The following is a 106,366-nucleotide window of genomic DNA, read 5'->3' as shown; positions in this document are numbered from 1 at the left end:
CGAGCGGACTCACCTGCCGCTGTTGCAGGGCCTCGAACTCCCCGGCGTGCGGCTCCTGGTGACCGGCACGGAGGAGTACGACACTCTGCTGGCGCCCTACGCGGGAGCCCGCCCGGACGCCTCGCGGGCCACCCCGCGCGACCCGCTCCTCCTCTACTTCACCTCGGGTTCCACGGGCGCCCCCAAGGCCGCGATCTGCTCCCAGGGACGGCTGGCGGCGGCGGGGCGTTCGCTGGCCGGCCAGTTCGGGGTCCGCCCCGACGACGTCCACTACATCTGCATGCCGATGTTCCACGGCAACGCGGTGATCGCCGACTGGGCGCCCGCGCTCGCGGCAGGGGCGGGGGTCGCGCTGCGGCGGCGGTTCTCGGCCTCGGGGTTCCTGCCGGACGTACGGCGGTACGGGGCGACGTACTTCACGTATGTGGGGCGGGCCGTGCAGTACCTCCTCGCGACGCCGGAGCGCGACGACGACCGGGACAACCCGCTCCGCATGGGCTTCGGTACGGAGGCCGGGGCCGTGGACGCCGCCGCCTTCGAGCGACGGTTCGGGGTGCGGCTGGTGGAGGGGTACGGGTCGTCGGAGGGCGGGGCGGCCGTGCAGTGGTCGCCGGGGACGCCGGCCGGGGCGGTGGGGCGGGCGGGGCCCGGGCTCGTCGTCCTCGACCCGGAGACGCGTGCGGAGTGCCCGGCGGCGGTGTTCGACGAGGCCGGGCGGCTCCTGAACGGGGACGAGGCGATAGGGGAGCTGGTCAACCAGGGGCCGAACCCCTTCGAGGGGTACTGGCGCAACCCCGAGGCGGAGGGGGAGCGGCGGCGGGACGGCTGGTACTGGACCGGCGACCTCTTCTGCCGCGACCGCGACGGCTACCTCTACTTCGCGGGCCGCACGGACGACCGCCTCCGCGTCGACAGCGAGAACCTCGCTGCCGCGATGATCGAGAACATCCTCGCGCGCTACGACGGGGCGGACGCCGTCGCCGTGTACGCGGTGCCGGACCCGGTGACCGGCGACCAGGTCATGGCGGCCCTCGCCGGAACCTTCGACCCGGCCGCCTTCACGGACTTCCTGACGGCCCAGCCCGACCTCGGCACGAAGATGGCGCCCCGTTTCGTCCGGGTCGTGGAGCGGATGCCGGTCACGGCGACGAACAAGATCCATCGGGCGCAGTTGCGGCGGGAGGGTTTCCGGTGCGCCGACCCGGTGTGGTGGCGGCCGGCGGGGGAGCGGGGTTACCGGCGGCTGACGGAGGAGGACGCGGCCGCCTACGAAAAAGCCCGGGACCGGAGACCCCCAGCCGAAAAACTCGAAGGGCCCCTCGCTCCCACGAGAGGCCCTTCCGAGGTGCGCCGCCAGGGACTCGAACCCCGGACCCGCTGATTAAGAGTCAGCTGCTCTAACCAACTGAGCTAGCGGCGCATAACCCTCGCCAGCTGCGTGTTCTTGCTTCGCGGCTGGCGACGAAGAAAATACTACCCGGTCCTGAGGGGTGCTTCCGACCATGCCGGGATGGCCCCCAGGTGGCCCTGGGACGGTCCTCAGATGGCGAGGCCGAGGAGGACCGGCGCGGCATTCCGGTTGAGGGCGTCGGCCGCCTGGCGGAGGCGGTGGGCGTGCTCGACGGGGAGGGAGAGGGCCAGGCAGCCCACCGAGGAACCGGCGGTGATGGGGACGGCCGCGCAGACCGTGCCCACCGCGTACTCCTGGAGGTCGAGGTGGGGGACGGTGGGCGGCTGGGACTCCAGGCGGGACAGCAGGAGCTTGTCGCTGGTGATGGTCCGGGAGGTGAGGCGCGCCATCTTGTGCCGGGAGAGATGCTCGCGCCGGCCGTTGTGGTCGAGCTGACCCAGGAGGCTCTTGCCGATCGCGGTGGCGTGGGCGGAGTAGCGGAAGTCGACCCACTCGTTGACCACCGGCATGGTGGGCCCGTCCGCGTACTGCGCGATCTTGATCTCGCCGTCGACGTACCGGCTGAGATACACCGCCGCGCCCACCGAGTCGCGCAGCCGGTCGAGGGTGCGCTGGAGCGTCTCGCGCAGCGCCTGCTCACGGTCGTGGGCGGAGCCGAGGCGGGCCAGCGCGTCCCCCGTGACGTACGCGCCCTCGGCGACCTGCTCGATGTATCCCTCGCGGCGCAGCATCCGCAGGAGCGTGGTCAGGCGCTCCGGGTCGATGCCGGTCTGCCGGGCGAGCTGGGCGTCGGTGACTCCGGTGGTGTGCCGCGCCACGGTCTCCAGGACGCGCAGGGCGTCCTGGGCCGAGTGGTACGGCGCGGTCGGCTCGTGCTTCAGCGCCACGGTGTTCCCCCTGCGCTCGCTAAGTCGCTCTACAACTGGGCCGTAATCCGGACAGCGAATCCTCTCTACGATAACGGGCAAGAGGCTTGAAGTGAGGGCCTGTTGACGAGATTCCGTCCCTCTCAGCTGGGGCGCTGACCTGCTGGCATATGCCAGAGTCAGGCCCCAACCGTCAGACCTCGCACATCGGCGGATTCACTTCTTGTAGGCGACCCCGCCGTCACAGCACCGCGCTGAGAAATTCCCGCGTCCGGTCCTTCTCCGGCTCGCTGAAGATCTTCTCCGGCGGCCCGGCCTCGATGATCCGCCCCGAGTCGAACATCAGGACCTGGTCCGAGATGTCCCGGGCGAAATTCATCTCGTGGGTCACACAGAGCATGGTGATGTCGGTGGTGCGGGCGATGTCCCGCAGCACGTCGAGGACGCCCGCGACCAGCTCGGGGTCGAGCGCGGAGGTCACCTCGTCCAGCAGCAGGACCTTCGGGCGCATCGCCAGGGCCCGCGCGATCGCGACCCGCTGCTGCTGGCCGCCGGAGAGCTGGGAGGGGCGGGCGTCGCACTTGTCGGCGAGGCCGACGAGGTCGAGGAGCTCGCGGGCGCGGGCCTCCGCCTCGTCCTTGGACAGGCCGAGCACGGTCACCGGGGCCTCGGTGATGTTCCGCAGCGCCGACATGTTCGGGAACAGGTTGAACTGCTGGAACACCATCCCGATCTGCTTGCGGACCTCGCGGACCTGCTTCTCGGGCGCCGGGAACAGCCGCTGCCCGTCGACGGTGATGATCCCCTCGTCGGGCTTGGTCAGCGTCATCAGCAGCCGCAGGATCGTGGTCTTCCCGGACCCGGACGGCCCGATGAGGGTGACGTGCTTCCCGGCCGACACGGAGAAGTCGAGGTGGTCGAGGACGGTGTTGTCCCCGAACCGCTTGGTGACCTGCTCCAGACGGATCAGCTCGCCGTTGCCCCGCTTGTCGGCGGGGTTCATGTCAGGGGTCTGCTGGATGTCAGTGGACAAGACGTCGCTCCAGGGCTCGCATGAGGAGGGAGGCCAGATAGGAGATGAGGATGAAGGCCACGCCGATCACGGTCAGGGGCTCGGTGAACTGGAAGTGCTCCTGGGAGAAGAGCCGCGCCTGCCCGAGCATGTCGAGGACGGTGATCGCCATCAGCAGCGGCGTGTCCTTGAGCATGGCGATGACGTAGTTGCCGAGCGCCGGCACGACCCGGCGGATCGCCTGCGGCAGGATCACCACCCGCCATGTCCGGGTCACCGGCAGATTCAGCGCCGTCGCGGCCTCCCACTGGCCGACGGGCACCGCCTCGATACCGGCCCGGTAGACCTGCATCGTGTACGTCGAGTAGTGCAGGCCGATCGCGAAGACCCCGGTGGTCAGCGCGGAGAAGGTCACACCCCACTCGGGCAGCACATAGAAGAGGAAGAACAGCTGCACCAGCAGCGGGGTGTTCCGTACGAACTCCGTGACCGCGCCCACCGGCCAGGTCACCCACCGGGTCGGCGCCCGCATCAGCAGCGCCCACACCAGGCCGAGCGCGAAGGAGATCACCGAGCCCAGCGCCAGCGCCTGCAACGTGACCAGCAGACCGTCCCAGAACTGCGGCATGAAGTCGCCGACCGCTCCCCAGTCCCACGTCATCCGAGAACACCACCCGAGGAGGAGGCGCCGACACCGGTCGTCTCGGCGCGCTTGAGTTCATGTGCGGAGACCCCGCCCGCCGGGGCCTTCCCGACCCCCGACTTCAGCTTCTTCTCCAGGCCGCGCATCACCCGGGTCAGCAGGAACGCGATCACGAAGTAGATGACCAGCAGATACGTGTAGATCTCCGCGCTCTCCTGGAGCGCCAGGCGCACCAGATTGCCGCTGAACGCCAGATCGCCCATGCCGATGATCGACACCAGCGCGGTGCCCTTCAGCAGCTCGATGAGCAGGTTGGAGAAGGAGGGGATCATCTCCGGCACGGCCTGCGGCAGCAGGATCAGCCTGAGCCGCTGCCAGGGCGTGAAGCTGAGCGCGATCCCGCCCTCCTTCTGCGCCGGGTCGACCGAGTTCAGCGCCCCGCGCACGATCTCCGAGCCGTACGCGCCGTATGTCAGGCCCAGCGCGAGTGTGCCCGCCCACAGCGGTACCAGCTGCCAGCCGAAGGAGAGCGGCAGCACGAAGTACACCCAGAAGATCATGATGAGCGCCGAGGTCCCGCGGAACACCTCGGTGTAGAAACCGGCGAGGAAGCGCACGATCCACAGCCGGTGGGTGCGTGCGATGCCTACGACGAACGACACCGCGCCTGCCAGCAGCGCGCTGCACACCAGCAGTTGGACCGTGGTCCATACGCCTTTGAGTACGAGTTCCCAGAGTCCCGAGGTCATCCGCCCGTCCCTCCGCCGCACAGCTCCTTCGCGGTGAGGTCGGTCATCTCCGCCTCCGTGAACCCGAAGGGCCGCAGGATCCGGAACAGCTCGCCGCTCTTCTTCAGCTTCCGCAGCTCCACGTTGAAGGCGTCCCGCAGCTTCGTCTCGGTCGGCCGGAACGCGAAAGCGCCGCCGTCCACATGCGGTTTCCCGTCCACGAGGGGCGTGAAGGCCTTGGTGGCCTCGGCCTTGGCGGACTTCTTGACGACCTCGCGGGTGGTCAGCGCCGTACCGGCGAACACATCGGCCCGCCCGGCCTCGACGGCGTTCAGCCCCGCCACCTGGTCGGGGACGATCAGGATGTCGCTCTCCTCGTACCCCGCGTCGACCGCGTACTGGATCTCCGCGTACCCGGTCCCGGTGGCGAACTTGGCCTTCTTCTCGACGACGTCCTTGTAGTCGTTGAGCCCCTTCGGATTGCCCTTGCGGACGATGAAGGAATCGAGCATCTGGTAGTCGGGGTCGGCGAAGATGACCTGCTCACAGCGCTCGGGGTTCACATACATCCCGGCGGCGACGACATCGAACTGCTGAGAGTTGAGCCCGGGTATCAGGGATCCGAACTCGGTCGGCACGGGCTGGACCCGGTCCACCCCCAGCCGCTTGAAGATGACCTTCGCCAGCTCCGGCGCCTCACCCGTCAGGTCACCGTTCTTGTCGATGTACCCGAACGGGATCTCGCCGGCGATCCCCAGCCGTACGACACCCGCCGCCCGCAGGCGTTCCAGCAGATCACCGCCGTCCGTGGTGGAAGCCGTGGCCACCCGCGAACAGCCGGCGGCCCCCAGCGCACCGAGCGCCGCCACCCCCGCGAGCAGCGATCGACGCGTGGTTCCGGTTCCCTGTGTGTTTCTGTCGTTCCCATTAGGTGGAGCCATGGCGGCGCGGCTACCCGAGAGCATGCGATGTATGCACCATGGAAGGCATGGCTGACCGCATGGACGACCGATACATAGAGGTCTCGCTGGTCAAGCGGGGTATCACCGGTACGGCGAAGCTGCTGGACGACCGCGCGCCCCTGACCTGCGCGGCCGTCTGGGAAGCGCTCCCGCTCGCCGGTGACGTCTACCACGCGAAGTACGCCCGCAACGAGATCTATGCCCTCTTCCCACCCTTCGCCCCCACGGAACCTCCCCTGGAGAACCCGACCGTCACCCCCATCCCCGGCGACCTCTGCTACTTCTCCTTCGCGGGGACAGAGCTCGGCACCAAGGCCTACGGCTATGACCGGGAGGTCCGCGCGGGGGCGACGGTGGTCGACCTGGCCCTGTTCTACGAACGGAACAATCTGCTCCTGAACGGTGATGTGGGCTGGGTCCCGGGCATCGTGTGGGGGCAGGTGGTGGAGGGGCTGGAGGAGCTGGCCGAGGGGTGCAACGACCTGTGGCGGTCCGGGGCCCTGGGGGAGAGCCTCAGTTTCCGGCGGTTGTGACCGTCGGTGTACGGCGGTTGTGACCGCCGGTTTCCGGAGGGTGTGACGCTCACGTTCCGGCGGCTGTGACCCCGGTCAGCGCGTGGGCCGCCCGCAGGACGAGGTCGTCCCGGTGCCGGGCCGCCACGATCTGGAGTCCCACCGGCAGCCCGTCGCCGTCCACGCCCACCGGGACGGACGCGGCGGGCTGCTGGGTCATGTTGAAGGGGTACGTGAACGGCGTCCACCCCGTCCATCGCCGGTACCCCGAGCCCTGCGGCACCTCGGCGCCCGCCTCGAACGCCGTGACCGGCAGCGTGGGCGTCACCAGCAGGTCGTACGACTCGTGGAAGCGGCCCATCCGGCGGCCGAGGTCCATGCGGACGTCGACGGCGGCGAGATAGTCCAGCGCGCTGTAGCGCGCTCCGAGCCCGCAGATCTCCCGTAGCCCGGGATCGAGCAACTCCCGCTGGTGCGGCCCGAACTGCTGGGTCACCCGGGCCGCCCCGCTGAACCACAGGGTGTGGAAGGCGTCCACCGGGTCGGTGAAGTCGGGGTCGGCCTCCTCGACGTAGGCACCGAGCCGCGCCAGCTGCTCGACACCCCGCCGGACCGCCGCCGCGACGCCCGGCTGCACCCTTACCTGTCCGCCGAAGGAGGGGGAGTAGGCGACCCGCAGACCCCGGACGCCCTCTCGCAGAACTTCCTGGTAGGACACGGCACTTGGCCCCTGCCCCGACCAGTCCCGTGCGTCCGGCGCCCCGATGACGTCCAGCATCAGCGCCGCGTCCGCCGCGTCGCGGGCCATCGGCCCCACATGCGCGAGCGTCCCGAACGCGCTCGCCGGATACAGCGGCACCCGCCCGTACGTCGGCTTCAGCGCGAAGATCCCGCAGAAGGCGGCCGGGATACGGACACTGCCGCCGCCGTCCGTGCCCAGGGCCAGCGGACCCGCGCCGAGGGCCACGGCGGCCGCCGCGCCCCCGCTCGAACCACCGGCGGTCCTCGACGGATCGTGCGGGTTGCGGGTGATGCCGGACAGCGGCGAGTCCGTGACGCCCTTCCAGCCGAACTCCGGGGTCGTCGTCTTGCCGATGAATACGGCACCCTGCTCGCGGAGCCGGGCGACGGACGGCGCGTCCTCGTCCCAACTCCCCTTCTCCGACAGGACCTTCGAGCCCTTCAGGGTCGGCGCCCCGCGCATCAGCAGGATGTCCTTCACCGTGACCGGCACCCCGTCCACCAGCCCGGCCGGCTCACCGCGCCGCCAGCGGTCCGCCGACTCCCGCGCCTGCGCGAGCGCCTCCTCGCCGGTCAGCCGCACGAACGCGTTGACCTCCGGCTGGATCGCCTCGGCCCGCTCCAGCGCCGCCCGGGTCACCTCCACGGGGCTGAACTCGCCCTTGCGGTACCCCTCGACGAGCTCCACGGCGCCGAGTGCGGTGAGGTCCCTCATGCACACCCCCAGGTCAGTGTCCGGGTACGTATCCACGCTTCTTGTCGACCACGTTCAGCAGCGGCTTGCCCGCCGCCCACCGGTCGTACAACTCCAGGAACTGCGAGCCGAGTTCGTCCCGCCAGCCGATAGTGTCGCCGCTCATGTGCGGGGACACGATCAGATCGGGCACCCGCCACAACGGGCTGTCGGGGCCCAGGGGTTCGTGCTCGAAGACGTCCAGGGCGGCCCCCGCGATCCATCTCTTCCGCAGCGCCTCCGCGAGCGCGTCCTCGACGACGAGCTGACCCCGCCCCACGTTCACGAACCGGGCGGAGGGCTGCATCACCCCGAACCGCCGGGCGTCGAACATGCCGTACGTCTGCTCGGTGAGCGGGGCCGCCGCGATGATCCAGTCGGCGCGGGCGATGAGCCGGTCGAGGTCGCCGGGGCCGTGGATACCGGTGCGGGGGGTGCGGCCGACGATCGCCGTGGTGATCTCAAGTGCCTTGAGAGTGCGGGCGATCGTCCGCCCGATCGGCCCCGACCCGACGATCACGGCCCGTGTCCCGGACACCCGCCGCGACTCCCGGTGCCGCCACACGCCCTCCCGCTGGAGGTCCAGCGTCCGCGGCAGATCCTTCGCCATCGCGAGGACGAGCGCGGCGACGTACTCGGCGATCGGCTGGTCGAAGATCCCGCGCGCGTTGGTCACCACCGTGTCGGAAGCCGCGAGTTCGGGGCACATCAGATGGTCGACGCCCGCGCTCGCGGTGTGCACCCAGCCCGGCCGCGGCCCCTCGCCCGGCCAGGCGGCGCGCACCGCGTGGGAGGTGAAGTCCCAGACGAGCAGGACATCGGCGTACGGCAGCCGCTCGGCCAGCGTCGACGCGTCCGTGTGCTCGATGCGGGCGCGCCCGGTGAGACTGCCGAGGCGGGGGCGGGGATCGGCGTCCAGGACGAGCAGGGTGGGGGAGGTCATGCGAAGGCGGTCCTCCACAGGCGTCTGACATGCGCGGATTGACCACGCTCGCACCCGAACCTACCTTCGTCAACACGGGCGTGCGTACGGTCCGTTGTCCCCCCGTCTCTCACCGTGAGGCCGGTGCCAGCCATGGACGTCTCCTTTCTGGGCGGACCACGCCCGCAACGCGGCATCGGTGTCGTGGCGCCCTTCGACTTCGCCCTGGACCGCGAGCTGTGGCGCTGGGTCCCGGACGACATCTCGCTCCACCTCACCAGGACCCCGTACGTCCCCGTCGAGGTCAGCCTCGACCTGGCCCGTCTCGTCAGCGAGCACGAGACCCTGCACGACGCCGTCCGCACCCTGCACGCCATCTCGCCCGAGGTCGTCGCCTACGCCTGCACGTCGGGCAGCTTCGTCGGCGGCATCGCGGGGGAGCGCGCGATGTGCGAGGCGATGACGAGGGCGGGCGAGGTCCCCTCCGTGACGACCTCCGGTGCCCTGCTGGAGGCCCTGATCGACCTCGACGTACGACGGGTGGCCCTCGTGACGCCGTACACGGTCTCGGTGACCCGTTCCCTGGAGGAGTACGTGGCGGAGGCGGGCGTCACGGTGTCCGGCTGCGCCTTCATGGGCCTGACCAGGCACATCTGGAAGGTGCCCTACCGGGAGGTCGTCGCCATGGCCCACAAGGCGGTCCGCGGACACGCCGACGCGCTCTTCATCAGCTGCACCAACCTCCCGACGTACGACGTCATCCCGCAACTGGAGGCGGAACTGCGCATACCGGTGATCTCGGCCAACCAGGTGACGATGTGGGCGGCGCTGCGTCGGCTGGGTACCCGGGCGGTAGGGCCGTATCAGACGCTGGTCGATCCGGCGGCACGGTCCGGCCCTGTGTTCCCGCAGGAAAAGCAGCCGGAAGAAGAGCAGCAGCAGGCAGAGCGCCAGGCAGAGCAGCAGGAAGGCTGGTCATGACCGCACTCGGATTTCTCTACCCGGGCCACTCCGCCGAGGACGACTATCCACGCATCGAGCAGCTCCTGGGCAGCGACATCCGCCTCGACGTCGTCCACACCGACATCGGCGAGGACGCCCACCGCGAGGACGCCCTCCTGAAGATGGGCTCACCCGAACGCCTCGCGGCCGGCGTCGAGGAACTGCGCATGGCGGGCGCCGAGTCCGTGGTGTGGGCCTGCACCAGCGGCAGTTTCGTCTACGGCTGGGAGGGCGCCCACGACCAGGTCCGCACCCTCGCCCGCACGGCGGGCATGCCGGCCTCCTCGACGTCCTTCGCCTTCGTGCACGCGGCACGGGAGCTCGGGGTGCGCCGGGTCGCGGTCGGGGCGACGTACCCGGACGACGTGGCGGGATTGTTCGCGGAGTTCCTGCGCGCGGGCGGCCTGGAGGTGACGGGGGTCCGCGGCGCCGGCATCATCACGGCCGCCGAGGTCGGCACGTGGGGTGAGACGGAGGTCTTCGCACTGGCACGGGAGGCGGACACCCCGGATGCCGACGCCCTCCTCCTCCCGGACACCGCCCTGCACACCGCCGCCCACCTCCCGACCCTGGAGAAGGAACTGGGCAAGCCGGTCCTCACCGCCAACCAGGTCACCGTGTGGGAGGGGCTCCGGCTCGCGGACCGGCGGGTGAACGCGCCGAGGCTGGGAGCGCTGTTCACGAAGGAACCGATCGTGCAGGTGTGACGGGCGGGAATTCAATTCACCAACGGATGTGTGAATTCCGTCGCCGGGGTGACCGTGACGGCGCGACAATTGCTGCCCGCGTCATCTTCGGGGGATTCATCGGGGGATTCACATGTCGTCATTCACGCCGCCGCCGTACCCGCCGCCCAGGCCTCCCGGGCCCTCACATAAATGGCAGACCCTCGCGGCGCTGATCAGCGCGGGCGTCGGCATCCTCACCTTCGCCGTCGGATTCATTGGGCTTCCGGCGGCGGGGGTCAGGTCGCCGGTGGCGGTGCGGGAGACGGCCACGGTGACGGCTACGGCTACGGCCACCGTCACGACCTCTGCCGAGCCTGTCGTGCAGAGCGAGAATCCTGACGGTGGCGATTCGACGCCGCCGGACGCGGAGGTGCCGGAGGTGCAGTGGACCGGACCGCTGCTTTCCCAGCAACAGGGATTCGATCTCGATCTCGTGCCGCCCGAACGAGGGGGAGGCGATATCGACACCTACGGTTTCGACGGCCCGAAAGCGAAGCTGTACGGGAACAGTTATGCGCTCGTGCCCGAAGGGGAAGATCCGGATTTCAGTGAGTGCAAGTTGCTCGCCACCACTAAAACCCAGTCGGCGCCTGCGGTCGCCGATGGCCGTAGTGTCTGTCTGTTCACGGACGGCGGCCGGGTCGCTCTGGCCACCGTCGATTCTGCGGACCCCGGGACCGGGATAGTCAACCTCACGGTCAAGGTCTGGGAGAAGGCCACCACCTAGCCGCCCCCCCCAGCCCGGGAATAAAACGGAGCCCCCCTCCTGTTAGCCCCTCCTGTCGGCCCTGCCAGGACCGCGCACGGCACACCACACAGGAGGCTCCACAGTGACGGCAGACGAGATTCGGGGTACAGCCCACGGCACCGCGCCCGTCCCCCTCTCCGTACTGGATCTGGTCACCGTCGGCGCCGGTCGCACCGCCACCGACGCGCTCCGTACCAGCGTGTCGCTGGCCAAGCTGGCGGAGTCGCGGGGCTTCCACCGTTACTGGGTGGCGGAGCATCACTCGATGCCGGGTGTCGCCTCCTCCTCGCCCGCCGTGATCCTGGCCCATCTCGCCGCCCACACCGACCGCGTCCGGCTCGGCTCGGGCGGCGTCATGCTGCCCAACCACGCCCCGCTGGTCATCGCGGAGCAGTTCGGCACCCTGGAGGCGATGGCGCCGGGCCGGGTCGACCTGGGCCTCGGCCGCGCCCCCGGCACCGACGGCGCCACGGCGGCCGCCCTGCGCCGGACCCAGACGCTTCACGAGGGCGCCGACGACTTCCCGGAGCAGTTGGCCGAGCTGACCCGCTTCCTGGACGACGACTTCCCCGACGGCCACCCCTACCGCCGTATCCACGCGGTCCCCGGCCCCGTCCAGTCGACGTCCCCCGGCGGCGTCCAGTCCCCGCACCGCCCGCCGATCTGGCTGCTCGGCTCCTCCGGCTTCAGCGCCCGTCTCGCCGCCACCCTCGGTCTGCCCTTCGCCTTCGCCCACCACTTCTCGGCGCAGAACACCGTCCCGGCCCTCGACCTCTACCGCGAGCACTTCCGCCCGAGTGAAGTCCTCCAGGAGCCCTACGCCCTGATCGGCGTCTCCGCACTCGCCACGGACGACGAGAAGGAGGCCCGCCGCCAGGTCCTCGCCGCGAGCCTCAACATGATCCGGCTGCGCACCGGCCGCCCCGGCCTCGTCCCCACCCCGGAGGAGGCGGAGGCCTACGAATTCAGCCCCATGGAACGCGAGTTCATCACGTCCTGGAACGCCAACGTCATCCACGGCACGGTCGACGAGGTCCGCTCCGGCCTGGACGACCTCCAGAAGCGCACCGGCGCCGACGAGTTGATGCTCACGTCCCACGCCCACAACGGCGAGCTCCGCGTGCGCAGTTACGAACTGATCGCGGACGCCTACGGGTTGCCCACCCTCTGACGGCTCATCAACTCGGAGATACGATCCGGCGTCACCGGCCGTGAGTACAGCCACCCCTGGCCGGTGTCGCAGCCGATCCGCCGCAGCCGGGACGCCTGGGCGGACGTCTCCACGCACTCCGCGGTGACGGTCAGCCCCAGCCGGTGGGCCAGCTGGATCATCGCCTCGACGACGACCTCGTCGGCGGGGTTGGGCGGCGCGCCCGTCCCCTCGTACTGGAAGCCGCGGACGAAGGAACCGTCCAACTTCAGTACGGCGACCGGCAGTCGGCTGAGATAGGCGAGGTTGGAGTAGCCCGTCCCGAAGTCGTCGATGGCGATGTGGACGCCCATGTCGCTCAGGGCCTGGAGCGCCTGGAGGGGGCGGCCCGCGGAGCCCATGACCGCCGACTCCGTCAGCTCCAGCTGGAGCAGGCCCGGGGCCAGGCCGGTCTCGGCGAGGATGTCGGCGACGTCCTCGACCAGGTCGGAGTCCCAGACCTGGCGGACCGCGACATTGACGCTGACGAAGATCGGCGGCTCGTCGGGGTGGTCCAGCTGCCACTGCCGGGCCTGGCGGCAGGCGGTGTCGAGGACCCAGCGGCCGAGCTGCACGATCGAACCGTCCTCCTCGGCCAGTCCGATGAACCGATTCGGCGTCAGCATGCCGAACTGCGGATGGTTCCAGCGCACCAGCGCCTCGACCCCGCGCAGCCGGCCGTCCTCCATGCCGACCAGCGGCTGGTACTCCAGGACGAACTCGCCGCGCTCGATGGCCGGCCGGAGCGTGGAGGCGAGGGCCTGGCGGGTCATGCGGTGGGCGTTGCGCTCGGGGTCGAAGAGCGTCCAGCGGGCCTTGCCGTCGGCCTTCGCCCAGTACAGCGTCGTATCGGCCGCCTGGACCAGGGCGGTGGGGGTGGTGCCCGCCGCGTGCCGCTCCACGACGCCGATCGACGCGGAGACCGAGAGCCGCCGGCCGGAGATGTCGAACGGCGCCTGGACCGCCTTCAGTACGGCCTCGGCGAGGTCGGCGAGCTGGTCCGTGCCGGTCGAGTCCTCGACGAGCAGGGCGAATTCGTCGCCGCCGAGTCTGGCGACCAGCGGGGCGCTGCCCCGGGTGAGGCCCGCCTCGTCGGCGCAGCGCGTCAGGCGTTCGGCGACGGCGGCCAGCAGCCGGTCGCCGACGCGGTGGCCGAGGGTGTCGTTGATCGCCTTGAAGCCGTCGAGGTCCAGATAGCAGAGCCCGATCCGGCCGGTGCCGCCCTGCGCGTACGACTCGACCTCCAGCGCGGCCGAGAGACGCTCGAAGAACAGAGTGCGGTTGGGCAGCCGGGTCACCGGGTCGTGCATCTGCAAGTGCCGCAGCCGGGCCTGGAGTTCTCGCTGGGAGCTGATGTCGGCGAGGGACAGCAGCACCCCCGGCTCACCCGTGCCCAGCGGCGCGACCGTGACCTGCACCCACAGGGACTGCCCGTCGGGGTGCTTGAGCCGCCGCGTGCAGCGCAGTCTCGCCTGCCGGCCGCGCAGCACCTCCTGGTACGCGCTCCACGTACGCGCGTCCGAGGCCAGGTCCACCAGGTCGGCGGCGACCTGCCCGGCCAGCGACTCGGGCGCGCTGCCGAGGAGTTCGCCGAGTGTGCCGTTGGCACCGACGACGAGTCCCTCGCGGTCCACGACGGCCATGGCGAGCGGCGCGGCCGCGAACGCCGACTGGTACGTGTGATACGTGGTACTGAAGTCACTCTCTGTGACGACGGCCCGGTTGAGATCTGCCGCGGGCGTCGGCCCTTCGGAGGTTCCGCTCACCGTTCGCTCCCGCAGTGCACTCGATCTCTGTCCGTGCAGGAAAGTGTGCCGATCATAGAGGCTGGCCCCCACCCCTTCCAGCCACCCTCCAGTGTCGCGGACCAACCGGCCCTTCTGACAGATCGTTTCTGCCCGCACCTGGACGGGTTGTCCGTGCTCCCGACCAGGTGTGACGTTCCGTGAGCGATTCGGGGTGTCGCTTCTGACGGTTCTTCTGCGTACTCACTCGTCTGGTGCAGACAAACAGGGCGTAGTACGACAATCTCACACAGGCTGGGTGCGGTGTCCCGCGAACCGCACCCGGAGGTCCCTGTGCCGCGCCCTCTTCCGCGCCCCAGACTGCGCAGTACCGCGGCCGTGTTCACCACCATGACGGCGTTGGCCGCCACCTCCCTCATCACCGGTCCGTCGGTCGCCGAACCCTTCTCGGCCGAACCCTGTGCCCTGACCCGCACTCAGGCGCACCACTCCGAGGGCCTCGACACCTGGAACGCCGCCTATCCGCGCCCCGCCCGCACCCTCGACGCGGTGATGGTGTTCCTGTCCTTCCCGGACGCGACCCCGCGCACCCGGCCCGCCGAACTGGCCGCCGACCACTTCCCGGCCACCAGCCGCTTCTTCGAGCAGGCCTCCTACGGCAAGTTCACCCTGCGCCCGCACCCGCTCCGGAACTGGATCCGGATGCCCCAGCCCTCCACGTCGTACGCCATACGGCGGGACTGGAACGCAGCCCACCGCTCCGCCTATCTGCGCGACGCGCTGTCCGCGGCGGACGGACAGGTGGACTTCTCCCGCTACGACGTCGTCTACTTCGTCGCCGACCCGGACGCGCCGGGCGTGGACTCGGACGCCACGAAGGTCGTCAACCTGGATGTCCCACTCCGGGCCGACGGCACGGACATCCGCCGCGTCGTCACGGTCTTCGAGCAGCACCCACCGGACCGGCTGGTTCTCGCCCATGAGACCGGCCACGTGTTCGACCTGCCTGACCTCTATCACCGGCCGGTGGACGGCAAGGGCGACTGGGACACGTACGTCGGCGACTGGGACCTGATGGGCAGCCAGTTCGGACTCGCCCCTGACCTGTTCGCCTGGCACAAGTGGAAGCTGGGCTGGCTGGAACCGCGCCAGGTGGCCTGCGTCCAGGGCTCGACCCGGCTGACCCTGGAGCCGCTGGGCGCGGGGGCGGGTTCGGGAGCCCCGGGCACGTTCGGCCTCGGCCGCGGCACCAAGCTCGCCGTCGTCCGCACCGGCGCCGACAGCGCCCTCGCCTTCGAGGCCCGCGGAGCCGTCGGCAACGACACCTCCACCTGCCGCGAGGGCGTCCTCGTCTACCGCGTCAACGCCGGCTCCCCCTCCGGCGGCGGCCCCCTCCAGGTCATCGACGCCCACCCCGACACGGAGGCCTGCTGGGAGGGCTCGGTCTACCCACCCCTCGCGGACGCCCCGGTCGGGTTGGGCGAGAGCTTCACGGTGCCGGGGGAGGGCGTACGGGTGGAGGTGGAGGGCCGGACGGCATCGGGCCAGTGGACGGTGCGGATCACGACGGGCTGATGTGCCGGTTCAGCGGGACGGGCGGATACACGAAAGGCCCCTCGCTCTCGCGAGAGGCCTTCGTTGTCTGTGCGCCGCCAGGGACTCGAACCCCGGACCCGCTGATGCTGCGTCCATCTGGGGGATAACCCCCAGACCCCCAGCCGCCTCCATGGCGCCGGAAGACTCAGAGATCCCGCCTGCATGACGAAAGCCCCCCGTTCTCACGGAGGGCCTTCGTTGTCGGTGCGCCGCCAGGGACTCGAACCCCGGACCCGCTGATTAAGAGTCAGCTGCTCTAACCAACTGAGCTAGCGGCGCCTGCTGACGTCGTAGACCTTAGCATCCTGATCGGCGGGAGGAAAAATCGATATGCGCACCGCCGCGCGGGCCGCCCGTACGGCCGCCCATACGAGGATCTCGGCACCCGGTAACCAGGGGTGACGTGTGTCGGGGGCCACCAGCCAGCGGCTGTCGAAGGGGGTCGGGGCGGTGGTCGTCGGCAGGGGTGCGGGGACGGTCACCGCGTCGCCGTTGCCATGGCACAGCAGCGGCGGAACCGCTCCGGTCCGGCCGAACTCCTCCCACCGCAGCAGCGACGGCAGCCGGTACGCCGTCCCCGGCGCCGAGAAGAGAAGCATCCGGCCCCGGAACGCCGCGACCGGCCCCGAGCCCGGCCCCTCGTCCCACAGCTGGTCGAGCATGCGGCGCCCGAAGACGGCGGGGGCGCTCACCACGTCGAAGGCGGTACCGCAGGGCAGTACGACCGGGGCGTCGGGCCGGTCCTCCCACAGGGCCAGCGTGCTCCGCGGATACGTTCCTGCCGAGGCGAGCCACGCGGCTCCGTCCGCGGTGACCCCGCTGACGTCGGAACGGTCGGAGTAGAGCTCCTTGGATGTGTTGCTCATGCATCCAGATGTACCGGCTGTGAGCGTTCCGTTTCCGAGGGTTGCCGGAAACCGGGACAGGGCGGGGTGGCGGGGAGTATCTTGCCCACCTGGCATATGCCAAAGCTTTACGCGGGGTCCACCGTCCCCCTGCCCTCGGCGCCCCGCATCAGGTCCCGGCCGAACTCGACCATCTTCTTGGCGTAGTCCTCGGTCCACTCCGCCCGCTCCGCGATGTCCGCCGGCGTCAGCCGGTCGAACCGCCGTGGATCCGCCAGCTGGGCCGCCGCCATCGCCTGGAACTCCACCGCGCGGTCCGCCGCCGCCCGGAAGGCGTGCGTCAGCTCCGTCGCCCGGGCCAGCAGCGCCCGGGGGTCGTCGATGGACTCCAGATCGAAGAAGTGCTCCGGGTCGGCGGCCGCCTCCGCGGGCTCGAAGATCAGGGGCGCGGGGCGTAGCCGCGGTTCATTCCGACGCGGCGTGGGCTCCGCCATGTCTTCTCCTCCTCGTACGTCGCCGATGACCCGCCTGTCGGTGAGTGGGCCGTCGTCCATTGTCTCGCGCGGGCGCAAGTAGGCGGGCAGGGCGGTTCAGGGGCTCCAGGCCACCCGGTGCTCCGCCAGATGCGCCAGCACCGCGTGATTCGCCTCCCAGCCGTCCGGGCTGTTTCCCTTGGCCGCCTCCGGCGGCGTGCCGGACTCCGTCCGGCGAGGGGGCGGCGTTGAGCTCGGCGTTCGTCGGTGCTGAGCCGGCGCGTCCGTCACGGTCGCCAGACCACCCGGTGCTCCGCGAGACGCGCCAGCACCGCGTGATTGGCCTCCCAGCCCTAGGAAGATAGGATCACCAAATCATTCCTGGGGCCCCTGCGATGGAAGGCGAGGACATGAGCAGTACACGACTCCTAACCGGTATGCGGGTCCTGAAGGTGCGGCGCATAAGCCGCGACACCGAGGACAGCTCCGCTCTTCTGCGCCAAGGGGAGGAGCTGGACAGGGCGGCGAACGAAGGCCGCCTCACCGTGGCCGGTGAGGTCGAGGACGTGTGTGTCTCCGGTGCGGTGAACCTCGATGACCGCCCGAAGCTGGGCCGCTGGATGAAAGACCCGCTCTGGCATGAGTGGGACGCGCTCATGGTCACGTCGCTGGACCGGATCACCCGGGATCAGCACCATTGGGACAGGTTCGCGGAGCGCTGCCACAAGGGCGGCAAGGAGATCGTCTGCCTGGATGACCCGGCCCTCGATATCCACACCCCCACCGGCCGGATGATCGCGTACATCAAGGCGACCCAGGCTCAGGAGTACCGCGAGGCGATCGTCAGGAAGCGTCGGAACCAGACGCAGTACTACCGGGACGAGAGCCTTTGGGGCGGTGGCACGTGGCCCTTCGGCTATCGGCCGGTCGTGATGGACCACAACGGCAAGCAGCGGTACAAGCTCGTCATCGACTCCGTGACAGGTCCCCTGATTCGGGAGGCGTACGAGCTGATCGTCGATCAGGGCTGGTCCATGGGTCAGGTCTGCACCGCGTGGAACTCCCGTCCCCGGCACGTCTCCGAATGCCCCGAGCAGGGCAGCGAGGAGCCGTCGTGCGGGTGCCCGCGTGGCGTCCTCACCTCCCAGGACTACCAGCGGAGCATCAACGCGGCAGAGAAGAAGGTGGGCGTCAAGACGCACATCAAGGGCACCAAGTGGAGCACGTCCACGCTCGGCAAGATGCTGAAGAAGCCCACGCTGAAGGGTGTCGCCATGCACCAGGGCGAAGCGCTGCTGAGAGACGGGCTTCCTGTTCGATGGGCCGACCCGATCCTGACGGAAGAGGAGTTCGACAAGCTCCAGATCGCCGTTGCCGACCTGGGCAAGTATCGGGCGGGGATCAAGTCCACCGCATCCCCGATGACGGGGGTTCTGTACTGCCCGTGCGGGATGAAGATGTATGAGAACAGCTCGATGGTGACGCTGCGGACTGGGGAGACCCGCAAGCACAAGTACTTCCGCTGTGGGTCCTGGTCCAATGGCGAAGCGTGCAAGTTCTCCACCTCTTGGCCTCAGCAGGAGATCTACGAGGCCGTGGAGGAGACGTTCCTTTCGAAGCTGGGGGATCAGCACATCACGGAACGCACGTATGTCCCTGGCAAGGACAACAGGGCGCAGATCAAGGAACTGGAAGCGGCCATGGAGAACCTCTCCCAGGCCATCGCCCAAGCTTCTTCCGCAGCCGCCGTGACCGCGCTCACGGCGACCATGGAACGCCACGCCTCGAACCTCGAAGCACTCAACGAGGAGCCGTTCATCCCGGGCCGTTGGGAGGAGAAGAGCACCGGCCAGACGTACCGGCAGAAGTGGCAGCAGATGGGGGAGTGGAAGGAACGCGGCCCCTTCCTACGCAAGGCCGGTTTCCGGCTGTTCCTCGTAGGCAGTCCCAAGGCCGGTCCGTCTATCGGCCTGGTGACCCCGACGGACCTGCAAGAGCGGGCGGGTGATGCCCTGCAAGGAATGTGGTCTTCTACTGACGGCGTGGAGTACGAACGCGGCGCATACGCGACGTTCTGCAACATGTTGGAAGAGATGACTCAACAGATTGCCGAACAAGAGGAATTGAAGCTGGATGAGCGCAGGGATGACTTTGACCCTGACTTCTAGTCCACCTGCTGGAAACTGAAACCCTCTGGACCCCGGGGCCTCCCGGGGTCCTCTTCATCTCACCCTGGAAGTGCGAATGCCTGATAGTGCAATGCCTCGTCGATTGGTTAGAGCGAACCATGACGTGAAGATCGAGTGGACCCGGGCCTTGTTCGATGCGTTCGGGTCGGGTGGCCTACTGGCCCGGGATGCCCCCGAGTTCGGCCGAGAACACTTGCTGTGGGCCTTGGCCCAGCTCCGGCACACGAACGGCCGGACCGGGCGGATGTTCACGGGGGACACGACCATCGCTGATGAGCTGGGATACAACACGAATGACCATCCGGGTAAGAAGTGCCGGGACACGCTGACGCGATTCGGGTTCTTCACCCAGAACGGCAAGCAGGGGCGTGCGGCCAATCTGCTCCTTTCCCTACCGGTCGAGTTGCTAGAGGACGATGAGACGTATCCGACGCTGGCACAGTCAGCCCGCGGCGAAGTACTCACGGTGGCCGACACCAAGCCGAGCAAGCCCAGGAGGAAACCAGAGACGAAAAACGCTGGGCCACGGCCGGCTGAACCCTCCGCGACCGAAACCGTTGAGGTGTGTCCGGCGCACCCTGAGGGGCACTGCCCGGACCCTACAGATCCGTTCAACGCCATACCGGCTTGGGGGCCGTTGGCATGTCGTGCTGCCTTGGCGGCCTAGTGCTTCCATTTTCCTGCTGTACCAGTGGCTTAGTTAATAGTTGATAGTTCGTAGCTCATAGAGCGTAGGTAGTAGTGAGTAGGTAGTAGTGAGTAGAGGGCCCATTGCCGGGGCCCTCTCTCGTTTCGTATCTGTCTTAGGACCTTGAAGGGTCCTGGATCAGCCCAGGCAAGTGGAGTTGTGCACCTTGTTGCCAGCAACACAGGGGAGAGCCAACTCAGCTTGAAGGATGGGACGTTAGATCGGCACAGGCTGAGGGAGCATCCCTAGGCTGTCCCCGGCAGGGAGTACCTGCCCTGGCTGCCAGTGGGCAACTGGCCGAGAGAAACAGGGGGCCGAGCGTGGCCGAGATCAAGATCGAAGGTCTGGAGAAGTACCACGGACTGCTGGAACTGGGTGGATACACCTACATCGTTGAGCGGACGATCGGGAGCACTCTCCGCGATCAGGTCCAAGCGCTGGAGGCGAAGGCCAAGGAGCCAGGGATGAGCGATGCCGGGGCCGAGGTGTACCGCACTCGCGCCCAAGAGCTGCGCACCGTGGCGGACAAGCTGGCTTCGTTGGTGGAGGAAATCAAGGGGGCCGGAGCCTGACGGGCTCATGCGGAGCGTGATGTGCGTCCCACTTGCCCAATCGGTTGTCGCAGACCGCATCTTGTGACACCGACATCATGAGTGAGAGCAGGTCTTCTGTGGTGTCCGTCTCACCTCCTACTTCATCGGGCGGTCTTGCTCGATAGGACACGTACATCATCAGTGAGAGGCAACCTCACGAAACTGGCTAGACCCCGGCTGGATAGGTCGGGGTCTTCTTTTGCCTTCTGTCGTGCATTTCTGCATGACTGGAACGGAGTCATCAATGTTCGATCGCCACTTCTTTGCCGACCGTCGTGTGGCACTAGGGTTGTCAGTAGAGACCCTGGCTCAAGAAATGCGTGTAGCCCCGTCAACTGTGCGTCGCTGGGAATCTGGAGAAACATGCCCCAGTCTTCGCACGCTCGTACTGGCTGCGCGGCATCTTCGTACGCCGTTGGCTTCCTTTATGGCCGACGTGGAGACCAGCGTGGCCGCCTGAATCCGAACCATTAGATAGGAGGTGTCGCATGAGCGACACAGAACTGAATCCCGAGGTCATGCCTGCCGACGCTTCCGATTCCATTCGGGCCGAGGTTGCGCAGGAGTATGCGGGGAAGCTGGCGAGGGCTGAACTCAAGACCCATGCCGCCCAGGCCGGGATCAGCCTTCCTGACGGATTCACGGATTACCTGGAAGCTGCGAAGCTGCTTGGTGAAGATGGCAAGCCTTCGGCCGAGGCCATTGAAGAGGTCCTGGCGCCCTTCAAGCCGAAGGAGCCGACGTTGCCACAACTTGCAGGGGCAGGACATAACCGGGGTGGCAATCCCATCCCGGAGTACCCTCGCGTATCTCTCGACGCACGACACCGAAAGTAAGAAGGAGACACATCTATGGTCTTTCAGTATCAGCATGCGGGAACCCACACCTTCGTTCCGGCGCAGTGGGCGTCTGACCTTCTCGAACAGTTCGATCCCTTGCTTGTGTGGGCTTCTCGTCTTGTGAGTAACCGGGACTATGAGGGAGAGATCCAGGTTCGGGGCGATGTCGTTCACGTGAACTCCCTGATCAGGCCCACGGTCGGTGAGTACACGATTGCCGACGGGATGACCGCACAGCGGCCAGAGACTGTCGATCAGGAAATCCCGATCACGGAGGCCGACTACATCCAGCTTTTGATAGAAAATGCTGAACGAGTGCAGGTGGCTTCCGGGAATCTCAGCTCTCCCATCAACCGGCAGATGGTTCGTGCTCTCGCCGCCAAGGCTGACACTTATATGGCTAACGTCATTTCGAGCAGCGCTACGGCACTTCCGAACATCACTCCTGTCGCAGGCGGCATTCCCTCCAGTTTCTACGGTGCGATTCTTGACATAATGCTGGAGCTGGATGAGAGCGACGTTCCCGAGGATAGGCGCTACGTCGTGGTGTCCCCTCGCGTGAAGCGGTATCTCATCGAGCATCCGCCCATCGCGAATGCTGCCGCATACGGCGAGGGCGGCGTGACATCCAATGGCGTCGTTGCCCGCCTTGCGGGGTTCACAGTTGCTTCCACAACCGCCATGCCGTCTGGCGTGGATATCGTCGCTGGCCATCCTGATTTCAGTACGTTCGCAAGCCAGTTCAACGATTTCCGCGAAGGTATGAGTGAGCGCTATCGAGCTGACTTCGTGGACTCCTTGCACGTCTATGGCGGAGCGGTCATTCGCTACCCCAATATGGACACCAAGAAGGCTGACAACACCTGGGACACGAGCAAACCGACTAAGGGAATTGTGAAGGCTGCGGTTACCTGGCCCACTTCCTGACCTTTAGATTGATTCGGGCCCCTGCCGATACGCAGGGGCCCATTTCGTTAACCGACCGTCGACAGCACGGCCTCGCCGGCCGTGACTGTCCGTTTTTCCGGAGAACCCTTGCCCAAGCCACGCAATCCCGCTTCGCCATTCAGCAGGTATCGCGAAGCACAGAAACTCACCGTTCTCCCGCTGGAACACAGTCTGCCAGTTCCTGACCTTCCTGCGGGCCGGGATTGGACCGACCATGAACGGGCCTACTGGAAGGAGCTTTGGGAGACTCCTCAGGCATCGCAGTGGGACGATTCCACGGCCGGTGTGGTGGCTGCCGTGGTCGTCTACTGGTCGGCCATTCTCGCTGGCGCGGCCACCAACACTCAGCACATGGAATACCGGCACCTCGTGAGGGCTCTGGGTCTCACGCCGGAGGGTATGCGGGCACTTGGGTGGGTGATGGGAGATGAGTAAAAAGCTCGCCCGGCGCAAGGCTGCTCAGGCCGCCAAGGCTCCCACCGGCCGCACTTTCCAAACCCATGTCGAAGGCATCGAATGCCCGGACTTCTCCGACTGGCAAGACGGGGAAACCGTCACCAATTGCCACACATGCTGGGACCTGTGGGTGCTCCACGTCGCCTGGCGGGCCAGTGGAATGGAAGAACCCTGGGGAGACGGTCAGATACACGACCAGCCTTCATGCTTCGAGTGCCTGAAAATTGACTAGCAATCAAACGATGAAGAAACGGCACCCCCGGTGGGTCCTATTCTTTTAGAACTACCCATTACCCCACCCTCGTAATTCAAATTTCGAGAATTTGAGTAATGGTCCAGTTATCTTGCATTTATCGTTCCGTGATGGGGGTGCGGAAGAATAGGAGTCAAGCGGGGAGGCCGTAAGAGCAACGCTCCGGCCTCCCGCTAAGACTTCCGCCCTAACGAAGGAATACGGCGCGATGATAAAGACGGTCCTTGTTCCGGTTGAGTACACGTATTGCGATGCCCACATTGCTCGCGACGGGTCAGAGGTAGAGGCCACGTCATCGCTCACGCTGGGAAAGGACACGTGGCACCTGTGCTTGGAGCACGACGTCTCGTTTGGCCGCTACCTCTGCGACGCGTTGGGCTCGCCGTCTGAGAACGAGGGCTCACCGACTGAGCCTGAGCCCGTTCCCGTTGAGCCGGAGCCGGAAGCGGTTCCCGTGGTGGAGCCCGACCCTGGGCCGGTTCGGTCCGTGATGATCGCGGGTGAAGTGCCCGGCTACGACTGGGAGGACGCTCGCGCGGCTGTTCGCAACCTTGGGTATCAGGTGGTCGGCCGTGCCGATGACAGCACAGTCCTGCTGATCCTGGGTGAGGGCGGCGACCGGAACGGCACCAAATTGCGGGACGCGTCCGAGAGAGACATCCCGTGCGTGGACGTACGCGCCCCGGGCCGCTTCAAGTCAGCAGTCTGCACCGGTGAGTTGGTTGGAGGGGACCCGATTCCTGAGCCTGTCAAGGCCGACCGTTCCGGGATGAGCGAGCGTGAACGCAACAGTGCCGTGAGGGCGTGGGCGCGAGAGAACGGCCACGCCGTCCCCACGAAGGGCCGCATTCCGATGAACGTGAGGCACGCCTACGAGTTGGCGCACCGGGATGCGTCGGAGGGAAAAGCGATCGCGGCGTGAGCGTCGCCCCCGTCGTGCCGGGCGCCGATTGGGCCCGGCCTCCCCGGACAGAGGCCACCCAAGCAACTCTCTTCGAGATTGAGGCAGCATGAGCACCCCCGTTCTGTACGGTCCCATCGGTCACGTGGTCCGCAGGATCGCCCCGTTCCTGGAAGCGGACCCCTTGGGGGTGTACGTGGCCGCCCTGTCGATGTGGTCGGCCGCGATCGGGGGCACGGTCAAGGTCTCCTCCCGTGGCAACACCCGTCCCGTACTCCTGTGGTCGGCCGTTGTCGCCGGAACCGGACGTGGAAAAGGGACTGCGCTGCGGGCCGCACATCACGTCCTGGACAAGGCTCTTGGCCGCTTTCTCGCTACGCACACCACGTCCGGGATCACGTCCGGGGCGAGCATGGTCAACCACCTGTGGGAGCAGCAGGAAGCCACCGCCGAGACCGAACACGGGCGGGACGTCAGGGCGTTCGTTTGTGAGGAGGAGTGGTCGGAAGTGCTCCGCCGGGTGAAGCGGGACGCATCGTTCACGACCAAGCTACGGACCGCATGGGACGGGGCAACGCTGCGGAACACGACCAAGGAAGAGGCGCAGGAAGTACGCGACCCGGCCATGGTCCTGCACTGCCACGTCACGCCCTCCGACTGGAGCAAGTACGTGGGCGAGTCGGAAGCGGCGGGCGGCTCGTACAACCGCATACTTCCCTTCCTGCTGAGGTCGGTGCCCCTCTTGGACGACGACCGGGTGAGCCTGCCCAAGGTGGACGGACGGGAGTTGTCCGATGCCTACGGATGGGCCACGGCTCGGCCGCGCGTGATCACGCTAGGGGAGGGTGCCCGGCCGTTGTGGCGGATCGTGCGACGGTACGCGCGCATCCTGGGCGAGACCCTGCCGGAGAGTCAGGCCGTCTTCATCGAACGGACCTCGGAACAGACCCTTCGGGTTGCCGCCTGCTTGGCAGCATCCGAGTGCTCGGAGACCATCACTCACGAGATGCTGTCGGCCGCCTTCACTCTGGTCCGCCGGTCGGTCCAGGACGCCGTACGCATCACCAAGGGGGCCACCTCCCCGAAGGTGAAGCGACAGCCGCTCAGCCTTGAGGACAAGGTCCGGGCCCGGATCGACCTGCACGGCGGACGGGCCACGTCCTCTCAGGTACTCCCGTACGTCGGAGCGTCGGCGGAAGCAGTGAAGGCGCTTCCGGGAATCGTCGTAACGGTGGAGCGGTCCGGAAAGAGCGGCCGTCCGGCAACGGTGTTCACGCTGCGCGGTGACGAGTCCGAAAACGCTCCGTCGACAAAAACAGCTGATGAGCCCAGGCCGGCCAGCGCGGAGCGTGAGCGGAACCGCACAACGGTCGTCCGCCTGGACGCCTACCGCCCCGAACCGGCACAGGCCCCCGAACCCGCGCCCGCGCCGAAGCGGCTGGAACCGCTGGACGCCAACCCCTTCCGCGCGCTGCTCTAACGCTGCGAAGCAATCAAAAGAACCCCTCAACCCGCCCTCGCCAGAGGCGGATTGGGGGGCTCTTCCACGTTCATCGGCTGTCTGGCTATGCCCTCTTGACGTGATCCGTCAGGCGGGTGATGGTCGTGCAATCGGGCGCAATCGCATCGACGGAGGGAGCAGTCATGCAGCTACGTTTCCTTGGGATCATCCCGAACACGCCGGACACGGACTCACCAACGATCTGGCTGGACGAAGAGACGGGAGACCTTCTGATCCAGTCGTACAAGGCGACGGAGGCGGAGGTGAAGGCATGTCAGGAGATCGGCTCGATCCCCGGGCACTCGACTGATGTGCCGGATCACGAGACGGTTATCAGGCTTCCGAAGGTCATGCTCCAGTACATCCCCGGCCCCGACAGCGAGTAGCAACCATGACGAACCCCGTGCTTGACGGTCTGGCGAAAGCCCGTCATTCCGCCGTGCACTTGGAAATGCGCGACGCGTACCAGCCCACCGACCCTGAGTTCATCGCGTGGCAGAGCGGGAAGCGCCTTGACCCTGGCGCAGGCCGGTCGACGTGGTGGCGTCCGTTCCTGGACGTGGTGGCCGAGGTGACGGCGCGCGGAGTCGTCATGCGGCGGGCCCGGATCATCTCGGAGCCGGTGACGGACTACATCAAGTACGAGTACGACGTGACGTTTCCGAACGTTGCGGCGGGTGAACTGGTCCGCTGGCTTCCCCGTCGCAAGGCGGCCGACATCCCCCTACCCGGTACAGATCTCTGGATGTTCGACAAGTCTTCAGTGCTGTTCACCTACTTCTCCGGCGTCGGGGAGGTAGTTGACCGTGAGTGGTGCACCGAACCAGCCGTCGTGGAGCTGGTGAGTACCGCGTTCGAAACGGTCTGGGAACGGGCCACGCCTCACGGGGAGTACAAGCCGGTCTGACCGGTTCGCGCCATGGCCGTATCAGGATCATCAAGTGTTCAGGCAGCCCGGAAAGTCCTTGCTGATCGCCTGCGTGAGATCTGCAAGGACGCCGGGTTGGACGGCAAGCGTCTTGCTGAGGCGTGCGGCTGGCACCCAGCGAAGGTCTCCCGGATCTCAACCGCGAAAACCTCTCCCTCTGCCGACGACATCCGGGCATGGTGCCGTGCCTGTGGCGCTGAGGATCAGGCAGAGGATCTGATTGCCTCTCTCCGGGCCGTTGAAGGCATGTGGGTGGAGTGGCGCCGGATGGAACGGGCTGGGCTGCGGCAGGCCCAGGAAGCGCGTTTGCCGCTGTACGAACGAACCCGCTGGTTCCGCTCCTACTCGCCGGGGCTCATTCCCGGACTGATCCAGACGTACGGCTATACCGAAGACGTGTTGCGGGCCGTGCAGCGTCGACGGGTCGAGATCGATGACGTGGCCGACGCCGTGGCAGCGCGGATGGAGCGTCAGCATGTTCTGTACGAGGGACAGCGTCGTTTCGCGTTCCTGGTGGAGGAGTCGGCTCTGAGGAACGCACTCGGTGAGCCCGACACTCAGGTTGAACAGCTTGAACATCTGCTTACGGTTGCTGCACTGCCCAACGTCAGCTTGGGAGTGGTGCGCACGACGATCGGCCGCTCCCGCATGCCTGTTGAGGGATTCTGGATCTTCGACACAGCACAGGTGAACGTCGAGTTGGTCTCCGGCTACCTCACGATCACACAGCCCCGAGAAGTGGCTACGTACGCCGACACGTTCGCCGCACTGGCAGACATCGCGGTGTACGGCGCGAAGGCTCAAGCACTGATCAGAGCCGCGATGAACTCTCTGGGGTGATTGGCGCGCAATCTCGTGCAATCGGCTGTGAGTTGAGGTTCCGCTGTTCCTAGCGTGGTTGTCATCGGACCACGTGAGGGGACAGCGACCATGGCAAGCCAGACCACGGCGGAAACCGACGCGCGACAGGGCGAGTACACGACCTACGCGCCCAACGGGGAATCGTGCCCCGACTGCAAGAAGCCGATCAAGAGCCTTGAGCCGTGCCGCCGCATCACGACTGACCGATCGTCGGCCGGTCCCCAGGTGCGCTACCGGCACGTGGAATGCCCCCGGGACAAGGCCACCTCGTGACAGTCCCCGCAAAGCGCGTCAGCGCCCGACCGAGTGCCTTACCCGACCCGGAGTTGGTCAGCCTCACCAGCGATCCCCTGGGACCGTACGCGGATTCTCCCCAGGGCTGGTGGACGGAGTACGGCGGAGCGCTCGACACGACTTCCGGGGTAGTCCACATCCCGAGAAGAACTCAGCTTCCCGCGTGCCCGTTCCCGTGCCAGCACTGCGGAGGCGCGTGATGCTCCTCGTGGACCTCACGACGCCTCGCCTCGGTCCGGTCGATCCGGACCGGTGCGCCACGTGCGGCATGCTGCGAGACACCCTCAGCGCGGCCGTAACTACCGGCAACTCACAGAACGCCCGAGCTGTCGTCTACGGCATGCACGCCCACATGATCCACGGCCACCCCGACGACCCCCGCAACGTCCGGCACACCCCATGATCCCGACCTGCTGAGGACGGCCCGAGAAAGGCTCAGCGGGTCGGTTGCTCCGTCTGTGCGCTGCTCCCCCGTGGCGCGCAGGCGGGGCTTTCTGCTGGTCAGGGGCGCCAAGACACACGGTGCTCCAGGAGGTGAAGGTATGTGGTAAACATGGCATCCCAGCCGTCCGGGAACTTCACCACCGTCCCCAGCTGCACCGGCTCCGTCGACGGATAGTCGTCCAGCAGTTCGCCCACCCCGGCCCGGCACACCACGATGCACGCGTGCCGGTGGCGGGAGGCGAGGACGCAGAGGCGGCCCGTCTCCAGGTGGAAGGCGGTGGCGTCGGGGCGGCCGGAGAGGGGGTGGAGGACGACCGTGACGTCGTACTCGCGGCCCTGGAGACGGTTCGCCGTGTCGACCGTCACCTCGGTGACGCCCAGTTCGGCCAGTGCCGCGCGGACCGCCGCCGCCTGGTCGCGGTGGGCGGTGCCGACGGCGAGGCGATCGGCGGTGAGCGGGGACGGGTCCGGGGAGCGTTCCGAGGTGGCCGCGCCGCCGCGGTCCAGCAGACGGCGGACGACCAGTGCCACCGCCCGTACCGCCTCCGGGTCCGTGCGCGGGGTGTGCCGGGCGGGCAGCTCCAGCAGTCCCCAGCCCGACTCCGCCGCCTCGTCGATGACCCGGTCGGGGCCGGAGCCGTCGGACGGGACGGCGAAGGCGAGGGCGCGGTCGCCGTGGCCGGTGCCGCTGCGGAACGGCGTGAAGGGGTAGAAGGCCCGGGAGACCAGCTCCGCCGCCGTCGCCGGGAGCCGCCAGGAGACGGGGAGGCGGTGCTGGGGGAGGTCAGGGTTGTGCGCCAGCAGCGTCGTCACCGCTGACGCCGACGGGTCGTACGACAGTCCCGCCCACTGCTCGCTGCCGACGATCGCGAACGGGTCCAGCTGCCCCGGGTCGCCCACGAACAGCGCCCGCTCGAACAGCCCGGCCACGGCGAGCAGCGAGTCCGAGCGCATCTGGTACGCCTCGTCGACGATCGCGTGCTGCCACGGCTCGTCCACCTTGACGTGCGCCCACTTCGCGGCGGTGGAGAGGGTGACCGGGAGGCCGGTCAGCTCCGCCGGTTTCGCGGACTTCCGTACGTTCGGCAGGTTGTCCAGCGCCTTGTCGTACGCGTCCGTGTCACTGCTGTGCAGTCGGCCCACCGGCAGGTCCGGGTTCTTCTCGGCGAGCCTCAGGACCAGGTCGTCGACCTGGGCGTTGGTCTGTGCGACGACCATCAGCGGGCGCCCCGCCTCGGCCAGTTCGAGCGCCGCGCGGACGACCAGCGTGGACTTGCCGGCGCCGGGCGGGGAGTCGACGACGACACCGCGCTGTTCGCTGTGCAGGGTGTGGTGGAGGATCGCGTCGGTGGCCTGCGCGGCCGCCGCGCCCGGGTCGAAGACCGTGGTCACAGGACGTCCTCCTCGGTCGTGCGGTCGGCGGGCTCCTGGGCGGCTTCACCGGGCGGGCCGCCGTGCGTCCAGGGCGTGTTCTCCGGGTCGGGGAGCTTCGCGCCGCCCCGCTGCTCGTGCTCGAAGAGGGTGAAGCAGAGCCGGTCGCCCTTCTCCGGCACGGAACCGGCCTCCGGCTCCTTGCCGCGGCCCATCTTGTCCAGGACCCGCAGCACCACGCAGTCGTCGCCCTGGTGGCCCACGAATTCCGCCGACTGCGGCTTGCCGCCCAGCGAGCGGTACACCTTCACGCCCTCCGCGAGGTACGGCCGGTCGTCCGTGCGCACCGTGACCAGCGGGCGCGGGCTGGGGCGTTTGCCCTCGCTGTACGTCATCACGACATCCGTGACCTCGCCCGCGAACGCCTCCCCGGCCAGCCGCCGTCCCGCCATCACCAGCGGGTCGTCCAGGGCCTCCTGCGCCTCCAGGCGGGCCTGCTCGCGCTCGCGCGTGGCGAGCTTGCTGGCGGCGGTGACCGCGTCGTCGCGGCGCGGCTGCGGGGGCTCGCCGGCGAGGACGCGGTCGCGGTGGCTGGTGAACGACCAGCGGTCCCGGGTCCAGCGCTCCTCCACGCGCGTGCCCTCCGGCAGCTCCCGCAGGAGGTCCAGGGCGCGCCACACCGCGTCCCAGGTGGGGCGGGTCCGGCTCTCCACCAGCTCCCGGATCTCCCGCTCGGCGGTGGTGAGTTCGCCGAGCCGGTCGTCGGCCTCCAGACCGTCCTGGGCGGCGGCGAGGGCGGTACGCGCGCGGTCGTAGCGCTCGATGGCGGGGGCCAGCAGCTTGTTGTCGAACGCCGGGTCGGTGGCCGGGCCGGCCGGCGGGTGCAGCAGCTGGCCCTTCGCGTCCCGGCCGAGCTCGGCCTCCAGCGCCGCCTCGGCGCCCGTCGTGCCCTCCGGGGGGTCGATCCAGGCGAGCAGCGCGCCCAGGTGCTGGTCCTCCAGGGTGGACTGGCCGGTCGCCCAGTGCCGGGACAGCACCTCCGTCGCGGCGAGCAGCAGGGCCGAGCCGGGGACCCGGGCCCGCTCCCCGAAGTGGGTCAGCCACCGGCCCAGCAGCGGCACGCGCGGCGGGGCGGGGTGCGGGGACTCCGGGTCCTGCTCGGCCGTACGCCGAAAGCGCATGGAGCGGCCCAGCAGCCGTACGTACTCCACGCCCGCGCGGCTCGGCACGATCAGCTGCGGGGCGTCCGCGCACAGCTCGACCTCGACCTTGACCCGCTTCCCGGTCTCCGGGTCGGTCTCATTGCGCTCGGCGGCCTCGACGGCCTCCGCGTAGGTGTCGATGTACGGCAGCACGACATCCGCCAGCTCCGCCAGGAACCCGAACCGGAGATCCCGGTCGCGCGGCTGCGGTACGACCAGGAGGCGCGGCGCGTCCCGGTCGGTGCCGACGAGCGCGCCGAGCGGCGCCCCGGCCTCACCGGCGGTGGTGAGCGGCACGAGGACCAGGGGGCGCTCGGAGAGATGCCGGTGCCGGACGGTGGCGGCGGGCTGGGCGCGGCCGGCGGTGACGGCTTCCAGGCGGGCGACGGTGGCGATCAGTGACATGCGGTCGCCTCCTCGCCGAGGGCTTCCGCCCTCAGGGCTGCCGCGCGCCTCAGCGCGGCCACCGCCGGATCGGTGGGATCCCCGGACTCCCCGCGGGCCGCCGCGAGGACGTCCTCCACGGTGGTCAGTCCGCCGAGTTCGGCGCGTACCGAGCGGCCCAGGGGTGTCACCGCGCCGGACGCGCGGGAGCGGTCGCGGCAGTGGAAGGCCAGTTCGCAGGCGGCCAGGCACTCGGGGGCGTAGGTGGCGGGGACCGACTCGACGGCCGTGGTGAGTTCGTCGGCGGGGCGGGACGGGTCGAAGCAGGTGCCCTCGGGGAGGGTGTCGGCGATGTCCTGGATACGGGTGAGGCGGGTCAGCTGGCGGGCGGTGACCGCGCGCTGCTTGCGGATGTCCACGGCGGACGCGGTGGGCAGGTTGGAGAAGTCCTTGGGGCAGACCAGGAGCACGCGCTCGCGCACCCGGGGAGCGGGCGCGCCGCCCTGGGTGAGACGCGCCGCGACCTGCTCCAGCGCCAGCACGTACACCGCCGCCTGCCGCGCCGCCGCGCCCACCTTCGCGGGGTCCGCCGAACCGTCCAGCATCGGGAAGGACTTGATCTCCACGACCGTCCAGCTGCCGTCCGGGTGCACCACCACCGCGTCCGGCTCCAGGAAAGCGGGGGAGCCGGCGACGTCGAGGGCGAGCATCGGGTGGTCGAGCAGGGTCCACTCGCCGGCCGCCTCGGAGGCCTCGCGCAACGCGAGCGCGGTGCGGGCCGTGCGCCCCTCGGGGCCGATCGCGGTCAGCTCGGGCACGCGCGCGTGGGCGGGCGGCTCGGCGGAGCGGTCCAGCCGCTCGTGGACCAGCCGCAGCAGCTCCGCACCGCCGTCGGCCTTGACCTTCGCCTCGAAGGCGTTGCCCCGGGTGAGCGCGAACTGCGACTGCCCGAACGCCGACGGGGAGCCCAGCGCGCTCGCCAGCGCCGTCTTGTTCACCCCGGCGCCGTCGAGGATCGCCCGCCGTCTGCAGCCCGGGTTCGCGGCGAGGGCGGCCAGGGCGCGCGCATCGAGCGCCTTGGCCGGGACGTCGGGGCCGCGCAGCTCAGCGAGCTGTTGCCGGAGCGCCGTCCCCCGCGTCCGAGGGAGAGGCACTCGGCTCGGTTCCTGGTCCGAACCGTGACTCGCGCTGCCGTGGAATTCGCTCACCCGCGGAAGTCTGGCATCCGGCACTGACAATTGAGGTCTGAGCGCTCGGAGTGCCCGCGGTGGCAGGCGTGAGGACGACCGCCGCGCGCGCCTTGATCCGGTCCGCGCCGCGCATCACGAGCGGCGCGATCAGCAGCCCGAGGCCCATCACGGCGGCGCCCGCGACGGCGTCGAGGAAGTAGTGGTTGGCGGTGCCCATGACCACGATCGTGGTGATCAGCGGGTAGGCGACACCGAGGGCCTTCGTCGTACGCGTACCGCCGTAGCGCCACAGCATGACCCCGCACCACAGCGCCCAGCCCACATGCAGGCTCGGCATGGCCGCGTACTGGTTCGTCATTCCGCCCATGCCCCGGGGCGCGCTCGCCTCGCCGCCCCACCAGCCGTACGAGCTGTACTGGGCCATCGTGTCGACGAAGCCGTGGCCCGCGGAGAGCAGTCGGGGCGGGCAGGTCGGCAGCAGCGTGAAGCCGATCAGGCCCATGAAGGTGGACGTCATCAGCCAGGTGCGGGCCGCCCGGTAGTGCACCGTGCGCGACCGGAACAGCCAGATCAGGATCACCGGCGTGACCAGGTAGTGCAGGGACGCGTACCAGAAGTCGGCCGGTACGCCGAGCCAGGCCTCACGGGTGAACAGGCGGTTGAGCGGGTGCTCGGCGTTGATGTGGAGGAACTTCTCCACCTTCAGGATCGCCAGGCCGTGGTCGACCGCGTGCGTGACGTCGCCGCGCGCGAGGAGCCGGCCCGCCGAGTAGCAGGCGTACACCAGGAGGATCAGCGGCAGCTCGGTCCACCAGCGCAGCCGGGTACGCGAGGTCGCCTCCATGCCCAGTGTCTCGGCGTGCGGCATCCGATCGCCTCCCCCTTCTCGTCGCGGCGTCCGGTTGCCCGGTCTTACCACTTTACGGTGTATGTGTTCGCCCCGCTCAGGGCCCCCGGCCCTCTAGGACGCAGAGATCGCCCGACGGGTTGCCCCCGGACAGGGTGCGGGATGATGGGGGGAGCCCGCCCGCATTTTCCCTCGAAAGGTCCCTCGGCTCATGGCACCGCGCATCCTGCTGGCCCGGCACGGACAGACCGAATGGTCCCTCGCCGGGAAACACACCGGCAGGACGGACGTGCCGCTCCTCGAAGAGGGCCGGCGCGGCGCCAAGCTGCTCGGCGAGCGACTCCACCGCGCCCCGCTCGACGGCCTGCCCGGAGTCGAGGTGCGCACCAGCCCGCTCTCACGCGCGCGTGAGACGTGTGAACTCGCCGGGTTCGAGGAGCGCGCGAGCGAGTGGGACGCGCTCCTCGAATGGGACTACGGCGCGTACGAGGGCCTGACCCCCGCCGAGATCCAGGCCATCCGCCCCGGCTGGCTCATCTGGCGCGACGGCGTCCCCGAGGGCGAGACCCTCGCCGAGGTGACGGCCCGCGCGGACGAGGTGGTCGCCTGGGCCCGCGCGGAGGACCGGGACGTCCTGGTCTTCGCGCACGGGCACATCCTGCGGTCCATAGGCGCCCGATGGCTGGGCCTGCCCCTGGACTTCGCCGCGCGGATCCGACTGAACCCGACGTCGCTGTCGGTGCTGGGGTGGGCGTACGGGGAACCGGCCATTGAGAGCTGGAACGACTTGGGGCATCTCGCGGCGTAGTGGTTGCCCTGGTGGCTGTCGCTCGCCGGCGCGGGCTAGGCCGATCTCGGCAGACCCGCGTGCCGTTCCAGGAACGTCGACACCCCCGACGCCCGCCGGTGCGGCAGCAGCACTCTCGCTGTCTCCGCGAGCATCGCCTGCACCCGGGACGACTGGACCTGCCCCAGCAGGTCCAGCACCCGCATCGCCGCCGAGGCGGCCTCGTCGGGCCGTCCGCCGCGGGCCAGGTCGTCGGCCAGTTCGGCGGTGTACAGCGCGATGTTGCGCGTGAAGTGCGGATCCTGGAGCTGCGCCGCACGCCGCGCGTGCCGAGCGGCACGGGGCCAGTCGCCCAGCGTGGACCAGCACTGCGCCTCCAGGCCCTCCAGCTCGGCCTCGCCGTAGAAGCTCATCCACTCGGGGTCGGCGTCCGAGGGGCCTCGCTCGAAGAGTGCCTGCGCGCGGGCCAGCGCCTGTTCGCAGCCGGTGCGGTCGGCGAGCCCCGCCCAGCCGCCCGCCTCGCGCAGCGCGAGCAGCGACATGAGGCGGGCGGATCCGAGGGACCGTCCGACGCGCTGGGCGGCCTGCGCGGCGCGCAACGCCTCCCGGGGGCGCCCCGCGTCGCGCGCGAGGAACGCCGTGTTGCAGAAGGCGTGTGACTCCAGGGCGGGGTCGCCGGTCATCCGCGCGGTGGCGAGTGCTTCGGCGTAGTGCGAGCGCGCGTCGTCGTACCGTCCCGAGTCGTGGGCCAGCCAGCCCACCGAGATGGCGAGTTCACCCGCGCCCGAGTGCAGCCGGTCGGCGGTCGTCTGCCGGGTCGCGCCGGCGTCAAGGAGCGCGTACGCGGCGCGCAGCGGGGCCGCCGCGCGCCGGTACAGTCCGTCCGCGCCGTGCCGGTCGTCCAGCAGCCGGATCCGGCGGACCGCTTGTTCCAGGGCGTCCGCGTCGCCCGCCCCGACCCGGCGCACGGGTCGTCCCGCCGCCGCGGCGTCGAAGGCGAGCCCGATGGGGCCCAGTGAGGCGGCGGCCACCGTGGCGCCCCCGCCGGTCATGAATGCGCGACGCAGCACGTCGCTCTCCTCGTTGTCGTACGTCTCGTAGGGGTCCTGCGTGTCATACGGCTCGTACGCCCCCCACGTCTCACCCGCGGCATATGCCGGGCTCGTGACGCATGCCGGGGGCGCGACCTCGGCGGCGCGCGCCCCGCGTCCTCGTACGGACGCGCGGGGTGCGAACCCCAGGTCGGTGAGCGTGCGGCCGGGGAACATGTGCAGGAACACCCGCTCGTACGCGTAGTTGGGGCAGCGGATCTCGCCCGCCTCGACCCGGCCCACATAGCGCGCGTCACAGCTGACCCGCTCACCGATCTCGCGGGCGGCCCTTCGTACCGCCGCGGCGAACTCGGCCGGGGAGCGCTGTCCGCGCAGCTCCCGGAACGCGAGGTTCGGTCGCGGTGGTCTGGGGGACTGATCCGCGTGCGAAGGGGCCACCTTTGACGACGCCATGGCCGGGTCCTCTCGTGAACCGTCGAACCATGCCGGATTCGGGGTGGGTTGTCCGTGTGACACCCTGTTTCCGGCGGGCAAGAACGTACCCGCTGTGTCGGACCCGCCACGCAGGGTTTGGCTACAAACCGGATATCTCATCCAGGATCTGCCATGAACTGCCATCCTTTGCGGCTGACTTGTGCCGTAGCCGTTGACGCCGTCGCGCGTTGAACCCCACAGGACCGGGAGCCGCCCGACTCCCGACCCGCTCGTCCGAAGATCCGAGGAGGGGTTCCGTGGTGGAGGCCGGGATGGAGACCAGTCAGAGCATCGAAGCGTGTACGCCGCTGACGGAGCGCAGCGAGCCACCGGTCCCGGAGGCCGGCTGCGACCTCGTCACGGTGCCGACCCGGCAGGGTCTGGAGGCGGTCGACATCCTGCGGCGCGGCGGGGCGGGCGACGCGGTGGGACCCGTACTGCACGACGACGGCGACGACACCCTCGGCTTCGTGGTCCCGCCGGGCACGGCCGCCGCCTGGGACGTGCCGGGCAGCACCTGTACGGAGACCAACGGGCGGGGCCTGCGGCTGAACCCCGAACCGCCCGTGGAGGGCTCCGACTGGCTGCTGCCGCCCGGCGACGGCGACCTGGCGACCGACCCGGCCGTCCTGCGGGCGGCGCTCGGGGAGGCGGCCCGCCTGATCGAGGCCGCCGACAACTGCCGCTGAGCGGCACGACGGCACGTGCCGAGCGGCAGGACCGTATGCGCTGAGCGGCACGAGCGCCCGCCGCTTGCGACAATGCCCCCATGGGAAAGTCCAGGAGCGGCCGACGCGGCCAAGCCGTCGCCGAAGCCGTCGTAGAGGCCGTCGACGGCGGGCTCGCCGAACTCATACCCGACCGGGACCGCGCGCGTGCCTGGACGCTGCTGATCGACGGGGCGCCACAGTCGCACGTCGACCTGGACGACCCCGCGTATCTCTCCTTCGAGTACCAGCGCCGCCTCGGGCATGTCATCGACCTCGTCGCCCCGGCCGGGAAGCCCGTCCACGCCGTGCACCTCGGCGGCGGAGCCCTCGGTCTCGCCCGGTACGTCGCCGCCACCCGGCCCCGTTCCACCCAGCAGGTCGTCGAGCGCGACGCGGCCCTCGTCCAACTGGTGCGGCGGGAGCTGCCGTTGGACCCGAACGCCCGCATCCGGGTGCGCTCCACGGACGCGCGCGAAGGGCTCGCCAAGGTGCCAGACGGCTGGGCCGATCTCGTCATCGCGGATGTGTTCAGCGGGGCGCGCACCCCGGCGCATCTGACCTCGACGGAGTTCCTCGACGAGGTCCGCCGGACCCTGAAGCCCACCGCGGTCTACGCCGCCAACCTCGCCGACGGCCCCCCGCTCGCCCATCTGCGCGGCCAGATCGCGACCGCCGCCGCCCGCTTCGAGCACCTCGCCCTCATCGCCGACCCGACGGTCCTGCGCGGCAAACGCTTCGGCAACGCCGTCCTGGTCGCCTCCGACACCCCGCTCCCCCTGGCCGAACTGACCCGCCGCGCCGCCTCCGACCCGCACCCGGGCCGCGTCGAACACGGCAAGCCCCTCACCGACTTCACGGGCGGCGCCGTACCGGTGACGGACGCGGCGGCGGTCGCGTCGCCGGCGCCGCCGCCGTCGGTGTTCCGCTGAGCGCCGCGGTCCGCCGCCGTTCGGAAGGCCGATCCCGCAGAAGGCCAATCCTTCAGAAGGTCAATCCCCGCGACAGCAGCGGCAGATGGCGCTCGTACAGTTCCGCCAGGTCGTCCTTGCCGTCGCCCTCCACCCAGTGCCGTACGAGGGCCGTGAACACGGCGATGACGGCCGCCGCCGCGCACCTGACCTCCAGGTCGCCCGCGTCCCGGCCGGCGCGTTCCGCGATGACCTCGGCCATGGCGCGCTCGCTGCGCTCCTGCTCGGCGACGTTGCTGGCGCGGATCGCGGGGTCGGTGAAGGTGAGGCGGGCGCGCAGGAGGAGGGCCTCGCGGTCCTGCTCGAAGACGGCGCCGAGGGGGCCCTTCAGGGAGGCGATGATCGCGTCCACGATCGGCTCGTCGGCCGGGCGGGAGCGGATCGCGTCGGCGAGCGCGGGGTCGTACTCGTCCTGGATGACCACGTCCTCCTTGGTGGGGAAGTACCGGAAGAACGTGCTCGACGAGACCTCCGCCGCCTCCGCGATCTGGTCGACCGTGGTCGCCTCGTAGCCGTGCTCGGCGAAGAGACGGTAGGCCTCGCGCCGGATGCGCTCGCGGGTCTGCTGCTTCTTGCGCTCCCGCAGGCCGAGGGGCGCGGCGGAGGTCTCGTGCGTCGTCATACGACTGATTCTGCGTGCTGGGCGGCGGACCGGGCCACCGTCCGGGAGCAGGGGGCGGGGTCGGGCAGGAACAGCGCGGCCAGTACGGCGGCGAGCAGGGCGATCGCTCCGCAGCCGGCCAGGACCAGGTTCATGCCGTGGAGGAAGGCCTCGTGGGCGGAGGCAACCAGGCCCGTGTCGTGCAGCCGCGCCGCCACCGCGTCCGCGCCCGCCACCGAGTCACGGGCCGCGTCGGCCGCCGGAGCGGGCAGTCCGCCGGTGTCGAGGCGGGCCAGATAGCCGTACCCGAGAAGGCTGCCGAGTCCGGCCACGCCGAGGACCGCGCCGAGTTGCTGCACGGTCTCCAGGAGGCTGGTGCCGGAGCCCGCGTGGTCGGCGGGGAGCGTGCTCATCACCAGGCTGGTCGCGGGTACGACCGCGAGCCCGAAGCCGAGGCCGGTGAGGGCGAGCCACAGGGCGGTGAAGCCGTAGCCGTCCGAGATGTCCGTGGTCGTGCCGAGCAGGACGCCGGCCGCCATCACGGCCATGCCGGACGGTACGACCGTACGGGCGCCGAGCCGCGGGACGAGGGCCTCGCTCGCGGTGGCCGCCGCCATCAGGCCGCCGATCAGGGGCAGTACGCGGATTCCGGTGCCGAGGGCGTCGTTGCCGAGCACGGACTGGAGGTACTGCGGGACCACGAACAGGATGCCCATCACCGCGAAGTTGACGAAGACGGCGATCAACGTGCCCCACAGGAAACGGGGTTCGGCGAACAGCTTCAGGTCGACGACGGGGTGCTCGGTGCGGCGTTCGCGGACCACGAACGCCGTCAGCAGGGCGGCCGCGGCGGCGAGGGAGGCGAGGACGGATGGGGAGGTCCAGCCGTCGCGGGGGATCAGGATCGTGCCGTAGACCAGGGCGACGATGCCGAGGCCGCCGAGCGCGGTGCCGAGCGCGTCGAAGGGCGCGGTGGTGGTGCGGCGGGAGTCGCGGGGCAGCAGCCACCAGCCCGCGAGCAGCGCCAGCGCGGCGACCGGCAGGTTGAACAGGAACACCGAGCCCCACCAGAAGTGGTCGAGGAGCCAGCCGCCGACCACCGGGCCGACCGGCATGCCGAGCGCCGTCGCGGCCGTCCACACGGCGACGGCCTTGGGCAGCTCCGCCTTGGAGAACACGCGCGGCAGGATCGCCATGGACAGCGGCATGATCGCGGCGGCGCCGAGACCGAGGACCGCGCGGGCGGCGATGACCGTCGCGGGCGAGCCGGCGAAGGCCCCGGCGAGCGAGGCGAGGCCGAACAGGCCGATGCCGGAGAGCAGGAGCCGTTTGTGGCCGTACCGGTCGCCGAGCAGACCGACCGGGAGCATCGCCACCGACAGGGCGAGCAGATAGCCGCCGCCGATCCACTGCAACTGGGCGCTGTCGGCGGGCAGTTCGGCCGCCATGGTCGGCAGGGCGACGTTGATGACGGTGCCGTCGAGGCCGACGATCAGCACGCTCAGGGTGAGCGCGGCGAGCGCGAGCCAGCGGCGGGATGACGGGGACAGGGCGTGCGCGGACATGTGGACCTCCCGAGTGGAAGCAACCTGATGAAAGGCTACTCCCAAATGGGAGTCGACTGTCAATATTTAGTTGGCTGTCAGATTTCGGCGCCCGGTGCGGCCACCACGCCTCGCCGCGGCCCCTAGTACGTCCCCACCTCCACCCGAGGCGCGCTGTCGTGCCAGGTGCAGAACACCGACACCCGGTCCGCGCCGGAGGCGAACTCCACCCGGATCCATGTCTCCGTCTTCCACACCTGCATCGACCAGCCCGCGGCCGGTGTCGCCGAGACGAGGGTCGCGGAGGTCTCACCGAGGTCGAAGACCGCGCGGCCGCCCTCGGTGTCGTAGCTCTTGACCTCGCCGGAAGTGGAGGGGGAGGGGGTCGGGGTCTTCGACGGTGTCTTCGAGGGGGTCGGGGTCGGGGACGCTTTCCTGGACGGACTCTTCGACGGAGAGGCGGACGGGGACGGGCGTGCCGTCGACGACGCCAGCGGCTTCGACTCCTGTGTCGTCGCGTCGGCGGCCGTGATCGGGAGGGCGCGCGGCGGGTCGTACGCCGTGCCCGCCATCACCGTGTGGACACCCCACCACGACAGCGTGACCGCCGCGCCCGTGGCGAGCGACCAAGCCAGTACGTGTATGAGTCCTCTGCGCATCGCGGGCCATACTGCCTCACCCGTCCCAGGCGTGTCCCACCCCGTTGCCCACCGGACTGAGTTGTCCACAGGCGCCGGATGGGGCTCCCCCGCATGGCGTACGGTGCGGCGCATGGCAAGTGTGCTCGTGGTCGAGGACGACCAGTTCGTACGCTCGGCGCTCATCCGGCATCTCACCGACGCCGCGCACCTCGTGCGCAGTGTGGGGACGGCACTGGAGGCGCTGCGCGAGGTCGCCCATTTCCGTTTCGACGTCGTCATCCTCGACCTCGGTCTGCCCGACCTCGACGGATCGGAGGCGCTGAAGATGCTGCGCGGCATCACCGACGTCCCTGTGATCATCGCCACGGCCAGGGACGACGAGGCGGAGATCGTCCGGCTGCTGAACGCGGGCGCGGACGACTACCTGACCAAGCCGTTCTCCGTCGAGCACCTGTCCGCGCGGATGGCCGCCGTCCTACGGCGGTCCCGGGCCGTCGTCGGGGACGCGCCCCCCGAGTCCGTGATCCGCGTCGGCGGACTCACCGTCGACCCGCTGCGCCGCCAGGCCGAACTGGACGGCGTCCGCCTCGACCTCACCCGCCGCGAGTTCGACCTGCTCGCCTTCCTCGCCGGCCGCCCCGGAGTCGTCGTCCCCCGCAAGGAACTCCTCGCCGAGGTGTGGCAGCAGTCCTACGGCGACGACCAGACCATCGACGTCCATCTGTCCTGGCTGCGCAGGAAGCTGGGGGAGACCGCGGCGCGACCCCGCTATCTGCACACCCTGCGGGGCGTCGGCGTGAAGCTGGAGCCTCCGGTGGAATCCCCCTACGGGCCGCCCGGTTCGGAGTCGCCGCGATGAGATGGGCACTCGTCAAGGTCTGCCTCGCCGTCACCACCATGGTCGTGGTCGCCTTCGCCGTCCCCCTCGGCCTCGTCATCAAGGAGATGGCCCGGGACCGCGCCTTCTCCAACGCCGAGCGGGAGGCCGCCGCCGTCGCCCCCGCCCTGTCCATCACCACCGACCGGGACCAGCTGGAGCGGGTCGTCGCCTCCGCCGGCTCGGAGGCCGAGATGGCCGTGCACATACCGGCCGGCGCCGACACCCAGGCCGTCGACATCGGACGGCAGCGGGCCGCCGACGGCGACATCGCGACCGTACGGAAACTGGGCCGCGCCTCCACCAGCGAGGTGCACGGCGGATCCACCCTGCTCCAGCCCGTCGCGCTGAGCTCCGGCGAGATCGCGGTCGTCGAGGTGTACGTCCCCGAGTCCGAGGTCAGCAACGGTGTCGCGACGGCCTGGGCGGTGCTCGCCGGGGTCGGTGTCGCGCTGATCGTCGGCTCGGTCGCCGTCGCCGACCGGCTGGGCGTACGGATGGTGCAGCCCGCGCAGAAGCTGGTCGAGGGCGCGCATGAACTGGGGGAGGGGAAGCTGGGGTCCCGGGTGCCCGAGGAGGGGCCGATCGAGCTGCGGCTCGCGGCGGTCGCGTTCAACTCCATGGCCGACCAGGTCGTACAACTGCTCGCGAACGAGCGGGAGTTGGCGGCCGATCTGTCGCACCGGCTGCGCACGCCCCTGACCGTGCTGCGGCTCAACGCGGCCTCGCTCGGGGACGGTCCGGCCGCCGAGCAGACGCGGGCCGCGGTCGCGCAGCTGGAGCGCGAGGTCGACACCATCATCCGGACCGCGCGGGAGGCCAAGCCGCAGACCGCGGCCGCCGGGCCCGGCGCCGGATGCGACGCCGCCGAGGTGGTGCGGGAGCGGATGGCGTTCTGGTCGGCGCTCGCCGAGGACGAGGGGCGCAAGGTGCGGGTGGCCGGAGTGGAACGGCCGGTGCGGATACCCGTGGCCCGCGCCGATCTCGCCGCCGCCCTCGACGCGCTGCTGGGCAACGTCTTCCGGCACACCCCGGAGGGCACCGCCTTCGCGGTCGACGTGCACAACGGCGAGGACGCGGTGATCGTGCTGGTCTCCGACGCGGGGCCCGGCATCCGCGACCCCGAGGCGGCGATGGCCCGAGGGCGCGGATCGGGAAGCACCGGGTCGACCGGGCTCGGGCTCGACATCGTGCGCCGGCTCGCGGAGGAGACCGGCGGGGACGTACGGATCGGCTCGTCGGTGCTCGGCGGCACCGAGGTGCGGATCTGGATCCAGCTGGACGGGCGGGTGCCCGAGCGCCGGGGGCACCGGGTGCGCAGACGCCGTACCGGCCGATTGGTCTCTACCTTTAACCGGCCCCGATCCCTTCCTTAAGCGCACCCTAAGATCACCAACCGCCGTCCGGATCAGGCGCTTTGCCCGATTCCGGATCGCTAGCGTGCTGCCGCACCCCACCCCCGAACTGTGAAGGCAGGCACGTCATGAGCACGCACCGGCGCAAGGTGAGCGGCAGAAACAAGGTGATCGCCGGGGCCGTCGCCGCGGCCGTGATCGGGGGCGGCGCGATCCTGCTCACCGGTACCGCGCAGGCGGCCGGGGTCGGTGCCGCGTACACGAGGACGAGTGACTGGTCGACGGGCTACACCGCGCAGTACGTCGTCACCAACAACAGCGGCGGGGCGGAGACCGGCTGGAAGCTGGAGTTCGACCTGCCGTCGGGCGCGAAGCTGAGCTCGCTGTGGAACGCCGAGTCGAGCGTCAGCGGCTCGCATGTCACCGTGACCTCCGCCAAGTGGGACACCGACGGGCTGGCCGCCGGCGAGTCCGTCACCGTCGGCTTCGTCGTCAACGGCACCGGCGACCCGACGGGCTGTCTCATCGACGGCGCCGCCTGTTCCGCGGACGGCACCGCCACACCGGAGCCCACCGGCCGCCCGAGCCAGACGGCCACCGCGACACCGACCGCCACCGCCACCCCGACCCCCACGAAGACGGCGACCAGCACCCCCACCGCCACGGCCACCGCCTCCCCGACCGCGACCAGCAGCACCGGCACCGGAACCACCACCAGCGCCGGCTTCGCCCCCTACGTCGACACCTCCCTCTACCCCGCCTTCGACCTGGTCGCCAGCGCCACGGCCACCGGCGTCAAGGACTACAACCTCGCCTTCATCACCGACGGTGGGAGCTGCACCCCGAAGTGGGGCGGCGTGACCGACCTCGCGAGCGACGCGGTGGCCGCACAGATCGGCGCCCTGCGCGCCAAGGGCGGCGACGTCCGGGTCTCCTTCGGCGGCGCGGCGGGCAGCGAGCTGGCGACGACCTGCTCCTCGGCGGACGCGCTCGCGGCGGCGTACGAGAAGGTCGTGGCCGCCTACGACCTGACCAAGGTCGACTTCGACGTCGAGGGTGGCGCACTGCCCAACACCACGGCGAACACCAACCGCGCCAAGGCCATAGCCAAGCTCCAGCAGAACCACCCCGGCCTGGACGTCTCCTTCACCCTCCCCGTCATGCCCGAGGGTCTGACCCAGGACGGCGTGAACCTCCTGTCCGACGCCAAGGCGAACGGCGTCGCGATCGACACCGTCAACATCATGGCGATGGACTACGGCCCGGCGTACAGCGGCGACATGGGCACCTACGCCGAGCAGGCCGCCACCGCCACCCAGGCCCAGGTCAAGAGCGTCCTCGGGCTTTCCGACGCCGCCGCATGGAAGGCCGTCGCGGTGACGCCCATGATCGGCGTCAACGACGTCACCAGCGAGATCTTCAAGGTCGACGACGCCGCCCAGCTGGTCGACTTCGCCAAGTCCAAGGGCCTCGGCTGGCTGTCGATGTGGTCGGCCACGCGCGACAAGCAGTGCTCCGGCGGCGCCAAGACCTACGCCGACGCCACGTGCAGCTCGATCGTCCAGGACGAGCACGCGTTCTCGAAGGCGTTCGAGGCCTACAACTGACGCCCACCCCAGCGCAATTGACGCCCCCCCACGGGCCGGGGCGCGGCATCCCCCTCGGATGCCGCGCCCCTTCCCCTTCCCCCGTCCCCCGCTCTCCGCGGTGGCTCTAGACCTCCGGCACCTCCGGCAGCGTCCCCGTCCGTGCCGCCTGCCCGTACCACAGGGCGCTCGACTTCGGCGTACGGGCGAGAGTCTGGTAGTCGACGTAGACCGCGCCGAAGCGCTTCTCGTAGCCGTACGCCCACTCGAAGTTGTCCAGCAGGGACCACAGGTAGTAGCCGCGGACGTCCGCGCCGTCGGTGATCGCCTGGCGGACCGCGGCGAGGTGGCCGTGGAGGTAGGAGATGCGCTCCGGGTCGTGGACGCGGCCGTCGGGGTCGGGCTTGTCGTCGTAGGCGGCGCCGTTCTCGGTGATGTAGAGCGGCAGGCCCGGGGCCTCGCGGGTGTAGCGCATGATCAGCTCGTGCAGACCGGTCGGGTCGATCGACCAGCCCATCTCCGTACGCTCGCCGGGGGTTTGGTGGAAGGCCACGTCGTCGGCGCCGGGCCAGGGGGAGTGGTCGCTCGCCCCGTGGCCGTCGGCGCGCGGGCCGGTCAGGTCGGTGTCCGCCGCCGAAACCAGCGCAGGCGTGTAGTAGTTGAGGCCCAGCGCGTCCAGCGGCTGGTTGATGGCGGCGAGGTCGCCGTCCTGGACGTACGACCAGTCGGTGATCAACTCCGTTGCCGCGAACAGCGAGTCCGGGTACGCCCCGTGCAGGATCGGGCCGTGGAAGACCCCGTTGGCCAGGTCGTCGATCTTCCTGGCCGCCGCCAGGTCCGCCGCGTCCTGCGAAACCGGGCGCACCACCGAGGAGTTGAGGCTCAGCGCGACCGAGTTGCGGGCCGGCATCGCCGAGCGCAGGGCCGAAGTGCCGAGGCCGTGCGCGAGGTTGAGGTGATGGGCCGCCTTCAGCGAGGCCGCCGGGTCGGTGCGGCCGGGCGCGTGCACGCCGGAGCCGTAGCCCAAGAAGGCGCTGCACCACGGCTCGTTGAGGGTGATCCACTGCTCCACCCGGTCGCCGAGCGCCTCGCCGACGATCTGCGCGTACTCCGCGAACCGGTACGCCGTGTCGCGCTCCGGCCAGCCGCCCGCGTCCTCCAGCTCCTGCGGCAGATCCCAGTGGTAGAGGGTGACGGCCGGCTTGATGCCGTGCGCGAGCAGCTCGTCCACGAGGTTGCGGTAGAAGTCCAGGCCGCGCTGGACCGCGGGGCCGCGGCCGGTGGGCTGGACGCGGGACCAGGAGATCGAGAAGCGGTACGCCGTGAGGCCGAGGTCGGCCATCAGCGCCACGTCGTCCCGGAAGCGGTGGTAATGGTCGACAGCGATGTCACCGGTCTCGCCACCGGCCGTCTTGCCCGGGGTGTGGCTGAAGGTGTCCCAGATCGAGGGGGTGCGGCCGTCCTCCCGCACCGCCCCCTCGATCTGGTACGCCGAGGTCGCGGCACCCCAGAGGAAGGCGGGGGGAAAGGTCACCGGGGTCGCCGGCGTCGCGGGTTCAGGCATGGAAGCGCTCCCATTGGAGGTCGTGGAGACCGACGGGTAGACGGGTAGATGGGGGAAGGAAGGGGCCGAGGCGGCGATGACCCGGCCCCCGGGAAGCAGGAGGTCAGCCCTTGACGGCGCCCTGCATGATGCCGCCGACGATCTGCTTGCCGAAGATCGCGAAGACCACCAGCAGCGGCAGCGTGCCGAGCAGCGCGCCGGCCATGATCAGGGACTGGTCCGGGGTATAGCCGCGGCCCAGGCCCGCGACCGCGACCTGCACGGTCGGGTTGCCGTTCTGCGTCAGCACCAGGAACGGCCACAGGAAGTCGTTCCAGGTCTGCACGAACATCAGCATGCCCAGCACGGCCATCGCGGGCCGCGCCGCCGGGAACACCACGTGCCAGATCACCCGCCAGCTGCTCGCGCCGTCGACGCGGGCCGCCTCGATGATCTCGTCCGGGAGCGCCTGCAACAGGTACTGCCGCATGAAGAACACGCCGAACGCGCTGACCAGCGAGGGCAGGATCACCGCCTGGAGCTGGTCGGACCAGTCGAGCTTGGCGACCATCATGTACAGCGGGATCACGCTCAGCTGCGGCGGCACCATCATCGTGCCGATCACGATCAGCATCAGGGCGTTACGGCCCTTGAACCGCAGCTTGGCGAAGGCGAACCCGGCGATCGTCGACAGCACGACGATCGTGAGCGCCGAAACCCCGGCCACGATCGTGGTGTTGAAGAACGCCTCGCCCAGGTTGGCGTCGGTCCAGGCGATCTCCAGCTTGTCGAACAGACCCGAGCCGAACCAGAACGGCGGCGGGCTCTGCGCGAGCCGCTGATTGTCACGGGACGCGGCGATCGCCGTCCACACCAGCGGGAACAGCGAGCCGATGGTGAACAGGGCGAGGATGAGGTACGCGATCGGCCCGGCGTGCAGGGTGCCGCCCGCGCGCGCCGACCTGGGGCGCTTGGGGCGCCTGGGAGGCTGGGCCTCGTCGGCCGGCGGTTTGGTGAGTGTCGTCGTCACGGCCGGTTCTCCTAACTACTGGCGCGCAGCCGGCGCGAGATGACGTAGTTGACGATCCCGATGACGATGAGGATCAGGAACATCGTCCAGGCGATCGCGGAGGCGCGGCCCAGGTGCTGGTTGACCCAGCCCTGCTCGTACAGATACAGGCCGAGCGTCTGGAACTGGTGCTGACTGCCGCCCGAGGCGCCCTTGTTGGCGTCGAACAGCAGCGGCTCGCCGAAGAGCTGGGACGCGCCGATGGTCGAGACGACCACCGTGAACAGGATCGTCGGCCGCAGCGAGGGCAGCGTCACATGGAAGAACTGCTGCCAGCGGTTGGCCCCGTCGAGGGCCGCGGACTCGTACAGGTCCTGCGGGATCGCCTGCATCGCCGCCAGATAGATCAGCGCGTTGTAGCCGGTCCAGCGCCAGACGACGATCGAGGAGATCGCGATCTGCGAGGCCCACTTGTCGTTCTGCCAGTCGATGTTGTCGATGCCGACCTGGTTCAGCGCCCAGTTGATCATGCCGTAGTCGCGGCCGAAGAGCAGGACGAAGACGAGCGAGGCGGCGGCGATCGACGTCGCGTACGGGGCGAGCATCGCGACCCGGTAGAAGGTCGAGGCGCGCAGCTTGTAGTTGAGGATGTGCGCGAGGCCCATCGCCATCAGCAGCTGCGGGACCGTCGAGATGATCCCGATGGTCAGCGTGTTCCGCGCCGCGTTCCAGAAGAAGTCGTCGTCGAAGATCCGCGTGTAGTTCCGGAAGCCCACCCAGCTCATGTCGGTGGGCGCGGTCAGCTCCACCTGGTGCAGCGAGGCCCAGCCGGTGTAGATCAGCGGGAACAGGCCGAACGCCAGGAACAGCAGGAAGAACGGCGAGACGAAGGCGTACGGGCTCCAGCGCACGTCCCGCTGCCAGCGGCGGGACAGCCGCGCACGGCGGCGCTCGTCGTCCGGGGGCCCCGCGGACGGGCGGGCCGGGGCCGCGCCCCCCTTCGCGGGGGACGCGGCGGCGGTGTCGTGCCCAGTGGTCATACGGGTCACTGGTCCAGGTTGTTGTCGATGGTCTTCACGGCGTTGTCCCAGGCTTCCTTGGCGGACTTGCCCTGGGTCACCAGGACCACACCGTTGTCGGTCAGGCCCTGCTGGATGATCTGGTCCTTCGGGCCGATCGTCTGGACCGGGATGTTCTTGGCGGCCTCGGCGAAGATCGTGCCGATCGGCGCGTCACCGGTCATGTCGTTCTTCGCGTTCTTCACCGCGGCCGAGTCGTACGCGGCCGGGGTGCTCGGGAAGCTGCCCTGCACGGCGAAGAGCTTGGCCTGCTGCTCGGGAGCGGTCAACCAGGCGGCCAGCTTGGCGGCTTCCTCGGTGTTCTTGCCGGACTTGGGCACGGTCAGGAAGGAGCCGCCCCAGTTGCCGGACTTCGGCGCCTGGGCGATGTCCCACTTGCCGGCCGCGTCGGCCTTCGACTTGCCCTTGATGTAGCCGAGCATCCACGGCGGGCAGGACATCGCGGCGAACTTGCTATTGGCGATGGTCGTGTCCCACGCGGGCTGGAACTGCGTCTGGTTGCCGATCAGTCCGGCCTCGGCGGCGTCGGCGGTGAGGTCGAAGGCGGACTTCACGGCCGGGTTCGTCTTGTAGATGACCTTGCCGGAGGAGTCGTAGAACCGCTCGGTCTCACTGCTGAGGATGGCCTGGAGGAGACCGCCGGGGGAGTCCAGGAACGTCGTGCCCTTGGCCTTCTTCTGGTACGTCTTGCCGACGTCGACGAACTTGTCCCAGCTGCCGGCCCACAGCTTGCCGACTTCCTCGCGGTCGGTGGGCAGACCGGCCGCCTTGAACAGGTCCGTGCGGTAGCAGATGGCCATGGGACCGACGTCGGTGCCGACGCCGATGGTCTGGCCGCCGGAGGTGGTGGCCTGCTTCCACTTCCAGTCCAGGTAGTCGCTCTCCTTGCCGTACTTCGACAGGTCGAGCAGCTTGTCGGACTGGGTCTGGACGATCTCGGCGATGTTGCCGACCTCGACCATCTGGATGTCCTGGAGACCGCTGTTGGTGGTGAGGTGGTTCAGCAGCGCCGGGTAGTAGTTCTCGTTGCGCTCGACGACGGTCTGCTGGATGTCGATGTCCGGGTGGAGCTTCTCGTACTCCTTGTACAGACCGGACTCCTCGAACCCGGCGGTGCCGAACAGCCCCAGCGTGATCTTGGTCTTGCCACCGCCGCCTCCCGACGACGACCCTCCGTTGTCGTCCTTACCGTCGTCGGCACAGCCGGCCAGCAGCCCGGCGCCCAGCGACGCGACGGCCGCGAGGACCACCACCCTGCGACGGGCGGTTCGGGTACGTGCTCGCATTGCGTCCTCCTGTTGCCCTGACGTGCCGACCCCCCGGCCAACTGCATTGTTGGGCCCGTTAGTTCTCGCGGCGGCTCGGGCGGGGAACGTGCGGGATGTGTATGTGTCAGGTACTGTGGGAGCGCTCCCACCAGTGATGAGTTGAAGACTCGCGGGTCCGGGCGGGGGTGTCAAGGGAGTCGGCAAGGAGATATGTCTTCAGTTATCGGCCTGTTAACTAACTCAGGAGTCGATCATCGGCCGATGGTTTTCGGCCCGCCCGGTGATTGAGGACGAGGATGTGCGGGCCGGAGCAGGGGTCCGGGGGCGGCAGGCCCCAGGGGCGCTCACCCCGATGGGCGGGACTGTTACATTCCAGGCCAGCGTGAAGATGACGGCGGGAAGGCGGAGCCCATGGCAAGCCACGGAGCGCGGGGCCGGAGCGGTGGCCGGCCGACCCTCGAAGAGGTGGCCGCGCGTGCCGGTGTCGGCCGTGGCACGGTCTCCCGGGTGATCAACGGCTCGCCCCGGGTCAGTGACGCGACCCGCGCGGCGGTGGAGGCGGCGGTCGCGGAGCTCGGCTACGTCCCGAACACGGCGGCGCGGGCGCTGGCCGCGAACCGCACGGACGCGATCGCGCTGGTGGTCCCCGAGCCGGAGACCCGCTTCTTCGCGGAGCCGTACTTCTCGGACATGCTGAACGGCGTGGCGGCCGAACTCTCCGACACGGAGATGCAGTTGCTGCTGATTTTCGCGGGCAACGACCGGGAACGGCGGCGGCTGGCCCAGTACTTGGCCGCGCACCGGGTGGACGGCGTCCTGCTGGTCTCGGTGCACGCGGACGACCCGCTGCCGGATCTGCTGTCCCAGCTGGAGATCCCGGCGGTGATCAGCGGCCCGCGATCGGCCGGGGAAACCCTCCCGTCGGTCGACTCCGACAACTACGGCGGCGCCCGCCAGGCGGTCGAACACCTGCTCTCCCGCGGTCGCACCCGCATAGCGCACATCACCGGCCGCCTCGATGTGTACGGTGCCCAGCGCCGCATCGACGGCTACCGGGACGCCCTGCGCGATGCGGGCGTGACGGTGGACGAGGCCCTGATCGAACCCGGCGACTTCACCGAGGAGGGCGGCACCCGCGCCATGGCCGCGCTCCTCTCCCGCGCCCCCGACATCGACGCCGTCTTCGCCGCCTCCGACGTCACCGCGGCCGGCGCCCGCCAGGCCCTCCGCGAGGCGGGCCGCCGCATCCCCGACGACGTCGCCCTCGTCGGCTACGACGACTCCGCCATCGCCCGCCACATGGACCCACCCCTCACCAGCGTCCGCCAGCCCATAGCCGAAATGGGCCGCCACATGATCGACCTCCTCCTCACCGAAATCGCGGACCGCCGCCCGGCGGCATCCCGGGGCCTGGAACGCCGACAGGTGGTACTGGCCACGGAGCTGGTGGGACGGGCTTCGTCGTAGGACGGGTCAACGGCACCGCGGAGGCGGGCAGTTCGGCGTCACGCGCTCAGCGACAGCCGCCACACCGTCTCTCCGTCGTGCTCCTCCTCGGTCGGGGCAAGGCCCGCCGCCAGGGCGACCGCGGCCGATGCCGTGTGGGAGGGGTGGATGTGGGCGGTGATGGTGCGGATGTAGTGGCGGACCAGCCAGGTGACGAGGCCGCGGGCGGCTTCTGAGGCGAGGCCCTGGCCCTGCCAGGGGGTGCCGACGATCCAGGCGATCTCGGCTTTGTGCTTGCCGGTGATCGTGGCCTGGACGGTGCCGATGAGGGTGGCGTCGGTGTGGAGGCGGAGGACCCAGTTGAGCCAGGTGGTGGCGGGGTCGGGGGAGCCGGCCACCAGGCGTTCGTAGCGGGAGCGCAGTTCCTCGGCCGTCAGGGGCTTCCCGCCGATGAACGTGTGCAGGGCGGGGTCGGAGAGGACGGCCGACATCTCCTCGGCGTGGTCCACGCGCAGGGGGACCAGGTCGAGGCGGGCCGTGCGGATGGGGTCGGCGTGCACGCGGGCTCCCGGGAGGGGAAACGAATCAGCCGGTGACCTCTGCACCGAGGTCACCGGCTGATTACTCAGGGTGAGTGACGGGACTCGAACCTGATTTTGTTACATGACTGACCTGCGGAGATGCAAGAACTCGGGGTGAATCGGACGCTTTCGATGACGCTGGATGCCGCCGAATGCCGTCCGGTGCCTGGCTTCGTTCCCGTGGGAACGGGTGGGTCTGAAGGCTGCCCAGGGCGGGGCTCGGATGAGTGCAGAACGGGCTTACCGAAACTCATGAGAACGGGCTGCCGCCTGGCGGGCGGTGATCTGCGGCATGGTGTGCCCCCTAGGTTTGCCGTCACCACAAAGCTTCCGCACGGGGAGTGCGTAAGTCCAGGCTCGTGCTGCAGTGCCGGACGTGACAGCGCCCCCGCTCGAGCGGGGGCGCCGCGGTCCCTCCCGCCCGCCTGGGGGGCCGGTGCGAGAGGGCCGTCAGAGAGGGGGGTGTTGCTGGTGCTTCCCCTTCCCCTTCAAGATCACACAATTTAGGGTGGACCCTAATCCTTTTTGATCATGCCATCGCCAGCGTGGACGTGTGCCACGCCCCACCCCGCCCGACGATCGGGTCCTCGCTCGCCGCCGCCAGGTGGGAGAACAGATCCGCCGCGTACGCGAGCAGCACAACCTCACTCAGGGGGACGTGTGCGGCCGGTCTGGCATCGACATCGCCACGTACAGCCGGATCGAGCAGGGCCACTCCAGCCCGCTGCTCGACACACTCATCCGCATCGCCGACGCCATGGGTGTCGAGCTCTTCGAGCTGACCCGCTGAGCGGCCGCCCCCGACGGGGGACGCAGGGGCGGCCGCACATCCCGTTGCCGGTGCGGTCGACGTACGAACCGGCAACGAGTTCTTAGGTGGTTGCCGCCCGATAGACGGACCAAAGTTTCTCCGCAGTGGTGCACTGCTCGCTGTCCACCACGCAGACGGTGCAGCTGCTGCCGTGCTCGATGTAAGCGCGATAGGCCCTCTGGGTCCTGGTGTAGGTGGCGTTCGCCGCGACGCGCTGCATGTGGCCAGGCCCGCCGCTGCCGCCGTCCCTCCACTGAAATGAGGTCCCGCTCACTGCCGCCTCCGACGGTGGTGCGGCTGCTTGTGGGCGCGGAGCTCGATGTTGCAGTCCGTCACCTTGGAGTAGTCCTGCTGCGCTGCTGCCTTGGACCGCTCGGAGGCGAGCGCGTCGCACACCTCACAGCCTGGTCTCGGGTCGGGCCACTCTTCGGGCAGCGGCAGGTGGACGGGGTCGGACATGGTCGTCGTCTTCATCGTGGTCCTTCCGAGGGCAGTCGGGAACCAGCGCCCGATCCGAAGGCCGGGGCGAGGAGTGCGGGGTTGGTCAGACGTCCCGATCCGTCCGGCCGCTCGATCCACCACCGCCCCCGCAAGGAACGCAGGACAGGTGGGCAGCGCAGCAGCCAGCCGGCCGGATGCACCTTCAGCAGGCGCACGTCGCCGAGGTCGTCTTCTAGGTCCGGCGGCAGAAGCCACCAGGCGGTGTCGCTGTAGACGTCGCCGAGGATGGGGCCGATTCGGTCAGGCCCGACCCGGTGGATGGCGGACATGGTTGCAGGGAGGGGCGCCTCGGCGACGCGCCAGTGCGGTCCGCTGGGTATCTCGGCGAACTCGTCCAGCTCCCACTCGCGCTCTACATCCTCGGGGTCAGAGGCGCAGGACAGTAGCCAGTCCTGGCCCGCTTGATGCATGACTCGTGCGCTCGGCACGTGCATCGCTACGCCGCCGCAGCCTGGCGATTGAGTGCCGTCGCGAGTCGCATGGCGACGTCCGGTCGGACCCGGCCGAGTTCGATCAGCCGCACAGTGGACAGCTGAGGGTCGACGGCGAGGGACGGCAGAATGATCCCGGCCCTGTCGAGCGCAGCTCGCAACGACTCGATGGCCGTGAAGGGGTCGACGTCGGGTGACTCGCGGATGTTCTCCATGGGTAGGACGGTAAGAGCCTTGAGTTGCTCGACGCACCCCGAGTTTCTCGAAGTTTCTTGACTGCACTGTGAAGTTGCGCGAAGTTTCCCGCGCGGGGCAACTCAACTGCGTGTCCGTCACGTTGGCCTCGGGGAGGCTGGCCCCACACACCAGCTCCTACGGAGGGGGAACCGTCATGCGCAGGCTCCAGTTCAACGGCACGGGTTCGGGCGGCGGGGGTTGCCCCGGCGTGCACGAGGACCTCGACACAGGTGAAGTCATCGTGCACGGTCCGCAGCTCACGGACCCCGCCGACCTCGCCAGGCTCCAGCACTTCGACGCCGGGGAAGTAGCGGTGGTCGTTCCACGCAACACCCTCGTGGACTTCGGCCCGCGCGACGAGACGCCTCGGCTCATCAACGCCGAGGACGAGTTCGAGAAACTCTTCACCACCTTCAAACACACCGCCTGGCGGCTGGAGACCAGGCGCCGCTACGCCAGCGACGAACAGACGCAACAGTGGGCGCAGTTCAGGGCGGGCGAACCCATCGAGTGGGACTACGACGACGACTGGTCCCGCAACGTCCGGACACAGACGGCCGAGGGGAAACGCTTCGAGCGTGTACGCCTGATCGACAGCCCGGCCACCCCCGGCCAGCTCTACCTGCGCAGCAACGCAGTGAGGAACTGCGCGGTGGGCGAGGACATCCGCAACATGGACCGGGCCGAGGCCAACCGGCTCGTGCTCCCCGACGAGGACTTCTGGCTCTTCGACTCCCGGCTTGTGGCCCGGCTCCTCTTCGACGAGACCGACACCCTGACCGGCGCGGAACTCATCACCGACCCCGCCGTGGTGAACCGGTACTGCCAGGCCCGCGACGCTGCCTGGCACTATGCAACTCCGTACGAAGACTTCAAGATCGACGAAACCTGACGAGGCCCGGTGAGCACTGACTACCAGCAGGCACGCGAGGTCCTCGGGGCACGCCTCCGTGAACTACGCATCACCTGCTCTGATGGTCGGCTCACCGGGGCCCAGCTCGCCGAGCGACTCGGCGGCGGCTGGACCAAGTCGAAGGTCAGCAAGCTGGAGAACGGTCGACAGACCGCCGACGCGGACGACCTCCGGGCCTGGGCCGAGGCGACCGGGCACCCGGACGCGTACGGCGGTCTGCTCGCCCAACTGCGCGGCTTCGAATCCCACATCAGATCGTGGCGGCGGCAACTGGCCTCCGGCCACCAGCCAGTCCAGGACGCCATCACCGCAGAGCACGACCGTACCCGGGTACTCACCATCTGGGAGAACATCCTCGTCCCCGGCATGCTCCAGACCGCGGACTATGCCCGCCACGTCCTCGTCCGCCATGCTGCCCTCATGCAGTCCCCTCGCGACACCGAGGAGGCGGTACGCGCCAGGATCCGCCGGCAGGCAGGACTCTACGAGCCGGGCCGGAAGTACCGGATCATGATGTGGGAGGGAGCGCTGCACGCCCTGGTCTGCCCGCCCTCAGTCCTGGCCGCCCAACTGGACCGCCTCGTCAGCGCCATCGGGTTGGACACGCTCGAACTGGGCGTCATTCCGTTTACCGCTTCGCTCAAGATCTTCCCGGGCAACGGCTTCTGGATCTACGACGAACGTCGCGTTGTCGTCGAGGACTGGCACGCGGAGCTGTGGCTGGACGACTCCGACTCGGTGGCGACGTACTTGCGTGTGTGGAACACGCTCGCCGAGTCGGCGGTGTACGGAGCCGATGCCCAGAACGTAATCACTCGTGCCCGGCGGGAGCTCAACCCACGCTGACTCGGGCATGACGAAGGGCCCCCTCTCGCCTAGTGGCGAGAGGGGGCAAACCGTTTCAGCGTGCGAGGAGTGAGATGACGCCGGTCGCGGCGCCCGCCACGCCGGTCAGCGCGCCGACTGCGGCCAGGGGCCAGCGGTTCCGCTTCAACGCCTCGACTTCCGTGCGGAGCTCCGTGAGTTCCTTGTCGGTGTCTTCGCGGAGCTGCGCCACGTCTCGCTCGGTGCGTGTCGATCGCTCGACGAGGACCGCCAGCGAGCCCTTGACCTCGGCGAAACCGGTCGCGACCGTACCGCGGAGGCGCTCCAACTCCACGGCAACGGACGCTTCCGGTACTGTCACGCGATCGCCCCGGAGGCGGGATCCTTGCGCGCGGGCAGCGTGGACGCCGTGCCCTTCCGACCGAGACGTCTGGCTACCCACGCCTTCGCCGATGCCGCCACCAGCGCGACCGGCGCGGCCCACCACACCGGCAGCTCGCCGAGCTCGACGACGGCCAGGCCGAGCGCGGCCTCAGCACCGGTCCAGCCTGCGCGCTCACCGAGGTCCAGCAGGAACTTGCTGTCCATGAGTTACTCCTTCACGTCGAAGCCGTACCGCCGGCCGAGGTTGACCAGCGATGTCTTGCCGGGGATGCCGTCGGCGGCGTCGCCGGTGAAGCTGCCGCCGGCCTTCGAGCGCTGCCACTTGGCGTAGGCCGTGACGGTGTCCTCTCCGAAGTGGCCGTCGAGTCGGACCTTGGCGAGCAGTCCAGCGTCAACGAGCGCGGCCTCGACGATCCGCGTCCCGGCGTACGTGACCGGGCGGCCCTTGGCCTTCGGGTTCGATCGCGCCGCGGCGGCCAGCTGGGACAGGTCGACGACCGGCTTGGACGGTGTCGGCAGCGGTGTGGTCTGCGGCTTGATCCCGAGGCGCTTCGCGATGCGCTCCCGCATCGACGCCATGGTGAAGCCGCGCGGGTCTACCTTCCCCGGCTGCCACTCCAGGTGACCGATGACGCTCCGCTCGCTCCAGCCGTGGCGTCGGCAGATCGCGGCCGCCACCCTCTCGATGGCGAGCAACTGGGCTGCGGGCCAGGGGTCTTGGCCGTCGCCGAGGTTCTCGCACTCGAAGCCGTAGAAGTAGCGGTTGCCGTCGGTGCTGGCCTCGTTGTCAACCGGCAGGCCGCGCTCGGCGATGACCGCCTGGAGGACGTCGCCGTCGCCCAGGCCCGCGTGGTTGGCGCGGCCGTAGCCGACCAGGTGGACACGGCCGTCCTTAGTGATGACGCCGTGGCACAGCGGCCCGGGCAGGCCGGTCCGTCCGTCGCGGCACAGGGCCACGGTGGCGGCGCTGCCCCGGGTGACGGTGTGATGGATCATCACGCCGTGCACCGGACCCCACGGCCCCTTGTGGTTGCGGTTGTGGTCGGCCCAGTCGCCGACCTCGACAACGTCCAGGCCCTCGGCCCGCAGCGCGTCGATGAAGGTGGCAGCACTCAGGGGCGGTGCCATCACGCACGCTCCGGCCACGACCAGGTGCCCGGGCCGTCGCCCTGGGGGATCGCGTGCTCGGTGTACGAGCCCTTCGCCCCCGGGGTCAAGACGTGCAGGTGCACGGTGGTGTCGTCGTCGAGCGGTGGCACGTCGCCGAGCTCGAGGCCGATCGGGTCCAAGGTGTCGCGCGTCGCGGTCACGACGGCGGGCAGCGGGTAGCCCCGCGTCCTGGCGCGGTAGATGACGATCCGGCCGATGGTTGGCTTGGGAGACATCGATCCTCCGGGGCAAAAGAGATGCCCCGGCCGACGGCTCGGGGCGCGGTGAGATGGCGAGGTCAGGTGAGTGCGGCCCAGCGGCTCGCGGAGTTGAGGCCCTGGCTGGCCAGGGTGATCGAGGCCGGCAGCGCGGTATTGCCCGCACCGGTGTTGAGGAAACGGCCGGTTGCCGCAGTGAGTCCGAAGTTGTTGAGGGCGGAGTTGCCGCCGCCGCCAGCAACAGAGGGCGCAGTGGTGGTGTGGTTGGCGAGCCACGCGACGTAGTAGCTGCCGACGGCGAGGGTCTGCGCGGTGATTGCCGCGGTCTTCTCGCCTGTGGTGGAGAAGTTGGTGGTCTGGTCCGCGCTGGAGGCCAGGAGAGTGCCGGAGCTGCTGTAGAGGCCGACGAAGTTCTGCCCGCTGGTACCGCCGGCCTGGGCTGCGGTGACGAGGTATTTGATGTTGCTGACGACAGTCGACCGGTTGACGATCTTCAGCTTCGACAGGTAGACCTGCCCGGCTACGAGGCTGAAGCCGCTGCCGGAGAGCGCGGTCGGTGGGTCGGTCCAGGTGATCAGGCCGTAGTCGTCGGCCCGGAACGCAGGGTTGTTGACCGTGGTGAGCGGGTACTGCAGCAGCCCGGCCGGTAGCGGGTTCCCGGTGTTGAAGGTCGTGATGTCCCGCAGCACCGTGTTGTTCTGCTTGGTGTACGTGACGGTGCCGCCGGTGTTGTTCTCGATCCGGATGCGCTCGAAAATGTTCGGCGTGTTCGAGGTGGTGTTGTTGTCCTCGATGATCGCCAGCGTGCCGCTGGAAGCGACGTTCACCCACTTCGCCTGGAACAGGTTGTTGTAGCTGTTGCTGCCGCAGACGAACATCCGGTTCGCCGCGTCGCCCGTGTCCCCTGTGACGTAGTTGCAGTAGAACTCGTTGGACTCGCCGTTGGCGACGTTGATGCCGGTCTGGAACTGCTCCAGGTTCAGACCGTAGAAGCGCTGGCTGGCGGTGCCGACCGCGCCGCCGAGGTAGATGCCGGTGCAGCCGGTGGAGTTGGCGCCCGCCTCGAACATGATCCAGTTGTTCTGGTTCATGTTGCCGTCGATGGAGTCGATGTACAGGGCGTAGCCGCCGGTGCCGACGATCTCGACGAAGAACCGGTTGAAGGTGCAGTCGCCGGCGTTCTGGTTCGTCGAGTTGTTGGTGATGCGGATGCCGTTGCGAGTGCCCTGGATCTCGATGTTGTCGAAGGTGCTGCGCCAGGGCATGGCCATGTCCATGGCCCAGCCGGTGTTGGTGGGCGTGTACGAGCCGCTGATGCGGATGTTCCGCATCGACGAGTCCCAGAACGACAGCGTGGTGGTCGTGGTGACCGCCGTCGACACGATGCCGTTGCTGCTGCCCTGGATGACGATGCCCAGGTCCTCGAGGTGGAACTGCGCCCAGTTGGAGATCAGGATGCCGTTCTGCCCCGAGGCGGGGACGAGGGTGGTGGCGTTCTTCCCGCAGCCCCGCAGGATTACTGTCAGTGGATCGTCCACGTTGGCGGTGCCGTTGATCTGCACCGGTGCGGTGAGGTTGAAGTTGCCGACGGAGAGCTGGACGATGCCGCCGCCCTCGTCCTGGGCGTCGTCGATGGCTTGCTGGATCTGCACTTGGTCGGCGGTGCCGTCGCACAGGTATGTGGCTGCGGCGCGCACGTCTGCTGGGGCGGTCGCCGACGCCACGACGTGGATCAACTTGGTGTAGGCCTGGCTGCCTCCGCCGCCCGAGCCTGTGCCGCGGGCTTCGATCCAGGCGCGCGAGGTGCCGCCGCTGTCCGCCCACATTCCGGTGACGGAGTCCGGTCCCTGGAACCTTCCGATGAACCCGTACTCGTCGGTGACCACGCTCGTGATCGGGGATCCGCCCAGGGTGAGCAGGTCGGTGTACTGCGTGCCCTCGGTGGCGGCGTCCCAGAAGGTGACCGTGGTCGCGGCGGCGACACCCCACAGACCGTCGGTGGGGCGGACGATGTAGTCGGCGAGGGTGGCTCCGAATTGTTCGCGCGCCATGTCAGTCCACCACCCAGCTGACTCCGGATGCGGGCAGGACGTTGTGGCCGGTGCTGATCGTCGGCTTGTTCGTCAGCCACACCTGCCCGGCCCGGGTGTCGTTGGCGTTCGAGTAGATGATGATCCGTCCGATGTTCGCGCCGGTGAGGTAGGCCAGGCAGTACTGGTCACGGGCGGGGTGCCGGTATGCGGCAGGGATGATCACCGGCAGGCGGGACTCGATGGTGTCGGCGAGCGTGCCGCCCGCCCGCTGGAACGCGCCAAGCCGTAGGTGCACGGTGCCGCTGCGTTCCTGCAGGACGGACTCAACCTCGTTGGTCCAGGCGGAGTAGGGGGCGTTGAGACCGACGACACCGGAGTCGCTGTAGACGATGATCCATGCCGTGCCGTTCCATACCCGCACCCTGCCGGTGTCCATCTCGAGGCAGAGCTCGCCCAGCATCGGGCTCGGGTTGCGGGTGGAGGAGGTGGCCGGCCGCAGGCGGGCGCCGGCGTACAGCTCGGCGCGCGTGACGCTGACGGCGGAGGCCCCGTTGAGGACGGTGACCAGGGCGAGGCTGATCTCGTAGACGCCGGTGTCGCCGGTCTGCTGGGTCAACGCCGGGGCACCGGCGCCGGGAGTGCCGGCCTTCACCACGGCGCGCACCGTCCAGGCGGAGCGGTCCAGGCGCGCGACGACCCGGTCGACGCGGGTCGATCCGCTCGCGTTGGCTCCGACTGCCAGGGTCACCGTCGAGGTGCCGGAGTACCAGGCGTGTCCGCGGACCGAGGCGTACACGTCGGAGCGGATGTTCACGTTGAGGCCGCTGCCTGCGGAGACGACCTGCGTGTCGGCGGGCACGCCGTACACGCCGTCGTCGCTGAACCTGGCGGCGATCTTCTCGAATTCCAAGTCCGTGACGGCCCTGGTGTTATGGCTCGGGGAAGGCCATGAGTCCTGCGCCACCGGCGTTCACCTCGTTTCGAGTCGGCCGAGCCGTCGGCTCAGCGTGCGGATCAGCCGCACCGTCTGCGGGTCTGTGGTGGCGTCCTGCGATCCGACGACGGAGGCGACCTGCTCGCCGTCGTCCGGGGTGGCCTGCAGGTGAATGGCCCGGACGACGTCGGTGACTTGAAGGCCGTGCGGCAGAGCGATCGTTACGCGGTCGCCGAGCTGGTAGTCGCGGCCGGCTTGCAGGTCCTCGGTGTCGACCGTGACGGTGGCGAGGGTGACGGGTGCGGCGCCCTCGGCGATCTCGCTGGTGCCGGCCGCGGTGAGCTCACCGGTGGTGTCGTCCTCGGCGCCGCCGTCGAGGTACTTCTCCACCCGCCACCAGGTGGCGGCCGCCGCCGTGTTGGCGACTTCGACGTATGTGCGGACGCTGCTGCCTGCTGTCTCGGTCCCGGCGACCAGGGCGTGCGTCGAGGTCGGCGCGGACTGCGAGTACTGCACGCCGCGCAGGTTCCCCAGGCCGACACTGAAGCGGGCGGTGGCTGTCTTGTCGGCTGGGGTGTAGCAGCCGAACTTGATCTGGCTGCCGTCCTGCCGGGCACGAAACCCGATCGAACCTCCGGCGGACGCCGCGCGGCGGCACGCCTCAAGCACCGGCTCGAACCGGGTGGACAGCGCGGTGTTGGTGCCGGCGCCCACCGCGGTGTCGAGGACCAGGTTCGGGATGCGGCGGGCGGTGATCGCGCCGGGCCCGCAGTTCTCGTTGACCAACGCGCGGATCAGGGTCTCGGAGTTGGTGGCGGTGAACGTGCGCCAGGTGTCGCCGTGCTGGCCTGCCCAGGTCAGGGCGGGCTCGGGCCAGGTGATGTGTCCGGCGATGGTGGCGAGGTCGTCGCTGAAGTTGACGGTGACTTCGCCGACGCCACGCGCGCTGTCGACGGACCAGCTGTAGTCGGTCGGCTGCTCCATCGGCCCCGCGCACCAGATGGACTGGTCACGGATGACGACCAGGCGGTTGCCCGGCTGCAGTTGCTCCATGACCTCGGGGTAGGCGGGCAGCGACACGGAGCCGCTGGCGGGCTCGTTGAACTTGATCGTCACGTCGAGGTTGGACCAGCCGCTGAGTGGGTCGCCCTGGACGGTCAGGTTCTCGTCGGTGATCAGCAGGGTGATGGCCATCGCATCAGGCCGTCTCGTAGCGGGGGTTGAACACGAGGTCCACGGCGCTGCCGGGTCCGGATCCGGACAGCGCGAAGGTCACCGGGTTGGCTCCGGGGGCAAGCCCCCACAGGGAGGTGGCCGGCCAGTTCAGACCGCCGACCCAGTTGTCGCCGTTCTGGTAGCGGACCTGCGGCGGGTCGGTGCGGATGGTGACCTGCTCGCCCGCAAGCAAGTTGCCGTGCCCGACCGCGGCCGCGCTCGGATTCAGGGAGAAGGACTCGCCCGTCCCGGCGTGCGTGAACGTGATCAGCGAGGCCGGGCCTGTGACCACCCACGTCGGCCACACCACCGTGTCACCGGGGTTGGTGACCGTGGTCGCCCCCAGGACCTGGCTGCTCGACACCGTTGGGAACGGGGTGAAGAACGACGTCGTCGTGTCGGCCTGGCGGTGCACCGTCAGCGAGACGGGGTCCGTCCAGTACGGGTCCTCGCACCACAGAGACAGCACGGCACTGTCCGCGTCCCTGCCCCAACCCTGCTTGTCCTGGCCCTCGAACCCGTCCTGGTAGAACACGTTGATCCGGCGGCGGGTGCCGTCCGGCCGGGCGATCTCCAGCACGCCAGGCCCCTCGCCCTCCCGGAGGGTGCGCGTGAAGGCGCTCGCCAGGGCCCGCCACCGCTCGGTGAGCTCCATGTGCGTGGCGCCCTGTATGAACAGGGGCCACACGATCGTCCGCGGCTGCGCTTGGGCGTGCCGCAGCCGGGCCCCGCCGCGAGGTTGAGCATCCGAGGTGAGGTCGTACTTCACGGCGCCGAGCCCGGAGACGCCTTCGGCGAGCGTGAACCAGCCGGCGTCCCAGTCGGTCAGCGGCCACACCCTCCCTGAGGGGTCGGTGTACGAGGCGGTGGCGTATCCGATCTGCGGCAGCGGGACCGGTGTCCCGCCGGGCGGTTCGGTGTCGGGCGGGGTGACGAAGGGTGCGGTAAACAGCGGCATCTATCGCGGCCTCCCCACCCTGGCTCGGGCCTCCTGGACGCGCTGGACGCGCTCGAGGTCGGCCACCGTGAAGTCCGCCGTGCGGGCGTTGATCTCGTACGTGACCGAGCCGCCCTGCCCGGCCGCGACACCGACCGCGGCCGCGCCCTCGAGGGTGCGCAGCTGCTGGCGGGTGAGGACGGGCTCGGGGTCGCGGAACCCGTTGAAGTTCCAGCCCGGTTGTAGCCAGCCGCCCGAGTCGTACTTGCCGGGCTGGAACCCGTACCAGTCGGTGAAGAGCTTGTCGCGGTAGCCGCGGGCTCCCTTGCCGATGACCACGCCGTCGCCGCCGCGCGACTCGACGTTGACGCCGCCGATCGTCCCCGCGGTGTGGCCAACCCCGCTGTTGGTGATCCCGATCCGGTACGCGGAGTCGCCATGCAGGACCCAGCCAGGCGGCGCCGTCTTCCCGTGGAACGCCCCGGTCGCCCACCGGCGGTGCGGCTTCTCCCCGCGGACCACAGACTCGATCGCGGACACCAGACCCGAACAGTCCCAGCTGGGGTTGCCGTTGCCGCCCCACTGGTACGGGAGCCCGTCCTGGGTGCGCGCCCACTTGAGGCCGGCCTGGATCCGCGGACCGCCGACCCCGCCCGCACCCTTCTTGTCCGCGTTCTCGGAGTAGCCGAACAGCGCGTCGAGGATCCGGTCGGGGATGCGGCGGATCATCTTCCCGATCGAGGTGTCCATCCCGGGGAAGGACTTGAGGATCGGGTCGACGACCGCGTTGACCCCGGCCCGGGCCGACGCCTCGAGGGTGTCGGCCAGCCAGCTGGCGCCCTCCTTCACCTTGTTCCAGACCGCGGATCCGGCGCCGGCCACGGTGGATGCGGCGTCCCCGATCCAGCCGAAGATCCCGCCGTCCTTGTACGCCTGGTACGGGTAGATCCCGCCGTGGGCGTAGCGCAGTGAACGGTCGGTCGGTGTACGGGGGTTGCCGCCCAGCACCGGCGCGAGAGCACGCCGGACACCGGCTGCGCCGGAGGAGCGGGCGACGCGGTTGAAGTAGTCGACGAACTGGCGGCCCACGCCGCGGGTGAACTCCGGCCGCATGATCGACTCGCCGCCGGACAGGTCGAGCATGCCGCCGGTCGGCGAGACGAACCGGTGGACGTCCTTGCCCGGCGTGTAGCCGGGCAGGATGCCGCCGGTCGCGAATCCCTTGGGGTGGAACTCCTTCAGCTTGGGCGCACCGAACGCGGAGGCGATCTTGTTCCAGACCGCGACGATTCCCGAGTTGTACACGGTGTTGATCACGAAGGAGACGGGCTTCTTCGCGATGCCCTCGAGCTTGTCCCACGCCGTCTTGATCGCTTTGCGTGCGTCGTCGAAGGCCGTCGACACCTTGCCCACCGCGGACTTCAGCGTGTCGAACACGGGCCGGATGCCCTTGTCCCAGGCGCCGGAGATGACGCCGGTGATCGCGCTCCAGACCGGCTTGATCACCTTGTCCCGGGCGTTGCGCATCGCCGTGCCGACGCCGGTCACGCCGTCCCGGATGAACCGGAACACGGGCTGGATGCCCTGCTGCCAGGCGATCCGGATGGCTTCCTGGATCGACTTCCAAACCGGCTGGATCACCTTGTCGTTGAGCCACTGGAACGCTGGCCCCAGATGGGTCGTGACCCAGGTGACCAGGCCTGCGATCGCGGTGACGATCGCGGACACCCAGCCGACCGCCGTGGACACCGCGGTCGCGAACGCGCCGACCAGGAACCCGGCGAGCTGCAGCAGCGGCGGCAGCAGCAAGGACAGGACGTTGACGGCGAGGGTGACGACCAGGCCGACGAGCTCCGCCAGCGGCGGCACGATCGGCAGCAGGGCCAGCGCGAGTTGGACCCCGGCCTGCACCAGCTGCAGGATCGACGGCATCAGCTGGACGAGGATGCCGCCCGCCATCTCCAGGACCATGCCGAGCAGCTCGCCGACCACAGGCAGCAGCGGCCCGAACGCCGAAGCCAGGGTGAGGAACGCACCGGTGAGCGGCGGCAGGATCTGAGCCAGCGTTCCGGCCAGCAGTCCGACGAAGTCCCCCAGGATCGGGGCGAGGTCGCCGATGATCGGCGCGAGCTGCTCGGCGAGAGAGGCTGCCACTTCGGCGAGCGGCTGCACGATCGCCAGCAGCGCGGCCGAGATCGCCACGAACGCATCCGCCACCGTCGGCAGAACCGGCACCAGGGCGTCGAGCACAGCAGTGACCAGCTCCACGCCGACCGGGATGAGCGGCGCCAGGCCCTCGACGAGAGTGACTGCCGCGTCGGCGACCCCGGTGAACGCCGGCAGCATCGTCAGCAGCGCGCCGCCCACCGCCTCGAGCGCCTCACCGATCACCGGCAGCAGCGGCTCCAGCGCGGCGAACACGGTCTCGACGAGCTGGACCCCGACCTCGATCAGCGGGGTCAGGATCGTCATGAGCTGGCCGAGCGCCACCGCGAACACGTCCGCGATCAGCTGCGCGGCCTCGCCGATCAGCGAGATCAGCGGGGCGAGCATCGGCTCCAGGGCCTGGAAGACCTGAGTGACGACGTCGCCGAGGATCTGCAGGACCGGGGTGAGGACTTGCACGATCTGTGTCAGCGGCCCGATCAGAACGGCGACCAGGCCGGTGACGACGTTGACGATCGGCGTCAGCGCCGGAGCGAGCGCAGTGATGACGGCGGTGATCAGGTCGGCGATGGGCTGCAGCAGCGGCATCACCGCCTGGACCAGCTGCACGATCGCCGTGCCGATGGTGACCAGGACCGGACCGAGGGCCTGCACGATCGGCAGCAGCGCAGCCCCGAGGACGGAGGCCAGCTGCTGCAGCACCGGACCCAGCACCGTGGCGATCGCTGCGATCGGCTCGGCAATCGCCGCGAGCAGCGGCACTACGGCCTGCACGACCGCCCCGATGACCGGGACGATCGCCGTGACGATCTGCGCGATCGACGCGAACAGCGAGCGCATCTGCGCCTGCATCTCGTCGGTGGCGAGGATCTTCCGCAGCTCCCCGAAGACCGCGCCGAGCGTCCCGACGATCTCGCCGCCCGCACCGCTGGCGGCCTTGAAGATCTGGTTGACGGTGCCGAGGACGTTCGCGAGGAGCGTCCCGAACGAGGAGAGGATTCCGAACGCGGTGTTGATGGACTGCTCGAGAGTCCCGGACTCGAAGCCCGCGGCGATGCCGTCGGTGAAGTGGGTGACGGCGCCGGCGAACTGCTGCAGCAGCCCGTTGAACGCAGGCTGCGCGGCCACGGACAACTGGCCGAGCATGGTCAGGAACTGACCCGGCACCTCCCTGATCGCGGCCAGGTTGTCGGTGGCCCCGGCGAGGACCTTGTCCAACAGCCCCGACTTCGCCATCTCGGTGATGGCGCTGGCCGAGGACTTCGCGATCTCGTTCCACACCCCGGCGGTCGCGGTGAGCTGCCGCTGCAGGACAGGGATCGTGGCCCGGCCCAGCTCGGTGACGGTGGTGTCCAGGCCCTCGAACAGCCGCTGTTGGACGTCGAGTTTCATCGCACGCCAGGCGGGCGCCAGGCCCTGCACCGCGCCCACGAACGACCTTGCGTTCGGGGCGAGCTTCGCCATGGCCTTGTCGAACGCGGAGGCCTGCCCGGCAGCTGCGGCCTGCGCGTCGGCCACCGCCCGCGCGGCGTCCGCTACGGCCCGCTGCGCGTCTTCGATCTGCCGCTGGCCCTCGGCACGCGCCTCGTCGACCCCGGCCTGCGCCTCGGCGAGCGCGTGTTCCTTGTCGGCGACGTCCCGGTTGGCATCCGAGATCCGCCGCTTCGCAGCGACGACCTGATCCGAGCCTTCGACGCCGGCCTTGTTCGCCTTCGCCGTGTCTTGTTCGAGACGCTTGGTCTCGCGCTGCTGCTCCTGCAGGTTGAGCTTCGCCCGGTCACGGGCGATCTCGAGTTCCTCGAGGTCCTCGGGCCGGGTGCCCGGCTTGGACTGGGCGGCCTTGAGCTTCTCCTCGGCCTCGGCCAGCTCCCGGACCGCGTCCTTCTCGTCGAGGCGGGACTCGGCGAGCCGCTGGTTCATGTCCTCGAGCGCTCGCGTCGCCTCCTGGCGCGCGTCGTTCAGCTCGGCCTGGACCTCGCGGGCCTCACGCTGGGCGTCGGCCAGGTCGCGTTCGGCGTCGGCGACCTGCTCCTGTGCGTCCTTGACCCGCTGCGCGGCCTGGACTTGGGCGTCGGCCAGGGCCCGCTGTGCGTTGGCGAGGCCGCGCTGCGCTGCCTCCACGGCCTTGGTCGCGGAAGCAGCGGCCGAGGCCTGCGCGGAGCTGTCGGCGAACGCTGCCTTGAACGCATCCCCCACCCCGGACAGCCCGAGCTTGAGAGCACCGGCCGCCGCCCCCGCCGTGGTCAGGGCCGGGGCGAGTACCGCCGCGCCGGCCGCGACACTCGACAGGTTGGCGCCGATGGCGACACCGGCCAGGGCGCCGATCCCCTTGAGGCCGGCGCCGAACGCCTTGCCGAAGGCACTGGCACCGGAGCGGCCCGCGTTCGATGCACGGGAGTTGACCGACCGGGACCAGTCGCCCTCGAACTCGGGCCGGATGCTGACGTATCCGCGACCGACCAGCACACCTCCGGCAGCCACCGCCCACCCCCTGTCAGTGGTTGGCGGCGCGGCCTCCGAAGACCCGAGCCAGCTCGGCGGCGCCACTGCCGTGACGGCCGCCGAAGCGGATCACCTTGGAGTTGCGGCGCTGCTCGATGCCCGGCCGCTTGATCGGCTCAGGGGGTTTCATGCGCCGGGTCTTCTTCGGGTCGCCGTGCAGCTTGATCTGCACGTAGGTGTTCTCCCGGAGGGCGTCGACGATCGAGGCCGACAGCTGCCGGTCCGGCGTCCAGTAGTCCTCTTCAGGCGAGGAGCCGCGCACGGACCGGGCGGTCGCCGAATCCCACGGCACGTGCCGGATGAACACCTTCAGCTCGTGCCAGGACATCTCGCCCCGGAAGAGCTCGCCCAGGGAGCGGCCCGGCCAGTAGTGCGGGATGTCCCAGGCGACGGCCTCCCCGTGCTCCGTCAGGAATCGGAGGAGGCCCTGGATTCCCCCGGCTGCAGCCCGGACCGCTTCTGCCAGTCGAGGGCGATGACCTCAAGGTCACTGAGCTGATAGCCCGCCTTGTGCATCTCCTTGACCTTGGCTTCGCCCAGGGTCTCGGCGAGGACGCCGATGGTGTCGTTGAGGTCGCCGACCTTCTCCTGGAGTTCCCACGGCAGCGCCCCCATCGGGGGCAGGGTGAACTCCACACCGAAGAGTTCGTAGTCGGTGGGTTCGGGCAGGGCGTCGCGCTTCTGCTGTGCGAGCGCGTCGAGGGAGACGCGTTCCGTGCCCAGGGTCTTCTTCTTGGTGGCGGTGGTGCTCATGATCGGTACTCCTCAACAAGGGGGCGGGTGCAGCGGGTTGGAGCCCCCGGCAGGCGCGACCCGCATCGCACGCCTGCCGGGGAGTCAGCGGGCCTAGGCGGCGAGGGCCCAGGCCGGGTCGTTGGACAGCCACGTCGCGAGCTCCGGCGCGGAGGAGGCGTAGGCGGAGACGGTCATCTCCAGGCCGACGGGGTTGGAGCGGCCGAGGCTGATCGCGCCGCGGTCGGTGATCTCACCGCGCGGGATGACGAGACGGTTCTTGATGTCGCCGTCGATCCACTCCAGGCCGATGGCCCGCTCGTCGGGGCCGGGCGCGGCCGGGATGTCCAGGCGGTACACGGTTCCCGGGGTGACCTCGGTGATCGTCGAGCCGGGGAAGTACGCGGTGACCGTGGCGGACTTGAGCTCGAGGGCGGTGAACCCGAGCGTCATGTCCACCGATGTGAGCACGCGCCGCACCGGGCTGAGGGACTGCCAGGCGTTGATGTCCTCGACGTCCGTCGAGTACTCCATGCTGACGCCGTCGTCGGACAGGAAGCCGAGGTCGACCCACGCCGCACCCCAGGCGGCGGTCAGGTCGGCCGGGCCGGTGGTGCCCACTGGGGCCAGGTAGATCGAGCCGTTGAGCGCGACCCTCACGTTGTCTGCATCGTTGGACACGGGATGCCTCCAGGCATGCGAAGGACCCGCGCGACCAGCGGCCGACGGGTACGGGAACGGGAAGGACAGAGGGTCAGGAAAGCTGCGCGCGCAGACGCATCTGCATCACCAGCACGTACCGGGGGATCGGGGTGGTCTCCGCATCGGGCTGATGGGGCAGCCAGATCAAGGAGGTGTCGGCGACCGAGTAGATCTGCGCGCCGCCGGCCGAGGTGCCCTCCGCCGCTCGGAGATGAGCGCGCACGAGCTGCGCGAGATCGTGGGCCTGGGCCTTGGTAGCGGCCAGGACGTCGATGTCGAGGGTGACGTCCTCGAGGACGCCCCGCTGCACGACGGCGCCGCCGCCGCGGGTCACGGACACGACGCCGGTCTTCACCTCGGTCAGCAGATCCGGCGGCCATTCGGTACCGACGGTGGTGCCCGCCGCGAGGCCGGCACGGAGCACGGTGACGGCGACGGCCTCGGCATCAGGGAAGACGAACAGCGGGGTGGTCATCGCCGTCTGCTGGACTTCGGCGGGGCCTTGGCAGGCTCAGCCTCTGCGGCGCCGGCGGCCGGTGGTTCCGCTCCGGCGTGGTCGGCGCCGGGAACGTCTGTGGCTGCGGTCTCTTGGCTTTCGACGGTGACCACGGCAGTGACGGTGGAGACACGTCCGTCGCGCGTCAGCTGCCGGAGCTCGTCGTCGTCGACGTCGATCTCCGTGCCGGGCGCGCGGCCGCCATGCCAGTGGGCGAGGGTGACGCGGTGCATCAGCTGGTGCTCCTTAGCGAATCGAGGGCGCGGCCCAACGGCCGGTACTTGGGCGAGTAGCCGCCCTGCGGACGGGCCCGCGCGGACCGGTAGCGACCCCGGCTGTCACGGGCCCGGTCGTCGTGGCGGCCCGTGCCGAACTCCACCTGCAGCGACCACGGCGCAGCGGCCCCGAACTCGGCACGCCACCCATTGCTGTTGAGGTGCGCGGCCGAGTAGATCTGTGCCTTGTACTCCCCGTGCCGGTCGACGCCCGGCTTGTACGTCGGACCCGAGTACTCGGGCGCGAAGGCCCGCGTGAAGTTCGCGCCCTGCTGGGCCTTGGCCAGGAGGAGCGTGCGCATCTCACCGCTGCGGGCGATCTCGTCGAAGAACCGGGGGTTGGGCACGTACCGGAACCTGGTGCTGGCCATCAGGTCACTTCCTTGAGCTGGGCCTCGATGTGCCGGATGCCGTGAGGGACCGGCCAGGGGCCGGCCTTCCCCGTGACCTCGAGGACCAGGCCGTCGACCTCGATCCGGTCCGTCTCGCGAACGTCCGGCATGGTGCCGGGCGCGGAGATGAGAAGCCAGCCGGTGACCGTGAGCTGCTTGTCGTTGGTGTCCTCGCTGCTGCCGCCGCTGGGCTGCACGTTGATCTGGTCGACGGGGATCCGTTCGGCCGCGTCGCCGTAGTCCTTCTGCTTGTTGCCGTACCGGTCCTCGGAGACGGCTGGCCGGATGATGACACCGGACTGCTCATACAGGACGCTCATGAGTGCCTCACCGACAGGGCGTTGCGCTTGAAGTCCCGCAGGATTGCCCGGTGATCGGAGGTGAGGGAACCGGTGCCGAAGGTCTCCACGGTGTAGGTCACGCTGACTGCGCCGGCGGACTCCGACCGGATCCGGCGCGGGTTGGACATCGACGCGGCGGCAAGGTCCAGTGCGATTCCCACGAGCTCGTCAGGGATCTCCTGGTAGCCGTGCGAGTAGAGGCCGCGTACTCGGTCGGCCCAGATACCGGTGGGCCGGCGGCGAGGCCAGCCCATCAGCCGGGACGCGGGAAAGGCCTCGCCCCGGTGGAGCTCGGCGCCGTACCGCAGGAAGTCCCGCCCCTCCAGTGCGGGGATCTCCAGGCCGGTGCCGTCGACGAGCTCCACCACCGTGAGCGGGTTGTCGCCGTCGACGACCACGGGTCGCTGCGGCAGCGTCAGGACCCGCTCGCCGCCCATGATCGTGAACGGGTCTGCGGCGACGAAGCTGATGGTCTGCCGGGTGTGCCGGCGGATGGCAGCGGACGCCAGCCGCAGCGCGAGGTTGGCCGGGCCGGGGGCCAGCGGCACGGACAACTGCAGGTAGTCCTGCAGCGCTTCCGGTGTGGCGAGAGGCGGGAGAGCCACGGTGCCCTCCTCTCAGCTATGCGTCCGCGATCTTCTGGAGCTGCTTGACCAGCGTGCTGCGCGGCTGGTCCTTCGCTTCCTCGATGCCGAGGAGTTCACGGGCGCGGGCCGGGTCTTCACCCACCCACTCGAGGAGTTCCTTCACCGGAGCGTCATGAGACGGGGCAGGCGGCAGTGATGGCTCGGGATGCCCCGGCCCGTTGTCGTCGACCGTCGGGGTCCGGTGTGGCGGCTCGGTCTCCCGCTTCCCGTCTCCCTCCTGCTCCTGGCCGTCGTCGGCTTCGCCGCCGAAGGCCGTGACGAGCTGGCGGGCATCGTCGTCGTCCGGGTCGACGGCGGCGCCGGACCGCAGCAGCTGCACTGCGGTGTCGCCCTTGATCTTCTGCCCGGGGGTGAAGTCCTCGGGCTGCATGTTGATGTAGGCCCTGAAGGCCTCCCGTACGACCACACGCATCGTCCGGCTTCCTTTCTGTGGTTGGCCGCAGGCCCACCCAGGCAGGGTGGACCCAGCGTGCATCAGGCGTGCTCGAGGACGACGGCCCGCTTGAACAGAGCGGAGTCGCCGGTGGTCGCGTCGGACGGGACACCGAAGTCGCCGACCCAGGACCAGGTGTGGGCGAGGATCTGCTGCAGGCGGTCCTGCGGCGGCCGCACGATGTAGGCGACCTGGACGCCGTTGGCTGGACCGATCATCTGGATCGAGGGGACGTCGGACACGTCGGCCTCTGCGAGGAGGTCGCCCATGCCCTCGAACGGCGCGGAGATCAGCGCCTCGCCGCCGAACACGATGGGCCGGTGCACGGTGACGTTGTTGGACGATCCGCCGGCCACGGTGGGCAGTTCGTTGTTGAGGACCCAGTCGATGCCGCCGAACCGCCCGATGGACAGGTCTTGGTACATCGGGGAGTCGACTCGTCCCTGCAGGGCCTGCTTGAAGTCGGCGTCGTCGTACAGCTGGGTCTCGGTGTCCGGGTCGATGTGCGCGGTGTAGTAGCCGTTCATCGTCGGCACGTTCATCTTCCGCAGCCGGGCGACGGCGGCCCGGAACATCTTGAACGTCGCCACGTTCGACGTGCCGATGTCGTACGCCGTGTCGAGGGTGTTCGACGGGCGCACGGAGAACGGCGCGTTGGCCGCGACGATGGCCTCACCGGCAACGTCCACGTGGGCCGTGCCCAGCGTGAGGGTGTTGGTCCCGGCGTTGACGCCGGTGACCGTGTTCGCGACGCCGTCGATGGTGACGGCGAGCGGGTTCGCGCCGGAGACCGGGGTGGGCTTGCCGTTGACCAGGGCGTACTCGAAGCCCTTCACCGACGCCACGATGACGCTGGTGTCGGACGCGCCGGCCGTGGTCACCCAGGTGCGGCCGCCGGCGTACGCGTTGTACAGCTTGTCCCGGGCGAGCCGGTTCAGGGACTGACCGGCCGAGATCGCCAGCTTCTGCGCGTCCTCGATGAACTTCGACGCCAGCGACATGCGGGACTGCAGCATGTTGGTGTCCATCGTGATGCCGTACTGGTCCATCGTGACCGAGTACTGCTCGATGCTGTACGTCTGCGGCGCCGGGTCCGCCCCGGCCAGCGGCGTCGTGGTCGGGGTGAGCAGACCGGTCCGCGTGAACGTGCCGGTGTCGCCGACGTTCTGCGACCACGGCCGCGGGCTGGCGATCGCCGGGAACAGGAACTCCGGCAGCAGGGCCTCCTCGAAAGCCCGGTACAGCAGACCGTTCTGCATGATCTCCCGAATCGCTGCCGGGAGAGTCGAGCGGATGTCGTGCCGGGCCAGGTTGAACCAGGCCCCGCGCGTGGGGAGTGTCGCGAGCGACATAGCTACTCCTCTTGGATGTCGATGGACACGAGGTCCGGATGCATACGCGCGACCTGCTCGAGGCCGAGCAGCGCGGTTTGGGTGATGGCACTGACCGCCGCGCAGACCCGCCCGCCCTCGAGGTGACCCTCGTGGCCCTCGACTTCCAGGCGCGTGACGCCGTCGGAGAGCCGTGCTGTGATGCGGATCAACGTCGGGTGGTGACGCCGAGCTTGGCCATGGCCGTCTCGTATTCGTCCTTGGACGCCGTACGGAAGTCGGCCGGCGGCGCGGATGGCCGGGCCCCCTGACCGGGGTCCGGGCGGGGCCCCTTGGGCTTCGGCGGTTCCGCGGCCGGGCGGCGAAGATGCGGCTTGCGCTCGAGCAGCGAGGCGAGGTCTGTGCGGATCTGCTCAGTGTCGATCTCGCCGGCGTCGTTGGCGTACGACGCCACGTCCAGGAACGCGATCGCGTCGTCGGCGTCGGCGAAGTCGACGGCGGCCGCGCGGACTTCCGCGTTGACAGCCTGCTTGGTGGCGGCCTCCGCACGAGCCGTTGCGCGCTGTGCGGCGTCCTGCGCCTTCTCCAGTTCGGACTTGTCGCGGTCCTGGTAGTCCTGGACCTGGCGCTCGAGCTCGTCGGCGCGCTTCTTCGCGGCCGCCGCGTCCCTCCTGGCCGCGGCCCGATCTGCCTTCATGGCGTCGAGCGCCTTCTTCCCGGCATCACCGAGCTGGTCGGCGCCCTCCGGGTCGGCAGGGTCAGGGTCCGCCGGCGGATCGGCAGGCGGGGTGGCCGGGTCAGCCGGTGGATCCGCCGGCGGATCGGCCGGAGGAGTGGCCGGGTCGGGGTCGTCGTGACGGTTCAGCTGGAACCAGTTGCCTGTGCCGTGCGCAGCGGGCAGCCAGCTCCTACGGGTGTTCTGCATGGTGGGGTGTCTCCCATTGCGGGGATCGGAGGACCGGCGTTGCGCCGGTCCTGGCGGGTTGGGCGGCTACACGATGTAGCCGTAGCGGCGTAGCAGCCGCAGCTCGTCGTCGCGGTCGTCCGCGATACGGAAGATCTCCTCGGGCATGAGCCGGGGAGAGCGGGTCGAGCGGTAGTACCGCATCGACGTGGCCTGGCCGTAGCGCTGTCCGGCGAACCGCTGCATGCGGTCACCGGCCTGGGCCCGGCTTCGGCCGTAGACAGCGCGGCGCGTGGCGCCTTCGTGGGTGACCTGCAGGGTGCGCCCGTAGATGTCGACGGTGTCCATGCCGCGGCGGGCATTGACGACCTGCCCGAGGTCCGCGCCCGCGCGGATGGCGCGGGCACCGTCGACACCGAACACACGCTGCTGCTGCTCCTTGTCGAGCTGAGCGAACAGCTGCTCCGGGGTGGAGACGCCGGGCCACTCGTGCTCGCGCAGCGGCAGGGTCTGGCAGTCGCAGTTCGGGTGCCTGAGGAAGCCCTCGCTGCGGGTGTACATCTGGCCGGACAGGATGATGCACCGGGCGCAGGCCGGCAGCCGTACGACCCGCACATACGCCACGCACTGCGGGTGCACGGCCATGGCCGCCTGGTCGGCGGTGCGGGCAGCGTCCGCGATGGCGGTGGACGTGTACATCGTCATGTCCACGAGACCGCCGATCATCGCCTCCTCCGGCGGATACCCGGCAGCCAGCCGACGGCGTACCCCGATGGCGGGCACGTACAGGAGCGACTCCAGCGGACCGCCGCCGGGAGCGAACCCGGTGAATGCCGACGGAATCAGCTGCGGCAGCAGCGTGGCCCGGGCCAGCGACAGCCCGCCCTGCGCGGCCATCTGCGCGGCGATGTACGCCTGGGCGGCCTGGGCGACGCTGAGCTGCCCGGCCACCGCCGCGGCGGCGATCTGCGCGCCGGCCTCGCCGAGGAGAGCGGCCTCAACCGACTGCGCGGTGAGCTGGTTCCACACCGCCTGTATCTGCTCGACGATCGAGCGGATCGTTGCCGCGACGTAGTCGTAGTGGGCGGCGGCCAGCTCTCGTGGGGTCGACGGCTGCCCGGCTCGCCGACCCCGCCTATCCGGCGCTGGTTCAGGCGGCGTTGCCACTGCCGGCCTCCGGCGATACCTCGTCTTCCGGCGGCTCTGTACCCGGCTTGGTCCCGAACAGCGGCGTCACGTCCCCGGCCGCCAGGCGGCGCAACGCGTTCTGCGCGTCCTGCTCGTCCTCTTCCTCCATACGAGCGATCTGCGCCTGGCTGTAGCCGAGGTCTTCACGTGTCTGACGCAGCGGCACGATCTTCGCCTGGTGCTTCTTCACTGCGGCGTCGGCGGCCTGCGCCACCGTCGGCGTGGATGCGTCCCGCCAGATCGTCTCGAGCGCCCGGGCATCATCGGACCACTCGCCCTCCTTCACGCGCAGCACGAGCCGCATGACCCGCTCCCACGTCCCGCCCCACGCCCGCTGCTTGCGCTCGGCACGCTTCACGAGCCGCGCCTCGCTCGAGCGGATGGCGTCCGCGCTGGCAGGGTTGGCCGTGCTCTGTCCGAGGAAGTGCGGCGGCATGCCGGTCAGGGACGCGACCAGCTGGGCGAGCTGGCCGATCGTCGCGTGGAAATTCTTCAGGTCCGCCTCGGGGAACTGCACGACATCAGCGCCATCCTGCTTGCTCCGCGACGTGGCCCACATCCGGCCGATGATCCGGCTGAACGCGGACAGCTTGTTCCCCTGCTCGTCGACGAAGTCCTCCTCGCCGAACCCGAACGCCACCCTCCTTGGGGTGGCGTGATACTCCGCGCTGACCATCATGTCGGTGGCGATCTTGCAGGCGGCGTCCGACAGCGGGATGACGTCCGCGAGTTCGCTGATGCCGTTGCGGTATTTCAGCCGCGGCCGGTTCGCGAGGACCTCAACCGGCACCTCGCCCATGTCGTGCTCGTCGCGCGGGAAGTCTGGGTCCTCCACCCACGCGCCGTCCCTCTTCACCCACCAGATCGTCACGTCCGGCAGGTACAGGGTGGCGTGTTCGACCTCGTCCTTCCCCTCGCCCTCGCACCACCGCTTCACTGCGGCCGCGATCTTCCGGGTCCGCGGGTCGTGCTCGGCGTACATGTCGAGGGCCGACTCCACCGACACCAGCGGCGTCGTCTCGTCGTCCTCGTTCGACCCGACCACCACATACGCGCGCTTCATCGTGAGCGCGTCCAAGTGGCCCTGCTGAGACTGCTCGTCGAGGTCGTTGGCCTGCCAGATCCGCCACAGCTCCTCGTCGGCCTCGGCGTGCCCCGGGAAGCGGAAGCCCTCGACGTCCAGGCGCTCCTCGATGGCGTCGACCACTAGGCGCGGCCAGTTGATGACGACCTGGCGTACGGTCTCCTCGAGCTCGCGCTGCAATTCCGGCGCCATGTACGACAGCGGCTGCGTGCCCTCGTAGTAGGAGTCCAGCCGCTTGAGATCGGCCTTCTCCTTGTCGTGGCACGCGATCAGATGCTCCAGCCACTGCAGCTCGGTGCGCTCCACAGCTCACCTCGCCTTCTATCGCCGCATGACGACCATCCGGGAACTCTTCTTCGGCTTGTTCATGCCGGCGGCGATCGCGTCGCGGTGGGCCTCCCACGACAGGGAGCCGGCCATCGCGCCGTCCATCGACAGCGGCGACTGGTGCCGTTCCTTCTCGATCACCCACAGCGGCTTGCCCTGCTCGTCGAGCATCTTCAGCTGCTTCTTACGGGCGTTGGCGACGTGGCGGGCGTACACCTCGTGACCGGAATGCGTCAGCGTCCCGGCCTTCATCGCTCCCTCATAGGCTCGCAGTGAGTACGCCGTGGCCTTGAGTCGGTTGGTCCACCACTTCGTGACGCGCTTTTCGCCCCACCGGCCCTGCCACGTGGTGACCATGCCCTCCCAGTACGGAGGGTCGACGTAGGCGCGGACCACGTCCCAGGTGTCGAAGGCCTCCACCATCGCGGCGTCGACCTCGTCGGCCGGGCATTCCCACTGCTGGTCCGGGTCGTCGCCCTCGTTGGCGCCGGGCGGCGCCTCCCAGATCCCCAGCGGCCACTGGAAGCCACTCGCCAGGTGCGTGGCGATCAGCGCGGTGGCGTCCCGGAACTGCGCGCCGTCGAACCCGATCGTGATTCGCTCGCCCTTCTCCGGCAGAGCCTGATCCGGCCGGGCGAGCTCCGCCCACCGCCTGGCCGAGAACGCCTGCCGCCCGGCCTGCACCCGGCGGTTGAGCCAGACCCGCTCCCAGTAGGCGCGGTCGGTGTCCGGCGCGTTGTACAGCGCGACGATCGCGTCGACCTGGCCCTCAAAGTCCGGCCACGACGCGATGCTTGGGCCGCTCGCCTCGCGGACCGCGGCCCGGATCGTGTCCTCGTCCAACAGGTCCTCGTCCGGCCGGGGGTCCGCCTGCCGGTGGAAGAAGAACAGCGTCCGATCACGGCTCTTGCCGGAGTCGACGAGCTCGGCGAACTCGTGCGTTCCCTGCGCCACGCTGCCCTCGCCGGGGGTGTACGTGGTGGTCGTCTCCAGCGACCACGGATCGAACAGCATGATCTTCGGGATGTTCGCCAACATCGTCTGATGCGCTTCACGGTGCCGGGGCAGCGTGAACCGGTGCGTCTCGTCGAAGTGCTGGAACGTCGTACGGGCACCGTCACGGGCGTCCGGCGACGAGGCGAGCGGCACAGCCCGGCCCAGCCCGTCCCACCGCATGATGCGGTCCAGACCCGGGTCAAACAGGTCGACGTCCGGCCCCTCCGTGACGATCACGTACAGCGCCGCGTACGCGAGCTCCTCGGTCTGCTCCTCGGTGTACGCGACCATCGGGATGTACGGGTCCGACACCGGCACCCCGACCGGCTCGCCGTCCGCGTCGAACCCGTCGCACCGGACCGGCCCCTCGGGGTGCAGCTCCGCGAAGGCGACCGCCGCGGCGAGCTCCGTCTTGGCCGTGCCCTTGCGGACGCTGAGCCCGACACGCTTGAAGCGCCGCTTGCCCGCCCGCGGGTGGCCCTGCGGATAGACCTCGTACCAGCGGTAGATCAGCGCACGCTTCTCCGCGTCCAGCACGTACGGCTGACCGCGCAGCGCACCCGGACCGTGAACGGCCCGCTCCTCGAGGAGGTCGCATACCTGAGGGCCCAGAGTCGGCCAGAACTCGTCGTCCGGCCGGGGCACCATCAGGACGCCCACGGCCTACTCCACCACGTGCAGCGCGGCCCGCGGATCGTCCGGCCTTGGCCGCCTCCGAGCAGCAGCCGCCCTCTTCCGAGCCTGCGGCATCGCCGGCGTCTCGTCCGGATCGGCGACCTTCCACCGCAGCCGCAGCATCGCCAGCGGCGTCAGCCCCAACCTGTCCGCCAGCTGCCGCGCCTCCTTGGCCGCGTCCAGGTCGCCAGCCTCCGCGCGCGACTTCCAGCGCACGTACTGCGCGACCTCACGCGTCCAGGACAGCTGCTGCCACATCACGGCCTGCGGTGTTGCCCACAGCTGCTTCCACAGCTCGCCCTCGATCTGCTGCTGCGCTTCGAGCTGCTTGGTCAGGATGAGCGCGGCCTCGCGTGCCGAGTCCGCCTTCTTCTCCGCGGCCACCTTCGCGCGGCCCTTGAGGGTCGGCTCCAGGAGCGCGAGCTCCAGTTCGTCGGCCTTACGCAGTGCCAGGTCGCGTCGGGCGGTGAGGACGACGTCGTCCAGCAGCGGCCACTTCGGGGGCCGGCCCTTTCGCCCACTTGGGGGCAGTGGCGTCATCGCGACGGTGGCGTTGCGCCGGCGTCGCGCTCCTTCCGGCTTGGGGGCTGGTCCCGTACCTGCCATGGGGCATCTCTCCTGGTGAGCGCCGTTGCGGCGCGTCGGTGCCCGGCCGTTGCGGCTGGGCGGTGGTGCGGGTGATGCCGGCGGTTCGACGCGTCAGGCGGGGATCTCCAGACCCGTACAGGCTGGAATTGCCCTCCCCCGCGGTCTCCTGCGCGCACGCCCGCGCGGGTGCGCCCCCACCCGCGCGGGCGTCCGATCGGCCGGAATGATCACGACATTGCGCCGTGATCATCAGGGCGTGCAGATGTTGCCCACGTGCGCTGCAGCACTCATGAGTTGACGCTGAGCGGTGAGCGCGAGCAGCGCGAAGTGATCAAGGTTCGTGATCGTCATCGGCGGCTCGCGGCGCTGTGCCTGCGTGGCTGCCTCTCGGTGTCGGCTGCCCGGGCGTGGGCGTGGTGGTCAGCCCTGCTCGGCTGCCCAGCCTCCGGGCTGGTGGCGTGCGGTCTCGCTGCTGTGGCATGGGCCGCAGAGGCCGCGGCCGTGGCGTGGGTCGTCGGGGTCTTCGCCGGCGGCGACGAGTTCCTTGCGGTCTCGCGGGTGGTGGTCGGCGTGCTTGCTGGGCTTGCCGCAGGGCGCGCCGTGGTCATGGGCCTCGATGGTGCACACGCAGTGTGGATCGCGGGCGAGGACGTCGGCGCGGAAGGTGTTGCGGTGGCGTGCGCCGTAGCCGCGCTGGGTGCTGGTGCCGCGGCGCTGCTCGGCGGCGGCGCGGCAGTCGGTGCAGCGTCCGCCCTGGGTGTACTCGGGGCAGCCCGGGGTGGAGCAGACGGTCATGGCGCGTCTGCCCATGACGATCACCCCCTTTGGGGTACGGTGCCCGTTCTGGGGCCAGGGGGGTTCCAGATGTTGAGGGGGGTCTCTCATGGCTGGTGGGTGTCGTGACTGCCGTACGTGCACGATGAGTTGGGTCGCGAGGCAGGGCCGTCACACGCTGTACCTGATCACGCTGGCGTGGTTGATCAAGCCGGTGTTCCTGAAGAACTGTCCGCAGTGCAAGCACATGATGGGGCGGCACCAGCGGCGGCGGGACGGTTCGTTCCAGGACTGATCGGCAGGACATCTGCTACCCGAGCGAGGGGATGCCAGCTCTCAGTCGTCTCGCGCGACCTCAGCGCGCATGCGGGTGAGGGCGTAGTCGAGGAGGCCCATGGTCCGGTGGTACGGGACTTGCCCTCCGCCGTCGGGTAGCAGGGTGCCGACCTGGGTGATGCCGTCGCCTTCGTCGTCGTAACGCTGTGAGGCGCAGACGAGGATCCACTCGGTGCGTACGCCTTCGAACCCTTCCAGGCGTGCGACGTTGTCGATGGCTTCCTCGAGGCGCTGGTAGGCAGCTTTGAGTTTCCGGCTGTCGTCCGTCACGAGTTGCTCTCAGGTGTCGTCGGGGGCCGCTTCGTAGTAGCCGCCGTTCTCGATCTGTTGGGCGGCGGTGACCATGCCGAGCCTGGTGATCCAGTCGAGTCCCTCCGAGCGGGCGCTGGAGAGGCTTACTGTGCCGTCGGCTTTGACGACCTTGAGGATCACGAAGGCGTCGGTGGGGAGGTCGCCCTCGTCGATATGCGCCTCTACGCCGAGCGTGTCGAGGAGTTGCCCGATCTTCTGGCTGGCCATCAGGAGTCCGCCGTTTCGGGGTGCGCCTGTGCGAGGTGCTCTTCCACGGCGCTGCGGTCGACGGCCAGGACCAGCTTGCCCGGGCCTGCGTCTTCGGTCTTCTCGAGGCGCAGGGACAGAGCGATCTGTTCGTGGCAGCCGGGGCAGACGACGGTGGTTCTGCCGACTACGGCCGGCATCAGATGCCGTACGCGGTGAGCTTGAGTTCGGCGTTGTCGACGTCGACCTGGAGCTGGGAGCCGTAGTCGCCGGTGGGGAATGGGCCGAAGCGGCGGGTGCTGGAGATGGGGATGCTGACGGCGCGGGGTGTGACGGCCTGGCCGTCGACGACTGTGGGGAAGCGGAAGGTGACTGTGCGGGCCACGGTGGAGCCGCTGTTGCGGACCTCGAGGAGCATCTTCCCGTTGTTGGGGACGGTGTGGTTGTTGACCGGGTCGCCGTTGGTTTCGGTGCCGGGGGCGACGCCGGCGCGGGTGATCTGGGTGACGGGAACGGCTACGCGGGGCACGGCGGCCTCCTTGGTGAAGTACGTGTGGGTGCCGCCGTTGGCGACCGGGGGTGAGGGTTCAGGCCACGCGGCGCACGGCTGCGGCGTTGCGCCGTGTCGTGCTGTGGGCCGCGGCAAGCTGGTGCTGGCTGTAGATGCGCCGGTTGGCCTCGTCGTGTGACGGGTTCGTGAGGTGGCCGCGGTTCTCCCAGGAGTAGATCGTCTGCGGGCTGCAGCCGAGGAATGCGGCAGCTTCCTTCACGGTGAACCAGATACCGCCGTCGGCGTCTTCGCGGCCGTGAGCTGGCTCGCGGTCGGCGGAGTGGGGCATGTGGTCACCCCCTGGAAACGCGAAACCCCCGCACAGTGGCGGGGGCTGATGCGGCGTATGGGCACAGGTGTGCTGCTGGCATCGGATTATGCAGTGCTGATCGTCAGCGTGTCCAGCGCTGTGACCTGCGTGTCGTCGGTACAGCCCGTAAGAAGGACTGGCTGCGGTACGGCTGGTAGCCGTCGCCTGAGTTACACAACGTCCGCATTGGCGACCAAGGGCAGGAAGGCGCGCAGGCGCGCGATGTTGGGCCGTACGTCGGTGATGGCTCCCCGGGTGTTCCTCTTTACGCGGATGAGGCCCATCTCGCGCAGGGCGTTGAGATCGCGGGTCACTGTCTTTTCTTCCTTGTCCGCGTACGCGAGGGCTAGGGCAGGCGTCAGTGTTCGAATCGTCGTCCGAGGCGTGGTGCCTGGGGTCAGTGCCAGCGCGAGCTTACGCTGGCGGGCGCACGCGGGTGTGTCCTTGTCGTGGAACTGTTCATGGATGAAGTTCACCCAGGTGACGCGGAACTGGTCGTTGCGGATCTGCTCGATCTGCTCAGAAAGACCGTCCACTAGACCCTGTAGCGCGTACTTGATCAGACCTTTCACCGAGTACGGCTCGCGCGCGCTCGTCAGCTGGAGCTGGCGCGCGTACTCGGTCCGCGTCCTGTTGTAGTGATCGGCGAGGACGTGAGCGGCGACAGTCGGTGCACCGGCTTGGATCAGCATCTGGTACTCGATGAGTCGGGCGGTGCGCCCGTTGCCGTTGCCGAAGGGGTGGATCCAAGCGGTGTACAGGTGCGCCATGATCGCTGCGATGACCGCCATGGGCCGGTGGAGCGCGCCATCGGTAGCGCGGATCCCGTCGAGCCACTCGCACAAGGTGCTGAGGAGGTACTCGCAGTCCTCGGAGGGGGCGCCTCGGTATACATGGCCTACTGTGACGCTCCCCGTACGGACCTCGCCGGGCACGACGCCCTCCTCGGGCGGCAGGTCGCGGAGAACGATGGCGTTGAACTCCTTGATTCGCTCTGGAGTCAGGGCGATGGGCTTGCCTTCGACTAGGTGCTCAATGATCAGGTTGTAGCCCTCGATTACGTTGTCGATCTCCTGGCCGAGGTACTCCCGTGAAGGGGGGAGCTTGAGGTCGTGGTCGACGCGCCGACGAACCTCTTCCTCGGAGAGGGTGTTTCCTTCGATCTGGGTTGTCGCGTGTGCGCCCTTGGACAGATAGACCTGATTGAGTTCGGTAGCGACGTCGGGCTGCAGAGGGACGCCTGCGATGTGGTCCATCTTGGAGACAGCCTCGCCGAGCAGCATCCAGGACTCGTGGTCCATCTCCTTGACCAGGTCAAGACGGAATGTGATCCATGGGTGTGTCTCTTCGAATCGCCGCATCTAGCACTCCTGGGGCATCAGGTATTCGCAGGTGAGACGCATCGTAGCTCCTATCTACCCGCTCACGCGTCCCCGGAAATCGCCAATCTATTGTCCACTCGATTGTCCGCTTGCCTGTCCAGGTTGCGCCAACGCGCGGGGGTGGAGGCTGGAGCTTGGCCTTGGCTGCGGCATGCGCGGGATCGGCTGAGCTGCGGTCAGTCCCGGATGGTGCGGCGGTATCCGCGGCGCCCCTCGAGCGCGCGGGTGGCGGTGGCGCCGTACCAGCGGTTGACGCCACCCTCGGCGTCGTCGGGCTCGGGCCATCGGCTGCGCGTCAGGTCCGCGCGGATGGTCCCGGCCTTGATCCCGATTCCCGCCTCCTCTAGCTGCTGCGCGGTGTAGAGCCGACGTGCTTCGAGAGCGACGGCCTGGCGCTCGATGTGCTCATGCACAAAGTCGGCGATGTCCTCGGCGGCGTACTCCTTGTATCGGCCGCGCTTCCCGACCGAGTCGGGCCAGGCCGGGTGCTGCGCCCACGTCTTCGTCACGGTGTGGATGCTCACGCCGTACGTCTCGGCGATCTCGGGGGCGATGAGGCCGGGGCGTTTTACCATGGTGGCGGATTCTCCTTTGCGGAGTTTTCAACTGGTCGGGGCCGGCGCTCTGTCACCCCCAGGTTTGCCCTGGGGTCTGCGCCGGCCCCGTTGTGCTGTCGTGACAGTGGGTGTGCCGGGGTTGAGGGTTCCGGGAGGAGTGCCCGCCCCGGGCTGGCTGCCCGGGGCGGTGTGAGCCGCTACGACTGGCTGTCGTCCGGCTCGTCGTCTTCGATCACTTCGACCCACGTCATGAACCGCTGGAGTGCGAATTCAACGACGTCCAGTCGCCAGGGTGCGGGTCCGGCGAGCTTCACGAGGGCGAGCGTCTCGTACGCCGCGAACCAGTCGAGCACCATGTGCTCGTAGGCCCGCTTGTGGCGGTCGGAGATCGGTTCGTCTTCGAGCAGCGTCCGCGCCCGGTTGAGGCCGACCAGGACCTCCGTCGGTTCGTTGTCGACGGCCAGGACCAGGTCCGGGACGACGACGGGGACCGGGAGTTCCTCCAGGAGTGCCGCCATGTAGGCGAACGCTCCGACGGTGGCCTCGGCGAGTGCGAGGAACCTCTCCCTGCTGTCGTGATCTGCCACGACTTCTCCTCTCTGGAATTTTCAACTGGCTGCCAGTGGCGGGGCTGTCACCCCCCGCCCTGACATTTCTAACTTTACAGCACTTGCTTCTATAATTGCAACACCTTTGGGGAGGGGAATGCCCCGGCCCGCACCGGACCGGGGCAGGGCACGAGAGGTCAGGCCAGCCGCCAGCCAGACAGGGAAGCGTCGGCGCCCACGACAGCAGTGAGCCGCTTGCCGACAAGATCCTTCACGGGCATACCGACCGCCTCGGCGATCTCCTCGGCCGGGTAGCGTTCCGGCTCGGCGCGCTCCTCCGGCGGGATGTCGGCGACGATCTCGGCCTGGTCGCCGAACAGCAGCAGTACCTTGACGCTGACGCGCTCGCTCATCGGGTCTCCTCCTTCGGCGCGCCCGGACCGGACTTCAATCGGCGTCCTCGCCGAGCGCGATCTCAACTTGTTTGATCTTTCCGGACGTCGACAGCTCAGCGCGGACGGGGTTGTCGCTCGGGGCGCCGGCCTTACGTGCCGCCTCGACGAAGGCGGCGAGCTCGTCGAGGGTCAGGTCCTTGTCTTCACCGGTGAACTTCAGCGCGGCAGGCATGGACACAGGATGGAGCACCGGGCTCCGCAGCGCGACGGGCTTGTGCGGCGGGACCCGGTGTCAGTGACCACAGCCGGGCTTGGTCCACCAGCCGCATATCCCGCAGTACTCGTAGACGAGGGCGGTGAGGAGGCGTCGGAACATCGCGTTCACCTCCCCTCGGCTTCCTTGTCGACGGCGTGGTGGTGGCCGTCGGTGAGGTCGTAGATGACGAACCCGCCGTCGGTCCTCTCGATGCGTACGCCCTGTTGGTTGGTTGGTTGTTCCTGGTCAACGCCGTCAACAGGGTCTTCCGAGAGGGGCTGGGGGAGGGGCGGGATGTCGTCCGCGTGTACGCCCACCCCCGTGGTGCCGCCAACGCGTACGGCGCGGCGGACCTGAATGCCCATGGCCTCCAGCACGGCGCGCATCGCGGCCATGGTGACGTCGAGATGTGCGGCGAGCGAGGAGAGGAAGACGTTCGGCGCGGCCAGGAAGTGGAGCGCCTGGACGACGTCGTCGTCGCTCAACTCTGTCGTCGTCGGCTCGGGTGCCCCCTCGTCGGCGGGCCCGCCGCTCTTCTGCCGTTGGGCCAGCCAGGCCTGAAGCGTCTGCACGGCGAGCGTGCCGAGGATCCCGACGATGATGTACGCGATCCACGGGAAGGCGGCCACCAGCCCCCACACGGCGCCGACTCCGACGAGGGCGAGGATCACGCGAGCCGTCCGCTCGCTCATCGCGTCCGACTCCCCCGGCGCCTCCTGGGCCTCGGAGTTCTCCGGCTCACCGGTGTCGGGCTCTGGCTCCTGCTGCGCGCTCACGTGAACGTCCCGGTGAATCCGACGCCCAGCATGTTCACGGCGCTGCCCAACGGCACCGCGGCTACCCCGGCCACGCTCCCCGACAGGGCGAGACACACCCCGGAGAACACGCCCATGGCGAGCTTCCAGTTCGGCACCCGCGGCGCCCACTTCCACAACGCGGCGACCACCAACGTCAGCAGGAACACGATCACGAACCCGCCGTCGGTGAGCACGACCGGAGTGCCGTGCGCGACGACCGGGGCGTTCCCGCCGACCCCCCAGACGAGGCCGACGTATCCGCCGACGTTCGCGGCCCAGATGGCGACCCAGGTGACGAGGCCCAGGAGAGACCAGGCGGTGAAGGTGGCGAGCGCGGCGATCAGGCCATAGAGGTGCGCGAGGACGAACGGGACGAGGGCCGTCCACTGATGCTTCTCCTTGAACCACCAGCGGATCAGGAACATCAGGATGAGGCCGACGCCCAGGGCGACACCACCCAGGTTGATCACGGTGTACGGCACGACGCGGGTTCCTATCGGATGACGGCCGCGGCGAGCGCGGCGAGGAGGCAGATGAAGGCGGCGGTGCAGGACACCGGCCACAGGTAGAGCCCGGGCGTCTGGCGGGGCGCGATGACGCAGAGCCCTGCTGCGGCTATGAGCGTGGCGAGAGGCCAGAACAGCGCGATCACAGCGGGCTCCCGTGGTGGATGAGGGCGGAGGCGAGCCAGGCCGCGCAGGAGGTGGCGGACAGTGTGGCGGCTGGCCTGCGGTGCCCGGCGAGAAGCGCGAGCGTGGCGAGGAGCGCGCCGCTGCCGTCGGCGAGGTGCGCGGCAGCCGGGCTGGTGAGGCCGAACGCGGCGCACAGATGCCAGGCCTCGGCCAAGTCCCGCAGCGTGATCGTGGGTGCCTCAGCCATGCGCAGCCCCCGACTGGGATGCCAACCCTTCGAGGGCCTGGCGGACTAACTCGGCCTTGGGCTGGCCGATGCCGAGCTCGGCCTTGAGGACGCGGATAGGCGCGTGGCGGCCGTGGGCACGGCGGTGGTCGCCATCGACTCGCCGGGCCTGCTCGAGGAGCTCTTCGGACACCCCCGTACCCGCCGTACCTGCGGCAGCGGGTACGGGGCGTACCTGCTCCCCAGCGCGCACCTCGAGTACGAGTACGTCCGTACCCGAAGGAGAGGCAGGCGGCTGTCCACCACCATCGGAGGCAGCCCCGTGCCCACGGCTGCGGCGGAGCTCCCGGGCACCGTCCCTGACCGCGACCGGATCGGTGACGGGGTCGGGTACGCGACTGTGTACCTCGGCTCGGGTACGCCCTGGGCGGATCATCTCGGCGGGTACGGCGCAGGCGTACTCGCTGCGCACCTTGGCCTCGGTGGTGACGTCGAGGTGCAGGCCGGAGCCCCGGTACACGTACTCGACGGTGTCAGGTACGGCCTGGTGGATGGCGAGTTCCGTGGCGACGTCCGTGAGCGGGGCAGGGAACAGGGCAGGGAGCTGGACGGCGCGGTCGGGTACGGCGGGCTGTACCTGGTCGGGTACGGCGTGCAGGGCGACACGTACCTGCGTCTCGGATACGGGTACGCCGTACTCGGTGCACAGCGAAGCGAGCTCACCGGGTGTGGCGTCCGGGTGCGCGGCGTGTACCTGCAGGACCGCGTCGAGCGGGTCCATGCGCCGGAGCTCGGCACCCGTGACTCCCAGCGGTGTACCTGGGTACGGCTCGGGTACGGGCTCTGCCACCCACGGTGTCGGTAGCTCGACGTCGCGCAGCATGGCGGCACTGCGGCGCGCGGCGAGCAGCTGCATGAGCTGGTGACGCTGGGTGCCGTCGACGGCGGCGCCGGACCGGGCGACCGAGGCCTTGAGAGCGGCGCGGCCCCACCAGCCGAGGTGTCTGCGGGAGGCGAGGCGTACGGCGCGGGCGGTGGCACGGTCGCGGGAGACCTGGGCGGCGGTGCGGCCGCGTACGGCGAGGCCGAGACGGGACAGCAGGCGCTCGCGGAGCTCGTGGCCGATCTGTGCGGGCAGTCCGGTCGACAGGGCTTCGGGCCGGGCGATGCGGATCTCGAGGCCCATGGCCAGGTGCCAGAGCAGCGCGGCCAGGACCGGGCCGAACACGGAGCGGATCAGGCCGCCCCAGAATCCGGACTCGGAGAACGCGGGCACCAGCTGCATACCGGTGATGCACCAGACCAGGACGCCGGGCACGCCCGGGGTGCCGGCGTGGTCGGCGGTCGCGGTGGCCTTCTTGTTGGCCCGGGCCATGACGGCGCAGGCGAGGAGGCCGATCTCTCCTGCGGCGAACAGGGCCAGGCGCTCGCTGTCCTGCATGCCGAGCCGGTCGCCGGCGAACCGCCAGGAGGTGTCGGCGGAGAAGCCGGTGCACACGAGGGCGCCGATGCCGGCGGCCAGGACGGCGCCGCTGCTGCGGTGGGCGATGTAGGCGGCGATGGCGGTGGTGAGGAGGACGAGGAAGCCCGCGGTCAGGACGGCTGGCCAGTGGCTGTCCGTCCAGGCGATGGGCTGGTCCAGGAACACGTGGACTCCAGAGAAGGAAGAGCCGGGCCCCGCCAGGGGGAGGTGCGGGGCCCGGCAGCTCAGAGGTCGTTCTCGGTGCGGGCCCGGGCGGACTCGGAGACCCCGGCGATCAGATGCGCGTCGTCGCGGTGCCCGCTGACGTCCTGCTGCCGACGGCCTTCGGCGTAGTCCCGACGGCACTCCTCATGCAGAGCGGCGACCCTCCGGGCCTTCGAGGACGGCTGGCCGGCCGCAGCCTCGCGCAGCCGCGCCGCGTACTCGCCGCGCGTGACCGGCTGGGTGACCTCCGGGGCCCTCAGGCGCAAGGCGCGGGCGAGGGACGGGTCCATGGTCGTGGCCTGGATCACCGCGATGCGGGCAGCCGGGGTGAACGGCTCCTCGGGCCGGTGAGTCTCGAGACGCTCAGCCATCTCCCCGAGCATCTGCATCACCAAGGGCGCGGCCTGTGCGGTGCCGTTGCCGTCGCGGCTGGTCATCCCAGCTCCTTGGCCGCAGCGCGCAGGTGCAGCGCGTACTCGCCGCGCGTGGTGCGCCCGATGGCGGGGAGCATGCGGTAGGCGCGGGCGAGACTGTCCTCACTGACGGCGTCGGGGAGCCGGCCGAGGATCGCGTCGGCCGCGATGTCGAGCGCACGCTCGCGGGCGAGGACGGTCATGGGCTCGGCGGAGTCCATCTCGAGCATGCGGGCCGTGACGACGAGGACCTGGGCCCCGTAGCTGGGCTGCTCGATCAGCTGCTTCAGGGCTTCGTCCGTGGGGTCGTGGTGGGTACGCTCCATGGCGGACCTTCCTTTTGATCGCTGAGGACGGGTCCACCCCTCGGCCCGGAGGTGCAACTCCGCGTGGGCCGAGGGGTTTTCCGTTGTGCCGAGAACGACAGTAGCGAACTTCCTTGTTTTAAAACAAGGAAGTTGGAAGGATGGAGTCATGCCCGACTCCCCGCCGGAGGAAGTCGATGAGACGGGAGGCCCGGACTTGATCTCCTTCGCGGACATGCCCGCGCGTCTCGAAGCGGCAGGGCTGAAGAGGCTCAGCGCGCAGCGATGCCGGCAGCTCGCCGAGGAAGATCCGGACTGGCCCGTACCTATCGATCAGGCCAAGAAGATCGGCCGCATCCGCCTGTTCGACTGGCGTGTCATCGAGCCGTACTTCCGTCAGCGGAAGTCGCGGCAGGGGCAGAGGACCGACATCCACCGATCGAAGGGCCAGCCAACTGATGGAGCGCAAGATCCAGGGGCGGATGCCGCACCCCCGAGTGGGAGATAAGAACGCCGGCGAGACGGCCGTCTATCGACTCAGTGATGCGAGCGGGCGCCTGATGTATGTCGGCATCGGCCGCAACCCCATGGGGCGCTGGGCCTCGCATGCGGATCAGCATGAGTGGTGGCCGGATGTCGCTACCTTCGAGGTCGCTTGGTACCGATCACGCGAGGAGGCGGCGGCCGAGGAACGCCGGGCGCTGCGTGAGGACGCCCCGCTGCACAACCTCCACGGAACACCCGGCTGGGGTGAGTTCGTAGCGAGCGCTAGTGCTGACGCTCGCGTGTACGGCAACAAGGCGTATCGCGACTGGATCAGGGATCACCCGGAGTGGCGCAGCCCCACTGCTCCGGCCGCCGACGCCTGACCTACGTAGCGTCGGGCCAGCTTGCCACCACCGTTTCCGTCTCCTCGTCGACGAGGGTGACGCTGGAGCCCGGCTTCCCGCTGCACTCGCTCACCCACAGCGTGAACTTTCCGCGCGCAACCGTCTCGTCGCCCCACCAGCCGTGCCGCGCCGGCTTCCCGTCGAGGATCAGAGTCAGGTGGTAGCGCTCCTGGGTCATGCGAGTCGGATCCCGCGGGCTCTGCCGGCCTCCCGGACGATGGCGCCCTTCGTCTCCAGCTCGACGAGTTGGTAGTGGACTGAGGAGGGGCTGCGCAGGCCAACGGCGGCGCCGATCTCCTGCACGGTGGGGGCCTCGCCGTGGTCTGCGATGGCCTCGCGGATGACGCGGAGCATGCGCTCCTGGATGTCGGTGAGGTGGTCGACCTTGTACCTGCCCATGAGGCCAGTAGAAACCTTGTTCGAATTTTGGCGCAAGCTGAAGGCGTGACCGATCTGCCGCCCGACCTGCCCAGACTCCGGATCCTGGAGACGTGGCTCGCCCTCACCCTGGAGCGAGTACGGACCCAGATCGCAGCGGCTGAGCGGCGAGAGGCCGAGCAGCAGCGGGGCATCGCGGCCCGGCCGCCGACGCCGGACTGGCTGATCGAGCAGAGCCTCAACCGTGAGACGCCGCCGGTCTACGTGCACGTCGGCGGTTGCCACATGGCGGGCAAGCGGTCGAAGGCAGCGACGCGAGAGCAAGCCCGTCAGGCGCTCGCGGATCGAGTGGATCCGTGTCCGCACTGCCGCCCGGACACCGAGCTGGGAATGCTGGACTGACCCGATCGGATGCTGCCCCGGACGGAACGGAGTCGCCCGCCCGGGCGATCGCTTCGTGGCTGCAATCAGGCCGCGCCAGCGTCGAGAGCGGCGGCCGTGATGCGGGCAGCGAGGGCGAGTTCCTCGCGGGTGAACAAGCCCTGGCAGGCGTTGCATTCGACGTACAACTGATGATCGGTCGCGACAAGCTCAAGGTCCTCGCAGCGTGGACACGGCTGAGGCACTGGCCGACGTCGGGGGCGCAGGCTCGTCGTGCTGCGGACGGTGCGCATCAGCGCGTGGAGCTCGTCGCGCATGTCGCCGGACCAGGGGCGGCGGGAGGCCCAGGCGAGGGGCTTGGGCTGGGCGAGCCACAGTGCCAGGTCCTCGGGGGCGAGGGAGACGGGCGGGTTCCAGCGGCGTTCCTCGGTGATGATGCGGATCCAGGGGATGAGGACGCCGGCGATGGGGAGCTGGCCGTGCTGGTCGGCGCGGGCGTCGCCGTGGGGGTCGGTGATGTGGTCGGTCCAGGCGGCGGGGCCGAGGAGGTTGAGGACGTCGGCGCGGCCGGGCAGGGGTGCGGTGCGGTGGACCGTGCGGCCTCCGGTCCGGGCGCCGGTGGTCTCGCGTTGGCGGGAGCCCTTGAGGACGGTGACTTGCAGGGGGAGTTCGCGTAGCCAGACGCCCATGACGTCGACGCACGGGGAGCACAGGGTCTGTCCGGTGGTGAGTTCGGTGTCGAGCAGGGTGCGGGTGCAGGTGGTCGCGGCGCAGGGCGTGGTTGGGGTGGTCACCGGGTGTCTCCTCGGGTGGTGCGGGTGGGGCAGTGCCGGGCCGGTGCGGGGTTCCGGGCCCGGCGGGTGTCACCAGGTGGGGGTGTCACAGCAGTCGGCGATCCAGCCGGCCGGGATCTGCATGCGGATCGGGGTGTCGGGGGTGAAGGGGCCGCGGCAGTCGGCGCAGGTGCCGGGGTAGACGGCGTGGAACCAGCGCCCTGCCGAGACCGGCTTGGGTGGCTCGGGCTCGGGCTCGGCGGGCGGTCGGCAGTGCGCGCACATCGACTGATCGAGGTCGGTGAACTCGCAGCGGTCCATGGTTAGTTGGTGCGGGGTCGGGGGATCGCGCTGCACAGAGTGAGCGGGAACCCGGTGGTGGACGGGGTGGCGGCCCGTTCGTACGGGTCGGGATACCTGCGGACGAGCTCGGGCACGACCGGCGGGGGGACGGGCGGGCGTACGGGCTGGGTGAGGGAGAGCCGTCCGTAGCCGTCGCCGACGCCGGCGGCCTCGAGGACGCGCTCCACCGCGTCGAACTGGGAGCGTGCGGTCTCGGGCCAGAGCCCGAGGTCGTCAGCGAGGCGTCGTACCCGCCGGTCGCGTTGAGCCTGATGGTTGGCGAACAGGGAGTCGACGAGGGTGTGGATGCCGGTGAGCGAGGCCTCGATGGTGGCGGTGAGGACACCGGCGCTCTTGCCGTACTGGCGGGCCCAGGTGACGACCTCCCGCTGCCAGTCGGGAGGAGCGCACACGTACGGGGGCTGGCCGGTGCTGACGATGTGGCCGAGCGGCTGCCAGCCGAGGCCCTCCCTATAGACCATGACGGGGACGGGCTCCACGATCAGTGCCCCCTCGGAGCCAGATCGGTGAGCGCCTGGTCCCAGTTGGTGAAGTGCACGGCCCTGTCGTCGAGGTACGCCACGGCCGCGAGCTTGCGGTTCGTCGCCAGCAGCTGGCCGCGCGGGTTCCAGAAGGTGATCAGGCCGCTCCCCTTGCAGCCGCGGCAGTCCGGCGCCGGGGTCTGCTCGCTGCCCCGTGAGCAGATGCTGCACCGCTCGTCGGTGGTGACATCGAAGTCGTAGTGCTGGAGCCAGGTCATGACCTGCTCGGGCTCGCGCGTGGTGAAGATGAACACGGCGTCCTGCTCCATCAGCTGGCGCAGGCCGGTGATGGCGCCGGGCATGGGCGGGTCGTAGATCGTCCCGTCTGCCCAGCCACGGCTGTAGGCGTGGATCACGCCGTCGAAGTCCACAGCGATGGTCAAGGCTCTAGCCCTCCTTCGCGGCGAGTGCGTCGAGGGCCTGGGCGCGGACGAGGTTGTGACGGGCGTCGGCGAGAGCGTTATGTACGCCGTCGGGCTGCTCCGGCAAGGGCGGGTTGCCGAGCCGTGCGCACTCCTGGCGCAGGTCGTTGGTCCACATCGGCATGCCTTCGGGCAGGTTGATCATGCGGCCGAAGAGCTGCGCGAGGGCGACGTGGTCGTACGCCCCGTACCAGGCCCACAGCTCGACGTGCGGAAGCTGATCGGGGTCAGTGCCGAGGACGAAGTCACGCACCGCGTTGCGGATCATCCTGAGCGGCATGACGGCGTTGCTCGTCATGTCGAGGTTGAAGAAGCCTCGGTAGGCCATGGACATCGACATGCGGCCGTGGCTCTTCGTGCTGCCGGTGGCCAGCGGGAGGTGGGGGACGACGTTCTCCATCAGCCACTGGTGCTTGCAGATGCGTTCGTGGAGCGGGTCTTTGCTGATGTCCTCGTTGACGGCGTACAGCTCGCGGCCGTCCTCGGCGACCATGCCGATGCTGATCAGCTCGATGGTCTTGCCGTCCTCGAGGAACTCGGTGTCGTAGTAGATGCGCATGGGTCAGTCGCCCTTCCTCGGCCAGCTGCTGATGCCCTGCACGTGCCGTCCCTCGTGGCCCGCGACCAGCTCGCAGTGCTGGGTGTCGATGCTGTTGGGTGCGTTACAGACGGGCGGCGGTTGCCGGTCGGCGATGTCCTCGCGGATCGCTGCGGTCAGACCACTGATGGCTGCCGCGAGTTCGCGGATCTCTTCAGCCCGGGTGGGCTGCCCATCGGTGTCTGTGGCTGGCGGCGTGGTGGGCAGAGTGCCGGCGATGTAGGCCTCGCCGATGGCCGCGGCCAGCCGCGTGTGCACGGTCTCCAGGGACTGCTCCGCGGTACCGCCGCCGAGGATCTCCACGCCCGCGGCCAGGCCGGTGATCATGCCCGACATGAACAGGCCTGCGGGTTGCGCGAGTTGTCCGGGCTGCTGGTCCTTGATCTCCGTCATGACGGCCTTGATATGGGTGCGGGCCCGCTCGAGCAGGGCGTCGCGTTCTTGGCTCACGAGGTCTTCTCCTTGGTCGCCCGCCAGGCGGCGGGGTCGGTCTTGCTGTTGCGGGTGGGCAGGACGATCGGGTTGCCGTAGACGTTGTGGCCGATGACCCGGCCGGGCCCGACGTACGGGTTGCCGGCGGACAGGCCGCCGCAGGATCCGCACGGGTCGCCTTCGTGGCGGCCGTGCTGGCAGCGGTCCAAGTCGGCGAGGACACCGACCAGTTGGAGCACCCACTGCTCCATGGACACGTGCGGTGGATCGCCGGGCTGGGACCTGGCGCCGTCCGGGCGTCGGAGGGTGTTCTGGAGTTCGATGAGCCGGGCGTCCCACCAGCGGGCTATGGAGGTGCCGAGCGGTGGTGGGCCTGCTCTGAGCCAGGCGCCGCGTAGGTCGTTGACCTGCTGGACGATCGTGGCCTGGTCTTCGGCGAAGCGGCGGGTGGCGACCCGGACGAGGTCGGTGAGTGCGGCGTGGGTCTCCTCGTCCATGTCACCGTGCCCGCGCACGCGGATGGTCTGGCCGTCGACGTCCATGGAATGGCAGGTGTCGGCCGGTCCGGCGCAGGAGCCGTCGGGCCGGTGCTCGCAGGGGCTGCCGTGTCCCTCGTGATCCTCGGCTCGCCATGTGGTCTCGGTCATGAGGCGCAGTCCTGCGCTGCGGGAGCCGAAGTGTGGGGCTCAGCGTGGTGCGCCCACTGGGAGACGTCGGTGCACTTGTGGTCGTGTGCCTCACCCTTCGACGCTCGGGCGAGGAGGCAGCACGGGGTGAGCGGGGGCGGGGTCTCGCCCTGCGAGCGGCGTCTGGCCCAGTCGTGCTCGAGCACCAGGCGCTGATGGCGGCGGTGCTCGCGGAAGGCAGCCTCGGTGAGGACCAGGACGCCGAACCCGAAGACCACAGCGGGCACGTACATCCCGTACAGGCCGGCACCGGTAGCGGTGGCAGCGAGGAGGACGGCGCCGACGGTGGCGCCGTGTTGGTAACGGCGGTGCGGGGTCACGGATTCCTCCGGCGGTTGCGGTGGATGAGGATGAGCAGACCGAGGACGGCGAGCAGGTAGAGGAGCGGGCAGGCAGCCCCGGCGATAGCGGCGATCACGCTGCCTCCCGGTAGTCCTGCGGCCGCGTCCGCCGGCGGGCGAGGCGCCGCGCACGGACCGCGCCACGCGCCCAGGACGGGGCGTGGCGTACGGTGCGGGCGGCGGGTGCGACGAGCGGGCCGATCGCGTAGGCGACGACGCAGAGCACGAACGCGGCGGCGGCGCCGAGGATGCGGGCCCAGAGGAGCACGGCGTCGTACAGGGCGACGAAGGCGTCGGCCGATTCAATGATGATCACGACGGCTGCCCCTGCCGGGAGCGCCGGTCGATGGCCTGGATCCAGGCGACGCCGACGGAGACGGCTTGCACGAGCTCGGCGCGCAGCCGGGCCGGGTCGGACTCGGCGAGTGCCTCGCACACTTCCTCGCCGAAGATGTCCCGCCACGTGACGATGCCCATCTGGGCGTAGCGCTGGCAGATGTTCTGGGCGGCGCTGGCGAGGTCTCGGGCCGGCCAGCCGGGGAGGAGCTCCACGTCGGGACCTGTGCCGTCGAGGTGGTTCTGCTCACCCCAGCGCTGGTCCTGGCGGCCGCGCTCGGCGCGGACCTCGTGCAGCAGCAGCGTGAGGGCGTCGGCCGAGGCCTCAGCGGGCTCGTACGTCTCGGCGAGCGCGTCCTCCGCGATCGGGTAGTACTCGCCCTTCACGCCGCGCACGATGTGCTGGCCGGTGTACACGAGGATCCACGTCGAGTGCAGAGTGTCGAAGACGGCGGCCGTTGCTTCGGGGTCGTCGCATCCGACACGGTCCTCTTCGGCGAGGGCGTAGAAGCGGCTGGGCCCGCAGGCGAAGGCCTGGACGTCGGCCTCGTTGGTGCCGGTCCACTGGATGGTGTCGACCTCGACGGGCTTCTTGCGGTACCGGGTGGCGGTCACTTGCTGATCTCCTGTTCATCCAGGGGGAGTTGGTCATCGGCCACGGGGATGGGGCGGGCGAGGATCGCGCGGAAGCGGGCCGGGTCCTGGCGGATCGCGGCGCGCTGGGCGGGGGCGAGCTTGCGCCAGCAGCGGCCGCCGATCCCGCCGCGCTTCTTTGCGGCGGCGGACCGGGTCGGCTGGTGGCACATTGGGCACTGGACGGGCGCGCTCACGACGAGGCGCCGCCCGTCTGGCCGGTCGCCTTCTGCCACGCGTCGAGGACGGGCCCCGGGATCCTGCCGAAGCGCGGGCAGTCGACACCATTGGCGGCAGCCCACACTCGGACTGAGGCGGTGTCGTGTCCGCGAGCGCTCGGCCTGGCCTTCTGCTTCGTCTTCGACCTAGTCGCGGGCTTCTTCCTCGCAGGCGTCAGTACGGCTTCGCGGGCCCGGAGTTCGGCGAGCTGCTTCTCCAACTGCTCGATCTCAGACGCGATCTCGGTCAGCTCCTGGTTCGCGGCGTATCGCGTACGAAGGCTGGCGAGGGCAGCGCGGGCACGCGCGGCTTGGTCCTGGACGTCCGGGTCGGGGTGCTCGTCGCCCCACTTGAGGAGGGCGTCTACGGGCAGGGCCTCAGCCGTGGCCTGCGGCAGCGGCTCGAGGTGCTCCTCCGCGGTGGCCGTCGGCGGTGCATCGTCGGCTGTGGAAGGGGCTGGGCTCGGCGCGGTGGCTGTGGTCATGAGCTCGGGCGTCCTTTCGCTGGGGAGGTGGAGGCGGTTGTCGCGGGCGGCTTGCGGGCCGCCTTGCTCGTCGATCTCGGCGAGCAGGTCCTTGAGGGCCTGGACCGTCACGGGCTCCTCCTCTGCTACCGGGGTGTCGCCCAGCACGGTGTCGATGAGGTGGGCGCCGGCCATGCATGTCGTCACGCCGCAGTTGCTGCGCACGCGGCCGACGGGCGGACGGCCGTGGTGCAGCTCGAACGCGACGTGACGGGCGTTGAGCTGGCGGCTCTCAGCCGAGAGTTGGGGCATGCGGCCGGCCATCGGTCCGGTCCAGCGGGCATGCCCGTCGCCGTACGGCTCGATCCCCGCAGCGAGGGCTTCGGCCTTCGTCCGTGCAGGATGGCCGCCGGTCAGTCCGGACGGCCCGAGCCCCGCCTCCTTGCGGACGCGGGCGATGGTCGGCGCGCTGATCCCGACCTGCCTCTTGATCTCGCTGTACGAGGCCCCGGCCTTGAGGAGTTCGACTGTGCGCCGCTCGTACTCGGCGCGCTGCTCGGGCGTGTACCGGCCGCCAGGCCCGGGCACGAGCACGAGCGCCTCCGGCTGGGTGGTGGTGTCGGTGGAGGCGGTTGCTTCGGCGGGCACGGGCGTGGTGCCGGAGCCGTCGAGGAGTTCGCGCAGGATGGCGAGTGCCTTCGTCCTGCTGGAGGGGAGGACGGGCAGTGCGCGGCGTTCTTTGAGGGTACGGCCACCCCAGATGCCGTTGGGGGCGTCGGCGTCGAGGGCGTCGTACAGGCACTCCGGCTGTACGAGGCAGCCACCGCAGAACTCCCTGGCTGTGGTGGGGTCGGCAGTGAAGAAGGAGTCGGTGTCGGCGCTGCCGCACGCGGCGTGCGTCTGCCAGGCGTCGCCCGGCTGCATGATCGTTGTCACCGCTGCCCCCACAGCGGGGGCTGGACGGCCGGCCTGCGCCGCCCGGGCCGTGCCCTCGGTGCCTGCGGGGCCGGGGCCTGCTGCTGGCTGTTGCCACCGGTGCAGCTGGACCAGTGCGCGATCGCCTTCCACTCGAGCAACGCGTCCACCGGCTCCGGCTCTTCGACGTCGAGTCGGCGCACGACCAGGCCGCCGAGACCGTTGGACCGGGCGGCCAGGTTCCCGGCAGGGGAGGGCAGCGCGTTGAGCGGGGTGCGCTGCCCGCGGTCCGGGCCCGATGCCCAGCGGATGGACGCGCCACACCGGTTGCAGGTGGTGACACCTCGGGTGGGGTGTGGGGTCGTGGCCATGATCAGGTCTCCTCTCCGCGTGTCTGGGCGGAGGCAGTTCGTGCCGTGTGAGGTTCGGCCCGTCGACGGCCCCGCGGGGTGGTGCAGGGCTGCCCCTCCTCGGCGAGGCAGCCGGGTGCAGGGCAGGCGATCGTGAGCGCACCGGTGCGCCCGGCCCGACCGACCGCGGTCCGGAACTCGGCGGGCATGTAGTCGTCGCGCATCAGCGCCTCCTCCGTGAAGTGCGGGTCCGGCGCAGCGACTGAAGCGACCGGGCCCGGGAGTTCGCCGTATCGGGCGCGCAGCACCGGACCTGCGTGGAGCACGCCGTAGCGGTGCAGCGCGGCAGTCAGCCCGTACGCGGCGGCGACCGCCAGGACCTCGGCGTCGGACACCGCGGACCGCTCCCGGTACGTGGCCTTCGGCAGCGCGGCCTCGGCCCGGCGCGCGGCCGGCCGCTCGTCCCATGCGCGGGCGCGGCGCCACTGCTCGCTGGTGATCTGCCGCTGGTGCGCGCAGGTCTCGCACCGGGCGCCGGTCGGCCAGGTGCGGCCGTCCTCGCACAGCGGCTGCCCGCAGCCCTTCGGGACGACGGCCACGGCCAGCAGCCACGCGCCGACGTCCTCGATGCGGCGGGCGTCGCGGTAGCGGGCGGCGATCCGGGCAGCGATGCGCTCCGGGGTCACGAGGGTGCGCGTGGCGTCGTCGAGCTGGCGGCCGATCTCGCGGGCCACCCGGCGCAAGAGGAACGGGCCGACACCATCGAGGAGGTGTCGGACGGGGGCGAGGCTGTCGTGGATGCGGCGCGTCCAGCGCAGCTCCGGCCCGGTGTACGGCGCGCGGCTGGCGGGGTGGTTCCCGCGCGCAGCGCGAGAGGTGCCCGGCCCGAACGTACCCCCGGCGAGATCACTGGCGGGCGTGGCGGGGGTACTCACGGTCACTCGCCTACGGCGGGAAACCCCCACGTCGGTAGGCGAATCATCAAGTCGGTCAGTCAGGTGGTCTTCCTTAGACGCGAGGGAACCACCATCAAGATCCGAACCCGATCCGTCATGAATGACCGCAGACTCCGCCCCCCACAACGGGAGTTGCTCGGGCGCCTGGTCCTCGAGAGCCGCCGCCTTGGGCACGGCCGGGACGGCGTGGAGCGGGTGCCGGTGGGTCTCGTAGGCGTGACGGCCGTGGGCGCCCTCGCGACGGTGCACCGTGAGCCAGCCCGTCAGCGCGAGCTCGTCGACCAGGCGGCGGGCCTGCCGCTCGCCGAGGTGTTCGCCGGCGCGCTTGCCGGTGTGGTGGCGCAGCATCTCCCCGAGCTCGGCCGCGGTGACGGGGATACCGCGGGCGGTGGAGTAAGCGAGGAGCGCGTACAGCCGCAGCAGCCGCGGCGCGAGAGACTCGGCCGCACGCACGGGAATCCGCACCCACAACTCGCCCTCGGCGAGGGGGCGAGTGACGCGGTGCGCGGACTCGCCCTTCCCTCCGCGCTGCGTACGGCGGACCGTCGGAATCTCCACCAGGCCGTCGACCGTGTCCGGGTTGCGCAGCGGCTTGAGGCCGCGCTCGACAGCGGACTTGGACATGCCGAGGTAGACAGCGAGGGTGGAGACGCGAGCGGTGCAGCCCTCCGGGCGGAGGGCCAAGGCTGCGATCTTGACGTAGACGCTCAGGGCCACATCGGGGTACTGAGCACCTACGACCAGGCGCAGGGGAACGCGGACAGTCGTGCCGCCCTCGCGCGGGCGCACGCCAGCGGCCGCGGACTGCGGCTGGGCGTGCGGTGCAGCCAGGGTGGCTGCGAGCGCGGCGGCGGACATCAGATTCCTTCGGGGTCAGCGGGTGGTGCAGGCGGTGACCAGGGCGGCGACGGTCAGAGCCATGGCGAGGAGACCGAGGAAGCGGCTCACGACGTACGCCCGCAGGTGTGGTCCCTGCCACGGGTGAGAGCTGCGGCTGTGCAGCAAGCCGGGCCGCGCGATTCATAGACGGTGCGGCGGGCATTCAGCGCCAAGAGCGACTCGGCCTTGCGCGCGAACATGCCGTCGATGAACTCCGCGGCGTCCTCCGGACTGGTGCTGGCCTCGACGTAGGCGAGGGCCATGCCGAAGAGGTCGGGCGCGATGCACGAGGGGAGCAGGACTCCGATGTCGTCGACCTTGTCGAGGCCGCTGCTGAACAGATGCAGGGAGAGGACGGGATCTCCGTGGCCGCACCTGCTGTTGAAGTTGACGCCTGCCCCGGCGCCGGTGACGTGGAAGATCTGGCTGGGTGTGGTGCGCACGATGTCCATGGAGTTCCTTGTGGACGCTGGTGGTTGGGGGCCGGGTCCCGCCCGCAGGGGGAGACGGGCGGGACCCGGGTGGCGGCCGCAGGGCTGGGGGCGCCCCGGGGGAGGCGGCCGCCGGTCTGTGCGGCTAGCGGGCGGGGCGGTTGGGGCGCAGGGCGCGGACTTCCTCGAGCACCCCGGCGGGGATGGCGAGGCTGTACGCGGGTCGGTCAGCCCGCGCCTCTGCCTGCCGACGGCGGTAGTGGAGCCAGCCACGGGAGTGCAGGTTGGCGAGCGCGACTTCGACTTGCCCGGTGGTCAGGCCGGTGGCGCTGGCGAGTTGCTCGACGGTGGGCTGAGCAACGGCGAGGATCCGCCCGGTGGCGTGGTTGGCACGCCACATCAGGTCGTGCCCCACCAGACGCGAGTGCGGGTGCATGTGGCTACGCCTCAGCGCGAGGAGGAAGATGCGCCGGAACTGCTCCTTCTGCTTCAGCTTCCCGGGGGCGACGGCCTCCTCGGCGGACAGCTGCCGCCGCTCGTACGGCCGTGCGGGCGGCGGCGTCGGCGTGGCCGTCGCGCCGGGCACGGCGTCCTGGGAAGGGGAGGCCGGCCTGGGGCGACGGGCTAGGTCGGACGGTGTGGGAGTGCGGGGTGTGGCCGGTGCGCTCATGGCGTCAGGTCCTTGTCGGTGCGCGGTGCTGGTGGGGCAGCGGCCTGGGTGGACTGGTCGGGGCGGGGCTGCTGGCGGGTCGGCCACGTGTAGGGGGGCGTGCCGGGCGCACCACCAGCCGGACGGGTAGAGGCGCGCATAGGTGAGGCTGTGGGGGGTTGACGCGCGCCACTCGCACGCCGGCCGATGAGAGCCGTTCACTACAGCTCGTCCGGCCAGTCCGGCTCGGGCTCCTCCTGCACCGGCCCGGGCCGCTCGACGTCGAAGTCGTCGTCCTCGTCGGGGCGCTCGATCTCCAGCCGGGCGTTCCATGCGGCGACCGCGAGATGCCGGCGGATCGAGCTCAGCCAGTAGCCGGGGTCGTTGTGCTTGGCGTGTCGCTGGATCGCGAAGCGCGTGCTGTCGCTCGCGGCACGGGTCTGCTCGCGCAGTGCCGGGAGCGGGGCAGGGAGTTCGCCGGAGTGCGGGGTGTAGGTCCAGGCCTCGATGCGGTAGTGGTCGCGCTCGCCGCGGCCGTACTGCTGGCTGTTCTGGCGCTGGCTGTCGCGTAGCTGGACAGCGTGGGCGACGCTGCACGCCGGCTCGTGGCTGAACTCCTGGACCATCGGCCCGGCCTCGACGTACACGGTGTCGGCCGTGCAGAAGTGGTCGGCGCCCTCCGGGTGCGGGCAGACAGCGCCCTTCTCGGTGGGCTCCTGGACGTGCTGGTCGACCAGGCCGAAGCGCACCACGCGGAAGGCAGGCGTCTTGCCGCAGTCCTTTACTGAGCACCGCTTGTTCCGGGCGTAGCGGTAGTAGTCACAGCTGTCGCAGACGCAGCCGTTCCCGCAGTTGCAGCCGAGGGACTCGCCGTCCTCGTCGGTGCCGCCGCAGCCGCAGTATTCGTCCGGGTCGGTGCCGTCGTCGGCGGTGTCGTATCCACGGTCGCCCGGCAGGAGGGTCCCGGGGGCCCAGGCCCGCATCAGGATGCGGGCTGCGGCCTCGATCTGCTCCGGAGTCGGCGGCGTGGTGGCCGGGCTGGAGGTGGTGTCGGTCATGACGCTCCGATCACAGGAGTGGGGAGGGAGGTGAGGGCGTCGGCCCAGGCGACGTCGGGGTCGGCCTCCAGGGCGTGCTGCTCCCAGAGGCCGACCAGGCCGTCGACGGACCGCCCCTTGGGGGTGCGGCCGATCGCCCTTCCGCACTGGCAGGCACACAGGTAGTCCGGCCCGGCCGGGGTGAGGATCAGGGCGTGAGGAGTGGCCGGCGTCTCCAGCTGCTTGGCGCGGCTGGGGATGGCCTTCTCCTCGGACACGATCAGGGCCTGCTCGATCGCCGTGGCCAGCAGTCCGGGCGGGGCCTGCCAGGTCGGATCCGTCGTGCCCGACGCGAGCAGCTGCACGACCGGACCGCGCAACTCGTAAGCCAGCAGCGGCCGTACGGGCTGCGGGCTGCGGAGGACGCGCAGGATCACGTCGTAGCGGGGCTCCTTCACCGGTCACCGCCCGGACCGATCAGTGCAGCCCAGGTCACCATGGCGACCGCCATGGTGAACCCGGCAGCCAGCAGCAGGCACTCGGCTGGCATCAGACGTCACCGTCCTCGGCGGACTTGGCCTGCTCGAGCGGGACGATGTTGACCGTGCCGAAGAGCGACACCGCGGACGGGTGCCCGTGGTAGTCGGGCGTCTGGCTCTCCTGCCACTCCCACTCGGCGTCCGGCGCCGGCGCGTAGCCGAGCTCGGTGAGGGCGGCGGTGCGCTCGTCGGGGGTGGGGACCTGGTGGCGGCGGGACTTCGGCCACTTGTAGGCGGGCCACTCGTCGGTCGTGTTGTAGACGACGAGGTACAGCTCCCAATGGGCGCCGGCCGTCGACCGGATAGCCGGACCACCAGGCTTGTGGTTGCAGCAGACGCGCCGAAGTTGCGCGGTGTGGACGACGGGCTTCAGCTCGGCGGCCATCAGACGGCCACCACCAGCGGGCGCTGCGGCGCGGTCTCGGCCCCGGCGATCCAGGCGGCGGCGTCCTCGAGCGCGGCCAGGCCGCGGGAGGCGTGGCGCCAGCGCAGCATGGACACCTGGTGCGCGCCGTCCTCGTCCGGCACGGCGCCAGCGATCCAGCGCGGGGTGCTCGAGGCGTCGCGGTAGCGGGTGATGATCCCGTACAGCGTCGCTCGGGTGACGGTCTGCGGCTGGCGGGTGACGAGGAACTGGTGCGGCTCGCCGCCCGCGATGGCGGGGCGCCCGGGCCACAGCCACACCTCGCCCATGCGGCGCGGGGGCTGGCCCCAGCCGGTGACCGAGGTGTGGGACAGGACGTGGGTGAGGCTCTCACCGGAGATCGTGTGCACCGTGCCGCACGTACGGCACAGCAGTCGCAGCTGGACCCTGGTGAATGAGTCGCTGTGCGTGCAGATGTCGTGGGCGCAGGCATGGTGCTCGTCGCCGGTGATGCCGGGGCGGATGCCCTCGGAGTGCATCACCTCGGCGTCATCCCACACAGGGGTCTCGCAGCCGTCGGCGTGCGCGAGCGCGTTCCAGCCGAAGTAGACGGTCTCGATCAGGTCCACGGTCAGGCGGCCTCTCTGGCGTGACGTGCACGGTGGGGCTGCACGCAGCGGATGGGCTGGGTCTCGTCGACGAGGGGCGGCGCGGCGTGCCGGGCCCGCAGCTGCGGGGCGCGGGCGGGCAGCGCGGGCGGCGGCTCGCACGGTGGAAGGTGGCTCTCGGCGCCCTGGTGGCTGTCGCTGTCGAGCAGGGCCTTCAGCAGGCCGAGCACGATGACCCCGGCGCCAGTGCCGATTCCGGTGCAGGCCAGCCACTCAGCGGTGGTCACGGTCCCGCTCACGAGCGGGCCGGTGCGATCAGGCGCGTGAGCCGGGCGGCTCCCTTGTCGGAGTACATCGCCGGCACGTTGTCGCCGCGCAGGTGAACGGTCGCGCCGTCCTTCGTGCCGGTTGCGGTGGCGACGGTGCCGTCGAGGACGACGGTGGCGGGGTCGATCTGGAACGAGTGCAGCCACCAGCGCCAGGCGTCCAGGGACTGCGGGTCTACGCTGACGCCGATGGTGAGGGCGTCGTGGATCTCGATACCAGTGACGTCCGGTTGGCGGCGCGCCTTCGCGGCGACGGTGCCGGCCGGGGAGTCGAGGTCGGCGTCCAGGCCGACGCGCGTGGTGCATCCGGCGAACTCCGAGACCTCGAACTCTTCGGCGTCCGGGTGGAGTTCGGCGTCAGCGACCGCGTACCGGACCGGTGATTCATCGCCCGCGTTGGCGAGGGCCTCGGCGATCAGGGCACGGACCGGTCCGGTGAGCTCGAGGGCCAGGGCCTCGCGCTGGCCCGGGGTCAGAGGCAGATCGAGGATGGCGTTCGCCATCTCCAGGGCGGAGTGCAGCTTGTGCGGAACGTGCCGCGGGTCCTGGCTCACTGCTCACCGCCGGGAACCTCGACGGGCGTGACGGCGGGAACTTTGGCCAGGACGCTGGAGCCGAGCGGCACCGGTGCGGCGGACACGTCGGTCGCGCGCTCGGGCTGCGTCTCCAACGGGGCGGGCTCTCCCTCGAGCTGGGCGAGCTGCGTCGGTGTGACCAGGACGGCCGCGCGGATGTCGACCTCCAGGACGCGGGCGTACACCTCGAGGTGGATCTCCTCGCCGTGCACCGCGCGGGTGATCGGGGCGTCGACGTGGGCGGCGACTGCGTATAGGCCGGCGGCCTGGTGGGAGAGGAAGATGATCGTGACGGCCCAGCCGCTTGGAAGGATCGGCTCGACGCGTACCGAGCTGGGGCGCGTGTCGCTGGGGAGGGGGTCGACCACGCTGGCGGCGACGGCCGCGGCATGCGCGAAGGTCTCGTCTCCCGCGTAGGTTGGTGCGGTGGGCGTGGTGGCCTGGGTAGCCTGATCCACGTTGGCCTCGCTTCAGGTTGGTTGATGTGAGGTGACGTCTCGAGCGGGGTCGTTACGGACGGGCAAGGTCCGGGGCGGCCCCGTTTGCTGCGCCGTCAGGTGCGGGCGAGATGCCTGCTGCGCCCGGGCAGCGGCCGCAGGTTGCTGAGCGGGTGGGAGCCAGAGATCGGGGCGGACGCGACAACTGCGGCCAGCGGTCCCGTGCTCGGCTCGTGGTGGAACAAGGCGTCGATGCGCTCGAGGTCGGCGTCCGTGAAGTAGACGGTCCGGCCGAGTTTCGTGTGCGGGAGACGCTTGATGTGCCGGCGCAGCCAGGACTCCTCGATGCCGAGCTCCTCGGCAGCTGCGGGGTACTGCAGGCGGCGCCTCATGCCGACACCGCTGCACGGGCTGTGACCATCGGCTGGTCCTCGGCCGGGGCCGGAACGGCTCGGCCGGTGGGGGCCCACAGAATCAGCAGGTCCACACCGATTACGCGGACAATCCGTTCGGCCACGTCGGCAGGCTGTGTCTTGGTTACGCCGTTGAGGAGGGCGTCGATGGTGCTACTGGGGACGTCCACCGCCGCAGCCAATTCGCGGCCGCTGATGGCTGCCCCGGTCCCGGTTCGCTCCATCAGCTCACGTAGGAGATGGGGCTTGAGCAGCCGGTATCGGGGTGGAGAAGTCATGGGCATACCTCGCGGACAACTTGACCGAAAATCCGGACAGGCCCCTACCGTGCCAGAAAGGCGGGCATCCTGTCCAGATTTCCGGACAAGCTGTCCGTGTGGATTTGGTCAAGCTGGCGGCGCGGACTGGCGAAAACCGTCCACGAACCTGGACACTGTGCCCAAGGGGTTGATCGCCGTACGCGTTTGAACAGCGCATATGGCGCGCGCGTACCACTAGTCACATGGGCGCCGTGTGGCCCATAGGGATCAGGAGAAGAGGATGATGACGGCCGAGCAGACGGCGAGTCGGACAGACCTGTCCGATCTCTTGCGCAACCGCAAGGGGGAGCTCGGCATGAGCATCCGCGAGCTGGTCGACTCGTGCATCGATCCGGAGGATCCGGACGCCGGTCCGCAGTACAAGCGCACCACGCTGGACCTCCTGATGAAGGGTGCGGCAGGGGTCAAGACTCCGACCCTGCCGCAGCTGCGCGCCCTCGCGGCCGGCTTCCGGCTCCCCCTTGGTCTGGTCCAGGAGTCTGCCGGTAGCCAGTTCCTCGGGATCGACACCGTATGGTCCCAGGACGGCAAGGTGCGGACGCTGGTCCATGAGTTCCAGGACATGGATGCCGAGGACCAGGACCGGGTCATGGCCCTCATGCAGTCGTGGCGGAGGCTCAAGCGCGACTAGGCCGGAGAACCTTCACTCCTCAACTTCCGTGCCGCTGCGGCCACTTGAGGAGAACCGGTCACGCGGCCGGTTACTCAGTGTGTTTCGGCTATTGGCTGAATGTATTCCTCGGTGTCTAATGGCCTTCCGCCTGGGGGGGTGGAAGTGACCATTGGTACCCGTGCTGCGTCCGCGGTCTGACGCACCTGCCGCAGCATGGTGACAGGGGGCGACATGTCAGACCAGTACACGTCAACCGTGTACCACATAGACCAGTTCGGGCAGCTGCCGTCGGGCGAGCTCCTCCGCGCCAAGGACAGACCGGGCGGAATCGTCGACGTCTACCTGCATCCGCTGCATGTCCGCACCGAACTGGTGTGGGACCTCAACTGGGTAACGAGACATCAGGTCGGTAACGGACTGTGGCGACCCGGGTGGGTGGAGACGGGCCACATGAATGAGCCGGCGGAGGGACTCGGCGTCGCGGCGTCCCGCTGGGAAATCGTTCCTGCAGCGGTCATGCCGCAGCGCCGGACCGTCATGCCCGTCGAGGAGGAGGGCAGCGTCGCCTGGCTGATCCGCGAAGGATCCTGCACACGCGACATGCGCGACGCCATGAACGCACTGCTTGACCGGATCGCAGGCGACGGCCTGTGGCTCCAGTGCTGGTACGAACGCCGAGGGTGGCCCACCCCTGAGGGCTCCGGTTCCCCGCTCCTCACGCCGCCAGCGCTCCCACTTTCCGTGTAGAGCCATGCCACAACGTCAAGGAGGTCCCGATGCCTGAGCAGGTACGACCGATACCCACGATCAACGTAGAGCGGGTCGACGCCACTCTGCTTCCCAGAGGCCAAAGCGTTTATGCGATCGAGGAAGGAAGCGTGATCACGCTGGCCGTCGCGCGCGAGCACATCTCCGACAATGCCGCGCACGCACTCTCCGCCCTGCTGAACAATGCGTTCGCCTCCGGGCAGTGGAGGCCAGGACCCCAGCCGCCACAGCCCGGAACCTGACCCCTACACCACGCGTTGCAGGTGATTCCGCGGCTGCGGGAGGACCATGGCGGCCTCGACGGCGGCGGTGATCTCGCCGTCGAGGGCCCGCACCAGGTGCCCGTACCGGTCCACTGTCGTGGTGATCGACTCGTGTCCCAGTCGAACCTGGATCGCGGGCAGCGGGATGTTCGCACCGATCAGCCACGACACATGCGTGTGTCGCAGGTCGTGCAGCCGTGGCCGCTTCGTCAGCCCCTTCTTGATCGCCTCCGCCAGCGCCCGCTTCCACTTGCGGTTGTAGAAGTTGCTGTGGCGCCAGGCCGCCCCGTTGGCACCCCGGAAGATCCAGTCCTCGGGCCTGCGGCCGAGCATGTGGTGCCGCAGCAGCTCCATCTGGCCAGCCGACAGCGCCAGGGTGCGCCGTGCCTTCTTTGTCTTGGGCGGGCCTACGGCGAAGGTGTTGTCCTCCTGGCGCTTCCAGGCGCGCTGGATGCTGATCGTTTTGCGGCGGGAGTTCACGTCCCGTACCTGTAGCGCCGTGATCTCACCCCAGCGCAGGCCGGTCCCCACGAGGAAGTCGCACAGGTCGGCGGCGTGAGTGTCGATCACCCGTAGCTCGCGGGCGATCAGGGCGTACTCGTCCTGCTCGAGGAAGCACATCTCCTCCTCGATCTGGTCGTCCGTGCGAGGCAGCTTGGTCTTCGCGCAGGGGTTGCTGACGCGGAGAGGCTGCGGCGCGTCCACGGCGGCCTGGAAGACGCAGAACATCAGGCCGTGCCAGTTGCGGATGCTCTTCGGACTCGCCTTCCGTATGAGCCACTGGCCCGGGTGGTGCGGGTCCCGTACGCCTTCCTCGTTCACCCGCACCCAGTCCTGGACATCGTCCTCGGTGACAGTGCAGACAGTCGCGGGGTTGAAGCTCCCATCCCGGAGTGTGTGGACGAGGCCACCGTAGCGCCGGTCCACGCCGTCCGGCCCTGGGTGCAGCAGGCCGGCGAAGTGGTTGTCGATGTCACGGTGATAGTCCGACTTGGTGCGCGACGTGACACCGGTCAGACGGTCGACGTAGCGGTGCGCCCACGCTAGGAACGGCGCGTCGTCGGGGTGTTTCTCGGGCTCGACGAACCCCTTGCCGCGGATCCAGCCGTGCGGCCACCTGTTGCCGTGCGCCTCGACGAGGCCCTTGAACTGCTCGGCTTGGGCGGCGCCGCCCTCGCCGCCGAAGTTCTCCGTCTGCCATGCGCCGTCTTGGCGCCACTTCACCTGATAGGTGATGTCGCCGCCCTTCTTGGGGCGTTCAACGATGCTCGCCATGCAGGGAGGCTACGGCCCAAATCCCATGATCGGTTCCCGTGATGTTCCCAAAACCCAGAAACAGACCAAGGCCTGACCCAAACATACAGGTCAGACCTTGATCCCTAAGGGTGAGTGACGGGACTCGAACCCGCGGCATCCTGGACCACAACCAGGTGCTCTACCAGCTGAGCTACACCCACCATGACCGGCGTTCCGCCTTCGTGGTTTCCCCCGGCCGAGAAAAAGTGTACAGGGTCCGAAGGGGTGCTCGCGCACGGCTTTTACGGCGCCGCGTGCAGCACCCTCAAACGGCCACGCACGCCCCTACTGAGCAGGCAGGACGTGCTTCGAGGCGATCGAACGCGCGGTGTCCGAGTCGGGGCCGGGCTGGGGGACGAAGATGGCCTCGCGGTAGTAGCGCAGCTCCGCGATGGACTCACGGATGTCCGCGAGCGCGCGGTGGTTGCCGTTCTTCTCGGGGCTGTTGAAGTACGCCCGCGGATACCAGCGCCGGGCCAGCTCCTTCACCGAGGAGACATCGACGATCCGGTAGTGGAGGTAGTCCTCAAGGGTCGGCATGTCCCGGAGCAGGAAGCCGCGGTCCGTGCCCACGGAGTTGCCGCACAGAGGGGCCTTGCCGGCCTCCTTGACGTGCTCCCGGATGTAGGCGAGGACCTGCGCCTCGGCGTCGGCCAGCGTCGTGCCGCCGGCGAGCTCGTCGAGGAGCCCGGACGCGGTGTGCATCTGACGCACCACCTCCGGCATCGTCTCCAGCGCCCGGTCCGGCGGCCGGATGACGATGTCCACTCCTTCGCCGAGTACGTTCAGCTCGGAGTCGGTGACGAGGGCGGCAACCTCGATGAGCGCGTCGTCGGACAGCGAGAGGCCGGTCATCTCGCAGTCGATCCACACCATGCGATCGTTCATGCGA

At 69.6% G+C, this 106,366-nt stretch carries 134 protein-coding genes and 3 tRNA genes (1 of these 137 only partly in view); 36 read left to right on the top strand and 101 right to left on the bottom strand.

Translation table 11 applies throughout. From position 1 onward, the window contains the following. Positions 1-1,381 carry the 3' portion of a long-chain-fatty-acid--CoA ligase gene (locus ABZ928_RS27610; protein WP_361524344.1) on the top strand. The gene continues 317 nt to the left of window position 1, outside the view, so 1,381 of the gene's 1,698 nt are visible here — the last part of the coding sequence; its start codon lies beyond the left edge, outside the window; it ends in the stop codon at positions 1,379-1,381. Here ABZ928_RS27610 and ABZ928_RS27605 read toward each other — a convergent pair. From ABZ928_RS27605 to ehuB, 6 genes are all read right to left on the bottom strand, one after another. Beyond that, positions 1,347-1,420, bottom strand: a tRNA-Lys gene (locus ABZ928_RS27605). The two genes, ABZ928_RS27610 and ABZ928_RS27605, sit on opposite strands and share 35 nt — an antisense overlap. Before the next feature lie 119 nt (positions 1,421-1,539). Beyond that, the gene (locus ABZ928_RS27600; protein WP_361524341.1) at positions 1,540-2,298 is read right to left on the bottom strand and encodes an IclR family transcriptional regulator C-terminal domain-containing protein; all 759 of its coding nucleotides are present in this window, start codon (positions 2,296-2,298) and stop codon (positions 1,540-1,542) included. Positions 2,299-2,518: 220 nt separating this feature from the next. Next, positions 2,519-3,280, bottom strand: a complete 762-nt coding sequence (gene ehuA, locus ABZ928_RS27595) for an ectoine/hydroxyectoine ABC transporter ATP-binding protein EhuA (protein WP_289920207.1) — start codon at positions 3,278-3,280, stop codon at positions 2,519-2,521. Positions 3,281-3,299: 19 nt separating this feature from the next. Next, a complete protein-coding gene (ehuD, locus tag ABZ928_RS27590) occupies positions 3,300-3,950 on the bottom strand; it encodes an ectoine/hydroxyectoine ABC transporter permease subunit EhuD (RefSeq protein WP_361524338.1) in 651 nt (216 codons plus the stop codon). Further along, positions 3,947-4,681: an ectoine/hydroxyectoine ABC transporter permease subunit EhuC gene (ehuC, locus tag ABZ928_RS27585; protein ID WP_361524336.1), complete on the bottom strand. Its 735-nt coding sequence runs from the start codon at positions 4,679-4,681 to the stop codon at positions 3,947-3,949. The genes ehuD and ehuC overlap by 4 nt, the downstream gene beginning before the upstream one ends. Continuing rightward, the gene (ehuB, locus tag ABZ928_RS27580) at positions 4,678-5,601 is read right to left on the bottom strand and encodes an ectoine/hydroxyectoine ABC transporter substrate-binding protein EhuB (RefSeq protein ID WP_361524333.1); all 924 of its coding nucleotides are present in this window, start codon (positions 5,599-5,601) and stop codon (positions 4,678-4,680) included. Before ehuB ends, ehuC begins: the two co-directional genes overlap by 4 nt. A gap of 59 nt (positions 5,602-5,660) precedes the next feature. Between ehuB and ABZ928_RS27575 the strand changes: the two genes are divergently transcribed. Further along, entirely contained in the window at positions 5,661-6,155 is a 495-nt protein-coding gene (locus tag ABZ928_RS27575; protein WP_361524675.1) for a DUF3830 family protein, read from the top strand. A 49-nt stretch (positions 6,156-6,204) separates the two neighbouring features. Here ABZ928_RS27575 and ABZ928_RS27570 read toward each other — a convergent pair whose 3' ends face one another. Together ABZ928_RS27570 and ABZ928_RS27565 are read right to left on the bottom strand one after the other, a co-directional pair. Continuing rightward, positions 6,205-7,590 (bottom strand): amidase, encoded by a 1,386-nt coding sequence (locus tag ABZ928_RS27570; protein WP_361524330.1) that lies wholly within the window; start codon positions 7,588-7,590, stop codon positions 6,205-6,207. Positions 7,591-7,603: 13 nt separating this feature from the next. Then, on the bottom strand, positions 7,604-8,551 hold the full coding sequence (locus ABZ928_RS27565; protein WP_361524328.1) for a D-2-hydroxyacid dehydrogenase: 948 nt from the start codon (positions 8,549-8,551) through the stop codon (positions 7,604-7,606). A gap of 132 nt (positions 8,552-8,683) precedes the next feature. On the opposite strand from ABZ928_RS27565, the gene ABZ928_RS27560 reads away from it, so the two are divergent. The 4 genes from ABZ928_RS27560 (at position 8,684) to ABZ928_RS27545 (ending at position 12,179) form a co-directional block, all read left to right on the top strand. Next, positions 8,684-9,511 (top strand): aspartate/glutamate racemase family protein, encoded by an 828-nt coding sequence (locus ABZ928_RS27560; protein ID WP_361524325.1) that lies wholly within the window; start codon positions 8,684-8,686, stop codon positions 9,509-9,511. After that, positions 9,508-10,239: a decarboxylase gene (locus ABZ928_RS27555; protein WP_361524322.1), complete on the top strand. Its 732-nt coding sequence runs from the start codon at positions 9,508-9,510 to the stop codon at positions 10,237-10,239. Before ABZ928_RS27560 ends, ABZ928_RS27555 begins: the two co-directional genes overlap by 4 nt. A gap of 112 nt (positions 10,240-10,351) precedes the next feature. Beyond that, positions 10,352-10,987, top strand: a complete 636-nt coding sequence (locus tag ABZ928_RS27550; RefSeq protein WP_361524320.1) for a hypothetical protein — start codon at positions 10,352-10,354, stop codon at positions 10,985-10,987. A gap of 103 nt (positions 10,988-11,090) precedes the next feature. Beyond that, positions 11,091-12,179, top strand: coding sequence for an LLM class flavin-dependent oxidoreductase (locus tag ABZ928_RS27545; protein WP_361524317.1), 1,089 nt, complete (start codon positions 11,091-11,093; stop codon positions 12,177-12,179). On the opposite strand, the gene ABZ928_RS27540 is transcribed toward ABZ928_RS27545, so the two are convergent. Next, positions 12,158-13,963, bottom strand: coding sequence for an EAL domain-containing protein (locus tag ABZ928_RS27540; RefSeq protein ID WP_361524314.1), 1,806 nt, complete (start codon positions 13,961-13,963; stop codon positions 12,158-12,160). The genes ABZ928_RS27545 and ABZ928_RS27540 overlap by 22 nt on opposite strands. A 312-nt stretch (positions 13,964-14,275) precedes the next feature. On the opposite strand from ABZ928_RS27540, the gene ABZ928_RS27535 reads away from it, so the two are divergent. After that, positions 14,276-15,517, top strand: a complete 1,242-nt coding sequence (locus tag ABZ928_RS27535) for a M6 family metalloprotease domain-containing protein (protein WP_361524311.1) — start codon at positions 14,276-14,278, stop codon at positions 15,515-15,517. A gap of 226 nt (positions 15,518-15,743) precedes the next feature. Here ABZ928_RS27535 and ABZ928_RS27530 read toward each other — a convergent pair. The 3 genes from ABZ928_RS27530 to ABZ928_RS27520 form a co-directional block, all read right to left on the bottom strand. Then, a tRNA-Lys gene (locus tag ABZ928_RS27530) sits at positions 15,744-15,817 on the bottom strand. Then, complete coding sequence (locus ABZ928_RS27525) at positions 15,808-16,404, bottom strand: bifunctional DNA primase/polymerase (RefSeq protein WP_361524308.1); 597 nt, start codon at positions 16,402-16,404, stop codon at positions 15,808-15,810. The genes ABZ928_RS27530 and ABZ928_RS27525 overlap by 10 nt, the downstream gene beginning before the upstream one ends. 107 nt (positions 16,405-16,511) lie before the next feature. Then, positions 16,512-16,877, bottom strand: a complete 366-nt coding sequence (locus tag ABZ928_RS27520; RefSeq protein ID WP_361524305.1) for a hypothetical protein — start codon at positions 16,875-16,877, stop codon at positions 16,512-16,514. A gap of 389 nt (positions 16,878-17,266) precedes the next feature. Here ABZ928_RS27520 and ABZ928_RS27515 point away from each other — a divergent pair, with 389 nt between their 5' ends. The 13 genes from ABZ928_RS27515 (at position 17,267) to ABZ928_RS27455 (ending at position 27,286) form a co-directional block, all read left to right on the top strand. Continuing rightward, on the top strand, positions 17,267-19,024 hold the full coding sequence (locus ABZ928_RS27515; protein WP_361524302.1) for a recombinase family protein: 1,758 nt from the start codon (positions 17,267-17,269) through the stop codon (positions 19,022-19,024). Positions 19,025-19,148: 124 nt separating this feature from the next. Beyond that, a complete protein-coding gene (locus ABZ928_RS27510) occupies positions 19,149-19,712 on the top strand; it encodes a hypothetical protein (protein ID WP_361524299.1) in 564 nt (187 codons plus the stop codon). 341 nt (positions 19,713-20,053) lie between these two features. Then, positions 20,054-20,305: a hypothetical protein gene (locus ABZ928_RS27505; protein ID WP_361524296.1), complete on the top strand. Its 252-nt coding sequence runs from the start codon at positions 20,054-20,056 to the stop codon at positions 20,303-20,305. 244 nt (positions 20,306-20,549) lie between these two features. Next, the gene (locus tag ABZ928_RS27500; protein WP_361524293.1) at positions 20,550-20,786 is read left to right on the top strand and encodes a helix-turn-helix transcriptional regulator; all 237 of its coding nucleotides are present in this window, start codon (positions 20,550-20,552) and stop codon (positions 20,784-20,786) included. Between the two features lie 28 nt (positions 20,787-20,814). Continuing rightward, positions 20,815-21,162 carry a hypothetical protein gene (locus tag ABZ928_RS27495; RefSeq protein WP_361524290.1) on the top strand — a complete coding sequence of 116 codons (348 nt, stop codon included), beginning with the start codon at positions 20,815-20,817 and terminating at the stop codon, positions 21,160-21,162. A 15-nt stretch (positions 21,163-21,177) separates the two neighbouring features. Further along, positions 21,178-22,092: a hypothetical protein gene (locus tag ABZ928_RS27490; RefSeq protein ID WP_361524286.1), complete on the top strand. Its 915-nt coding sequence runs from the start codon at positions 21,178-21,180 to the stop codon at positions 22,090-22,092. A gap of 448 nt (positions 22,093-22,540) precedes the next feature. Continuing rightward, the gene (locus ABZ928_RS27485) at positions 22,541-22,801 is read left to right on the top strand and encodes a hypothetical protein (RefSeq protein WP_361524283.1); all 261 of its coding nucleotides are present in this window, start codon (positions 22,541-22,543) and stop codon (positions 22,799-22,801) included. 229 nt (positions 22,802-23,030) lie between these two features. Beyond that, positions 23,031-23,744 (top strand): histone-like nucleoid-structuring protein Lsr2, encoded by a 714-nt coding sequence (locus ABZ928_RS27480; RefSeq protein WP_361524280.1) that lies wholly within the window; start codon positions 23,031-23,033, stop codon positions 23,742-23,744. A gap of 88 nt (positions 23,745-23,832) precedes the next feature. Continuing rightward, the gene (locus ABZ928_RS27475) at positions 23,833-25,203 is read left to right on the top strand and encodes a DUF3987 domain-containing protein (protein WP_361524277.1); all 1,371 of its coding nucleotides are present in this window, start codon (positions 23,833-23,835) and stop codon (positions 25,201-25,203) included. Positions 25,204-25,367: 164 nt separating this feature from the next. Then, positions 25,368-25,610, top strand: coding sequence for a hypothetical protein (locus ABZ928_RS27470; RefSeq protein ID WP_361524274.1), 243 nt, complete (start codon positions 25,368-25,370; stop codon positions 25,608-25,610). A 5-nt stretch (positions 25,611-25,615) separates the two neighbouring features. Continuing rightward, positions 25,616-26,131: a DUF6879 family protein gene (locus ABZ928_RS27465; RefSeq protein WP_361524271.1), complete on the top strand. Its 516-nt coding sequence runs from the start codon at positions 25,616-25,618 to the stop codon at positions 26,129-26,131. Positions 26,132-26,143: 12 nt separating this feature from the next. Next, positions 26,144-26,992, top strand: a complete 849-nt coding sequence (locus ABZ928_RS27460) for a helix-turn-helix transcriptional regulator (RefSeq protein ID WP_361524268.1) — start codon at positions 26,144-26,146, stop codon at positions 26,990-26,992. A 90-nt stretch (positions 26,993-27,082) separates the two neighbouring features. After that, positions 27,083-27,286: a hypothetical protein gene (locus tag ABZ928_RS27455; RefSeq protein WP_361524265.1), complete on the top strand. Its 204-nt coding sequence runs from the start codon at positions 27,083-27,085 to the stop codon at positions 27,284-27,286. 522 nt (positions 27,287-27,808) lie between these two features. Here ABZ928_RS27455 and ABZ928_RS27450 read toward each other — a convergent pair. From ABZ928_RS27450 to ABZ928_RS27435, 4 genes are read right to left on the bottom strand one after another with little or no spacing between them, the layout of a single operon-like run. After that, the gene (locus ABZ928_RS27450) at positions 27,809-29,143 is read right to left on the bottom strand and encodes an AAA domain-containing protein (protein ID WP_361524262.1); all 1,335 of its coding nucleotides are present in this window, start codon (positions 29,141-29,143) and stop codon (positions 27,809-27,811) included. Then, the gene (locus tag ABZ928_RS27445) at positions 29,140-30,729 is read right to left on the bottom strand and encodes a hypothetical protein (protein WP_361524259.1); all 1,590 of its coding nucleotides are present in this window, start codon (positions 30,727-30,729) and stop codon (positions 29,140-29,142) included. Before ABZ928_RS27445 ends, ABZ928_RS27450 begins: the two co-directional genes overlap by 4 nt. Then, complete coding sequence (locus ABZ928_RS27440; RefSeq protein ID WP_361524257.1) at positions 30,720-31,862, bottom strand: hypothetical protein; 1,143 nt, start codon at positions 31,860-31,862, stop codon at positions 30,720-30,722. Before ABZ928_RS27440 ends, ABZ928_RS27445 begins: the two co-directional genes overlap by 10 nt. After that, the gene (locus tag ABZ928_RS27435; protein WP_361524254.1) at positions 31,813-32,766 is read right to left on the bottom strand and encodes a phosphatase PAP2 family protein; all 954 of its coding nucleotides are present in this window, start codon (positions 32,764-32,766) and stop codon (positions 31,813-31,815) included. Before ABZ928_RS27435 ends, ABZ928_RS27440 begins: the two co-directional genes overlap by 50 nt. A 190-nt stretch (positions 32,767-32,956) precedes the next feature. Between ABZ928_RS27435 and ABZ928_RS27430 the strand changes: the two genes are divergently transcribed. Beyond that, the gene (locus ABZ928_RS27430) at positions 32,957-33,553 is read left to right on the top strand and encodes a histidine phosphatase family protein (RefSeq protein WP_361524251.1); all 597 of its coding nucleotides are present in this window, start codon (positions 32,957-32,959) and stop codon (positions 33,551-33,553) included. Positions 33,554-33,588: 35 nt separating this feature from the next. Here the strand turns inward: ABZ928_RS27430 and ABZ928_RS27425 are convergent, their stop codons facing one another. Then, positions 33,589-35,037, bottom strand: a complete 1,449-nt coding sequence (locus ABZ928_RS27425) for a hypothetical protein (protein ID WP_361524248.1) — start codon at positions 35,035-35,037, stop codon at positions 33,589-33,591. A gap of 293 nt (positions 35,038-35,330) precedes the next feature. Here ABZ928_RS27425 and ABZ928_RS27420 point away from each other — a divergent pair, with 293 nt between their 5' ends. Both ABZ928_RS27420 and ABZ928_RS27415 read left to right on the top strand, forming a co-directional pair. Further along, a complete protein-coding gene (locus tag ABZ928_RS27420) occupies positions 35,331-35,747 on the top strand; it encodes a hypothetical protein (protein WP_361524245.1) in 417 nt (138 codons plus the stop codon). Between the two features lie 80 nt (positions 35,748-35,827). Further along, positions 35,828-36,697 carry a fused MFS/spermidine synthase gene (locus ABZ928_RS27415; protein ID WP_361524242.1) on the top strand — a complete coding sequence of 290 codons (870 nt, stop codon included), beginning with the start codon at positions 35,828-35,830 and terminating at the stop codon, positions 36,695-36,697. A gap of 52 nt (positions 36,698-36,749) precedes the next feature. Here ABZ928_RS27415 and ABZ928_RS27410 read toward each other — a convergent pair whose 3' ends face one another. The 3 genes from ABZ928_RS27410 to ABZ928_RS27400 form a co-directional block, all read right to left on the bottom strand. Next, positions 36,750-37,358, bottom strand: a complete 609-nt coding sequence (locus ABZ928_RS27410; RefSeq protein ID WP_361524239.1) for a TetR family transcriptional regulator — start codon at positions 37,356-37,358, stop codon at positions 36,750-36,752. Continuing rightward, positions 37,355-38,902: an MFS transporter gene (locus ABZ928_RS27405; protein ID WP_361524236.1), complete on the bottom strand. Its 1,548-nt coding sequence runs from the start codon at positions 38,900-38,902 to the stop codon at positions 37,355-37,357. The genes ABZ928_RS27410 and ABZ928_RS27405 overlap by 4 nt, the downstream gene beginning before the upstream one ends. Before the next feature lie 122 nt (positions 38,903-39,024). Further along, positions 39,025-39,540 carry a hypothetical protein gene (locus ABZ928_RS27400; protein WP_361524233.1) on the bottom strand — a complete coding sequence of 172 codons (516 nt, stop codon included), beginning with the start codon at positions 39,538-39,540 and terminating at the stop codon, positions 39,025-39,027. Between the two features lie 112 nt (positions 39,541-39,652). Here ABZ928_RS27400 and ABZ928_RS27395 point away from each other — a divergent pair, with 112 nt between their 5' ends. The 3 genes from ABZ928_RS27395 to ABZ928_RS27385 all read left to right on the top strand — a co-directional run bounded on the left by ABZ928_RS27395 (position 39,653) and on the right by ABZ928_RS27385 (position 43,361). Further along, complete coding sequence (locus ABZ928_RS27395; RefSeq protein ID WP_361524230.1) at positions 39,653-40,381, top strand: response regulator transcription factor; 729 nt, start codon at positions 39,653-39,655, stop codon at positions 40,379-40,381. Further along, positions 40,378-41,775, top strand: coding sequence for a HAMP domain-containing sensor histidine kinase (locus ABZ928_RS27390; RefSeq protein WP_361524227.1), 1,398 nt, complete (start codon positions 40,378-40,380; stop codon positions 41,773-41,775). The genes ABZ928_RS27395 and ABZ928_RS27390 overlap by 4 nt, the downstream gene beginning before the upstream one ends. 107 nt (positions 41,776-41,882) lie before the next feature. Beyond that, positions 41,883-43,361 (top strand): cellulose binding domain-containing protein, encoded by a 1,479-nt coding sequence (locus tag ABZ928_RS27385; RefSeq protein WP_361524224.1) that lies wholly within the window; start codon positions 41,883-41,885, stop codon positions 43,359-43,361. Positions 43,362-43,467: 106 nt separating this feature from the next. Here the strand turns inward: ABZ928_RS27385 and ABZ928_RS27380 are convergent, their stop codons facing one another. The 4 genes from ABZ928_RS27380 to ABZ928_RS27365 form a co-directional block, all read right to left on the bottom strand. Then, a complete protein-coding gene (locus tag ABZ928_RS27380; protein WP_361524221.1) occupies positions 43,468-44,904 on the bottom strand; it encodes a GH1 family beta-glucosidase in 1,437 nt (478 codons plus the stop codon). A 103-nt stretch (positions 44,905-45,007) separates the two neighbouring features. Further along, complete coding sequence (locus ABZ928_RS27375) at positions 45,008-45,913, bottom strand: carbohydrate ABC transporter permease (protein WP_361524218.1); 906 nt, start codon at positions 45,911-45,913, stop codon at positions 45,008-45,010. An 11-nt stretch (positions 45,914-45,924) separates the two neighbouring features. Continuing rightward, on the bottom strand, positions 45,925-46,932 hold the full coding sequence (locus ABZ928_RS27370; RefSeq protein WP_361524215.1) for a sugar ABC transporter permease: 1,008 nt from the start codon (positions 46,930-46,932) through the stop codon (positions 45,925-45,927). A gap of 5 nt (positions 46,933-46,937) precedes the next feature. Then, positions 46,938-48,257, bottom strand: coding sequence for an extracellular solute-binding protein (locus tag ABZ928_RS27365; protein ID WP_361524212.1), 1,320 nt, complete (start codon positions 48,255-48,257; stop codon positions 46,938-46,940). Between the two features lie 393 nt (positions 48,258-48,650). On the opposite strand from ABZ928_RS27365, the gene ABZ928_RS27360 reads away from it, so the two are divergent. Next, complete coding sequence (locus ABZ928_RS27360; RefSeq protein WP_361524210.1) at positions 48,651-49,706, top strand: LacI family DNA-binding transcriptional regulator; 1,056 nt, start codon at positions 48,651-48,653, stop codon at positions 49,704-49,706. A 38-nt stretch (positions 49,707-49,744) separates the two neighbouring features. On the opposite strand, the gene ABZ928_RS27355 is transcribed toward ABZ928_RS27360, so the two are convergent. Beyond that, the gene (locus tag ABZ928_RS27355) at positions 49,745-50,245 is read right to left on the bottom strand and encodes a GNAT family N-acetyltransferase (RefSeq protein WP_361524207.1); all 501 of its coding nucleotides are present in this window, start codon (positions 50,243-50,245) and stop codon (positions 49,745-49,747) included. Between the two features lie 574 nt (positions 50,246-50,819). Here ABZ928_RS27355 and ABZ928_RS27350 point away from each other — a divergent pair. Beyond that, positions 50,820-51,056 carry a helix-turn-helix transcriptional regulator gene (locus tag ABZ928_RS27350; protein ID WP_361524204.1) on the top strand — a complete coding sequence of 79 codons (237 nt, stop codon included), beginning with the start codon at positions 50,820-50,822 and terminating at the stop codon, positions 51,054-51,056. Between the two features lie 291 nt (positions 51,057-51,347). On the opposite strand, the gene ABZ928_RS27345 is transcribed toward ABZ928_RS27350, so the two are convergent. From ABZ928_RS27345 to ABZ928_RS27335, 3 genes are read right to left on the bottom strand one after another with little or no spacing between them, the layout of a single operon-like run. Next, complete coding sequence (locus tag ABZ928_RS27345) at positions 51,348-51,551, bottom strand: hypothetical protein (protein WP_361524201.1); 204 nt, start codon at positions 51,549-51,551, stop codon at positions 51,348-51,350. Further along, positions 51,548-51,988, bottom strand: a complete 441-nt coding sequence (locus ABZ928_RS27340; protein ID WP_361524198.1) for a hypothetical protein — start codon at positions 51,986-51,988, stop codon at positions 51,548-51,550. The genes ABZ928_RS27345 and ABZ928_RS27340 overlap by 4 nt, the downstream gene beginning before the upstream one ends. 26 nt (positions 51,989-52,014) lie before the next feature. Then, the gene (locus ABZ928_RS27335) at positions 52,015-52,224 is read right to left on the bottom strand and encodes a hypothetical protein (protein WP_361524195.1); all 210 of its coding nucleotides are present in this window, start codon (positions 52,222-52,224) and stop codon (positions 52,015-52,017) included. Positions 52,225-52,400: 176 nt separating this feature from the next. Between ABZ928_RS27335 and ABZ928_RS27330 the strand changes: the two genes are divergently transcribed. Beyond that, entirely contained in the window at positions 52,401-53,138 is a 738-nt protein-coding gene (locus ABZ928_RS27330; RefSeq protein WP_361524192.1) for a DUF6879 family protein, read from the top strand. A 9-nt stretch (positions 53,139-53,147) separates the two neighbouring features. Beyond that, on the top strand, positions 53,148-54,005 hold the full coding sequence (locus tag ABZ928_RS27325; protein WP_361524189.1) for a helix-turn-helix transcriptional regulator: 858 nt from the start codon (positions 53,148-53,150) through the stop codon (positions 54,003-54,005). A gap of 55 nt (positions 54,006-54,060) precedes the next feature. On the opposite strand, the gene ABZ928_RS27320 is transcribed toward ABZ928_RS27325, so the two are convergent. The 43 genes from ABZ928_RS27320 to ABZ928_RS27110 all read right to left on the bottom strand — a co-directional run bounded on the left by ABZ928_RS27320 (position 54,061) and on the right by ABZ928_RS27110 (position 86,320). Beyond that, the gene (locus ABZ928_RS27320; RefSeq protein ID WP_361524186.1) at positions 54,061-54,345 is read right to left on the bottom strand and encodes a hypothetical protein; all 285 of its coding nucleotides are present in this window, start codon (positions 54,343-54,345) and stop codon (positions 54,061-54,063) included. After that, positions 54,342-54,572, bottom strand: coding sequence for a hypothetical protein (locus ABZ928_RS27315; protein ID WP_361524184.1), 231 nt, complete (start codon positions 54,570-54,572; stop codon positions 54,342-54,344). The genes ABZ928_RS27320 and ABZ928_RS27315 overlap by 4 nt, the downstream gene beginning before the upstream one ends. Positions 54,573-54,575: 3 nt before the next feature. Beyond that, entirely contained in the window at positions 54,576-55,496 is a 921-nt protein-coding gene (locus ABZ928_RS27310; protein WP_361524181.1) for an N-acetylmuramoyl-L-alanine amidase, read from the bottom strand. Next, the gene (locus ABZ928_RS27305; protein WP_361524178.1) at positions 55,496-55,753 is read right to left on the bottom strand and encodes a hypothetical protein; all 258 of its coding nucleotides are present in this window, start codon (positions 55,751-55,753) and stop codon (positions 55,496-55,498) included. The genes ABZ928_RS27310 and ABZ928_RS27305 overlap by 1 nt, the downstream gene beginning before the upstream one ends. Positions 55,754-55,815: 62 nt before the next feature. Then, complete coding sequence (locus ABZ928_RS27300; protein WP_361524176.1) at positions 55,816-57,786, bottom strand: hypothetical protein; 1,971 nt, start codon at positions 57,784-57,786, stop codon at positions 55,816-55,818. A gap of 1 nt (position 57,787) precedes the next feature. Beyond that, complete coding sequence (locus ABZ928_RS27295; RefSeq protein ID WP_361524173.1) at positions 57,788-58,678, bottom strand: hypothetical protein; 891 nt, start codon at positions 58,676-58,678, stop codon at positions 57,788-57,790. Between the two features lie 60 nt (positions 58,679-58,738). Next, positions 58,739-59,896, bottom strand: coding sequence for a siphovirus ReqiPepy6 Gp37-like family protein (locus tag ABZ928_RS27290; protein ID WP_361524170.1), 1,158 nt, complete (start codon positions 59,894-59,896; stop codon positions 58,739-58,741). A 4-nt stretch (positions 59,897-59,900) separates the two neighbouring features. Further along, complete coding sequence (locus ABZ928_RS27285; RefSeq protein ID WP_361524168.1) at positions 59,901-60,875, bottom strand: phage tail protein; 975 nt, start codon at positions 60,873-60,875, stop codon at positions 59,901-59,903. Continuing rightward, positions 60,876-65,501, bottom strand: a complete 4,626-nt coding sequence (locus tag ABZ928_RS27280) for a hypothetical protein (protein ID WP_361524165.1) — start codon at positions 65,499-65,501, stop codon at positions 60,876-60,878. Between the two features lie 13 nt (positions 65,502-65,514). Next, positions 65,515-65,850, bottom strand: a complete 336-nt coding sequence (locus ABZ928_RS27275; RefSeq protein WP_361524162.1) for a hypothetical protein — start codon at positions 65,848-65,850, stop codon at positions 65,515-65,517. Between the two features lie 80 nt (positions 65,851-65,930). After that, positions 65,931-66,275: a hypothetical protein gene (locus ABZ928_RS27270; protein ID WP_361524159.1), complete on the bottom strand. Its 345-nt coding sequence runs from the start codon at positions 66,273-66,275 to the stop codon at positions 65,931-65,933. 93 nt (positions 66,276-66,368) lie between these two features. Next, positions 66,369-66,935 (bottom strand): phage tail protein, encoded by a 567-nt coding sequence (locus tag ABZ928_RS27265; RefSeq protein WP_361524156.1) that lies wholly within the window; start codon positions 66,933-66,935, stop codon positions 66,369-66,371. A 73-nt stretch (positions 66,936-67,008) separates the two neighbouring features. Continuing rightward, on the bottom strand, positions 67,009-67,431 hold the full coding sequence (locus ABZ928_RS27260) for a hypothetical protein (RefSeq protein WP_361524153.1): 423 nt from the start codon (positions 67,429-67,431) through the stop codon (positions 67,009-67,011). Then, complete coding sequence (locus ABZ928_RS27255) at positions 67,428-67,685, bottom strand: hypothetical protein (protein WP_361524151.1); 258 nt, start codon at positions 67,683-67,685, stop codon at positions 67,428-67,430. Before ABZ928_RS27255 ends, ABZ928_RS27260 begins: the two co-directional genes overlap by 4 nt. Next, positions 67,685-68,098 carry a hypothetical protein gene (locus tag ABZ928_RS27250; RefSeq protein ID WP_361524148.1) on the bottom strand — a complete coding sequence of 138 codons (414 nt, stop codon included), beginning with the start codon at positions 68,096-68,098 and terminating at the stop codon, positions 67,685-67,687. The genes ABZ928_RS27255 and ABZ928_RS27250 overlap by 1 nt, the downstream gene beginning before the upstream one ends. Next, positions 68,098-68,439, bottom strand: a complete 342-nt coding sequence (locus tag ABZ928_RS27245) for a hypothetical protein (RefSeq protein ID WP_361524146.1) — start codon at positions 68,437-68,439, stop codon at positions 68,098-68,100. Before ABZ928_RS27245 ends, ABZ928_RS27250 begins: the two co-directional genes overlap by 1 nt. Beyond that, the gene (locus ABZ928_RS27240; protein ID WP_361524144.1) at positions 68,436-69,065 is read right to left on the bottom strand and encodes a hypothetical protein; all 630 of its coding nucleotides are present in this window, start codon (positions 69,063-69,065) and stop codon (positions 68,436-68,438) included. Before ABZ928_RS27240 ends, ABZ928_RS27245 begins: the two co-directional genes overlap by 4 nt. A gap of 16 nt (positions 69,066-69,081) precedes the next feature. Then, a complete protein-coding gene (locus tag ABZ928_RS27235) occupies positions 69,082-69,519 on the bottom strand; it encodes a hypothetical protein (RefSeq protein ID WP_361524141.1) in 438 nt (145 codons plus the stop codon). Positions 69,520-69,581: 62 nt separating this feature from the next. Then, positions 69,582-70,892: a hypothetical protein gene (locus ABZ928_RS27230; RefSeq protein WP_361524138.1), complete on the bottom strand. Its 1,311-nt coding sequence runs from the start codon at positions 70,890-70,892 to the stop codon at positions 69,582-69,584. Between the two features lie 2 nt (positions 70,893-70,894). After that, positions 70,895-71,083, bottom strand: coding sequence for a ribosomal-processing cysteine protease Prp (locus ABZ928_RS27225; RefSeq protein ID WP_360554102.1), 189 nt, complete (start codon positions 71,081-71,083; stop codon positions 70,895-70,897). After that, positions 71,080-71,796, bottom strand: coding sequence for a hypothetical protein (locus ABZ928_RS27220; protein ID WP_361524135.1), 717 nt, complete (start codon positions 71,794-71,796; stop codon positions 71,080-71,082). The genes ABZ928_RS27225 and ABZ928_RS27220 overlap by 4 nt, the downstream gene beginning before the upstream one ends. A gap of 66 nt (positions 71,797-71,862) precedes the next feature. Further along, entirely contained in the window at positions 71,863-72,942 is a 1,080-nt protein-coding gene (locus ABZ928_RS27215; RefSeq protein ID WP_361524132.1) for a hypothetical protein, read from the bottom strand. Then, on the bottom strand, positions 72,926-74,353 hold the full coding sequence (locus tag ABZ928_RS27210; RefSeq protein WP_361524129.1) for a phage portal protein: 1,428 nt from the start codon (positions 74,351-74,353) through the stop codon (positions 72,926-72,928). The genes ABZ928_RS27215 and ABZ928_RS27210 overlap by 17 nt, the downstream gene beginning before the upstream one ends. Positions 74,354-74,368: 15 nt before the next feature. Continuing rightward, a complete protein-coding gene (locus tag ABZ928_RS27205; RefSeq protein ID WP_361524126.1) occupies positions 74,369-76,030 on the bottom strand; it encodes a terminase in 1,662 nt (553 codons plus the stop codon). A gap of 3 nt (positions 76,031-76,033) precedes the next feature. Then, a complete protein-coding gene (locus ABZ928_RS27200) occupies positions 76,034-76,651 on the bottom strand; it encodes a hypothetical protein (protein ID WP_361524124.1) in 618 nt (205 codons plus the stop codon). A gap of 402 nt (positions 76,652-77,053) precedes the next feature. Then, positions 77,054-77,443 (bottom strand): holin, encoded by a 390-nt coding sequence (locus ABZ928_RS27195; RefSeq protein WP_361524121.1) that lies wholly within the window; start codon positions 77,441-77,443, stop codon positions 77,054-77,056. Between the two features lie 300 nt (positions 77,444-77,743). Beyond that, entirely contained in the window at positions 77,744-78,013 is a 270-nt protein-coding gene (locus ABZ928_RS27190; RefSeq protein WP_361524119.1) for a hypothetical protein, read from the bottom strand. 9 nt (positions 78,014-78,022) lie between these two features. Then, the gene (locus ABZ928_RS27185; RefSeq protein ID WP_361524116.1) at positions 78,023-78,262 is read right to left on the bottom strand and encodes a hypothetical protein; all 240 of its coding nucleotides are present in this window, start codon (positions 78,260-78,262) and stop codon (positions 78,023-78,025) included. Continuing rightward, a complete protein-coding gene (locus ABZ928_RS27180) occupies positions 78,262-78,441 on the bottom strand; it encodes a hypothetical protein (RefSeq protein WP_361524114.1) in 180 nt (59 codons plus the stop codon). Before ABZ928_RS27180 ends, ABZ928_RS27185 begins: the two co-directional genes overlap by 1 nt. Continuing rightward, positions 78,441-78,770 (bottom strand): hypothetical protein, encoded by a 330-nt coding sequence (locus ABZ928_RS27175; RefSeq protein WP_361524111.1) that lies wholly within the window; start codon positions 78,768-78,770, stop codon positions 78,441-78,443. Before ABZ928_RS27175 ends, ABZ928_RS27180 begins: the two co-directional genes overlap by 1 nt. A 58-nt stretch (positions 78,771-78,828) precedes the next feature. Further along, the gene (locus tag ABZ928_RS27170; RefSeq protein ID WP_361524108.1) at positions 78,829-79,080 is read right to left on the bottom strand and encodes a MerR family DNA-binding transcriptional regulator; all 252 of its coding nucleotides are present in this window, start codon (positions 79,078-79,080) and stop codon (positions 78,829-78,831) included. A 191-nt stretch (positions 79,081-79,271) separates the two neighbouring features. Continuing rightward, the gene (locus ABZ928_RS27165) at positions 79,272-80,462 is read right to left on the bottom strand and encodes a Fic family protein (RefSeq protein ID WP_361524105.1); all 1,191 of its coding nucleotides are present in this window, start codon (positions 80,460-80,462) and stop codon (positions 79,272-79,274) included. A gap of 197 nt (positions 80,463-80,659) precedes the next feature. Then, complete coding sequence (locus ABZ928_RS27160; RefSeq protein ID WP_361524102.1) at positions 80,660-81,058, bottom strand: hypothetical protein; 399 nt, start codon at positions 81,056-81,058, stop codon at positions 80,660-80,662. A gap of 179 nt (positions 81,059-81,237) precedes the next feature. Then, positions 81,238-81,627: a hypothetical protein gene (locus ABZ928_RS27155; RefSeq protein ID WP_361524099.1), complete on the bottom strand. Its 390-nt coding sequence runs from the start codon at positions 81,625-81,627 to the stop codon at positions 81,238-81,240. Between the two features lie 158 nt (positions 81,628-81,785). Continuing rightward, complete coding sequence (locus ABZ928_RS27150) at positions 81,786-82,001, bottom strand: hypothetical protein (protein ID WP_361524096.1); 216 nt, start codon at positions 81,999-82,001, stop codon at positions 81,786-81,788. Between the two features lie 34 nt (positions 82,002-82,035). Further along, entirely contained in the window at positions 82,036-82,215 is a 180-nt protein-coding gene (locus ABZ928_RS27145; protein ID WP_361524094.1) for a hypothetical protein, read from the bottom strand. Positions 82,216-82,364: 149 nt separating this feature from the next. Continuing rightward, positions 82,365-83,015 carry a hypothetical protein gene (locus ABZ928_RS27140; protein ID WP_361524091.1) on the bottom strand — a complete coding sequence of 217 codons (651 nt, stop codon included), beginning with the start codon at positions 83,013-83,015 and terminating at the stop codon, positions 82,365-82,367. Beyond that, a complete protein-coding gene (locus ABZ928_RS27135) occupies positions 83,012-83,518 on the bottom strand; it encodes a hypothetical protein (protein ID WP_361524088.1) in 507 nt (168 codons plus the stop codon). Before ABZ928_RS27135 ends, ABZ928_RS27140 begins: the two co-directional genes overlap by 4 nt. A gap of 11 nt (positions 83,519-83,529) precedes the next feature. Next, positions 83,530-83,688 carry a hypothetical protein gene (locus ABZ928_RS27130; protein ID WP_361524085.1) on the bottom strand — a complete coding sequence of 53 codons (159 nt, stop codon included), beginning with the start codon at positions 83,686-83,688 and terminating at the stop codon, positions 83,530-83,532. Then, on the bottom strand, positions 83,685-83,915 hold the full coding sequence (locus ABZ928_RS27125; protein ID WP_361524082.1) for a hypothetical protein: 231 nt from the start codon (positions 83,913-83,915) through the stop codon (positions 83,685-83,687). The genes ABZ928_RS27130 and ABZ928_RS27125 overlap by 4 nt, the downstream gene beginning before the upstream one ends. After that, a complete protein-coding gene (locus ABZ928_RS27120) occupies positions 83,908-85,542 on the bottom strand; it encodes a hypothetical protein (RefSeq protein WP_361524079.1) in 1,635 nt (544 codons plus the stop codon). Before ABZ928_RS27120 ends, ABZ928_RS27125 begins: the two co-directional genes overlap by 8 nt. A 59-nt stretch (positions 85,543-85,601) precedes the next feature. Further along, entirely contained in the window at positions 85,602-86,018 is a 417-nt protein-coding gene (locus tag ABZ928_RS27115) for a hypothetical protein (protein ID WP_361524077.1), read from the bottom strand. Next, positions 86,015-86,320 carry a hypothetical protein gene (locus ABZ928_RS27110; protein ID WP_361524074.1) on the bottom strand — a complete coding sequence of 102 codons (306 nt, stop codon included), beginning with the start codon at positions 86,318-86,320 and terminating at the stop codon, positions 86,015-86,017. The genes ABZ928_RS27115 and ABZ928_RS27110 overlap by 4 nt, the downstream gene beginning before the upstream one ends. A 148-nt stretch (positions 86,321-86,468) precedes the next feature. Between ABZ928_RS27110 and ABZ928_RS27105 the strand changes: the two genes are divergently transcribed. Then, complete coding sequence (locus ABZ928_RS27105) at positions 86,469-86,807, top strand: hypothetical protein (RefSeq protein ID WP_361524071.1); 339 nt, start codon at positions 86,469-86,471, stop codon at positions 86,805-86,807. Next, positions 86,758-87,168: a hypothetical protein gene (locus tag ABZ928_RS27100; protein WP_361524068.1), complete on the top strand. Its 411-nt coding sequence runs from the start codon at positions 86,758-86,760 to the stop codon at positions 87,166-87,168. Before ABZ928_RS27105 ends, ABZ928_RS27100 begins: the two co-directional genes overlap by 50 nt. Before the next feature lies 1 nt (position 87,169). Here the strand turns inward: ABZ928_RS27100 and ABZ928_RS27095 are convergent, their stop codons facing one another. Together ABZ928_RS27095 and ABZ928_RS27090 are read right to left on the bottom strand one after the other, a co-directional pair. Further along, positions 87,170-87,367, bottom strand: coding sequence for a hypothetical protein (locus tag ABZ928_RS27095; RefSeq protein WP_361524065.1), 198 nt, complete (start codon positions 87,365-87,367; stop codon positions 87,170-87,172). Beyond that, a complete protein-coding gene (locus ABZ928_RS27090; protein WP_361524062.1) occupies positions 87,364-87,588 on the bottom strand; it encodes a hypothetical protein in 225 nt (74 codons plus the stop codon). Before ABZ928_RS27090 ends, ABZ928_RS27095 begins: the two co-directional genes overlap by 4 nt. 45 nt (positions 87,589-87,633) lie before the next feature. Between ABZ928_RS27090 and ABZ928_RS27085 the strand changes: the two genes are divergently transcribed. Then, positions 87,634-87,969, top strand: coding sequence for a DUF6233 domain-containing protein (locus ABZ928_RS27085; RefSeq protein ID WP_361524059.1), 336 nt, complete (start codon positions 87,634-87,636; stop codon positions 87,967-87,969). Between the two features lie 65 nt (positions 87,970-88,034). Here the strand turns inward: ABZ928_RS27085 and ABZ928_RS27080 are convergent, their stop codons facing one another. The 25 genes from ABZ928_RS27080 to ABZ928_RS26960 all read right to left on the bottom strand — a co-directional run bounded on the left by ABZ928_RS27080 (position 88,035) and on the right by ABZ928_RS26960 (position 102,492). Further along, entirely contained in the window at positions 88,035-88,742 is a 708-nt protein-coding gene (locus ABZ928_RS27080) for a hypothetical protein (RefSeq protein ID WP_361524056.1), read from the bottom strand. Positions 88,743-88,811: 69 nt separating this feature from the next. After that, positions 88,812-89,042, bottom strand: coding sequence for a hypothetical protein (locus ABZ928_RS27075; protein ID WP_361524053.1), 231 nt, complete (start codon positions 89,040-89,042; stop codon positions 88,812-88,814). A 2-nt stretch (positions 89,043-89,044) separates the two neighbouring features. Beyond that, positions 89,045-89,545 carry a hypothetical protein gene (locus ABZ928_RS27070; RefSeq protein WP_361524050.1) on the bottom strand — a complete coding sequence of 167 codons (501 nt, stop codon included), beginning with the start codon at positions 89,543-89,545 and terminating at the stop codon, positions 89,045-89,047. A 20-nt stretch (positions 89,546-89,565) separates the two neighbouring features. After that, positions 89,566-89,988 (bottom strand): hypothetical protein, encoded by a 423-nt coding sequence (locus ABZ928_RS27065; protein WP_361524047.1) that lies wholly within the window; start codon positions 89,986-89,988, stop codon positions 89,566-89,568. Between the two features lie 4 nt (positions 89,989-89,992). After that, positions 89,993-90,586, bottom strand: a complete 594-nt coding sequence (locus tag ABZ928_RS27060) for a 3'-5' exoribonuclease (protein WP_361524044.1) — start codon at positions 90,584-90,586, stop codon at positions 89,993-89,995. Positions 90,587-90,589: 3 nt separating this feature from the next. Further along, complete coding sequence (locus ABZ928_RS27055; protein WP_361524041.1) at positions 90,590-91,075, bottom strand: hypothetical protein; 486 nt, start codon at positions 91,073-91,075, stop codon at positions 90,590-90,592. Continuing rightward, positions 91,072-91,704, bottom strand: coding sequence for a hypothetical protein (locus ABZ928_RS27050; protein WP_361524039.1), 633 nt, complete (start codon positions 91,702-91,704; stop codon positions 91,072-91,074). Before ABZ928_RS27050 ends, ABZ928_RS27055 begins: the two co-directional genes overlap by 4 nt. Then, positions 91,701-92,063: a hypothetical protein gene (locus ABZ928_RS27045; RefSeq protein WP_361524036.1), complete on the bottom strand. Its 363-nt coding sequence runs from the start codon at positions 92,061-92,063 to the stop codon at positions 91,701-91,703. Before ABZ928_RS27045 ends, ABZ928_RS27050 begins: the two co-directional genes overlap by 4 nt. 94 nt (positions 92,064-92,157) lie before the next feature. After that, positions 92,158-92,400, bottom strand: coding sequence for a hypothetical protein (locus ABZ928_RS27040; protein WP_361524033.1), 243 nt, complete (start codon positions 92,398-92,400; stop codon positions 92,158-92,160). Next, on the bottom strand, positions 92,397-93,035 hold the full coding sequence (locus tag ABZ928_RS27035; RefSeq protein ID WP_361524031.1) for a hypothetical protein: 639 nt from the start codon (positions 93,033-93,035) through the stop codon (positions 92,397-92,399). The genes ABZ928_RS27040 and ABZ928_RS27035 overlap by 4 nt, the downstream gene beginning before the upstream one ends. Beyond that, positions 93,032-93,250 (bottom strand): hypothetical protein, encoded by a 219-nt coding sequence (locus ABZ928_RS27030; RefSeq protein WP_361524028.1) that lies wholly within the window; start codon positions 93,248-93,250, stop codon positions 93,032-93,034. Before ABZ928_RS27030 ends, ABZ928_RS27035 begins: the two co-directional genes overlap by 4 nt. Continuing rightward, positions 93,247-94,671 (bottom strand): histone-like nucleoid-structuring protein Lsr2, encoded by a 1,425-nt coding sequence (locus ABZ928_RS27025; RefSeq protein ID WP_361524026.1) that lies wholly within the window; start codon positions 94,669-94,671, stop codon positions 93,247-93,249. The genes ABZ928_RS27030 and ABZ928_RS27025 overlap by 4 nt, the downstream gene beginning before the upstream one ends. After that, the gene (locus ABZ928_RS27020) at positions 94,668-95,021 is read right to left on the bottom strand and encodes a hypothetical protein (RefSeq protein ID WP_361524023.1); all 354 of its coding nucleotides are present in this window, start codon (positions 95,019-95,021) and stop codon (positions 94,668-94,670) included. Before ABZ928_RS27020 ends, ABZ928_RS27025 begins: the two co-directional genes overlap by 4 nt. Positions 95,022-95,023: 2 nt before the next feature. Further along, positions 95,024-96,814, bottom strand: a complete 1,791-nt coding sequence (locus ABZ928_RS27015; RefSeq protein WP_361524020.1) for a hypothetical protein — start codon at positions 96,812-96,814, stop codon at positions 95,024-95,026. A gap of 86 nt (positions 96,815-96,900) precedes the next feature. Beyond that, positions 96,901-97,287 carry a hypothetical protein gene (locus ABZ928_RS27010; RefSeq protein WP_361524017.1) on the bottom strand — a complete coding sequence of 129 codons (387 nt, stop codon included), beginning with the start codon at positions 97,285-97,287 and terminating at the stop codon, positions 96,901-96,903. Positions 97,288-97,411: 124 nt separating this feature from the next. Then, entirely contained in the window at positions 97,412-97,936 is a 525-nt protein-coding gene (locus ABZ928_RS27005; RefSeq protein WP_361524014.1) for a hypothetical protein, read from the bottom strand. Positions 97,937-98,136: 200 nt separating this feature from the next. Continuing rightward, positions 98,137-98,973 (bottom strand): hypothetical protein, encoded by an 837-nt coding sequence (locus tag ABZ928_RS27000; protein ID WP_361524011.1) that lies wholly within the window; start codon positions 98,971-98,973, stop codon positions 98,137-98,139. Next, positions 98,970-99,410 carry a hypothetical protein gene (locus ABZ928_RS26995; protein ID WP_361524009.1) on the bottom strand — a complete coding sequence of 147 codons (441 nt, stop codon included), beginning with the start codon at positions 99,408-99,410 and terminating at the stop codon, positions 98,970-98,972. Before ABZ928_RS26995 ends, ABZ928_RS27000 begins: the two co-directional genes overlap by 4 nt. A gap of 91 nt (positions 99,411-99,501) precedes the next feature. Next, positions 99,502-99,876 carry a DUF6303 family protein gene (locus ABZ928_RS26990; protein WP_361524006.1) on the bottom strand — a complete coding sequence of 125 codons (375 nt, stop codon included), beginning with the start codon at positions 99,874-99,876 and terminating at the stop codon, positions 99,502-99,504. Beyond that, positions 99,876-100,484: a hypothetical protein gene (locus ABZ928_RS26985; RefSeq protein WP_361524003.1), complete on the bottom strand. Its 609-nt coding sequence runs from the start codon at positions 100,482-100,484 to the stop codon at positions 99,876-99,878. The genes ABZ928_RS26990 and ABZ928_RS26985 overlap by 1 nt, the downstream gene beginning before the upstream one ends. 2 nt (positions 100,485-100,486) lie before the next feature. After that, positions 100,487-100,750, bottom strand: a complete 264-nt coding sequence (locus ABZ928_RS26980) for a hypothetical protein (protein WP_361524000.1) — start codon at positions 100,748-100,750, stop codon at positions 100,487-100,489. A gap of 8 nt (positions 100,751-100,758) precedes the next feature. Continuing rightward, complete coding sequence (locus tag ABZ928_RS26975) at positions 100,759-101,343, bottom strand: hypothetical protein (protein WP_361523997.1); 585 nt, start codon at positions 101,341-101,343, stop codon at positions 100,759-100,761. Then, positions 101,340-101,822 (bottom strand): hypothetical protein, encoded by a 483-nt coding sequence (locus tag ABZ928_RS26970; RefSeq protein ID WP_361523994.1) that lies wholly within the window; start codon positions 101,820-101,822, stop codon positions 101,340-101,342. The genes ABZ928_RS26975 and ABZ928_RS26970 overlap by 4 nt, the downstream gene beginning before the upstream one ends. 95 nt (positions 101,823-101,917) lie before the next feature. Continuing rightward, the gene (locus tag ABZ928_RS26965) at positions 101,918-102,193 is read right to left on the bottom strand and encodes a DNA-binding protein (RefSeq protein ID WP_361523991.1); all 276 of its coding nucleotides are present in this window, start codon (positions 102,191-102,193) and stop codon (positions 101,918-101,920) included. Next, a complete protein-coding gene (locus ABZ928_RS26960; protein ID WP_361523988.1) occupies positions 102,190-102,492 on the bottom strand; it encodes a helix-turn-helix transcriptional regulator in 303 nt (100 codons plus the stop codon). Before ABZ928_RS26960 ends, ABZ928_RS26965 begins: the two co-directional genes overlap by 4 nt. Before the next feature lie 337 nt (positions 102,493-102,829). Here ABZ928_RS26960 and ABZ928_RS26955 point away from each other — a divergent pair, with 337 nt between their 5' ends. The 3 genes from ABZ928_RS26955 (at position 102,830) to ABZ928_RS26945 (ending at position 104,157) form a co-directional block, all read left to right on the top strand. Continuing rightward, entirely contained in the window at positions 102,830-103,165 is a 336-nt protein-coding gene (locus tag ABZ928_RS26955; RefSeq protein ID WP_361523985.1) for a hypothetical protein, read from the top strand. A 213-nt stretch (positions 103,166-103,378) separates the two neighbouring features. Beyond that, positions 103,379-103,894: a hypothetical protein gene (locus tag ABZ928_RS26950; RefSeq protein WP_361523982.1), complete on the top strand. Its 516-nt coding sequence runs from the start codon at positions 103,379-103,381 to the stop codon at positions 103,892-103,894. Positions 103,895-103,923: 29 nt separating this feature from the next. After that, positions 103,924-104,157: a hypothetical protein gene (locus ABZ928_RS26945; RefSeq protein ID WP_361523979.1), complete on the top strand. Its 234-nt coding sequence runs from the start codon at positions 103,924-103,926 to the stop codon at positions 104,155-104,157. A gap of 3 nt (positions 104,158-104,160) precedes the next feature. Here ABZ928_RS26945 and ABZ928_RS26940 read toward each other — a convergent pair whose 3' ends face one another. From ABZ928_RS26940 to orn, 3 genes are all read right to left on the bottom strand, one after another. Continuing rightward, on the bottom strand, positions 104,161-105,453 hold the full coding sequence (locus tag ABZ928_RS26940) for a site-specific integrase (protein ID WP_361523976.1): 1,293 nt from the start codon (positions 105,451-105,453) through the stop codon (positions 104,161-104,163). A 109-nt stretch (positions 105,454-105,562) separates the two neighbouring features. Then, positions 105,563-105,635, bottom strand: a tRNA-His gene (locus tag ABZ928_RS26935). 124 nt (positions 105,636-105,759) lie between these two features. After that, positions 105,760-106,362: an oligoribonuclease gene (gene orn / locus ABZ928_RS26930; protein ID WP_361523973.1), complete on the bottom strand. Its 603-nt coding sequence runs from the start codon at positions 106,360-106,362 to the stop codon at positions 105,760-105,762. Between the last annotated feature and the right edge of the window lie 4 nt (positions 106,363-106,366).

It is taken from the genome of Streptomyces sp. NPDC046909, assembly GCF_040644695.1.
In the GTDB taxonomy this organism is placed as follows: Bacteria; Actinomycetota; Actinomycetes; order Streptomycetales; family Streptomycetaceae; genus Streptomyces.
This window is presented reverse-complemented; position numbering and strand designations above follow the sequence as displayed.

What these genes read in the sequence shown, in the direction of transcription:
- ABZ928_RS27230 (WP_361524138.1), bottom strand. Translation starts at nt 70,892, where the DNA reads ATGTCGCTCGCGACACTCCCCACGCGCGGGGCCTGGTTCAACCTGGCC.
- ABZ928_RS27465 (WP_361524271.1), top strand. Translation starts at nt 25,616, where the DNA reads ATGACGAACCCCGTGCTTGACGGTCTGGCGAAAGCCCGTCATTCCGCC.
- ABZ928_RS27020 (WP_361524023.1), bottom strand. Translation starts at nt 95,021, where the DNA reads ATGGCCACGACCCCACACCCCACCCGAGGTGTCACCACCTGCAACCGG.
- ABZ928_RS27395 (WP_361524230.1), top strand. Translation starts at nt 39,653, where the DNA reads ATGGCAAGTGTGCTCGTGGTCGAGGACGACCAGTTCGTACGCTCGGCG.
- ABZ928_RS27245 (WP_361524146.1), bottom strand. Translation starts at nt 68,439, where the DNA reads ATGAGCGTCCTGTATGAGCAGTCCGGTGTCATCATCCGGCCAGCCGTC.
- ABZ928_RS26945 (WP_361523979.1), top strand. Translation starts at nt 103,924, where the DNA reads ATGCCTGAGCAGGTACGACCGATACCCACGATCAACGTAGAGCGGGTC.
- ABZ928_RS27260 (WP_361524153.1), bottom strand. Translation starts at nt 67,431, where the DNA reads ATGACCACCCCGCTGTTCGTCTTCCCTGATGCCGAGGCCGTCGCCGTC.
- ABZ928_RS27430 (WP_361524251.1), top strand. Translation starts at nt 32,957, where the DNA reads ATGGCACCGCGCATCCTGCTGGCCCGGCACGGACAGACCGAATGGTCC.
- ABZ928_RS27575 (WP_361524675.1), top strand. Translation starts at nt 5,661, where the DNA reads ATGGACGACCGATACATAGAGGTCTCGCTGGTCAAGCGGGGTATCACC.
- ABZ928_RS27115 (WP_361524077.1), bottom strand. Translation starts at nt 86,018, where the DNA reads ATGACCAGCCGCGACGGCAACGGCACCGCACAGGCCGCGCCCTTGGTG.
- ABZ928_RS27070 (WP_361524050.1), bottom strand. Translation starts at nt 89,545, where the DNA reads ATGGTCTATAGGGAGGGCCTCGGCTGGCAGCCGCTCGGCCACATCGTC.
- ABZ928_RS27435 (WP_361524254.1), bottom strand. Translation starts at nt 32,766, where the DNA reads ATGCCGCACGCCGAGACACTGGGCATGGAGGCGACCTCGCGTACCCGG.
- ABZ928_RS27560 (WP_361524325.1), top strand. Translation starts at nt 8,684, where the DNA reads ATGGACGTCTCCTTTCTGGGCGGACCACGCCCGCAACGCGGCATCGGT.
- ABZ928_RS27335 (WP_361524195.1), bottom strand. Translation starts at nt 52,224, where the DNA reads ATGGAGAACATCCGCGAGTCACCCGACGTCGACCCCTTCACGGCCATC.
- ABZ928_RS27365 (WP_361524212.1), bottom strand. Translation starts at nt 48,257, where the DNA reads ATGCGAGCACGTACCCGAACCGCCCGTCGCAGGGTGGTGGTCCTCGCG.
- ABZ928_RS27250 (WP_361524148.1), bottom strand. Translation starts at nt 68,098, where the DNA reads ATGGCCAGCACCAGGTTCCGGTACGTGCCCAACCCCCGGTTCTTCGAC.
- ABZ928_RS27495 (WP_361524290.1), top strand. Translation starts at nt 20,815, where the DNA reads ATGAGCGACACAGAACTGAATCCCGAGGTCATGCCTGCCGACGCTTCC.
- ABZ928_RS27010 (WP_361524017.1), bottom strand. Translation starts at nt 97,287, where the DNA reads ATGGACATCGTGCGCACCACACCCAGCCAGATCTTCCACGTCACCGGC.
- ABZ928_RS27180 (WP_361524114.1), bottom strand. Translation starts at nt 78,441, where the DNA reads ATGCCGGCCGTAGTCGGCAGAACCACCGTCGTCTGCCCCGGCTGCCAC.
- ABZ928_RS27160 (WP_361524102.1), bottom strand. Translation starts at nt 81,058, where the DNA reads ATGGTAAAACGCCCCGGCCTCATCGCCCCCGAGATCGCCGAGACGTAC.
- ABZ928_RS27200 (WP_361524124.1), bottom strand. Translation starts at nt 76,651, where the DNA reads ATGGCAGGTACGGGACCAGCCCCCAAGCCGGAAGGAGCGCGACGCCGG.
- ABZ928_RS27425 (WP_361524248.1), bottom strand. Translation starts at nt 35,037, where the DNA reads ATGGCGTCGTCAAAGGTGGCCCCTTCGCACGCGGATCAGTCCCCCAGA.
- ABZ928_RS27050 (WP_361524039.1), bottom strand. Translation starts at nt 91,704, where the DNA reads ATGACCGAGACCACATGGCGAGCCGAGGATCACGAGGGACACGGCAGC.
- ABZ928_RS26940 (WP_361523976.1), bottom strand. Translation starts at nt 105,453, where the DNA reads ATGGCGAGCATCGTTGAACGCCCCAAGAAGGGCGGCGACATCACCTAT.
- ehuD (WP_361524338.1), bottom strand. Translation starts at nt 3,950, where the DNA reads ATGACGTGGGACTGGGGAGCGGTCGGCGACTTCATGCCGCAGTTCTGG.
- ABZ928_RS27105 (WP_361524071.1), top strand. Translation starts at nt 86,469, where the DNA reads ATGCCCGACTCCCCGCCGGAGGAAGTCGATGAGACGGGAGGCCCGGAC.
- ABZ928_RS27405 (WP_361524236.1), bottom strand. Translation starts at nt 38,902, where the DNA reads ATGTCCGCGCACGCCCTGTCCCCGTCATCCCGCCGCTGGCTCGCGCTC.
- ABZ928_RS27005 (WP_361524014.1), bottom strand. Translation starts at nt 97,936, where the DNA reads ATGAGCGCACCGGCCACACCCCGCACTCCCACACCGTCCGACCTAGCC.
- ABZ928_RS27500 (WP_361524293.1), top strand. Translation starts at nt 20,550, where the DNA reads ATGACTGGAACGGAGTCATCAATGTTCGATCGCCACTTCTTTGCCGAC.
- ABZ928_RS27165 (WP_361524105.1), bottom strand. Translation starts at nt 80,462, where the DNA reads ATGCGGCGATTCGAAGAGACACACCCATGGATCACATTCCGTCTTGAC.
- ABZ928_RS27330 (WP_361524192.1), top strand. Translation starts at nt 52,401, where the DNA reads ATGCGCAGGCTCCAGTTCAACGGCACGGGTTCGGGCGGCGGGGGTTGC.
- ABZ928_RS27275 (WP_361524162.1), bottom strand. Translation starts at nt 65,850, where the DNA reads ATGTCCTGGCACGAGCTGAAGGTGTTCATCCGGCACGTGCCGTGGGAT.
- ABZ928_RS27100 (WP_361524068.1), top strand. Translation starts at nt 86,758, where the DNA reads ATGGAGCGCAAGATCCAGGGGCGGATGCCGCACCCCCGAGTGGGAGAT.
- ABZ928_RS27445 (WP_361524259.1), bottom strand. Translation starts at nt 30,729, where the DNA reads ATGTCACTGATCGCCACCGTCGCCCGCCTGGAAGCCGTCACCGCCGGC.
- ABZ928_RS27550 (WP_361524320.1), top strand. Translation starts at nt 10,352, where the DNA reads ATGTCGTCATTCACGCCGCCGCCGTACCCGCCGCCCAGGCCTCCCGGG.
- ABZ928_RS27385 (WP_361524224.1), top strand. Translation starts at nt 41,883, where the DNA reads ATGAGCACGCACCGGCGCAAGGTGAGCGGCAGAAACAAGGTGATCGCC.
- ABZ928_RS27525 (WP_361524308.1), bottom strand. Translation starts at nt 16,404, where the DNA reads ATGAGCAACACATCCAAGGAGCTCTACTCCGACCGTTCCGACGTCAGC.
- ABZ928_RS27220 (WP_361524135.1), bottom strand. Translation starts at nt 71,796, where the DNA reads ATGCAGAACACCCGTAGGAGCTGGCTGCCCGCTGCGCACGGCACAGGC.
- ABZ928_RS27475 (WP_361524277.1), top strand. Translation starts at nt 23,833, where the DNA reads ATGAGCACCCCCGTTCTGTACGGTCCCATCGGTCACGTGGTCCGCAGG.
- ABZ928_RS27300 (WP_361524176.1), bottom strand. Translation starts at nt 57,786, where the DNA reads ATGGCGCGCGAACAATTCGGAGCCACCCTCGCCGACTACATCGTCCGC.
- ABZ928_RS27290 (WP_361524170.1), bottom strand. Translation starts at nt 59,896, where the DNA reads ATGGCCATCACCCTGCTGATCACCGACGAGAACCTGACCGTCCAGGGC.
- ABZ928_RS27480 (WP_361524280.1), top strand. Translation starts at nt 23,031, where the DNA reads ATGATAAAGACGGTCCTTGTTCCGGTTGAGTACACGTATTGCGATGCC.
- ABZ928_RS27305 (WP_361524178.1), bottom strand. Translation starts at nt 55,753, where the DNA reads ATGTCTCCCAAGCCAACCATCGGCCGGATCGTCATCTACCGCGCCAGG.
- ABZ928_RS26950 (WP_361523982.1), top strand. Translation starts at nt 103,379, where the DNA reads ATGTCAGACCAGTACACGTCAACCGTGTACCACATAGACCAGTTCGGG.
- ABZ928_RS27195 (WP_361524121.1), bottom strand. Translation starts at nt 77,443, where the DNA reads ATGGGCAGACGCGCCATGACCGTCTGCTCCACCCCGGGCTGCCCCGAG.
- ABZ928_RS27255 (WP_361524151.1), bottom strand. Translation starts at nt 67,685, where the DNA reads ATGCACCGCGTCACCCTCGCCCACTGGCATGGCGGCCGCGCGCCCGGC.
- ABZ928_RS27455 (WP_361524265.1), top strand. Translation starts at nt 27,083, where the DNA reads ATGGCAAGCCAGACCACGGCGGAAACCGACGCGCGACAGGGCGAGTAC.
- ABZ928_RS27315 (WP_361524184.1), bottom strand. Translation starts at nt 54,572, where the DNA reads ATGGACAGCAAGTTCCTGCTGGACCTCGGTGAGCGCGCAGGCTGGACC.
- ABZ928_RS27400 (WP_361524233.1), bottom strand. Translation starts at nt 39,540, where the DNA reads ATGCGCAGAGGACTCATACACGTACTGGCTTGGTCGCTCGCCACGGGC.
- ABZ928_RS27285 (WP_361524168.1), bottom strand. Translation starts at nt 60,875, where the DNA reads ATGCCGCTGTTTACCGCACCCTTCGTCACCCCGCCCGACACCGAACCG.
- ABZ928_RS27415 (WP_361524242.1), top strand. Translation starts at nt 35,828, where the DNA reads ATGGGAAAGTCCAGGAGCGGCCGACGCGGCCAAGCCGTCGCCGAAGCC.
- ABZ928_RS27485 (WP_361524283.1), top strand. Translation starts at nt 22,541, where the DNA reads ATGAGTAAAAAGCTCGCCCGGCGCAAGGCTGCTCAGGCCGCCAAGGCT.
- ABZ928_RS26990 (WP_361524006.1), bottom strand. Translation starts at nt 99,876, where the DNA reads ATGGCCGCCGAGCTGAAGCCCGTCGTCCACACCGCGCAACTTCGGCGC.
- ehuA (WP_289920207.1), bottom strand. Translation starts at nt 3,280, where the DNA reads ATGAACCCCGCCGACAAGCGGGGCAACGGCGAGCTGATCCGTCTGGAG.
- ABZ928_RS27370 (WP_361524215.1), bottom strand. Translation starts at nt 46,932, where the DNA reads ATGACCACTGGGCACGACACCGCCGCCGCGTCCCCCGCGAAGGGGGGC.
- ehuB (WP_361524333.1), bottom strand. Translation starts at nt 5,601, where the DNA reads ATGGCTCCACCTAATGGGAACGACAGAAACACACAGGGAACCGGAACC.
- ABZ928_RS27000 (WP_361524011.1), bottom strand. Translation starts at nt 98,973, where the DNA reads ATGACCGACACCACCTCCAGCCCGGCCACCACGCCGCCGACTCCGGAG.
- ABZ928_RS27390 (WP_361524227.1), top strand. Translation starts at nt 40,378, where the DNA reads ATGAGATGGGCACTCGTCAAGGTCTGCCTCGCCGTCACCACCATGGTC.
- ABZ928_RS27345 (WP_361524201.1), bottom strand. Translation starts at nt 51,551, where the DNA reads ATGAAGACGACGACCATGTCCGACCCCGTCCACCTGCCGCTGCCCGAA.
- ABZ928_RS27470 (WP_361524274.1), top strand. Translation starts at nt 25,368, where the DNA reads ATGCAGCTACGTTTCCTTGGGATCATCCCGAACACGCCGGACACGGAC.
- ABZ928_RS27015 (WP_361524020.1), bottom strand. Translation starts at nt 96,814, where the DNA reads ATGTCCGCCGCCGCGCTCGCAGCCACCCTGGCTGCACCGCACGCCCAG.
- ABZ928_RS27270 (WP_361524159.1), bottom strand. Translation starts at nt 66,275, where the DNA reads ATGAGCACCACCGCCACCAAGAAGAAGACCCTGGGCACGGAACGCGTC.
- ABZ928_RS27145 (WP_361524094.1), bottom strand. Translation starts at nt 82,215, where the DNA reads ATGCCTGCCGCGCTGAAGTTCACCGGTGAAGACAAGGACCTGACCCTC.
- ABZ928_RS27515 (WP_361524302.1), top strand. Translation starts at nt 17,267, where the DNA reads ATGAGCAGTACACGACTCCTAACCGGTATGCGGGTCCTGAAGGTGCGG.
- ABZ928_RS27110 (WP_361524074.1), bottom strand. Translation starts at nt 86,320, where the DNA reads ATGGAGCGTACCCACCACGACCCCACGGACGAAGCCCTGAAGCAGCTG.
- ABZ928_RS27565 (WP_361524328.1), bottom strand. Translation starts at nt 8,551, where the DNA reads ATGACCTCCCCCACCCTGCTCGTCCTGGACGCCGATCCCCGCCCCCGC.
- ABZ928_RS27555 (WP_361524322.1), top strand. Translation starts at nt 9,508, where the DNA reads ATGACCGCACTCGGATTTCTCTACCCGGGCCACTCCGCCGAGGACGAC.
- ABZ928_RS27570 (WP_361524330.1), bottom strand. Translation starts at nt 7,590, where the DNA reads ATGAGGGACCTCACCGCACTCGGCGCCGTGGAGCTCGTCGAGGGGTAC.
- ABZ928_RS27380 (WP_361524221.1), bottom strand. Translation starts at nt 44,904, where the DNA reads ATGCCTGAACCCGCGACGCCGGCGACCCCGGTGACCTTTCCCCCCGCC.
- ABZ928_RS26955 (WP_361523985.1), top strand. Translation starts at nt 102,830, where the DNA reads ATGAGCATCCGCGAGCTGGTCGACTCGTGCATCGATCCGGAGGATCCG.
- ABZ928_RS27420 (WP_361524245.1), top strand. Translation starts at nt 35,331, where the DNA reads ATGGAGACCAGTCAGAGCATCGAAGCGTGTACGCCGCTGACGGAGCGC.
- ABZ928_RS27520 (WP_361524305.1), bottom strand. Translation starts at nt 16,877, where the DNA reads ATGGCGGAGCCCACGCCGCGTCGGAATGAACCGCGGCTACGCCCCGCG.
- ABZ928_RS27075 (WP_361524053.1), bottom strand. Translation starts at nt 89,042, where the DNA reads ATGGACCGCTGCGAGTTCACCGACCTCGATCAGTCGATGTGCGCGCAC.
- ABZ928_RS26965 (WP_361523991.1), bottom strand. Translation starts at nt 102,193, where the DNA reads ATGAGGCGCCGCCTGCAGTACCCCGCAGCTGCCGAGGAGCTCGGCATC.
- ABZ928_RS27340 (WP_361524198.1), bottom strand. Translation starts at nt 51,988, where the DNA reads ATGCATCAAGCGGGCCAGGACTGGCTACTGTCCTGCGCCTCTGACCCC.
- ABZ928_RS27490 (WP_361524286.1), top strand. Translation starts at nt 21,178, where the DNA reads ATGGTCTTTCAGTATCAGCATGCGGGAACCCACACCTTCGTTCCGGCG.
- ABZ928_RS27150 (WP_361524096.1), bottom strand. Translation starts at nt 82,001, where the DNA reads ATGAGCGAGCGCGTCAGCGTCAAGGTACTGCTGCTGTTCGGCGACCAG.
- ABZ928_RS27170 (WP_361524108.1), bottom strand. Translation starts at nt 79,080, where the DNA reads ATGCCCCACTCCGCCGACCGCGAGCCAGCTCACGGCCGCGAAGACGCC.
- ABZ928_RS27460 (WP_361524268.1), top strand. Translation starts at nt 26,144, where the DNA reads ATGGCCGTATCAGGATCATCAAGTGTTCAGGCAGCCCGGAAAGTCCTT.
- ABZ928_RS27310 (WP_361524181.1), bottom strand. Translation starts at nt 55,496, where the DNA reads ATGGCACCGCCCCTGAGTGCTGCCACCTTCATCGACGCGCTGCGGGCC.
- ABZ928_RS27095 (WP_361524065.1), bottom strand. Translation starts at nt 87,367, where the DNA reads ATGACCCAGGAGCGCTACCACCTGACTCTGATCCTCGACGGGAAGCCG.
- ABZ928_RS27410 (WP_361524239.1), bottom strand. Translation starts at nt 37,358, where the DNA reads ATGACGACGCACGAGACCTCCGCCGCGCCCCTCGGCCTGCGGGAGCGC.
- ABZ928_RS27060 (WP_361524044.1), bottom strand. Translation starts at nt 90,586, where the DNA reads ATGCGCATCTACTACGACACCGAGTTCCTCGAGGACGGCAAGACCATC.
- orn (WP_361523973.1), bottom strand. Translation starts at nt 106,362, where the DNA reads ATGAACGATCGCATGGTGTGGATCGACTGCGAGATGACCGGCCTCTCG.
- ABZ928_RS27185 (WP_361524116.1), bottom strand. Translation starts at nt 78,262, where the DNA reads ATGGCCAGCCAGAAGATCGGGCAACTCCTCGACACGCTCGGCGTAGAG.
- ABZ928_RS27090 (WP_361524062.1), bottom strand. Translation starts at nt 87,588, where the DNA reads ATGGGCAGGTACAAGGTCGACCACCTCACCGACATCCAGGAGCGCATG.
- ehuC (WP_361524336.1), bottom strand. Translation starts at nt 4,681, where the DNA reads ATGACCTCGGGACTCTGGGAACTCGTACTCAAAGGCGTATGGACCACG.
- ABZ928_RS27360 (WP_361524210.1), top strand. Translation starts at nt 48,651, where the DNA reads ATGGCAAGCCACGGAGCGCGGGGCCGGAGCGGTGGCCGGCCGACCCTC.
- ABZ928_RS26960 (WP_361523988.1), bottom strand. Translation starts at nt 102,492, where the DNA reads ATGACTTCTCCACCCCGATACCGGCTGCTCAAGCCCCATCTCCTACGT.
- ABZ928_RS27125 (WP_361524082.1), bottom strand. Translation starts at nt 83,915, where the DNA reads ATGGCTGAGGCACCCACGATCACGCTGCGGGACTTGGCCGAGGCCTGG.
- ABZ928_RS27235 (WP_361524141.1), bottom strand. Translation starts at nt 69,519, where the DNA reads ATGCGTGTGGTCGTACGGGAGGCCTTCAGGGCCTACATCAACATGCAG.